Origin of the sequence: Streptomyces sp. NPDC051452, from assembly GCF_044454765.1 — a bacterium.
Taxonomy (GTDB): domain Bacteria; phylum Actinomycetota; class Actinomycetes; order Streptomycetales; family Streptomycetaceae; genus Streptomyces.
Genome location: NZ_JBITEB010000004.1, coordinates 165,870 through 279,885 on the forward strand (window position 1 = coordinate 165,870; position 114,016 = coordinate 279,885).

95 protein-coding genes, 1 tRNA gene and 2 pseudogenes (2 of these 98 only partly in view) are annotated in these 114,016 nt (G+C 71.6%); 48 read left to right on the forward strand and 50 right to left on the reverse strand.

Annotated elements, in window-relative coordinates:
• The 3 genes in view from yvcK to uvrC are tightly spaced (each overlapping or abutting the next) and all read right to left on the reverse strand, a layout consistent with a single transcriptional unit that may run on beyond the window.
• A protein-coding gene (gene yvcK / locus ACIBA9_RS13000; protein WP_399362378.1) for a uridine diphosphate-N-acetylglucosamine-binding protein YvcK crosses the window boundary here: on the reverse strand, nt 1-141 show its beginning. It extends 954 nt beyond the left edge of the window; 141 of the gene's 1,095 nt are visible here — the first part of the coding sequence; the start codon lies at nt 139-141; the stop codon falls past the left edge of the window.
• Complete coding sequence (gene rapZ, locus ACIBA9_RS13005) at nt 138-1,214, reverse strand: RNase adapter RapZ (RefSeq protein ID WP_399362380.1); 1,077 nt, start codon at nt 1,212-1,214, stop codon at nt 138-140. Before rapZ ends, yvcK begins: the two co-directional genes overlap by 4 nt.
• Nucleotides 1,211-3,424 (reverse strand): excinuclease ABC subunit UvrC, encoded by a 2,214-nt coding sequence (uvrC, locus tag ACIBA9_RS13010; protein ID WP_399362382.1) that lies wholly within the window; start codon nt 3,422-3,424, stop codon nt 1,211-1,213. Before uvrC ends, rapZ begins: the two co-directional genes overlap by 4 nt.
• 669 nt (nt 3,425-4,093) lie before the next feature.
• On the opposite strand from uvrC, the gene ACIBA9_RS13015 reads away from it, so the two are divergent.
• The gene (locus ACIBA9_RS13015; protein WP_399362384.1) at nt 4,094-5,041 is read left to right on the forward strand and encodes a hypothetical protein; all 948 of its coding nucleotides are present in this window, start codon (nt 4,094-4,096) and stop codon (nt 5,039-5,041) included.
• A gap of 57 nt (nt 5,042-5,098) precedes the next feature.
• Here the strand turns inward: ACIBA9_RS13015 and ACIBA9_RS13020 are convergent, their stop codons facing one another.
• Entirely contained in the window at nt 5,099-5,527 is a 429-nt protein-coding gene (locus ACIBA9_RS13020; protein ID WP_399362386.1) for a Rieske (2Fe-2S) protein, read from the reverse strand.
• Nucleotides 5,528-5,823: 296 nt separating this feature from the next.
• On the opposite strand from ACIBA9_RS13020, the gene ACIBA9_RS13025 reads away from it, so the two are divergent.
• Complete coding sequence (locus ACIBA9_RS13025) at nt 5,824-6,990, forward strand: LacI family DNA-binding transcriptional regulator (protein ID WP_399362388.1); 1,167 nt, start codon at nt 5,824-5,826, stop codon at nt 6,988-6,990.
• Nucleotides 6,987-7,898 carry a carbohydrate kinase gene (locus tag ACIBA9_RS13030; RefSeq protein ID WP_399362390.1) on the forward strand — a complete coding sequence of 304 codons (912 nt, stop codon included), beginning with the start codon at nt 6,987-6,989 and terminating at the stop codon, nt 7,896-7,898. The genes ACIBA9_RS13025 and ACIBA9_RS13030 overlap by 4 nt, the downstream gene beginning before the upstream one ends.
• 262 nt (nt 7,899-8,160) lie before the next feature.
• On the opposite strand, the gene uvrA is transcribed toward ACIBA9_RS13030, so the two are convergent.
• A complete protein-coding gene (uvrA, locus tag ACIBA9_RS13035) occupies nt 8,161-11,220 on the reverse strand; it encodes an excinuclease ABC subunit UvrA (protein WP_399362392.1) in 3,060 nt (1,019 codons plus the stop codon).
• A gap of 227 nt (nt 11,221-11,447) precedes the next feature.
• Between uvrA and ACIBA9_RS13040 the strand changes: the two genes are divergently transcribed.
• The 5 genes from ACIBA9_RS13040 to ACIBA9_RS13060 all read left to right on the forward strand — a co-directional run bounded on the left by ACIBA9_RS13040 (nt 11,448) and on the right by ACIBA9_RS13060 (nt 15,672).
• Nucleotides 11,448-12,134 carry a maleylpyruvate isomerase family mycothiol-dependent enzyme gene (locus ACIBA9_RS13040; RefSeq protein WP_399362394.1) on the forward strand — a complete coding sequence of 229 codons (687 nt, stop codon included), beginning with the start codon at nt 11,448-11,450 and terminating at the stop codon, nt 12,132-12,134.
• 44 nt (nt 12,135-12,178) lie between these two features.
• The gene (locus tag ACIBA9_RS13045; RefSeq protein WP_362153597.1) at nt 12,179-12,835 is read left to right on the forward strand and encodes an MBL fold metallo-hydrolase; all 657 of its coding nucleotides are present in this window, start codon (nt 12,179-12,181) and stop codon (nt 12,833-12,835) included.
• A gap of 238 nt (nt 12,836-13,073) precedes the next feature.
• The gene (locus ACIBA9_RS13050) at nt 13,074-13,958 is read left to right on the forward strand and encodes an ABC transporter substrate-binding protein (protein ID WP_399362396.1); all 885 of its coding nucleotides are present in this window, start codon (nt 13,074-13,076) and stop codon (nt 13,956-13,958) included.
• Nucleotides 13,955-14,923 carry an amino acid ABC transporter permease gene (locus tag ACIBA9_RS13055; protein ID WP_399362398.1) on the forward strand — a complete coding sequence of 323 codons (969 nt, stop codon included), beginning with the start codon at nt 13,955-13,957 and terminating at the stop codon, nt 14,921-14,923. The genes ACIBA9_RS13050 and ACIBA9_RS13055 overlap by 4 nt, the downstream gene beginning before the upstream one ends.
• The gene (locus ACIBA9_RS13060) at nt 14,920-15,672 is read left to right on the forward strand and encodes an amino acid ABC transporter ATP-binding protein (protein WP_399362400.1); all 753 of its coding nucleotides are present in this window, start codon (nt 14,920-14,922) and stop codon (nt 15,670-15,672) included. The genes ACIBA9_RS13055 and ACIBA9_RS13060 overlap by 4 nt, the downstream gene beginning before the upstream one ends.
• A gap of 58 nt (nt 15,673-15,730) precedes the next feature.
• On the opposite strand, the gene aroQ is transcribed toward ACIBA9_RS13060, so the two are convergent.
• Nucleotides 15,731-16,204, reverse strand: a complete 474-nt coding sequence (gene aroQ / locus ACIBA9_RS13065; RefSeq protein WP_393902781.1) for a type II 3-dehydroquinate dehydratase — start codon at nt 16,202-16,204, stop codon at nt 15,731-15,733.
• A 177-nt stretch (nt 16,205-16,381) separates the two neighbouring features.
• Between aroQ and ACIBA9_RS13070 the strand changes: the two genes are divergently transcribed.
• Complete coding sequence (locus tag ACIBA9_RS13070; RefSeq protein ID WP_399362402.1) at nt 16,382-17,686, forward strand: MFS transporter; 1,305 nt, start codon at nt 16,382-16,384, stop codon at nt 17,684-17,686.
• A 57-nt stretch (nt 17,687-17,743) separates the two neighbouring features.
• Here the strand turns inward: ACIBA9_RS13070 and ACIBA9_RS13075 are convergent, their stop codons facing one another.
• The 6 genes from ACIBA9_RS13075 to ACIBA9_RS13100 all read right to left on the reverse strand — a co-directional run bounded on the left by ACIBA9_RS13075 (nt 17,744) and on the right by ACIBA9_RS13100 (nt 26,023).
• Nucleotides 17,744-18,844, reverse strand: coding sequence for a calcium:proton antiporter (locus tag ACIBA9_RS13075; RefSeq protein ID WP_399362404.1), 1,101 nt, complete (start codon nt 18,842-18,844; stop codon nt 17,744-17,746).
• 129 nt (nt 18,845-18,973) lie between these two features.
• Nucleotides 18,974-19,951 carry a TerC family protein gene (locus ACIBA9_RS13080; protein ID WP_399362406.1) on the reverse strand — a complete coding sequence of 326 codons (978 nt, stop codon included), beginning with the start codon at nt 19,949-19,951 and terminating at the stop codon, nt 18,974-18,976.
• Nucleotides 19,952-20,192: 241 nt separating this feature from the next.
• Nucleotides 20,193-22,157, reverse strand: coding sequence for a TerD family protein (locus ACIBA9_RS13085; protein WP_399362408.1), 1,965 nt, complete (start codon nt 22,155-22,157; stop codon nt 20,193-20,195).
• A gap of 61 nt (nt 22,158-22,218) precedes the next feature.
• On the reverse strand, nt 22,219-22,797 hold the full coding sequence (locus tag ACIBA9_RS13090) for a TerD family protein (RefSeq protein WP_362153618.1): 579 nt from the start codon (nt 22,795-22,797) through the stop codon (nt 22,219-22,221).
• A gap of 162 nt (nt 22,798-22,959) precedes the next feature.
• A complete protein-coding gene (gene uvrB, locus ACIBA9_RS13095) occupies nt 22,960-25,107 on the reverse strand; it encodes an excinuclease ABC subunit UvrB (RefSeq protein ID WP_399362411.1) in 2,148 nt (715 codons plus the stop codon).
• A gap of 40 nt (nt 25,108-25,147) precedes the next feature.
• Nucleotides 25,148-26,023 (reverse strand): MHYT domain-containing protein, encoded by an 876-nt coding sequence (locus ACIBA9_RS13100; protein WP_399362413.1) that lies wholly within the window; start codon nt 26,021-26,023, stop codon nt 25,148-25,150.
• A 274-nt stretch (nt 26,024-26,297) separates the two neighbouring features.
• Here ACIBA9_RS13100 and ACIBA9_RS13105 point away from each other — a divergent pair, with 274 nt between their 5' ends.
• Together ACIBA9_RS13105 and ACIBA9_RS13110 are read left to right on the forward strand one after the other, a co-directional pair.
• Nucleotides 26,298-27,197: a glycerophosphodiester phosphodiesterase gene (locus tag ACIBA9_RS13105; protein ID WP_399362415.1), complete on the forward strand. Its 900-nt coding sequence runs from the start codon at nt 26,298-26,300 to the stop codon at nt 27,195-27,197.
• A gap of 41 nt (nt 27,198-27,238) precedes the next feature.
• On the forward strand, nt 27,239-27,793 hold the full coding sequence (locus tag ACIBA9_RS13110) for a methylated-DNA--[protein]-cysteine S-methyltransferase (RefSeq protein ID WP_399362417.1): 555 nt from the start codon (nt 27,239-27,241) through the stop codon (nt 27,791-27,793).
• Between the two features lie 152 nt (nt 27,794-27,945).
• Here the strand turns inward: ACIBA9_RS13110 and ACIBA9_RS13115 are convergent, their stop codons facing one another.
• Nucleotides 27,946-28,407, reverse strand: a complete 462-nt coding sequence (locus tag ACIBA9_RS13115) for a VOC family protein (protein ID WP_399362419.1) — start codon at nt 28,405-28,407, stop codon at nt 27,946-27,948.
• A gap of 98 nt (nt 28,408-28,505) precedes the next feature.
• Here ACIBA9_RS13115 and ACIBA9_RS13120 point away from each other — a divergent pair, with 98 nt between their 5' ends.
• Nucleotides 28,506-29,414 (forward strand): pseudouridine-5'-phosphate glycosidase, encoded by a 909-nt coding sequence (locus ACIBA9_RS13120; protein WP_393902773.1) that lies wholly within the window; start codon nt 28,506-28,508, stop codon nt 29,412-29,414.
• On the forward strand, nt 29,399-30,352 hold the full coding sequence (locus ACIBA9_RS13125; RefSeq protein ID WP_399362421.1) for a carbohydrate kinase family protein: 954 nt from the start codon (nt 29,399-29,401) through the stop codon (nt 30,350-30,352). Before ACIBA9_RS13120 ends, ACIBA9_RS13125 begins: the two co-directional genes overlap by 16 nt.
• A 295-nt stretch (nt 30,353-30,647) precedes the next feature.
• On the opposite strand, the gene ACIBA9_RS13130 is transcribed toward ACIBA9_RS13125, so the two are convergent.
• Complete coding sequence (locus ACIBA9_RS13130) at nt 30,648-31,439, reverse strand: methyltransferase (RefSeq protein WP_399362423.1); 792 nt, start codon at nt 31,437-31,439, stop codon at nt 30,648-30,650.
• A 224-nt stretch (nt 31,440-31,663) separates the two neighbouring features.
• Here ACIBA9_RS13130 and corA point away from each other — a divergent pair, with 224 nt between their 5' ends.
• Nucleotides 31,664-32,791, forward strand: a complete 1,128-nt coding sequence (gene corA / locus ACIBA9_RS13135) for a magnesium/cobalt transporter CorA (RefSeq protein ID WP_399362425.1) — start codon at nt 31,664-31,666, stop codon at nt 32,789-32,791.
• A 70-nt stretch (nt 32,792-32,861) separates the two neighbouring features.
• Here the strand turns inward: corA and ACIBA9_RS13140 are convergent, their stop codons facing one another.
• Nucleotides 32,862-33,503, reverse strand: a complete 642-nt coding sequence (locus ACIBA9_RS13140) for a uridine kinase (protein ID WP_399362427.1) — start codon at nt 33,501-33,503, stop codon at nt 32,862-32,864.
• 385 nt (nt 33,504-33,888) lie between these two features.
• On the opposite strand from ACIBA9_RS13140, the gene ACIBA9_RS13145 reads away from it, so the two are divergent.
• Nucleotides 33,889-34,584: a DUF2293 domain-containing protein gene (locus tag ACIBA9_RS13145; protein WP_399362429.1), complete on the forward strand. Its 696-nt coding sequence runs from the start codon at nt 33,889-33,891 to the stop codon at nt 34,582-34,584.
• 597 nt (nt 34,585-35,181) lie between these two features.
• Entirely contained in the window at nt 35,182-36,669 is a 1,488-nt protein-coding gene (locus ACIBA9_RS13150) for a glutamate synthase subunit beta (RefSeq protein WP_399362431.1), read from the forward strand.
• A 177-nt stretch (nt 36,670-36,846) separates the two neighbouring features.
• Here ACIBA9_RS13150 and ACIBA9_RS13155 read toward each other — a convergent pair whose 3' ends face one another.
• Nucleotides 36,847-37,389, reverse strand: a complete 543-nt coding sequence (locus ACIBA9_RS13155; protein ID WP_399362433.1) for a carboxymuconolactone decarboxylase family protein — start codon at nt 37,387-37,389, stop codon at nt 36,847-36,849.
• Nucleotides 37,390-37,435: 46 nt separating this feature from the next.
• Between ACIBA9_RS13155 and ACIBA9_RS13160 the strand changes: the two genes are divergently transcribed.
• Nucleotides 37,436-38,860, forward strand: a complete 1,425-nt coding sequence (locus ACIBA9_RS13160; protein ID WP_399362435.1) for a PLP-dependent aminotransferase family protein — start codon at nt 37,436-37,438, stop codon at nt 38,858-38,860.
• A gap of 148 nt (nt 38,861-39,008) precedes the next feature.
• Here the strand turns inward: ACIBA9_RS13160 and ACIBA9_RS13165 are convergent, their stop codons facing one another.
• Both ACIBA9_RS13165 and ACIBA9_RS13170 read right to left on the reverse strand, forming a co-directional pair.
• Nucleotides 39,009-39,263, reverse strand: a complete 255-nt coding sequence (locus ACIBA9_RS13165; protein WP_393898611.1) for a DUF397 domain-containing protein — start codon at nt 39,261-39,263, stop codon at nt 39,009-39,011.
• Entirely contained in the window at nt 39,264-40,124 is an 861-nt protein-coding gene (locus tag ACIBA9_RS13170; RefSeq protein WP_399362437.1) for a helix-turn-helix domain-containing protein, read from the reverse strand.
• Nucleotides 40,125-40,321: 197 nt separating this feature from the next.
• Between ACIBA9_RS13170 and ACIBA9_RS13175 the strand changes: the two are divergent.
• From ACIBA9_RS13175 to ACIBA9_RS13185, 3 genes and pseudogenes are all read left to right on the forward strand, one after another.
• Nucleotides 40,322-40,966: pseudogene (locus ACIBA9_RS13175) on the forward strand (ATP-binding protein); the annotation flags it as partial.
• A 449-nt stretch (nt 40,967-41,415) separates the two neighbouring features.
• Nucleotides 41,416-41,796: a hypothetical protein gene (locus tag ACIBA9_RS13180; protein ID WP_399362439.1), complete on the forward strand. Its 381-nt coding sequence runs from the start codon at nt 41,416-41,418 to the stop codon at nt 41,794-41,796.
• Between the two features lie 261 nt (nt 41,797-42,057).
• Nucleotides 42,058-44,001, forward strand: coding sequence for an ABC transporter ATP-binding protein (locus ACIBA9_RS13185; RefSeq protein ID WP_399362441.1), 1,944 nt, complete (start codon nt 42,058-42,060; stop codon nt 43,999-44,001).
• 13 nt (nt 44,002-44,014) lie between these two features.
• On the opposite strand, the gene ACIBA9_RS13190 is transcribed toward ACIBA9_RS13185, so the two are convergent.
• From ACIBA9_RS13190 to ACIBA9_RS13205, 4 genes and pseudogenes are all read right to left on the reverse strand, one after another.
• Nucleotides 44,015-44,191 (reverse strand): hypothetical protein, encoded by a 177-nt coding sequence (locus tag ACIBA9_RS13190; protein ID WP_399362443.1) that lies wholly within the window; start codon nt 44,189-44,191, stop codon nt 44,015-44,017.
• A gap of 173 nt (nt 44,192-44,364) precedes the next feature.
• On the reverse strand, nt 44,365-45,015 hold the full coding sequence (locus ACIBA9_RS13195) for a DUF899 domain-containing protein (RefSeq protein ID WP_399362445.1): 651 nt from the start codon (nt 45,013-45,015) through the stop codon (nt 44,365-44,367).
• A 155-nt stretch (nt 45,016-45,170) separates the two neighbouring features.
• Nucleotides 45,171-47,099 (reverse strand): annotated as a pseudogene (locus ACIBA9_RS13200) (FUSC family protein); the annotation flags it as partial.
• Nucleotides 47,100-47,438: 339 nt separating this feature from the next.
• The gene (locus tag ACIBA9_RS13205; protein ID WP_399362447.1) at nt 47,439-48,206 is read right to left on the reverse strand and encodes a nucleotidyltransferase domain-containing protein; all 768 of its coding nucleotides are present in this window, start codon (nt 48,204-48,206) and stop codon (nt 47,439-47,441) included.
• A 343-nt stretch (nt 48,207-48,549) separates the two neighbouring features.
• Here ACIBA9_RS13205 and ACIBA9_RS13210 point away from each other — a divergent pair, with 343 nt between their 5' ends.
• The gene (locus tag ACIBA9_RS13210) at nt 48,550-48,969 is read left to right on the forward strand and encodes a RidA family protein (RefSeq protein ID WP_399362449.1); all 420 of its coding nucleotides are present in this window, start codon (nt 48,550-48,552) and stop codon (nt 48,967-48,969) included.
• Complete coding sequence (locus ACIBA9_RS13215; protein WP_399362451.1) at nt 48,966-49,421, forward strand: GNAT family N-acetyltransferase; 456 nt, start codon at nt 48,966-48,968, stop codon at nt 49,419-49,421. Before ACIBA9_RS13210 ends, ACIBA9_RS13215 begins: the two co-directional genes overlap by 4 nt.
• A gap of 101 nt (nt 49,422-49,522) precedes the next feature.
• Here the strand turns inward: ACIBA9_RS13215 and ACIBA9_RS13220 are convergent, their stop codons facing one another.
• Nucleotides 49,523-50,218: a uracil-DNA glycosylase gene (locus tag ACIBA9_RS13220; RefSeq protein WP_399362453.1), complete on the reverse strand. Its 696-nt coding sequence runs from the start codon at nt 50,216-50,218 to the stop codon at nt 49,523-49,525.
• 145 nt (nt 50,219-50,363) lie between these two features.
• On the opposite strand from ACIBA9_RS13220, the gene ACIBA9_RS13225 reads away from it, so the two are divergent.
• Entirely contained in the window at nt 50,364-51,137 is a 774-nt protein-coding gene (locus ACIBA9_RS13225) for an RNA-binding S4 domain-containing protein (RefSeq protein WP_399362455.1), read from the forward strand.
• 107 nt (nt 51,138-51,244) lie between these two features.
• Here ACIBA9_RS13225 and ACIBA9_RS13230 read toward each other — a convergent pair whose 3' ends face one another.
• From ACIBA9_RS13230 to ACIBA9_RS13240, 3 genes are all read right to left on the reverse strand, one after another.
• Nucleotides 51,245-51,703, reverse strand: coding sequence for a DoxX family protein (locus ACIBA9_RS13230; RefSeq protein ID WP_399362457.1), 459 nt, complete (start codon nt 51,701-51,703; stop codon nt 51,245-51,247).
• Between the two features lie 97 nt (nt 51,704-51,800).
• Nucleotides 51,801-52,496, reverse strand: a complete 696-nt coding sequence (locus tag ACIBA9_RS13235; protein WP_399362459.1) for a class I SAM-dependent methyltransferase — start codon at nt 52,494-52,496, stop codon at nt 51,801-51,803.
• A gap of 62 nt (nt 52,497-52,558) precedes the next feature.
• Nucleotides 52,559-53,470 (reverse strand): acyltransferase domain-containing protein, encoded by a 912-nt coding sequence (locus ACIBA9_RS13240; RefSeq protein ID WP_399362967.1) that lies wholly within the window; start codon nt 53,468-53,470, stop codon nt 52,559-52,561.
• Nucleotides 53,471-53,649: 179 nt separating this feature from the next.
• Here ACIBA9_RS13240 and ACIBA9_RS13245 point away from each other — a divergent pair, with 179 nt between their 5' ends.
• Nucleotides 53,650-53,982 (forward strand): DUF6343 family protein, encoded by a 333-nt coding sequence (locus ACIBA9_RS13245; RefSeq protein WP_399362461.1) that lies wholly within the window; start codon nt 53,650-53,652, stop codon nt 53,980-53,982.
• A 29-nt stretch (nt 53,983-54,011) separates the two neighbouring features.
• Here the strand turns inward: ACIBA9_RS13245 and ACIBA9_RS13250 are convergent, their stop codons facing one another.
• The 3 genes from ACIBA9_RS13250 to ACIBA9_RS13260 form a co-directional block, all read right to left on the reverse strand.
• Nucleotides 54,012-54,392 (reverse strand): tetratricopeptide repeat protein, encoded by a 381-nt coding sequence (locus ACIBA9_RS13250; protein ID WP_362153692.1) that lies wholly within the window; start codon nt 54,390-54,392, stop codon nt 54,012-54,014.
• Between the two features lie 50 nt (nt 54,393-54,442).
• On the reverse strand, nt 54,443-55,090 hold the full coding sequence (coaE, locus tag ACIBA9_RS13255) for a dephospho-CoA kinase (RefSeq protein ID WP_399362463.1): 648 nt from the start codon (nt 55,088-55,090) through the stop codon (nt 54,443-54,445).
• A 124-nt stretch (nt 55,091-55,214) separates the two neighbouring features.
• Nucleotides 55,215-56,153 (reverse strand): PAC2 family protein, encoded by a 939-nt coding sequence (locus ACIBA9_RS13260; RefSeq protein ID WP_399362465.1) that lies wholly within the window; start codon nt 56,151-56,153, stop codon nt 55,215-55,217.
• Nucleotides 56,154-56,353: 200 nt separating this feature from the next.
• Between ACIBA9_RS13260 and ACIBA9_RS13265 the strand changes: the two genes are divergently transcribed.
• Complete coding sequence (locus ACIBA9_RS13265; RefSeq protein ID WP_399362467.1) at nt 56,354-57,313, forward strand: right-handed parallel beta-helix repeat-containing protein; 960 nt, start codon at nt 56,354-56,356, stop codon at nt 57,311-57,313.
• 109 nt (nt 57,314-57,422) lie between these two features.
• Here ACIBA9_RS13265 and rpsA read toward each other — a convergent pair whose 3' ends face one another.
• The gene (gene rpsA, locus ACIBA9_RS13270) at nt 57,423-58,925 is read right to left on the reverse strand and encodes a 30S ribosomal protein S1 (protein WP_362153701.1); all 1,503 of its coding nucleotides are present in this window, start codon (nt 58,923-58,925) and stop codon (nt 57,423-57,425) included.
• Nucleotides 58,926-59,226: 301 nt separating this feature from the next.
• On the opposite strand from rpsA, the gene ACIBA9_RS13275 reads away from it, so the two are divergent.
• The gene (locus ACIBA9_RS13275) at nt 59,227-60,126 is read left to right on the forward strand and encodes a class I SAM-dependent methyltransferase (protein WP_399362469.1); all 900 of its coding nucleotides are present in this window, start codon (nt 59,227-59,229) and stop codon (nt 60,124-60,126) included.
• Nucleotides 60,127-60,244: 118 nt separating this feature from the next.
• Nucleotides 60,245-62,746 (forward strand): ATP-dependent helicase HrpB, encoded by a 2,502-nt coding sequence (gene hrpB, locus ACIBA9_RS13280; protein WP_399362471.1) that lies wholly within the window; start codon nt 60,245-60,247, stop codon nt 62,744-62,746.
• Nucleotides 62,747-62,767: 21 nt separating this feature from the next.
• Here hrpB and ACIBA9_RS13285 read toward each other — a convergent pair whose 3' ends face one another.
• The 3 genes from ACIBA9_RS13285 to ACIBA9_RS13295 all read right to left on the reverse strand — a co-directional run bounded on the left by ACIBA9_RS13285 (nt 62,768) and on the right by ACIBA9_RS13295 (nt 65,927).
• The gene (locus ACIBA9_RS13285) at nt 62,768-63,760 is read right to left on the reverse strand and encodes a DUF3068 domain-containing protein (RefSeq protein WP_399362473.1); all 993 of its coding nucleotides are present in this window, start codon (nt 63,758-63,760) and stop codon (nt 62,768-62,770) included.
• A gap of 27 nt (nt 63,761-63,787) precedes the next feature.
• Nucleotides 63,788-63,922, reverse strand: coding sequence for an SPW_0924 family protein (locus ACIBA9_RS13290; RefSeq protein ID WP_362153710.1), 135 nt, complete (start codon nt 63,920-63,922; stop codon nt 63,788-63,790).
• A gap of 250 nt (nt 63,923-64,172) precedes the next feature.
• Nucleotides 64,173-65,927: a lytic transglycosylase domain-containing protein gene (locus ACIBA9_RS13295; RefSeq protein ID WP_399362475.1), complete on the reverse strand. Its 1,755-nt coding sequence runs from the start codon at nt 65,925-65,927 to the stop codon at nt 64,173-64,175.
• Between the two features lie 317 nt (nt 65,928-66,244).
• On the opposite strand from ACIBA9_RS13295, the gene ACIBA9_RS13300 reads away from it, so the two are divergent.
• Nucleotides 66,245-67,132, forward strand: a complete 888-nt coding sequence (locus ACIBA9_RS13300) for a DUF4184 family protein (RefSeq protein WP_399362477.1) — start codon at nt 66,245-66,247, stop codon at nt 67,130-67,132.
• A gap of 167 nt (nt 67,133-67,299) precedes the next feature.
• Nucleotides 67,300-67,446, forward strand: a complete 147-nt coding sequence (locus tag ACIBA9_RS13305) for a hypothetical protein (RefSeq protein ID WP_393898629.1) — start codon at nt 67,300-67,302, stop codon at nt 67,444-67,446.
• 855 nt (nt 67,447-68,301) lie between these two features.
• On the opposite strand, the gene polA is transcribed toward ACIBA9_RS13305, so the two are convergent.
• Entirely contained in the window at nt 68,302-71,028 is a 2,727-nt protein-coding gene (polA, locus tag ACIBA9_RS13310; RefSeq protein ID WP_399362479.1) for a DNA polymerase I, read from the reverse strand.
• A 305-nt stretch (nt 71,029-71,333) separates the two neighbouring features.
• On the opposite strand from polA, the gene ACIBA9_RS13315 reads away from it, so the two are divergent.
• The 8 genes from ACIBA9_RS13315 to ACIBA9_RS13350 all read left to right on the forward strand — a co-directional run bounded on the left by ACIBA9_RS13315 (nt 71,334) and on the right by ACIBA9_RS13350 (nt 81,406).
• The gene (locus tag ACIBA9_RS13315) at nt 71,334-73,673 is read left to right on the forward strand and encodes an FdhF/YdeP family oxidoreductase (RefSeq protein ID WP_399362481.1); all 2,340 of its coding nucleotides are present in this window, start codon (nt 71,334-71,336) and stop codon (nt 73,671-73,673) included.
• Nucleotides 73,674-73,720: 47 nt separating this feature from the next.
• Nucleotides 73,721-74,212: a hotdog fold thioesterase gene (locus tag ACIBA9_RS13320; RefSeq protein WP_399362483.1), complete on the forward strand. Its 492-nt coding sequence runs from the start codon at nt 73,721-73,723 to the stop codon at nt 74,210-74,212.
• Between the two features lie 496 nt (nt 74,213-74,708).
• A complete protein-coding gene (locus ACIBA9_RS13325) occupies nt 74,709-75,344 on the forward strand; it encodes a Tat pathway signal sequence domain protein (protein ID WP_399362485.1) in 636 nt (211 codons plus the stop codon).
• A 302-nt stretch (nt 75,345-75,646) separates the two neighbouring features.
• On the forward strand, nt 75,647-76,882 hold the full coding sequence (locus tag ACIBA9_RS13330) for a branched-chain amino acid ABC transporter substrate-binding protein (protein ID WP_362153731.1): 1,236 nt from the start codon (nt 75,647-75,649) through the stop codon (nt 76,880-76,882).
• 114 nt (nt 76,883-76,996) lie between these two features.
• Complete coding sequence (locus ACIBA9_RS13335) at nt 76,997-77,926, forward strand: branched-chain amino acid ABC transporter permease (RefSeq protein ID WP_399362487.1); 930 nt, start codon at nt 76,997-76,999, stop codon at nt 77,924-77,926.
• Nucleotides 77,927-77,931: 5 nt separating this feature from the next.
• Nucleotides 77,932-79,758 carry a branched-chain amino acid ABC transporter permease gene (locus tag ACIBA9_RS13340; RefSeq protein WP_399362488.1) on the forward strand — a complete coding sequence of 609 codons (1,827 nt, stop codon included), beginning with the start codon at nt 77,932-77,934 and terminating at the stop codon, nt 79,756-79,758.
• A gap of 5 nt (nt 79,759-79,763) precedes the next feature.
• A complete protein-coding gene (locus tag ACIBA9_RS13345; RefSeq protein WP_399362490.1) occupies nt 79,764-80,693 on the forward strand; it encodes an ABC transporter ATP-binding protein in 930 nt (309 codons plus the stop codon).
• Complete coding sequence (locus ACIBA9_RS13350; protein ID WP_362153739.1) at nt 80,690-81,406, forward strand: ABC transporter ATP-binding protein; 717 nt, start codon at nt 80,690-80,692, stop codon at nt 81,404-81,406. Before ACIBA9_RS13345 ends, ACIBA9_RS13350 begins: the two co-directional genes overlap by 4 nt.
• A gap of 138 nt (nt 81,407-81,544) precedes the next feature.
• Here ACIBA9_RS13350 and ACIBA9_RS13355 read toward each other — a convergent pair whose 3' ends face one another.
• Nucleotides 81,545-82,201, reverse strand: coding sequence for a response regulator (locus ACIBA9_RS13355; protein ID WP_362153741.1), 657 nt, complete (start codon nt 82,199-82,201; stop codon nt 81,545-81,547).
• 100 nt (nt 82,202-82,301) lie between these two features.
• Here ACIBA9_RS13355 and ACIBA9_RS13360 point away from each other — a divergent pair.
• Nucleotides 82,302-82,376: transfer RNA gene (locus ACIBA9_RS13360), tRNA-Leu, on the forward strand.
• A gap of 76 nt (nt 82,377-82,452) precedes the next feature.
• On the opposite strand, the gene pyk is transcribed toward ACIBA9_RS13360, so the two are convergent.
• From pyk to ACIBA9_RS13390, 6 genes are all read right to left on the reverse strand, one after another.
• Nucleotides 82,453-83,892 carry a pyruvate kinase gene (gene pyk, locus ACIBA9_RS13365; RefSeq protein ID WP_399362493.1) on the reverse strand — a complete coding sequence of 480 codons (1,440 nt, stop codon included), beginning with the start codon at nt 83,890-83,892 and terminating at the stop codon, nt 82,453-82,455.
• Between the two features lie 194 nt (nt 83,893-84,086).
• Entirely contained in the window at nt 84,087-85,499 is a 1,413-nt protein-coding gene (locus ACIBA9_RS13370; protein ID WP_399362495.1) for a lysine N(6)-hydroxylase/L-ornithine N(5)-oxygenase family protein, read from the reverse strand.
• Nucleotides 85,496-86,854: a pyridoxal phosphate-dependent decarboxylase family protein gene (locus ACIBA9_RS13375; protein ID WP_399362497.1), complete on the reverse strand. Its 1,359-nt coding sequence runs from the start codon at nt 86,852-86,854 to the stop codon at nt 85,496-85,498. Before ACIBA9_RS13375 ends, ACIBA9_RS13370 begins: the two co-directional genes overlap by 4 nt.
• An 829-nt stretch (nt 86,855-87,683) precedes the next feature.
• Nucleotides 87,684-90,173: an aminopeptidase N gene (pepN, locus tag ACIBA9_RS13380; protein WP_399362499.1), complete on the reverse strand. Its 2,490-nt coding sequence runs from the start codon at nt 90,171-90,173 to the stop codon at nt 87,684-87,686.
• A gap of 144 nt (nt 90,174-90,317) precedes the next feature.
• The gene (locus ACIBA9_RS13385; RefSeq protein WP_362153753.1) at nt 90,318-90,650 is read right to left on the reverse strand and encodes a chorismate mutase; all 333 of its coding nucleotides are present in this window, start codon (nt 90,648-90,650) and stop codon (nt 90,318-90,320) included.
• A gap of 34 nt (nt 90,651-90,684) precedes the next feature.
• Nucleotides 90,685-91,575 carry a helix-turn-helix domain-containing protein gene (locus ACIBA9_RS13390; RefSeq protein ID WP_399362501.1) on the reverse strand — a complete coding sequence of 297 codons (891 nt, stop codon included), beginning with the start codon at nt 91,573-91,575 and terminating at the stop codon, nt 90,685-90,687.
• A gap of 185 nt (nt 91,576-91,760) precedes the next feature.
• Here ACIBA9_RS13390 and ACIBA9_RS13395 point away from each other — a divergent pair, with 185 nt between their 5' ends.
• Both ACIBA9_RS13395 and ACIBA9_RS13400 read left to right on the forward strand, forming a co-directional pair.
• A complete protein-coding gene (locus ACIBA9_RS13395) occupies nt 91,761-93,515 on the forward strand; it encodes a beta-galactosidase family protein (protein WP_399362503.1) in 1,755 nt (584 codons plus the stop codon).
• A gap of 79 nt (nt 93,516-93,594) precedes the next feature.
• On the forward strand, nt 93,595-94,566 hold the full coding sequence (locus tag ACIBA9_RS13400; protein WP_399362505.1) for a hypothetical protein: 972 nt from the start codon (nt 93,595-93,597) through the stop codon (nt 94,564-94,566).
• Nucleotides 94,567-94,591: 25 nt separating this feature from the next.
• Here ACIBA9_RS13400 and ACIBA9_RS13405 read toward each other — a convergent pair whose 3' ends face one another.
• Together ACIBA9_RS13405 and ACIBA9_RS13410 are read right to left on the reverse strand one after the other, a co-directional pair.
• Nucleotides 94,592-95,497, reverse strand: coding sequence for an SDR family oxidoreductase (locus ACIBA9_RS13405; RefSeq protein WP_399362507.1), 906 nt, complete (start codon nt 95,495-95,497; stop codon nt 94,592-94,594).
• A 1-nt stretch (nt 95,498) separates the two neighbouring features.
• Nucleotides 95,499-96,308, reverse strand: coding sequence for an SDR family oxidoreductase (locus ACIBA9_RS13410; protein ID WP_399362509.1), 810 nt, complete (start codon nt 96,306-96,308; stop codon nt 95,499-95,501).
• 100 nt (nt 96,309-96,408) lie between these two features.
• Between ACIBA9_RS13410 and ACIBA9_RS13415 the strand changes: the two genes are divergently transcribed.
• Genes ACIBA9_RS13415 through ACIBA9_RS13435 form a run of 5 tightly spaced genes read left to right on the forward strand, consistent with a single transcriptional unit; the run spans nt 96,409 to nt 100,439 of the window.
• On the forward strand, nt 96,409-97,152 hold the full coding sequence (locus ACIBA9_RS13415; RefSeq protein WP_399362511.1) for an enoyl-CoA hydratase family protein: 744 nt from the start codon (nt 96,409-96,411) through the stop codon (nt 97,150-97,152).
• Nucleotides 97,152-98,000, forward strand: coding sequence for a CoA transferase subunit A (locus ACIBA9_RS13420; protein ID WP_399362513.1), 849 nt, complete (start codon nt 97,152-97,154; stop codon nt 97,998-98,000). Before ACIBA9_RS13415 ends, ACIBA9_RS13420 begins: the two co-directional genes overlap by 1 nt.
• Nucleotides 97,997-98,737, forward strand: a complete 741-nt coding sequence (locus ACIBA9_RS13425; protein ID WP_399362515.1) for a CoA-transferase subunit beta — start codon at nt 97,997-97,999, stop codon at nt 98,735-98,737. The genes ACIBA9_RS13420 and ACIBA9_RS13425 overlap by 4 nt, the downstream gene beginning before the upstream one ends.
• Entirely contained in the window at nt 98,737-99,801 is a 1,065-nt protein-coding gene (locus ACIBA9_RS13430) for an NAD(P)H-dependent flavin oxidoreductase (protein WP_399362517.1), read from the forward strand. Before ACIBA9_RS13425 ends, ACIBA9_RS13430 begins: the two co-directional genes overlap by 1 nt.
• Nucleotides 99,798-100,439: an SIMPL domain-containing protein gene (locus ACIBA9_RS13435; protein ID WP_399362518.1), complete on the forward strand. Its 642-nt coding sequence runs from the start codon at nt 99,798-99,800 to the stop codon at nt 100,437-100,439. Before ACIBA9_RS13430 ends, ACIBA9_RS13435 begins: the two co-directional genes overlap by 4 nt.
• Nucleotides 100,440-100,467: 28 nt before the next feature.
• Here ACIBA9_RS13435 and ACIBA9_RS13440 read toward each other — a convergent pair whose 3' ends face one another.
• The 3 genes from ACIBA9_RS13440 to ACIBA9_RS13450 are packed head-to-tail and all read right to left on the reverse strand — an operon-like array spanning nt 100,468 to nt 103,074.
• On the reverse strand, nt 100,468-101,625 hold the full coding sequence (locus tag ACIBA9_RS13440; protein ID WP_399362520.1) for an acetyl-CoA C-acetyltransferase: 1,158 nt from the start codon (nt 101,623-101,625) through the stop codon (nt 100,468-100,470).
• A gap of 25 nt (nt 101,626-101,650) precedes the next feature.
• Entirely contained in the window at nt 101,651-102,262 is a 612-nt protein-coding gene (locus tag ACIBA9_RS13445) for a TetR/AcrR family transcriptional regulator (RefSeq protein WP_399362522.1), read from the reverse strand.
• 26 nt (nt 102,263-102,288) lie between these two features.
• The gene (locus tag ACIBA9_RS13450; protein ID WP_399362524.1) at nt 102,289-103,074 is read right to left on the reverse strand and encodes an SDR family oxidoreductase; all 786 of its coding nucleotides are present in this window, start codon (nt 103,072-103,074) and stop codon (nt 102,289-102,291) included.
• A gap of 52 nt (nt 103,075-103,126) precedes the next feature.
• On the opposite strand from ACIBA9_RS13450, the gene ACIBA9_RS13455 reads away from it, so the two are divergent.
• Complete coding sequence (locus tag ACIBA9_RS13455; protein WP_399362526.1) at nt 103,127-104,266, forward strand: acyl-CoA dehydrogenase family protein; 1,140 nt, start codon at nt 103,127-103,129, stop codon at nt 104,264-104,266.
• Nucleotides 104,266-105,222 carry an acyl-CoA dehydrogenase family protein gene (locus ACIBA9_RS13460; protein WP_399362528.1) on the forward strand — a complete coding sequence of 319 codons (957 nt, stop codon included), beginning with the start codon at nt 104,266-104,268 and terminating at the stop codon, nt 105,220-105,222. Before ACIBA9_RS13455 ends, ACIBA9_RS13460 begins: the two co-directional genes overlap by 1 nt.
• Here ACIBA9_RS13460 and ACIBA9_RS13465 read toward each other — a convergent pair.
• From ACIBA9_RS13465 to ACIBA9_RS13480, 4 genes are all read right to left on the reverse strand, one after another.
• The gene (locus tag ACIBA9_RS13465) at nt 105,219-105,941 is read right to left on the reverse strand and encodes a VWA domain-containing protein (RefSeq protein ID WP_362153793.1); all 723 of its coding nucleotides are present in this window, start codon (nt 105,939-105,941) and stop codon (nt 105,219-105,221) included. The genes ACIBA9_RS13460 and ACIBA9_RS13465 overlap by 4 nt on opposite strands.
• Nucleotides 105,942-106,096: 155 nt before the next feature.
• Entirely contained in the window at nt 106,097-107,560 is a 1,464-nt protein-coding gene (locus ACIBA9_RS13470; RefSeq protein ID WP_399362530.1) for a glutamate synthase subunit beta, read from the reverse strand.
• On the reverse strand, nt 107,553-112,178 hold the full coding sequence (gltB, locus tag ACIBA9_RS13475; RefSeq protein WP_399362532.1) for a glutamate synthase large subunit: 4,626 nt from the start codon (nt 112,176-112,178) through the stop codon (nt 107,553-107,555). Before gltB ends, ACIBA9_RS13470 begins: the two co-directional genes overlap by 8 nt.
• Before the next feature lie 426 nt (nt 112,179-112,604).
• Entirely contained in the window at nt 112,605-113,336 is a 732-nt protein-coding gene (locus ACIBA9_RS13480) for a VIT1/CCC1 transporter family protein (protein ID WP_362153798.1), read from the reverse strand.
• A 261-nt stretch (nt 113,337-113,597) separates the two neighbouring features.
• Between ACIBA9_RS13480 and ACIBA9_RS13485 the strand changes: the two genes are divergently transcribed.
• On the forward strand, nt 113,598-114,016 hold the beginning of the coding sequence (locus ACIBA9_RS13485; protein WP_399362534.1) for an ADP-ribosylglycohydrolase family protein. 877 nt of this gene lie beyond the right edge of the window; 419 of the gene's 1,296 nt are visible here — the first part of the coding sequence; its start codon is at nt 113,598-113,600; its stop codon lies off the right edge, out of view.

The window sequence follows — 114,016 nt, forward strand, 5'->3', positions numbered from 1 at the left end:
GGGCTGGGTGCCGCGGCGGCGGGCGCGCCCGCCGCGCGCCTCGACGGGCCGGGCCGCCCCGGCCCCGGTAGCGGCACGGCTCGCGCGCCCCTCCGGGACCACCCGGCGCAACCGGCCCAGCCGCCGTGTACGTTCCGTCATTCCCGTCCCATGTCCCGATGTACGACCACCGTCTCCACGCCCTCGGCCGCGAGCCGCGCGGCGAGCTTCTCCGACATCGCGACCGAGCGGTGCTTACCGCCGGTACAGCCGATCGCGATGGTCACGTACCGCTTGCCCTCGCGTCGGTAGCCGGCCGCGATCAGCCGCAGCAGCTCGGCGTACCGGTCGAGGAACTCCTTGGCGCCGGGCTGGTTGAAGACGTAGGCGGCGACCTCCTCGTTGAGCCCGGTGTAGGGGCGGAGCTCCGGGACCCAGTGCGGGTTGGGCAGGAACCGCATGTCCGCCACGAGGTCGGCGTCGACCGGCAGGCCGTACTTGAAGCCGAAGGACATCACGGTGGCCCGCAGCTCGGGCTCCTCCTCACCGGCGAACTGGGCGTCCATCTTGGCGCGCAGCTCGTGCACGTTGAGGCTGGAGGTGTCGATCACCAGGTCGGCGTCACCGCGCAGCTCGCGCAGCAGCTCGCGCTCGGCGGCGATGCCGTCCACGATGCGGCCGTCGCCCTGCAGGGGGTGCGGGCGGCGCACCGACTCGAAGCGGCGCACCAGGGCCTCGTCGGAGGACTCCAGGAAGACGATCCGCCGGGTGACGTGCTTGGACTCCAGGTCCGCGAGGGACTCGCGCAGATTGTCGAAGAACCTGCGGCCGCGCACGTCCACGACCACGGCGATCCGCGCCACGTTGCCCTGGGAGCGGGCGCCCAGCTCGACCATGGTGGGGATGAGGGCGGGTGGGAGGTTGTCCACGACGAACCAGCCGAGGTCCTCCAGACACTTCGCGGCCGTCGACCTGCCCGCTCCGGACATCCCGGAGATGATCACCAGCTCGGGGATGGCCGCCTCTGGGGCCCCGGCTGTCTCACTGCCCGTACTCACTTGTGCTCCGTTGTCCTGGCCCGTGTCCCGACCGGCGTCGTCGCCGGCGTCGCTGTCCGCGGTGCCGTGGGCGCTGCCTTCGCCGCCCTGGCCGGCGCCGTGCCGGACAGGGTCGTCGGCCGTGTCGCCGGTGGGCTGATCTCGCCGCGCTGTGGGCTGTGCTTCGTGGTCGGTCATGTCTCCTGCCCCCGTCGTTCGTCAGGGACGCCCGCGGTCACGGGCTCCCCCGAGGAACCCGCCGTCGTCTCGGGTTCCTCGTCCTCAATGATCTCTCCGGTCGCCGTGTTCACGGCGGGTGCGGCCGGGGCCGCCTGGGCGAGGGCCACGGCGATCGTCTCGGCCGTCTTCCGGCCTATCCCGGGCACTTGTTGGATCTGTTCGATTGTGGCGGACCGCAGCTTCTTCACCGAGCCGAAATGCTTGATGAGCGCCTGTTTGCGGGTCTCACCCAGGCCGGGGACGTCGTCCAGCGGGCTGGACCGGAAGCGCTTGGAGCGTTTGACCCGCTGGTAGGTGATGGCGAAGCGATGTGCCTCGTCACGGACGCGCTGGAGCAGATAGAGGCCCTCGCTGGTGCGCGGCAGGATCACCGGGTCGTCCTCGCCGGGCACCCAGACCTCCTCCAGACGCTTGGCGAGACCGCAGACGGCGATGTCGTCGATGCCCAGCTCATCCAGGGCGCGCCGGGCCGCCGCGACCTGCGGCTGACCACCGTCGACGACGACGAGCTGAGGCGGGTAGGCGAACTTCTTGGGGCGTCCGTCCTCCTCCTTGAGGGCGTGCGTGATCCCTTCCTCCCGGACGCCGTCGTCGACCCCGCCGGTCTCCACCGCGCCTGTCACGGTGCCGCCCGTGCCGATCGCTCCCGCGTCGCCCCTCCCCGTGTCGATCGCCCCGCTGTCGATCGCCCCCGTGCCGGCGGGAGCGCCCTCTCCATCACCGAGGGCGCTGTCCGCGCCGTCCCCGTCGGTCCACTCCCCGGTCCTCTCCTTCTCGGCGAGGTAGCGCCTGAAGCGGCGGGTGATCACCTCGTGCATGGAGCGGACGTCGTCCTGCCCGGCGAAGCCCTTGATCTGGAAGCGCCGGTATTCGTTCTTGCGCTGCAGGCCGTCCTCGAAGACGACCATGGACGCGACCACGTCGTCACCCTGGAGGTGCGAGATGTCGTAGCACTCGATCCGCAGCGGAGCGCTGTCCAGGTCGAGGGCCTCGGCGATCTCTTCCAGGGCCCGTGAGCGCGTGGTCAGGTCGGAGGCCCGCTTGGTCTTGTGCAGGACGAGAGCCTGCTGGGCGTTGCGCTGCACTGTCTCCATCAGCGCCTTCTTGTCGCCCCGCTGCGGGATGCGCAGCGAGACGTTCGCGCCACGGCGGCCGGTCAGCCACTCCTGGACCGGCTCGACCGGCTCGGGCAGCGCCGGGACCAGGACCTCCTTGGGAACCGCGTCCCCGGACTCCTCCCCGTACAGCTGCTGCAGAGCGTGTTCGACCAGAGCGCCCGTGGTGACGTCCTCGACCTTGTCGGTCACCCAACCGCGCTGACCACGCACCCGGCCACCGCGCACGTGGAAGATCTGCACCGCCGCCTCCAGCTCGTCCTCCGCGACGGCGATGAGGTCGGCGTCGGTCGCGTCGGCGAGGACGACCGCGTTCTTCTCCATGGCCTTCTTCAGGGCCTCGATGTCGTCGCGCAGGCGGGCGGCCCGCTCGTACTCCATCTCCTCGGCGGCCTCCACCATCTGCTGCTCCAGACGGCGGAGGTAGGTGCCGGTGCGGCCCGCCATGAAGTCGCAGAACTCGTCGGCCAGCTCCCAGTGGTCTTCGGGGCTGATGCGGCCGACGCAAGGGGCGGAGCACTTGCCGATGTAGCCGAGCAGACAGGGGCGGCCCGTGCGGGCGGCGTTCTTGAAGACACCGGCCGAGCAGGTGCGCACCGGGAAGACCCGCAGCAGCAGATCGACGGTGTCCCGGATGGCCCACGCGTGCGCGTACGGGCCGAAGTACCGAACGCCCTTCTTCTTGTGACCTCGCATCACCTGGACACGGGGGAACTCCTCATTCATCGTCACCGCGAGATACGGATAGCTCTTGTCGTCACGGTATTTGACGTTGAACCGGGGGTCGTACTCCTTGATCCAGGAGTACTCCAGCTGGAGCGCTTCGACCTCCGTGGACACGACGGTCCACTCCACGGACGCGGCGGTGGTCACCATCGTCCGGGTGCGCGGGTGCAGGCCCGCCAGATCCTGGAAGTAGTTCGCCAGGCGCTGACGGAGGCTTTTCGCCTTTCCGACGTAGATCACCCGGCGGTGCTCGTCACGGAACCTGTACACCCCCGGAGAGTCCGGGATCTCACCCGGCCTGGGGCGGTAGCTGGAGGGGTCGGCCATGTCTCACACCCTACTGGCGAGCACCGACACCGCGTCGGGCCTGTGGATAACGCCGGCTGTACTTGGCCGGCCGCTGTGGATGGGCTGGGGGCGGTGTGAGGGGGCCGGGGGCGGGGACCGCGGGTGGCAGCGGAGAGCCTGGGGCCGGTGGGCGGACGCGGGGCTCCTGGGGCCGGTGGGGCGGCGGCGTGGGGTGCGGGAGGTGAGCGGGCTCGGGATGCGGCGGGGGGGCGAGGTCGGGTGCCGGGGGGGGAGGAGGTCGGGTGCCGGGGTGGAGAGGTCGGGTGCGGGGCGGGGGGTCTCCGTGTGGCGCCGGAACGTCACTGTCGCGGATGTAGATGCGGATGCGGATGCGTACGCGAACCCCGTGCGGTCCCGTGCTGTCCGCCCCGTGGCCCCGATCACGTCCGGCGCGTTCCCATGACCCGATCCCGTTCGTCGGCCGCCCGCGTGGGGCACGGTCCGGCCAGAGTGTGCCGCGACTGAGCCACAGGTGTTGTCGGGGTCTGGTCAACACGCTTCAATGCACGGGAACTCGGGGCCGCGCAGCACGCGGACGGGTTCGGCGTGCGCAGCCACGGGCGTCTACCGCGTCCACGGGGGTGGCCCCCGCACACGCGCCAACGGTCTGACCAGCCGTAGTGACACCTCACAGAAAGGCCCCTCGGCATGCGGCATGCCACAGAGCACGCGGACGCCCCCACCGCGGAACTGAACACGGCCCTGCGGGGCGGTCCCTTCCACGTGGCGCTGCGCGCCGCGATCGCCGCACGCGGACTGCCGCTCCAGCGGGTCCAGCACCATCTGTCGCGGCATGGCGTCAAGGTAGGTGTGACCAGCCTGAGTTACTGGCAACAGGGCGCACGCCGCCCGCAGCGCCCGGAGTCACTGCGCGCCGTACGGGCACTGGAGGAGATACTCCGGCTGCCGGACGAGTCACTGATCCGGCTGCTCGCCGACTCCGACGACGACACGACGGCCGACCGTCCGGGGAGCCACTCGTACCGCGCGCTGACCGCGGCCTCGGACGTCCTGGACCGGCTGCAAACCGAGCTGGGCTGGTCGCTGGACGGCGGACTGCACACCCTGGGCCACCATGAGCGCGTCCGGATCGGCCCCGGGCGCGAACTGGCGGGTCTGGAGGCCCATCACATCGTGCGGGCCCACCGCGACGGCGTCGACCGCTTCGTCGCCGTACACCACGGCGACCCCGGCAGCAGCCCGCGCGACATGCGGGTACGGGCCCTGGAGAACTGCCGCACAGGTCGCATCCGCTGGGACCAGGACAGCGGTGTACTGGCCGTCGAGCTGCTTTTCGGTGCCCCGCTCCGCTCCGGCGACACCTTCCTCTTCCGGTACGCCATCGACGACGCAACGGCCGGCGCCTCCCGCGAGTACCTGCGCCGCTTCGGCTTTCCCGGCGGGCAGTACGCCCTCCAGGTATGTTTCGACGCCGCCGCGCTGCCGGCCCGGTGCCATCGCTTCACCCAGTCCTCGCCCGCGGCTCCGCGCGCCGGCCGCCAGAAGCTGTCCGTCACGGGGCCGCACCGGTGCGTCCACGTGGTCGAGCCGCGCATCCGGCCAGGGATCACCGGCATCGCCTGGAGCTGGGACTGAGCGGTCTCGCCGCCCTTGCCCGGCATGAAACGGGCCGCGAGCCGGACCACTCTCCGGTCAGGAGGCGGGACCGGCGACGATCCTGCCGTTCGCGGACTTCACCGACAGCTCGTTCAGGGGCTCGGTGGCCGGCGCTTGGACCACCTTGCCGGTCACGGCGTCGAACCGGCTGCCGTGGCAGGGGCAGATCAAAGTCGTCCCCTGCAGCTTGTTGATCGGGCACCCGGCGTGGGTGCAGATCGTGCTGTACGCCTTCAGGGTGCCGTCTCTGTCGCGGCTGACCACGACGTTGTGGTCCCGGTAGAGCTTGGCCCCGCCCTTCGACACCTCGCTCTCGGCGCCGAGGTCGACAGGCGCCGTCGGGGTGGCCGCGGCCCCGCCCTCGTCGCCTGGAGCCGAGCAGGCGGCCAGGCCGATCCCGGCGACCGGGACCGCGGCGGCCCCTCGCAGTACGGTGCGGCGGCTGGTGAACGGTCCGGCGGGCATATGGGACTCCACGGGTCAAGGGGCGTGCGGAGCGACGATACCCGGGCAGATGTGCCGACCCGGCGGCGGGGCTGGGGCTGCCACAGGGCGCCGTCCGGCGGTGAGGGCGGGAAAACCTCAGGCGGCTCGCCGAGGCGGACGTAAACGCTTGCGTAAGCGTTTACGCGAGCCCGATCCATGAGGTAGCTTCCCCGCCGAGGCCAGACGTGTCGGGCTCAGGCTCGGCTCGGCTCGGCTCGGCTCTCGAGAGTCCGGGCCTGGTCCCCCGGCCCGGCCGACGGAGGAGAGGGAGCACGATGCCCACCATGGCGGACGTCGCCCGCTGCGCCGGGGTGTCCGTGGCGACGGTCTCCCACGTGCTCAACGGCACGCGGCCGGTGCTGGCACACACCCGCCAAGCTGTTCTCGAAGCCGTCGAGGAGCTCGCTTACACGCCCAACACCCTGGCCCGCTCCCTGGTGACCTCCCGGACCCGCTCCATCGGGCTCGCGGTGTCGGCGATCAGCAACCCATACTTCACGGAGATCCTCCAGGGTGTCGAGGCCGCCGCTCTGGAATCGGGATACGGTCTGCTCATCGCCGACCCGCACGACGACCCCCGGCATGAGCGCACGGTCGTACAGCTTCTCCACGAGCGCCGGGTCGACGGCCTGATCGTCGCACCGTCGGCGCACCCGCACGACCTCGTCGGCTATCTGCGCCGCCATGCCGTGCCGACGGTGTTCCTGGACCGGGTGCTCGACGCGCGCGTACTGGAGGACACGGCGGCCGACGGCCGGCCAGCTGCCCATGACAAGACCCCCAACGGCGCCGGAGCGGATGCCGCCCCTACCGGCGGCTCGCCGGCATTCGACCAGGTCTGTGCCGAGAGCGCCGAACCGACCGCGGGACTCGTCACTCATCTCGCAGGTCTGGGCCATCGCCGGATCGGCCTGGTCGCGGGTCTGTCCGGGCTCAGCACGACCAGTGAGCGCATCGCCGGCTACCGGACCGGTCTGGCCACCGCCGGTCTCGGCTATGACGCGCGGCTCGTGGTGTCCGGCGATTCGGAGTCCACCGCTGCCGAACGGGCCACGGCCTCACTCCTCGCGCTGCCCGAGCCGCCCACAGCGCTGGTCACCGCCAACAACGCGATGACCATCGGCGCCCTGCGTGCGCTGCGCCGACACGGCCTGTCCGTGCCGGACGACATGGCCCTGTGCTGCTTCGACGACTTCGCCTGGGCCGATCTGTTCTCGCCCCGGCTCACCGCCGTCGCCCAACCCGGCAGGGAAATGGGCGCGACGGCCGTCCGAGTTCTCCTGGACCGCCTGGCCGAGCCGGACCGCGCGGCCCGGACAGTGCGTCTGCCGAGCGCCTTCGTACACCGCACCTCGTGCGGCTGCCCGGAGAAACCGGCCGGGACCGAAGAGGCCTGGCCGACCGCATCATCCACTCTGTCCGAGGGAGGAACCGCCTCATGATCGTCGTCGCCGGTGAGGCACTGATCGACCTGGTACCGCAGGGCCCCGGCGCTCTGGCGGAGCTGAGACCGGCGCTCGGTGGCGGACCGTACAACACCGCAGTGGCCCTCGGGCGACTCGGTTCCCGCACCGCCTTCTGCTCCCGCACCTCGTCCGACGCCTTCGGAGAGGCCCTGCTCGACGGGCTGCGACGAGCCGGGGTCGATGTGTCGACCGTGACGCGCGGTCCGGAGCCCACGACTCTCGCGGTGGCCACGCTCGACGCCGGCGGGTCGGCCGCCTACTCCTTCTATGTCGACGGCACCGCCGACCGTCTGTTCACCGCGCCCGCCGCGCTTCCCGCCGGCACGCGCGCGGTGTCGTTCGGCACCTGCTCGCTCGTCCTGGAACCGGGGGCGAGCGCCTACGAGGAGCTGATGCGGACGGCGGCCGGTCAGGGGCTGTTCACCGCGCTCGACCCCAATGTCCGGGCGGGACTGATCCCGGACGCGGACGCCTACCGGGCGCGATTCAAGAGCTGGCTGCCCTCGGTGTCACTGCTGAAGCTCTCCGCCGAGGACGCGGCGTGGCTGGGCGGTACCCCCGCCGAGTGGCTGGCCGCGGGCCCGTCGGCCGTCGTGGTGACCCGGGGTGGCGACGGCCTGAGCGTGTACACCCGGGACGGCGCCGAGCTGACCGTACCGGGCGAGAAGGTCGACGTCGTGGACACCATCGGTGCCGGTGACACGGTGAACGCGGCCTTGCTGCACGGGCTGTCCGCTCAGGACGCGCTGACTCCGCGAGGGCTCGCCGCCCTCGGGACGGAGGGCTGGGCACGGCTGCTGCGCTTCGCGGCGCGCGCGGCGGCCGTCACCTGCTCACGGGCGGGGGCCGAGCCGCCGTACGCGGCCGAGCTGGGTGAGTGGTGACCGGTCTGAATCCCCTGTGGTCTTGTCAAGGTACGAGCCTTGGAGTGGCCGGACAGGCGGTCGGAGGGCCTGCCGCTCCACCTTGCCGGGCTTGCTGATTGCGGAACGAGCGGTGCCCCGCGGGGAGTTCCCACGGGGCACCGATTCTTTGATGCGATGTCAGACAGGGTTTCCGACCGGCCTACGACCGAGCCGTTTCGGCTGTCGGCTATGCCGTCCGGCCCGGCCTGTGACGGCTGTCGGCCGGGCCGGCGTCGTCGCCTCAGGCCTTGCGAGCCCGCGTCGTCTTCTTCGCGGGCGTCGCCTTCTTCGTGGCGCTCGCGGTCTTCTTGACCGCGGCGGCCTTCTTCGTGGCCGTGTTGTTGGCCTTGGCGGTCACCGTCTTCTTCGCCGTCGACCTTGCCGCGGCCGTCTTGGCCGTCGCGGCCGTCTTCCTGGCCGTGGCGCGCGGTGCCTTGACGGCCTCCGCGTCGCTGATGCGGTCGGCGTCGAGGATCTCCCGCAGGAACTTGCCGGTGTGGCTCGTCGAGACCCCGGCGACCTCCTCGGGTGTGCCCTCGGCGACCACGAGTCCGCCTCCGGCACCGCCCTCGGGGCCCATGTCCACGATCCAGTCGGCGGTCTTGATCACATCGAGGTTGTGCTCGATGACGATGACCGTGTTGCCCTTGTCGACCAGACCGCCGAGGACCGTCAGCAGCTTGCTGATGTCCTCGAAGTGCAGACCGGTGGTCGGCTCGTCCAGGACGTAGACCGTGCGCCCGGTGGACCGCTTCTGCAGCTCGCTGGCGAGCTTCACCCGCTGGGCCTCGCCGCCGGACAAGGTGGTCGCGGACTGGCCGAGGCGGACGTAGCCGAGGCCGACGTCCTTCAGCGTCCGCAGGTGCCGCGAGATGGCCGGAACGGCCTCGAAGAAGTCGGTCGCCTCCTCGATGGGCATGTTCAGCACTTCGGCGATGGACTTGCCCTTGTAGTGGACCTCCAGGGTCTCCCGGTTGTACCGGGCACCGTGGCAGACCTCGCACGGGACGTAGACGTCCGGGAGGAAGTTCATCTCGATCTTGATCGTGCCGTCGCCCGCGCAGTTCTCGCAGCGGCCGCCCTTGACGTTGAAGGAGAACCGGCCGGGCAGGTAGCCGCGGACCTTCGCCTCGGTGGTCTCGGCGAACAGCTTGCGGATGTGGTCGAAGACACCCGTGTACGTGGCCGGGTTGGACCGCGGGGTGCGGCCGATCGGCGACTGGTCGACATGGACGACCTTGTCGACCAGGTCGTCGCCGTCCACGCGCGTGTGCCGCCCCGGGACGTTGCGCGCCCCGTTCAGCTCTCGGGCCAGGTGGGTGTAGAGGATGTCGTTGACCAGGGTCGACTTGCCGGAGCCGGAGACACCGGTGACGGCCGTGAACACACCGAGCGGGAAGGACACGTCGATGTCCTGCAGGTTGTTCTCGCGGGCACCGTGCACGGTGAGCTGCCGTGACAGGTCACGGGGGCGGCGCACTTCCGGCAGCGGGATCGCCTTGCGGCCCGAGAGGTAGGCGCCGGTCTGCGACTCGGTGTTGGCGAGCAGCTCCTTCAGGGAGCCGCTGTGCACCACCTTGCCGCCGTGCTCACCGGCGCCGGGCCCGATGTCCACGACCCAGTCGGCGACCTTGATGGTGTCCTCGTCGTGTTCCACGACGATGAGCGTGTTGCCCATGTCACGCAGCCGGACCAGGGTCTCGATCAGCCGGTGGTTGTCCCGCTGGTGCAGACCGATGGACGGCTCGTCCAGCACGTAGAGGACGCCGACGAGGCCGGAGCCGATCTGTGTGGCGAGGCGGATGCGCTGGGCCTCGCCGCCGGACAGGGTGCCCGCGGCGCGGTTCAGCGAGAGGTAGTCCAGGCCGACGTCGACCAGGAAGCGCAGCCGCTCGTTGACCTCCTTCAGCACCCGCTCGGCGATCTTCTTGTCGCGGGCGCTCAGCTTGAGCTTGCCCAGGAAGTCGGCGCAGTCGCTGATCGACATGGCGGCGACCTCGGCGATCGACTTCTCCATGATCGTGACGGCGAGAACGATCGGCTTCAGACGTGTGCCCTCGCAGGAGGGGCAGGGCACCTCGCGCATGTAGCCCTCGAAGCGCTCACGGCTGGCGTCGCTCTCGGCCTCGCTGTGCCGGCGCTTGACGAACGGCACCGCGCCCTCGAACGGCGTGGTGTACACCCGCTCGCGGCCGTACCGGTTGCGGTACCGCACCTCGATCTGGGTCTTGTGGCCGTGGAGCAGCGCCTTCTTGGCGCGCTGCGGAAGGCCCGCGAAGGGGATGTCCGTGCGGAAGCCCAGCGCGTCGGCGAGGGCACCGATCAGGCGGCCGAAGTAGTCCTTGGTGTGCCCGTGCGACCAGGGGTGGATGGCGCCCTCGTCCAGGGACTTGTCCTCGTCCGGGACGATCAGCTCCGGGTCGACCTCCATGCGGGTGCCGATGCCGGTGCACTCGGGGCACGCGCCGAAGGGCGAGTTGAAGGAGAAGGAGCGGGGCTCGAGCTCCTCGAAGGAGAGGTCGTCGTACGGGCAGTAGAGGTGCTCCGAGTACATGCGCTCGCGCTCGGGGTCGTCCTCCGGGAGGTCCACGAAGTCGAGCACGACCATGCCGCCGGACAGGCCGAGGGCGGTCTCCACGGAGTCCGTGAGGCGGCGCTTGGCGGAGTCCTTCACCGTGAGGCGGTCCACGACCACCTCGATGGTGTGCTTCTCCTGCTTCTTCAGCGTCGGCGGCTCGGAGAGCTGGATGGTCTGGCCGTCCACCCGCGCGCGGGAGTAGCCCTTGGTCTGGAGGTCGGCGAAGAGATCGACGAACTCGCCCTTGCGCTCGCGCACCAGCGGTGACAGCACCTGGAACCGGCTCCCTTCCGGGAGCTCCAGCACCTTGTCCACGATGGCCTGCGGCGACTGCCGCGTGATCGGGCGGCCGCACTCGGGGCAGTGCGGCTTGCCGATGCGCGCGAAGAGCAGACGCAGGTAGTCGTAGACCTCGGTGATCGTGCCGACCGTCGAGCGCGGGTTCCGCGAGGTCGACTTCTGGTCGATGGAGACCGCCGGGGACAGGCCCTCGATGAAGTCGACGTCGGGCTTGTCCATCTGGCCGAGGAACTGCCGGGCGTATGAGGAGAGCGACTCCACGTAGCGGCGCTGGCCCTCGGCGAAGATCGTGTCGAAGGCCAGGGAGGACTTGCCCGACCCGGACAGACCCGTGAAGACGATGAGCGAGTCACGAGGCAGGTCGAGCGAGACATTCTTGAGGTTGTGCTCGCGCGCGCCACGGACGATGAGACGGTCGGCCACGCCGGTCCGCACCTTTCTTGAGAGAAGTGACAGGGGCGAGGCCCCCGTGCTTCTTCAGACTAGGGGGAGCCACTGACAACGCCGGTCGGATTGCCCGGTCGCCGTATAACAACCCCCGACCCTCCAGCATGCCCGACGCCGCCTTCGACGATATAGCACGCGCATTCGATTAGCGGGCGAGGTTCATCACCTTCACCCGAAGGAGTGGTCCGGCTAGGGTCGGCGCCATGATTGATCACGCTCATGACCTGGCATGTGTACGTGACGCGACCGAGCGGCTTCTCAGCGCGGTCGCCAAAATGGACAACGCCTCACTCGCCCAGCCGTCACGGCTTCCCGGCTGGAGCCGGGGTCACGTCCTCGCCCACCTCGCCCGGAACGCGGACGCGCTCGTGAACGTCCTGGCGGGCCGACCGATGTACGCGAGCGCCGAAGCGCGGGACGCCGACATCGAGCGCGACGCCCCGCGCGCGCTGGAGGCGCAGCTCACGGATCTCCGCGAGAGCGCGGCCCGTTTCCAGGCGGCGGGGGACGTGCCCGCGGACTGGGGCCGCACGGTGGAGATGCGCAACGGGGTCACCGATTCCGCGTCCCGGGTGCCGTTCCGGCGGTGGGTCGAAGTGGATCTCCACCACGTGGATCTCGGGATCGGGTACGAGCTGGAGGATCTTCCCGACGAGTTCATCCGGCGGGAGACCGAGTTCCTCGCACAACGGTTCGACGGGCACGGCGATGTCCCACCGACCCGCGTGACGGACGGCACGCACGCGTGGCGCACCGGTCGTCCGGCGGACGAGCCCGAGATCACGGTCAGCGGCCGGCCGGCGGAGCTGGTGGGCTGGCTCGCCGGACGCCGCGACGGCGCGGGGCTGGACGTGCACGGCGGGACGCTCCCGAAGCTGCCGCCGCTGTAGCCCGACGGCCGTCCGCCTGGGCTCCCCCGCTATAGGCTGACCGCATGACGTACTCGGGAGAGGTCAAGGTCGGCGGACCGGCGCAGGTGCACGAGCTGAAAGACCTGATGATCACCAAGATCGCGGTCGGCTCCATGGACAACAACGCCTATCTGCTGCGCTGCCGGGCCACCGACGAGCAGCTTCTGATCGACGCGGCCAGCGAGGCGGAGACGCTCCTCGGCATGATCGGTGACGACGGCATCGCGTCCGTCGTCACCACGCACCGGCACGGGGACCACTGGCAGGCGCTTGCCGCGGTCGTCGCCCGCACGGGGGCCCGCACCTATGCCGGCCGTGAGGACGCGCCCGGCATCCCGGTGCCGACCGACGTTCTCGTCGACGACGGCGACGTCATCAGGGTGGGGCAGGTGGAACTCACCGCCCGCCACCTCGTCGGGCACACGCCGGGTTCGATCGCCCTGGTCTACGACGACCCGCACGGCCACCCGCACGTCTTCACCGGTGACTGCCTGTTCCCGGGCGGCGTCGGCAACACGCGCAAGGACCCGAAGGCCTTCGCGAGCCTGATCCACGACGTGGAGACGAAGATCTTCGACGTGCTGCCGGACGAGACCTGGGTCTACCCCGGCCACGGCGACGACACCACGCTGGGCGCGGAGCGGCCGCATCTGCCGGAGTGGCACGCGCGCGGTTGGTGACACGCGACGGCCCGGGTACGTGGCGGCTCGTGACGCCTGGTCGGGTCGTGACGCCTCGTCGGCTCGTGACTCTGGGTCGTGACTCTGGTCGGGTCGCGGCGCGGGATTCAGGCCGACGGCCCAGGGGCCGGGTGCACGGCAGGGGCGTTGTTCACATGTCCGCAACACCCGTTCCCACCATGCGGACAACTACCGTTGTGACCTGGACAGACACGGCGTTCGCTGCCACTCTCCCGCCATGCACCCTGCCCCTCGCATCCTGCGCCGCGCGGTAGCCTCCGCGACCACAGTCCTGCTCGCCAGCGCCGTCGGCTGCGCTCCGCAACCCGAGGAGAAGGCGGCGAACGCTCCGTCCGGAAAGGCCGCGCAGCACTGTGCCCAGGGCAAGTTGGCCACCAGGACGTCCGGGAAACTGACGATCGCGACCGACGAGCCGGCGTACGAACCGTGGTTCCAGGACGACAAGCCGGCCAACGGCAAGGGCTTCGAGTCCGCCGTCGCCTATGCCGTGGCCAAGCGACTCGGGTACGGCAAGAGCGCGGTCGTGTGGCAGAGCGTCCCGTTCAACAAGGCGTTCGCCCCCGGTGTGAAGAACTTCGACCTCGACATCAATCAGGTGTCGATCAGCGCGGAGCGCAGGAAGGCCGTGGACTTCTCCGCCGGCTACTACGACGTACGGCAGGCGGTCATCGCGCTGAAGGGCGGCAGGGCCGCCAAGGCGACGAGCCTCGCGGACCTGAAGAACCTCAAGCTGGGCGCGCAGGTGGGCACGACGAGCCTCGACTACATCGGCGACGTGGTGAAGCCGAAGCAGGAGCCCGCGGTGTACGCCAAGAACGACCAGGCCAAGTCGGCCCTGAAGAACGGCCAGGTGGACGCCATCGTCACCGACCTGCCGACCGCGTTCTACATCACCGCGGCCGAGGTGACGAACGCGAAGATCGTCGGGCAGTTCGAGAACCAGGGCGGCAAGCCCGAGCAGTTCGGGCTGGTGCTGGACAAGGGCAGCTCGCTCACCTCGTGCGTGACCGGCGCCGTCGACGCCCTGCGCAAGGACGGCACCCTGGCGAAGCTGGAGCAGCGGTGGCTCTCCGACGCCGTCGACGCCCCGGTGCTCAAGTGACGGTCACCAAGGGCGAGTCGGTGCCGGAAGGGAGTGACGACAAGGGCGACATGCCGAGCGGCATCGGCGCTGCCGACAAGTCGGGTGCCGGTGCCGAGGGCGGTGTTGTCGCCGACGACGGTTACGTCCCCTCCGAGCGGCGCCTGGAGCGCGAGCGCTTCCGTCGCGCGCGTGCCCGCCGCGCCACGGCCGTCGCGGCGGTTTCCACGCTCGCCACCGCCATCGTGCTCTATCTGATCGTGGTCGAGGCGCCGGGCTGGCCGCGCACGAAGGAGACCTTCTTCAGCGCGCACTACGCGCGCGAGGCGTTGCCGAAGGTTCTCGACGGGCTGTGGTTGAACGTCCGTCTGCTCCTGGTCTGCGGCGTCGCCGTCCTCGTCCTCGGCATGCTGATCGCCATCGCGCGGACCCTGCGCGGACCGGTGTTCTTTCCGCTGCGGGTCCTGGCGGCGGCGTACACCGACTTCTTCCGTGGGCTGCCGCTGATCATCAATCTGATGATCGTGGTGCTGGGAGTGCCCGCGCTTCGCCTGCAGGGCGTCACGGTGGATCCGGTACTGCTGGGCGGTACCGCGTTGACGCTGACGTACTCGGCGTACGTGGCGGAGGTGTTCCGGGCCGGCATCGAGTCCGTCCACCCCTCCCAGCGGGCGGCGGCACGTTCGCTGGGCCTGAGCAACCGGCAGGCCCTGCGCTACGTCGTGCTGCCGCAGGCGGTCCGCCGGCAGGTGCCGCCGCTGCTCAACGACCTGGTGTCGCTGCAGAAGGACACGGGTCTGGTGTCGATCGGCGGCGCGGTGGACGCCGTACGCGCGGCCGACATCATCGTGGGCCGCAGCCTGAACTACACGCCCTACATCGTCGCGGGTCTGGTGTTCGTGGCGCTGACCATCCCGATGACCCGCTTCACGGACTGGGTGACGGCCCGGATGGACCGGCGGCGGGCCCAGGGAGGAACCCTATGAGCGACTCGCCCGTTCTGCGTCTGGAGTCCGTCCGCAAGGCCTTCGGTGATGCGGTCGTGCTGCGGGACGTCGATCTGGAGGTCGCCCCGCACACGGTGACCGCCTTGATCGGCGCCTCCGGCTCGGGCAAGTCCACGCTGCTGCGCTGCGCCAACCTCCTGGAGGAGATCGACGACGGCGCGATCTGGCTGGACGGCGAGGAAATCACCGATCCCCGGGCCGACCAGGACGCGGTTCGGCGCCGTATCGGCGTGGTCTTCCAGGCGTACAACCTGTTCCCGCACATGACCGTGCTGGACAACATCACGCTCGCCCCGCGCCGGGTGCACGGCGTCTCACGCGGTGACGCCGAGGAGCGGGCCAGGGAGCTGCTGGAGCGCCTCGGCCTGGCCGACAAGGCGGAGGCGTACCCCGACCGGCTGAGCGGCGGCCAGCAACAGCGTGTGGCGATCGTACGGGCCCTTGCCGTACGGCCCCGGCTGTTGCTGCTGGACGAGATCACGGCCGCGCTCGACCCGGAACTCGTCGGCGAGGTGCTGGACGTGGTGCGCGGCCTGAAGGACGAGGGGATGACGATGGTGCTGGCGACGCACGAGATGGGGTTCGCCCGCGACGTCGCCGACCAGGTTTGCTTTCTGGACGGTGGCGTCGTGCTGGAGCGCGGCACCCCCGACCAGGTCTTCGGCGGCCCTCGGCAGGAGCGCACGCGACGCTTCCTGCGGCGGATCGTGGAGGCCGGACGCCTGTAGCACCGCGGCGGCGGCCCGGACCCGGGAACGGAGCCGCCGGGATCGGGCCGGCGCGGGGCTACGCGTCGGCCCGCGCCGAGCCCGCCAGAGCGGCGACCCGCTCCACACCGAACACATAGCCCTGGACTCCGCAGCCCGCGATCACGCCGTCGGCGCGCAACGAGACGTAGGAGTGGTGCCGGAACGATTCCCGCTGGTGGATGTTGGAGACGTGCACCTCCAGCACGGGCATCCCGTCGCAGGTGTTGAGCGCGTCCAGGATCGCGATCGACGTGTGCGAGTAGGCGCCGGGGTTGATGACGATGCCGCAGTGGCTCACGCGCGCCTCGTGGATCCAGTCGACCAGTACGCCCTCGTGGTTGGACTGCCGGAAGTCCACCGTGCCGCCGTGTGCGGCCGCCGCCTTCGCACACATGGCCTCCACGTCGGCCAGCGTGTCCTTGCCGTAGATCTCGGGCTGGCGCTGGCCGAGCAGATTCAGGTTCGGCCCGTTGAGGATCATGATCGGGGCGTTGGCCAGGGTGCGGGGCACGGTTCCTCCGGTCCGTTCGGTGCGGTGTGTCGACCACCGCTGCTCGCACCCGGTGTATCACGCCGCCCGGAGCGGGCGGTGGGCCGCGCGCTCCGCCACCGCGGCGCACGCTCCGGCATGGGTGATCACCACCGCACGCCCCCGTAACCGGCGATCACTGTGGGTAGTTTGGCCAGCATGCACGATGTACGCGCCGTGAGCGCACCGTCCATGCCACGGCTCGCCGCCGCCTCCCTCGCGGGGACCGCGATCGAGTTCTACGACTTCTTCGTCTACGGAACCGCCGCCGCCCTGGTGCTGGGTCCCCTGTTCTTTCCCACGTTCTCGCCGCTCGCGGGGACCCTGGCGGCGTTCGCGACGTTCGGGGTGGGTTTCGTGGCCAGACCGCTGGGATCGGTGGTGTTCGGGCACCTCGGCGACCGACGCGGACGGCGGCCCGTGCTCGTCCTCTCGCTGCTGCTGACCGGTGCCTCGACGGTCGCGGCGGGCTGTGTGCCGTCGTACGACACGATCGGTGTCGCCGCTCCCGTGCTGCTGCTCGTCCTGCGTTTCCTGCAAGGACTGGGGCTCGGCGGGGAGTGGGGCGGGGCCGTACTGCTGACCGCCGAGCACGCGCCGCCGGGGCGGCGCGTGCTGTGGTCTTCCTTCCCGCAGATGGGGCCCGCGATCGGCTTCGTGCTCGCCAACGGGGTGATGCTCGCGCTCTCCGCCACGCTCACCGACGCGGAGTTCACGCGCTGGGGGTGGCGCGTGCCGTTCTGGGCGGCGGGGGTCCTGGCGCTGGCGGGACTGTGGCTACGCTCGTCGCTCACGGAGAGTCCTCGGTTCCTGGAGCTCGACGACCACGCGCGCGTGCCGTTCGTCGAGGTCGTACGGCACCACCGGCGGCTGGTGCTGCTGACCGCCGGCGGGCTGGCCGCCGGTTACGCGGTGTTCTACGCGGTGACGACCTGGTCCCTGGCGTTTGCCACGGAACGGCTCGGGGTGAGCCGGACGGTCATGCTGACCTGTGTCATGGCGGCGGTGATCGTGAACGGATCGCTCACCCCCCTCATGGCGCTGCTCGGCGACCGCTTCGGGCGCCGGCCGATGTGCCTGACGGGATGCGCCGCCTGCGCCCTGTGGATGCTCCCGATGGTCGCGCTGCTGGCCACCGGTGAGCCCTTGCTGATGTTCCTCGGCATCCTGGGGGCGCTGATCGCCTTCATCACCACCTTCGCGGTGATCGCCGCCTACTTGCCGGAGCTGTTCGAGGCGCGGGTGCGCTGCACGGGTGCGGCGGTCGGCTACAACCTCGGCGGAGTCCTGGGCGGCGCGCTCACCCCGATCGTGGCCACGACACTCGCGGAGCACGGCGGGCGCGTCCCGTGGGGGGTCGGCGTCTATCTGACGGGCATCGCGCTGCTCAGCCTGGGGTGTTTCGCCCTGCTGCCGGAGACGCGCCCGCTCAGCGCACCGGCGGTCGAGCCGGCCACGGGATGACGACCGCCTTGCCGGGTCCCCTCCATGGGGTGACCCGGCGCCCACCCCTGGCCTCGTCTACGGGTTGATCGCCAGCTCCAGGTAGGCGGCGAACAACACCAGATGGACGCCGCCCTGCAAGGGGGTGGCCCGTCCCGGCACGACCGTCAGGGAGCTGACGACGACGGTGAGCGCGAGCAGCAGCATGTGGGTCGAGCCCAGGCCGAGAACGAGCGGACCGGCCAGCCAGACGGAGGCCAGCGCCACGGCCGGGATGGTCAGGCCGATGCTGGCCATCGCGGAGCCGAGCGCGAGGTTGAGGCTGGTCTGCACCCGGTCCCGGCGGGCGGAGCGCAGCGCGGCGATCGTCTCGGGGAGCAGGACGAGCAGGGCGATGACCACACCGACGACGGCCTGGTTGAGGCCGGCCGCCTTCACGCCCGACTCGATGGTGGGCGACACGCTCTTGGCCAGGCCGACGACGCCGATCAGGGCCAGCCCGAGCAAGCCGAGGCTGAACCAGGCGGCGCGCGCGGACGGGGGCTGGGCGTGATCGTCGGCGGTGATGACGTCGCCCTGCCGGGTGATCGGCAGGAAGTAGTCGCGGTGGCGCACGGTCTGGGTGGTCACGAACAGGCCGTAGAGGATGAGCGAGGACACCGCGGCGAAGGTCAGTTGGACGGTGGAGAACTCGGGCCCCGGCTTACTGGTGGTGAAGGTCGGCAGGACCAGGCTGAGAGTAGCCAGCGTCGCCACGGTCGCCAGGGCGGCGCCGGTGCCCTCCGGATTGAAGATCGCCGTACCGTGCCGCAGGGAGGCGACGAGCAGGCAGATGCCGACGATGCCGTTGCAGGTGATCATCACGGCGGCGAAGACGGTGTCCCGGGCGAGTGTGGAGCTCTTGTCGCCACCGTCGACCATGAGGGTGACGATCAGGGCCACCTCGATGATCGTGACGGCGATGGCGAGCACCAGGGAGCCGAAGGGCTCGCCGACCCGGTGGGCCACCACCTCGGCGTGGTGCACCGCCGCCAGGACGGAGCCGGCGAGGACCAGTGTCACCAGGCCGACGACCGCGCCGGGCAGGTTCCGGCCCCAGGTGAAGGCCAGCAGGACGATCGCGAGGACCGGCACGAGAATCGTCCATTGCCCGGTGAGCGATCGCAGCCTAGTGATCATGCCGCGATGGTCGCAGAGGCGTACAGGATTCGCATTCCGCTCTTTCCGGATGCCTCTTCTCCTTTCCGGTGCGGAGCCTGGGCCTGGCGGACCGGGCCCCGCGTCGCCCCGGGGGCCGGCCAGGCGTCGTCAGGCGTCGACGCTGTCCTTGGCGGCGCCCTCGCCGTCGCTGCCGGCCGCCCGCTTCCTGGTCGCCATCAGGCTTGTGATCGTGGTGACGATCAGGACGGCACAGATCACGCCGAGGGAGACGGGGATGCTGATCTCCGGGACGTGGACACCCGCCTCGTGCAGCGCGTGCAGCACCAGCTTGACGCCGATGAAGCCGAGGATGATGGACAGGCCGTACGACAGGTGGACCAGCTTCTTCAGCAGACCGCCGATGAGGAAGTACAGCTGACGCAGCCCCATGAGGGCGAAGGCGTTGGCGGTGAAGACGATGTACGGATCCTGGGTCAGGCCGAAGATCGCGGGGATGGAATCCAGGGCGAACAGGACGTCCGTGGTGCCGATGGCGAGCATCACGACCAGCATCGGGGTCATGACCCGCTTGCCGTTCTCCTGGATCCACAGCTTGGTGCCGTGGTACCGGTCGGCCACACCGAACCTTCGCTCGACGGCCTTCAGCAGCTTGTTCTCCTCGTACTCCTCGTCCTCCGCGCCGGCGCGGGCCTCCTGCACGAGCTTCCAGGCGGTCCATATCAGGAAGGCGCCGAACAGGAAGAACACCCAGGAGAAGCTGGCGAGGATCGCGGCTCCCGCGGCGATGAAGGCGGCCCGCAGGACCAGGGCTATCAGGACGCCGACGAGCAGCACACGCTGCTGGTACTGCGTGGGTACCGCGAACTTCGCCATGATCAGGACGAAGACGAAGAGGTTGTCGATGCTCAGCGACTTCTCGGTGATGAAGCCGGCGAAGAACTCTCCGGCGGGCTGCCCGCCCCCGAAGACGAGAAGACCGAGGCCGAAGAGGCCGGCCAGGGCGATCCAGACGACGGTCCAGATGCCGGCTTCCTTGATCGACACGTCATGGGGCTTGCGCCCGATGAAGAAGTCGACGGCGATCAGGGCGGCGAGGCCCACGACGGTCAGGACCCACAAGCCCATGGTGACTTCCACTGTTCCTCCGGCATGAGTAACGGCAAACACTTTCAGCGTCGTCGCTGCCGGAGGTCTCTTCCACCCGCACGGGGCCGACGCCCCGGGACCGGAAACGGTCCGTATTGACGGGTACGCCGCAGTCAGGGAGTACTCCCCTCCGCACCACAGAGACTACCCCAATCACCAAGGAAAGGTAAAGTGGTTGGTAAAGGAAAACCCAAAGTGCCTGCTCAGCGCAGCTTTGCCTTTACTTGGCCCGCGCTTTGGCGACCTCGCGGAGCACCTGCCGCACGACCTGGCTCCCGACCGGTACCGACGAGGGCTCGTACGTCCAGGCGTGCCCGACCCAGGGATCGGCGAGGTGGTCGTCTGGCAAGGGAGTGAGTCGCATCAGCGAACGCCACAACGGGTCGAGCAACGGGCCGTACGCGGCGGCGTCCTCACGATCCGCGACCAGGAGGAGGTGGACGCCGACCGCCGGGCCCTCGTCGGCGAGGTAGCGAAGGCGGGTCACCGCACGGTCGTCGAACCCGTGCGGGAAGTCGTTGACGATCAGGAGCTGGTGGGCCGGGTCGACCTCCGCCGGCAGCAAGGCGGCCGCATCAGCGCGCACCGCCATCTGCACCAGGTCGACGCGACGGGTGAGCCTCTCCAGCACCTCGTTCACCCCCGCTGCCCCCGTCGCGGGAGGAGCGGCGAGCGCCCCTTCACCGGTCAGCGGCAGGAGCGCACGCGCGCCGGCACCGGCCGGATCGATGACATGCACGGCGAACTCCCCCACCGGATGCACGGCGAGCAGCCGGGCCGCCAGTACGACGGCCGCCTCCATGGCCAGGTGCCGCAGTTCGACGGAGTCCAAGGAGTCGTCCAGCGCCGTCGCCCCGCTGTCGACCCACAGGCCCCGCTCCAGCGGCAGCCTGGCCAGCATCGGGATGCGCAGCGGCGCGCTCTCGGGGAGATGGAGCTCGCCGAGTCGCAGCGCCATCGGCGGCTCGGTGGGCACCCGGTAGCCATGCCAGACGGGGCTCTCCCATCCGGCGTACGCGGGCGGGAGCGCGGGTTCGACCACCTCCGACTCGGCGGTCAGCTGGGCGAGATCGCGGTCGTAGGCCGCGCGCGCCTGATCGACCAGTTCCGCGCGCCGGGCGTACGCGGTCTCCCGAGCGAGATCGCCCGAGGTGCCGAGCCGGTTCCGGGGGTCGGCGAGCGCCTGGTCGATCTCCCTCTCCAGCCGGGAGTCGGCGAAGTCGACGGCGCTGCGGTACGCGGCCGTAGCCCTGGCCAGGTCCTCGAACATGCCCCACACCTGGTTGTACAGCCGTTCCTCCATCGACCAGCCCACGGCGTCGCCCGCGACGGGCCAGGCGGGCTGCCCGTCTGCGGTCGAGGCCGGGGCGGAAGGCGCCGGGGGCGGGCTGTCAGGGCGGCGGGGATGCGTGTAGTCGATCCGGCCGCCGAGGCCGCGCGGCTCGGTTGCGGCGCCGACGCCTTGGGCCTCGTACGGGTTCCGGCCGTCGGCGGACGGCGGCTGCGGAACAGACGGAGTCGGCGGGTCGTACGAGGGTGTCGACTCGGCCGCGCCGGGAGCGGGGGGCGCGGACGCGGACATGTCCTGGGGTGTGGGCGCGGGCGCGGCAGAGGCGGCCGGGATCGCATGGGCCGGGCTCTGGGCCGCCGCCTGCTGGACGGCGGCCGCGAGTTCGCCGGCCTCGCGCACCCCCTGGTCGGCGAAGAGCGCCGGAAGGCCGCCGGCGTGGCCCTGGCCCATCGCGCGGACTTTCCAGGTGTCCTGCCGGAGGTACAGCTCCAGGGCGATCACGGCGGACTCGGTGTCCAGGCCGGTGAGGGTGTAGCAGGCCAGCTCCGCGCCGTCGGGGCCCTCGACGGTCGTGTGCGGGGCGGGCGTGGCGCCGAACCGGAACGGCCCCGGGGTCCCGGTGGGCAGGGCGAGGAATACGCCGACGCGACGCACCACCTCGGGCAGGGCCGCCAGGTCGAGGGCGATGCGGTGTTCCGCCGTGGTCTGCCGGGACACCTCCACGCCGGGCAGGGCGGGGGCACCGGGATGGGCCACCCACTCGGGGCCGTTCACCGAGCCGTTCTCGTCGCCGAGCGCGACACCGGCCAGGACCGGTACCCCGGCCGAGATCCGGATCGTCAGCCGGACCTGGGACAACGGATGGTTCTGCCCACGCACCAGCTCGGCCGTCATCGCCCTCGCCCCCTGTGTCGTGCTGTCGTGCCTCCGCCCGGGTGGGCGGTGCCCACCGCTCCTACAGGTGCGGCAGGATCGTGGGCATCAGGTCCTGGAAGGTACGGCCGTTGGCCGGAGCACCCAGAGCGGTCATCGTCCAGCCCGAGCCGGCCCGGTGCACCTTGGCCATGATCTGGGCGGTGTACTCGCCTCCGCCGGCCAGCGTGTAGCGGGCGAGTTCCTGACCGTTCGTCTCGTCCACGAGGCGGCAGAAGGCGTTCTCCACCTCCTGGAATGTCTGCCCCGTGAAGGAGTTCACGGTGAAGACGATCTGGTCGACGTGGACCGGAACACGCTGGAGGTCCACCAGGATCGCCTCGTCGTCCCCGCCCTGGCCGACACCGCCGACGAGGTTGTCGCCGGTATGGCGCACGGAACCGTCGTCGCTCACCAGATGACGGAAGAAGACCACGTCGACCGGCTGCTTCTCCGCGAAGAGGACCGCCGAGGCGTCCAGGTCGATCTCGCGCGTGCGCGAGCCGAACAGGCCACGCCGCTTGGCCGCCTGCCAGCCGAGCCCCATACGGACGGCGGTCAGGCTGGCCCCGTCCTTCTTCTCCAGGCTGATGGCCTGACCCTTGGTCAAGTTGACGGACACGGCTGGATCCCCTCTCGACGTCCCCTGTTGTCGCGCACCGCGCGGTTGTGCAGAACCCTACGCAGGCGCACCGACAGGGCCGAGCCCCGGCCCACGCTTTGTGTCGGTGTTGCAACACTCGGCGTGGGTACCGGGGTCCGGTGCGGCGCGGGTGCCGCAGGGTCAGGCGATTCCCGCCTCGCGCATCTGGCGCAGTTCCTTCTTCATCTCCGACACCTCGTCCCGCAGCCGGGCGGCGATCTCGAACTGCAGCTCCGCGGCGGCGGCGCGCATGCGCTCGGTCATCTCCTCGATCTGCTCGGCGAGTTCGGCCGCCGGTCGGTCGGTCGGCACCTTGCCGCCCTTCGCGGACTTGGCGGCCTTGCCGGCCTTCCCGCCCTTGGCCGTCTTGTCACCGAGCGCCGGTACGGGCGTCTTGGCGCCCTTGCCGTCCTTCGACTGGCGATAACCCGAGCCGAGGAGTTGTTCGGTGTCGACCTCCTCGCGGGCGATCTGCGCGACGATGTCGTTGATCTTCTTGCGCAGCGGCTGCGGGTCGATGCCCCTGGCCTTGTTGTAGGCGATCTGCTTCTCCCGGCGGCGGTTGGTCTCCTCGATGGCCTTCTCCATCGCCGGGGTGATCTTGTCGGCGTACATATGGACCTGGCCGGAGACGTTGCGCGCCGCGCGGCCGATGGTCTGGATCAGCGAGGTGCCGGACCGCAGGAAGCCCTCCTTGTCGGCGTCCAGGATCGCCACCAGGGAGACCTCGGGCAGGTCGAGGCCCTCGCGGAGGAGGTTGATGCCGACCAGGACGTCGTACTCGCCGGCACGCAGCTCGCGCAGCAGTTCCACACGGCGCAGCGTGTCGACGTCGCTGTGCAGATAGCGCACCTGGATGCCGAGCTCCAGGAAGTAGTCCGTGAGGTCCTCGGCCATCTTCTTGGTCAGCGTGGTCACCAGGACCCGCTCGTCCTTGTCGGTGCGCTTGCGGATCTCGTGCACCAGGTCGTCGATCTGGCCCTCGGTCGGCTTGACGACGACCTCCGGGTCGACCAGGCCGGTCGGGCGGATGATCTGCTCCACGAAACCGTCGGAACGCGAGAGCTCGTAGGCGCCCGGGGTGGCCGACAGATAGACGGTCTGACCGATGCGCTTCTGGAATTCCTCCCACTTCAGCGGGCGGTTGTCCAGCGCGGAGGGCAGCCGGAACCCGTGCTCGACGAGGGTGCGCTTACGGGAGGCGTCGCCCTCATACATGGCGCCGATCTGCGGGACGGTGACATGCGACTCGTCGATGACGAGGAGGAAGTCGTCCGGGAAGTAGTCCAGCAGAGTGTTGGGCGGCGAGCCGGGCAGGCGGCCGTCGAAGTGCATCGAGTAGTTCTCCACGCCGGAGCAGGTACCGATCTGGCGGAGCATCTCGATGTCGTACGTGGTGCGCATCCGCAGGCGCTGCGCCTCCAGGAGCTTGCCCTGCTTCTCCAGCTCGGCCAGGCGCTCGCCCAGCTCCTTCTCGATGTCGTTGACGGCCCGCTCCATGCGCTCGGGGCCGGCGACGTAGTGGGAGGCGGGGAAGACATACAGATGCTCGTCGTCGCTGATGATCTCGCCGGTGAGCGGATGGAGCGTGGAGAGCGCCTCGATCTCGTCACCGAACATCTGGATGCGGACGGCCAGCTCCTCGTAGACCGGGAAGATCTCGATGGTGTCGCCGCGGACCCGGAAGGTGCCCCGGCTGAAGGCCATGTCGTTGCGCGTGTACTGGATGTCGACGAAACGGCGCAGCAGCTCGTCCCGGTCGATCTCGTCGCCGACGCGCAGCGGGACCATGCGGTCCACGTACTCCTGCGGGGTACCGAGACCGTAGATGCAGGAGACCGAGGCGACGACGATGACGTCACGGCGGGTGAGCAGTGAGTTCGTCGCCGAGTGGCGCAGCCGCTCGACCTCCTCGTTGATCGAGGAGTCCTTCTCGATGTAGGTGTCCGACTGCGGAACGTAGGCCTCGGGCTGGTAGTAGTCGTAGTACGACACGAAGTACTCGACCGCGTTGTTCGGCAGAAGCTCGCGGAACTCGTTGGCCAGCTGTGCGGCCAACGTCTTGTTCGGCGCCATCACGAGGGTGGGGCGCTGGAGCTTCTCGATCATCCACGCCGTGGTGGCGGACTTGCCGGTGCCGGTCGCGCCCAGCAGGACGACGTCCTTCTCGCCGGCCTCGATGCGTTTGGCCAGGTCGGCGATGGCCGCGGGCTGGTCGCCGCTGGGCTGATAGGGACTGACGACCTCGAAGGGCGCCACCGTACGTTCGATGTGGGAAACGGGCCGCATGTCATCAACCGTACGACCCCGCACTGACAACGGGTCTCGATCAACGGTTCTGCGGGGTGCGGGAGCCGTAATGCTCGGGCCTGCGGATGGGCCCCTGCCCCTCGTGGAGGGCGGGACGGCGGCCGGGGTGGGCGGCGACCGCGGCGGCCGGGACACCCGGCCTGTCCTCGACCGGCGTGCGGTCGGCTCGGGCCATCAGCATCGGATCGAAGATCACGACCGCGCCCGCGAGGAGCAGCAAGGCGAGCGGACCGATCAGCATCGGTGCCAGCACGGAGGCCCCCGGACCGCTCGCGGCGGCGTGGGAGGGACCGTCGAGCCGGACCCCGAGGGCGGCCATGCCGGTGTAGTGCATGCCACTGACCGCGAGTCCCATGACGAGGCTCGCGCCCACGCTCCCCGGGAAGCCATGGACACGTCCGGCGGCCCACAGGGCGACGGTGGCCGCCACGACCGCGATGACGACGGAGACGGCGACCGTGGGGGTGCTGTAGGTGAAGCGGCCGTGGAATCGCACGCCGGCCATGCCCAGGTAGTGCATCGAGGCGATGCCCAGGCCGGTGATCGTGCCGCCCGTGAACAGCGCGGTGCCGGTGGCCCCGCGGTAGCCGACGATGAAGATCCCCACCCCGACCATGACGATCGCCAGGGCAAGGCTGGCGAAGGTGATCGGCTTGTCGTAGTGCATCGCGGTTCCCTCGATGCTGAAGCCCATCATCGCCACGAAGTGCATGGTCCATATGCCGGAGCCGATCGCGGCTGCGCCCAGGGCCAGCCAGGCGGGTCGCCAGGAGCCCGTGACCAGCAGGTACCGGCTGGTACAGCGCAACCCGAGGGCGCCTCCGATGCAGGCCATCAGGTACGCCACCACCGGGGTGACTGCCCCGTAGCTGAATCCGTCGACCGTGCCTTGCATCCGCGGCTGCCCTTCCGCCCTGTCCTGGAAAACTGCTGTAAGCCCCCGTCCCAGGACCGCGCGGGCGGTTCAGGGTTGTCGCAGAAAGTATGACCCCCACCGGAATGGTCGAACGATTTTCCGGCAAAGAAACACGGCCTTGCCCCAGTTGTGGGGCACTGGTGTGCGGACTTGGACATCTCCGTTCAATCTTTGGTCATCGCGCACCCACGCGCCGTTGACTCTGCGCTGTCAGTCTGTTGCTGTGGGTATTCGATCGACGCGAGGAGTCTGCATGCACACGCGCGTGGTGGTCGCCACGGTCGCCGCGGTCCTGGGAACCGCGGCACCTCTGCTGAGTCCCGCCCCCGGCGCCCGGGCCGGCGAGGTGGGTGAGGCCGTCAAGGCCGGGAAGGTCACCGCGCCCACCGTGGTCGCCCACCGGGGAGCATCCGCCTACGCCCCCGAGAACACGCTCGCCTCGATCGACAAGGCGGCGGCGCTGGGCTTCACCTGGGTCGAGAACGACGTCCAGCGCACCAAGGACGGTGAGCTGGTCGTCATCCACGACGACAGCCTGCCGCGCACCACGAACGTCAAGACGCTCTTCCCCGGCCGGGCGCCCTGGAAGGTGAAGGACTTCACCGCCGCCGAGATCGCGCGGCTGGACGCGGGCAGGTGGTTCTCCCCCGCGTACGCGGGCACGCGCGTGCCGACGCTGAAGCAGTACATGCGAAGGGTCGAGCACAATCACGAGAGCCTCCTCATGGAGATCAAGAACCCCGAGTTGTACCCGGGCATCGAGCGGCAGGCCCTCAAGCTCCTCGGCGACGAGGGCTGGCTGGACCGCGGCCACCTGCGGCGGCTCATCGTGCAGAGCTTCAGCGCCGACAGCGTGCGCAAGGTTCATGAGCTGAGGCCCGCGATCACCACCGCCTTCCTCGGCACGCCCAAGGTGGCGCAGCTGCACGAGTACGCCCGGTCCATCGACCTGGTCAACCCCGCCTACCAGTCGCTCTCCATCGGGTACGTCTCGGCTGTGCACGCCTTCGACGGGCCGCACGGCAAGCCGCTCAGGGTGTTCGCCTGGACGGTGAACGACACGGCCACCGCCCGTAAGGTCGCCGGTTACCGTGTCGACGGCGTGATCACCAACAAGCCCGACGTGGTGCGCGCGGCGCTGGGCTCGGGCTGACCCGACCCGGCGTTGTCAGTGGGGGGTCGTACCGTGGGCGCATGGACAGCCTTGGGCAGGAGCAGCAGCGCGTCGTGTGGGCCGTCGTCGACAGCGGCATCGGCCCCCTGATGCTGGCGGCGACCGATGACGGCCTGGTCAACGTCGTCTTCCACGCCACGGACGCCGTGCGCGACCGCGCCCTGGAGCGGCTGGCGGCGCGGCTGGGCGTCGAGCCCGTGGAGGATCCGCGATCGCCCCTGCTGGCCGATGCGGCCGACCAGCTGCGGGCGTACTTCGCCGGCGAGCGGCACACCTTCGACCTGCCGCTGGACTGGTCGCTGATCTCCGGGTTCAACCGCCAGGTCCTGCGCGAGCTGGCGTCCGGTGTGCCGTACGGCACCGTGGTGGGATACGGCGATCTGGCCCGGCGGGTCGGGCAGCCCGGCGGGGCGCAGGCGGTCGGCGCCGCGATGGGCGCCAACCCGCTCCCGCTGATCGTGCCGTGCCACCGGGTGGTGGAGAGAGACGGCGGCATCGGCGGGTTCGGCGGCGGCCTGGAGACCAAACGGCAGCTGCTGGCTCTGGAGGGGGTTCTGCCCGAGCCGCTGTTCTGAGCGGCCCGTCGTTCTGAGCGGCCCATTGTTCTGAGCGGCCCGTTCCCTCTACGCGGCTTGGCTGCCCCGTGCCGAGGCCGCCTGCGTCGAGCGGCTCACGTACCGGGGCCGTCTGCGTCAGGCGGCTCGTGCTTGAGGTCGGCCGCCTCGAGTCACTCGTCCCGCGGAGCGGTCGCGGCCGGCTGCTCGTCGTAGTGCCGGGCCTCGAAGACGTTGCCGTCGAGGTCCCGGAAGTAGAAGGAGCGGGTCGCCTCACCGCGGGCACCGAACGAACGGTGGCCGATGTCGCTCAGGGGCACGCCGCGTTCGCGCAGGCGGGCGCGCAGGGCGTCAAAGGCGTCGGCCGGCAGGGACAGGCAGACGTGGTTGACGGGGTGACCGGCGCTGTCGGCCGAGTCCGGCAGCATCCGCATGCGGTCCGCCACGCTGTGCGGGGCCAGGTCCAGGACCGTCTCCTCGTTGACGCGTACGGAGGGGAACGTCACCTTCCCCTCGGCGTACTCGGCCACCCGCAGAGGTTCCAGGCCCACGGTCTCCTCGAAGAAGCGGGCAGCGGCGACCGGGTCGGCCACCCACAGGACCACATGGTCGAGGCGCATGCTGTTGCTCGTCATGCGGCCAGGCTGGTGGCGCCGCCCTCAAGCCGCAAGAGTTTAGCCGTGGTCGGCAGCCGCCAGAGATGAGGAAGGACCGACTGACAGGAGGCGGGCACATGGTGCTGGTGGTGTCGGAAGAAGTCCGGGAAGCGATCGACGCACGGCGGCCGGTGGTGGCCCTGGAGTCCACGATCATCGCGCACGGTCTGCCACGCCCGCGCAATCTCCAGGTGGCCCTGGAGCTGGAGGAGGCGGTGCGGCGGGAGGGGGCGGTACCCGCGACGGTCGCCGTGCTCGACGGACGCCCCCGGGTCGGGCTGGACAAGGAGCAGCTGGAGCGGGTCGCGAACGACGAGGGCATCCGCAAGCTGGGCCACCGTGACCTGCCCCTGGCCGTGGCGGCCGAGGCGAGCGGAGCGACCACAGTGTCGGCGACGGCAGAGCTGGCCGCGCTGGCGGGCATCCGGGTGTTCGCGACGGGCGGGCTGGGCGGTGTCCACCGGGAGTGGACGGTGACGCAGGACGAGTCGGCCGACCTCGGGCTGCTCGCGCGCACGCGGATCACCGTCGTGTGCGCCGGTGTGAAGTCGATCCTGGACGTGCCGGCGACCCTGCAGCGGCTGGAGACGCTGGGCGTGGCCGTCGCCGGCTACGGCACGGACCGGTTCCCCGGCTTCTATCTGTCCGACTCCGGCCACCCGGTCGACTGGACGCTGAGCACCCCCGAGCAGGTCGCCGATGTCATGCGGGCCCAGGACGCGCTCGGGGCCCGTGAGTCGGCGCTGATCGTCGCCCATCCCGTACCGGAGGCGGAGCAGCTCGATCCCGATCTGCACGCGCGCGTACTCGCCGACGCGCTCGCCGCCTGCGCGGAGCAGGGCGTCACCGGGCAGGCGGTCACCCCGTTCCTGCTGGACCACCTCGTGCGGCACACGGAGGGTGCCTCCCTCAGCGCCAACCTGGCGGCTGTGCGGGGCAACGTACGGCTGGCGGCGCGTATTGCCACGGCGTGGGCCGAGAGGTGACCGCGGGGGGCCGGAACGGGGGGCTGCTGGTCGTCGGGGACGTGGTCACGGATGTGGTCGCCCGGCACCGGGGACCGCTCGCAACCGGCACGGATACGGCCGCCGTGATCCAGAGGTTGCCGGGCGGCGCGGGCGCCAACGTCGCCTGCTGGGCTGCCCACACGGGCTGTGCGGACGTGCGGCTGCTGGGTCGGGTCGGCACGGACACGGCGGCGTGGCACGAGCGGGAATTGGTGGCGGCGGGGGTACGGCCCCACCTGGTGGTCGACTCGGAAGCGGCGACCGGAACGGTGATCTGCCTCGTCGACACGGGCGCGGCAGCAGAGCGCACGTTTCTCACGGACAGCGGAGCGTCCCTGCGCCTCGAACCCGCCGACTGGTCGGACGTCTTGCTGGACGGCGTCGCCCGGCTGCATCTGTCGGGCTATCTGCTGTTCTCGGAGTCGAGCCGGGCGCTCGCCGAGGTGGCGCTCGCGGCGGCACGCGCGCGCGGCGTTCCGGTCAGTCTGGATCCGGCCTCGACAGGCTTCCTGGCCGAGCTGGGCGTGGATCGCTTCCTGGCCTTCGCGCAGGGAGTGGACGTACTGCTGCCCAGCCGGGACGAGGCGTGTCTGCTGACGGGACTCACCGACCCGGCGGACGCGGCGGCCAAACTGAGCCGTCTCGTGCCCTCGGTGGTGGCCAAGGCGGGTGCGGACGGGGCTCTGGTGGCGCGGTCCGGCGCCGTGGGCGCGCGCGTGCCGGCCATGTCGGTGGCTCCTCGGGACACGACGGGCGCCGGTGACGCCTTCACCGGGGCGTTCCTCGCCGCGCTGGTCTCGGGCGCGTCGCCGGAGGAGGCGGCCGCACGCGGATGCCAGGCGGGGACGGAGGCAGTGCGAAGGGTGGGCGGAAGACCGCCGGGGCGCCCGGGGGACGAGGGCTCGAACTGGGGCTAGCGGCGAGCGGCGAGCGGCTTAAGGGCAGCGGCCAGTGACACGGCTGTGCTGCGGCTACGGCTACGGCTAGCGAACCTGCGCGGTCGGCGGAAGACCCTCCCGGCCGGGGCGCGGCGGCTGACGCGGAGGCGAGGGCACGCGTATGCCCCGGTGACCGGCTCGTACGCCGGCGACCCACTCGTACACCCGCGGCGGGGCGCCGCGCAGCCCCCCGCACACCCCACGTGCAGTCGATACGAGCCGGATGCACGCGCGGCGACAGCTGGACGTGCGGATGACGGCCGTAAGGCGCGCCCTACGCCTTCTTGCCCCAGGCAGAGATCATCGGAGCGGTGGCCAGGTCCATGTGCCCCTTCTCGACAGCGGTCAGATGCCGGTCGATCTCCTCGTCGGTGGCCAGCCCGGCGGCGACGAGGCGGTCTCGGATCTGACGGACCGTCGCGGCTTCGAGGGCCGTGCAGGGTGAGGTCACGGGGAAGTACGCGTCGGCCTCCACCTCTCGCAGCCCGGCCTCGCGGAGCAGCCGCGGAAGCTTGCGGCCGTACGACAGGTCGGCGCCGCGTTCGGCGAGCAGGGTGCGGATGCCCTGGCGCAGCCGGTTGGCGAGCTGCTGCTCGGGGCCGTGCTCGTCGGGGCAGAGCAGCGGCTGAAGGGCGGGGTCGGCGTCCTCGATCAGCAGCCGCCCACCGGGTCGCAGGGCCCGGATCATGGACCGCAGAGCCCTTTCCCGGTCGGGGAGATGGACCAGGACGAGCCGGGCGTGGACCAGGTCGAACCCCTCCCCCGGCGGTTCCTCGGCGCCTACGTCATGGATCCGGACGTCCACCGGGGGGTGGGCCAGGGGGACGAGCAGCGACGTGTCGATGTCGGTGGCGACGACCTCGCCGGTCGGGCCCACCTTCGCGGCGAGCCAGGACACCACCGAGGTGCCCCCCGCTCCCACTTCCCAGCACCGCCAGCCGGGTTCGATGCCGAGTCCCTCGATGTGCCGAAAGGTCGCTGGATCGAAAAGGGTGGCGAAGGCGTCGAAGCGCCGACCCGCCTCGCTCTGCTGGTTGTCCAGGAGATACCTGTCGGATCGCGTCATGTCTCGATCATCGCAGTCACTCCGCTTGTCCGATCGTCGGATGCGGCTCACGCTCGACCACCCGCGAGGGCGGGATGGGCCCCCGGTTCCTCACTTCGTCCACAGCCGGGAACAAAGCGGAATGCCCTGTTCCCACAGGCTTTCCCGCACGGCGCTTCCGACTGGCAGACTTGCCGGGCAGGCGCGCAAGCGTTGAGCGAGGAGATCCATGCGAGGGGATCCAGATGTCCATGGCAGGGAATCTGCGGAAGGTCACGGGGCTGAGCGGGGTCGGCGGCCTGCGCAAGGTGGCGCGGCTGGCCCGGCGGCGGCCTCGGGTGGACCTGAGCCATCCCGCCAGGTCACCGTTGGGCTCGTCGGTGGTCAACTGCGTGATGTATCAGGACGGCGTGCGCGTGCCGGGGTGCGCGGACCTGGTGGATGCCGTGCGGCTGGTACGCAAGAGCGGTGAGGGGTTCGTCTGGCTGGGGCTCCACGAGCCGACGGACGACGAGTTCGCGGACATCGCCGAGCTGTTCGACCTGCATCCCCTGGCGGTGGAGGACGCGGTCGAGGCCCATCAGCGCCCGAAACTGGAGCATTACGGGGACACGCTGTTCGCGGTGTTCAAGAGTGTCTGCTACGTGGAGCACGAACAGCTGACGGCGACCAGCGAGGTGGTGAACACCGGCGAGATCATGGTGTTCGTCGGAGGGGACTTCGTCATCACGGTGCGCCATGGTCGGCACGGTTCGCTGGGGCCGCTGCGCGAGGAGTTGGAGGCGGACCCCAGGCAGCTCGCCAAGGGGCCGGCGGCCGTGCTGCACGCGATCGCGGACCACGTCGTGGACGACTACCTGAATGTCACGGACGCGGTGCAGGCGGACATCGACCAGGTCGAGACGGAGGTGTTCTCGGAGATCGGCGCACGGGTCGACCCGGGCCGTATCTACCAGATGAAGCGTGAACTGCTGGAACTCAAGCGGGCGGTGGTGCCGCTGAGCCGCCCCGTGGAGGACCTGGCCACGCGGCCCATACGGGTCGTCGCCCCGGAGATACAGGCCTACTTCCGCGATGTGTTCGACCACTTGATACGGGCCAAGGAACAGATCGCCGCCTTCGACGAACTGCTCAACTCGATTCTGCAGGCCCACCTGGCGCAGGTGACCGTCGCGCAGAACGAGGACATGCGCAAGATCACGGCCTGGGCCGCGGTGATCGCCGTACCGACGATGGTGTGCGGGGTGTACGGCATGAACTTCGACCACATGCCCGAGTTGCACTGGCGGTTCGGCTATCCGCTGGTCATGGCCGTGATGGCGGGCGCGTGCCTGTCGCTCTACCGGGGCTTCCGGCGCAACGGCTGGCTCTGACGGACGCACCGGTCGCTGCGGTCCGTCGGTTGCCGGGGTCCGGCGGTAATCGTCCGGGGCGCTCCCCGCATCAGCCTCCCCAGGCCGGGTGGCGCGGATCGTCTGCGCGCACCAGGACATCGGCCGTTCCGGCCGGGTCCGTCTCCGACTCGTAGCGCTCGAAGGCGGGCAGCGTCCAGTGGTCGGCCTCGGAGGTGCGCCGGCGGAGGGCGCCCGGAGAGAGGAGCACGTGCACGGTCAGGTCGAAAGGGAACCAGTGACGCAGCAGGAGAGGGCCGTGGACCAGCAGGATTCCACCGGGAGGGAGTTGGACATATGAGCTGCGGGTAGCCCGGTCGGTGGCGGGATCCCACAGGTCGGGCAGGATCCGTCCGCTGCCTCCGGGGTCGAGCGGGCCGAAGACCTCGCGCCACAGGGCGCCGGTGTCGAACCACCCGTCGAAGTAGGACTCCGCGTCCCGTCGCCCATACTCCAGGCGCAGCGACGCGGGGCGCAGGAAACCCTCGGTGCCGACCACGAGCGAGGGTCGGCCACGTACCCGTAGCGCCTCCGCGACGCGCTCGGCGAGGTCTCCGGGGTGCGCGGCCGGCGCTCCGTCGAAGCCGACGCGGAGCCAGGCACCGCCGTCGGCCGGGTCCAGGCCGGTCAGCCGGTCGGCCAGTAGTTCGGCGAGCCGTTCCCAGGTGATCGCTTCGAGTCGCACACGGCCCATGATGCCGGGTGCGCAGGGCGCCGCTGTCGACGCCCTCCCTGGAGGAGGCACGCGAAGACACGGGGCCGGTGTCGGCACCCGTACGGAAGGGACAGCACGATGTCGAGAAAGGGGGGCGGACCGGTCGGGAGCGATTTCGGCACCGGTACATGACCGCATAGGGCGTGAGAGGGGGCCTCGGGGCGAATCCGGCGGTCGAACCGGGTAATCCGCGCGCGGCTACTCGCCTGGCGAAGGCGGAGGGCGCACTGGATCCGTGGCGATTCCGTACCGGACCCGCGCGGCGGACCCGGACTGGCCGGGATCCGAACTGGACCCACATGATGGATCAGGGTGGTGGCTCCGCATGGTGGATCCGCGTGTGGCGACGGGGAAAGTACCTCGTATGGCGCTTCCCTCAACTCCGCACTCCCCCGGTCGACTTGTCGCCATCCAGCCGCTGAAGCACAAGCGGTGTGTCGGCTGTCGACGCGGTCCGCTGTCCTTGCTGGTGCTGGAGGAGGGAGTACCGCACTGCCTGGGCTGTGCGGATCTCGGGCATCTGGTGTTCCTGCCGCGTGGCGACACCGCGCTGACCCGCAGATCGCGGGAGGAGAGCACGTTGTCGGTGGTGGTCGTCCGGTTCAACCGGCGCAAGGGTCGCTACGAACGGCAAGGTGTCCTCGTCGAGGAAGCGGCACTGGTCCGGGCGGAGGAACGCTGTCTGGCGGATGCCGAGGCCCGGCGTCGACGGCGGATACGGGATGCTCGGCGCCGCACGGTGGAGGACGAGCGGTTCGCGGCGGCGTTCGCCGGGGAGATCATCCGACTGTTCCCCGGTTGCCCTGCGGGGCGAGCCGGCGCGATCGCCGGACATGCGTCCGTGCGAGGCAGTGGACGGGTCGGGCGCAGCGCTGCCGGGCGGGCGCTGTCCGAGGGCGCGGTGATCTCGGCGGTCGTGGCGGCCGTGCGGCACGTGGACACGCCGTATGACCAACTGCTGATGAGCGGGGTGCCGCGTTACGAGGCACGGCGACGGATCGCCCCGACAGTCGAGAGTGTGCTGCGGGCCTGGCGGGAGGTGGACGAGGTGGTGAGCTGAGGGGCGCCGTGGAAGGGGGCGTGCCGGGGCCGGAGGGTGCGCCGGGGCCTCCAGCGGGTTTTCGATCTTCGGCAAGTCGGGACGGGTGAGCCGACGGGGATGGCACCTACGCGGCCCGGCGCGCCAGGGGTCGCCGTGTTGCGGGTGATCATTGCCATGTGGGGGGGCATGTGGGGGGTGTGGTCAGCGCGGCCACGGTGGCACGGCCTGCGTTACGGCAGCGTTCACCGGTTCGGCGGTACTGAGCATGTTGATCGCGGTGGCGACGTTCGTGGGCGTTCGTGGCGCTCGTGGTGCGGCCCCACGGCGGTTGGTCGAGCCGCCGCCGGCCGGGGCGCTGCGCATCCACCCGCAGCTCACCCCCTCCGACCTTCCACCTCTCACCTCCTACCTTCCACCTCCTACCCCCCGCCTCCCCCCTCTGGCCTGCCAACATCGCCCATCCGCCACCCCGCCAGAGGCCCCGCGGAAAGCGCTGTCCGACACTCTGCGCGGCTGTCTGCGTGGACGTATCGTGGCCGCAGGAGTGCCGCCCGATGACGCACGGCCCGTCGTACATCCGGTGCCCCCCGGTGCCCGTACGCGAGGAAGTCGACCATGGCCGATCCCAAGGGGTTCATGAGCACGCCGCGCCAGGAGTGGCCGCGGCGGCCCGTCGAGGAGCGGGTGCGGGACTGGGACGAGGTGTACGTCCCGGGGGCGCTGCTGCCCATCATCAGCAAGCAGGCCGATCGCTGCATGGACTGTGGGATCCCGTTCTGCCACGAAGCCTGTCCGCTGGGCAATCTCATCCCCGAGTGGAACGACCTGGTCTCGCGGGAGGACTGGCGGGCCGCGAGCGACCGGTTGCACGCGACCAACAACTTCCCCGAGTTCACGGGACGGTTGTGTCCCGCGCCCTGCGAGGCGGGATGCGTGCTGGCGATCAACCAGCCGGCCGTCACCATCAAGAACGTCGAATGCGCGATCGCCGACCGGGCCTGGGAGGAGGGTTTCACGTCGGCCCGGCCTCCCGAGCGGCTGTCCGGGAAGACGGTCGCCGTCATCGGCTCCGGGCCGACCGGACTCGCCGCGGCACAGCAGCTGACCCGGGCCGGGCACACCGTCGCGGTGTTCGAGAAGGACGACCGGATCGGTGGGCTGATGCGGTACGGCATCCCCGGTTTCAAGATGGAGAAGCGGCATCTGGAGCGGCGGATCCAGCAGATGCGGGCAGAGGGGACGAAGTTCCGTCCGTCGACCGCGGTGGGGCGGGACGTTCCGGCGGCGGAGCTGCGGGCACGGTACGACGCGGTGGTGATCGCCACGGGGGCTACGGCGTGGCGGGAACTTTCGGTGCCGGGCCGGGAGTTGGACGGGATACACCAGGCGATGCAGTATCTGCCGCTGGCCAATCGGGTGTGCGAGGGGGATCTGGAGGTTTCGCCGCTGTCCGCGGCGGGGCGGCACGTCGTGATCGTCGGTGGCGGGGACACCGGGGCGGACTGTCTGGGGACGGCGGTGCGGGACGGGGCCGCGTCGGTGTCCCAGTTGGACATCTATGCGCAGCCGGACACCGAGCGCGACGAGGACATCGAGCCGTGGCCGACGTACCCGAAGCTCTACCGCTTGTCGGCCGCGCATGAGGAGGCGCGGGAGCTGCGTACGGCACCGGCGGCGGACGCGGACGCGCGGCTGTTCGCGGCGTCCACGCTCCGCTTCACCGGGGACGAGGAGGGGCATGTGCGGTCGCTGAGTCTCGTGGAGGTGGACGCGTCGCGGACGCCGGTGCCGGGCACCGAGCGGACGCTCCCCGCCGACCTCGTGCTGCTCGCGCTCGGGTTCTCCGGGCCGGACCGGGAGGACGGACTGATCGAACAGCTGGGGCTGGTGCTCGACCCGCGGGGCACTGTAGCCCGGGATGACGGGTTCGCGACCAACGTGCCCGGGGTGTTCGCGGCCGGGGACGCCGCGCGCGGGCAGTCGCTCATCGTGTGGGCGATCGCGGAGGGGCGTGCGGTGGCGGCGGCCGTCGACCGGTACCTCACGGGAAGTTCACGGCTGCCGGCGCCCGTCTCTCCGGGAGACCGCCCGATGCGCGTGTGAGGGCCGCGGGCGCCCAGGGGCCACGGCGGCCAGGCCTGCCACGCCTGCCACGCCTGCCATGGCCTGCCTGGCCTGCCGTACCGGGTGATCGCGGCGCTTACGGCGACCGCTATCGATGCCGTCTTCCGCAGGATGTAGGAGGCGGGGCCCGGCCGCAGCCACCACCGTGGTGACGGGTCAGCCTCGCCTCTCGTCGGTCCCCGCCACCTTCCCCGTCGCCAGGGCCACGCGGTTCCATGTGTTGATGGTGAGGATCAGGGCGAGGACGTGGGCCAGTTCCTCCTCCTCGAAGTGGGCGGCGGCCTCGGCGTAGACGGTGTCGGGGACGCCCGCGTCGGCGACCAGTGTGACCGCCTCCGTCAGGGCGAGGGCCGCCTGCTCCCGCGGGGTGAAGAAGTGGCGGGCCTCCCGCCAGACGGCGACCAGATGGAGCCGGTCCTCGCTCTCGCCGGCCTTGCGGGCGTCATTGGTGTGCATGTGCAGGCAGTAGGCGCAGTGGTTGAGGTGCGAGGCGCGGATCTGGATCAGCTCGACCAGGGCGGGGTCGAGGCCCGTACGGGCGGCGGCGTCGAAGCCGACGAGGGCGCGGAAGACCCGGGGGGCGGCCTTCGCGAGTTCGAGGCGGCCGCGTGCCGCTTCGGCGGCGGCGATCCCGGAGGCGGTGCCGGCGGACGTGAGTGCGGCGGTCGTGGTGGTGGGCGCGGTGGTGTTCGTCGTCATGTCTTCAATCTAGGGCGAGGAAAGACCGGCGGTAGGGTGCATTTTCATGACGGAATCATGGGTCAATTCCGCCGAGAGGGTCGGCGCCGATCTGCATCTGGAGCTGTCGGGGCCGGGTGGGCGGCGGGCGGCGCTGATCCGGGCGCTGCGGGAGGCCGTACGCAGCGGACGGCTGGCTCCGGGCACCCGGTTGCCGCCGTACCGGTCGCTCGCGGCCGACCTGGGAGTGGCCCGCAACACGGTGGCCGACGCCTACGCGGAGCTGGTCGCGGAGGGCTGGCTGACCGCGCGGCAGGGTTCGGGGACGCGGGTCGCTGAACGGGCGGAGCCGCTGCGGCGCGCCGCGCGGACGCCGGTGAGGGTGCCGCCGCCGCACGAGCGTGGGCCGCGGCACGATCTGCGCCAGGGCGCGCCGGACGCGTCGGCGTTTCCGCGTGCGGCCTGGGCGGCCTCGTACCGGCGGGCGCTGCGGGCGGCGCCGAGCGAGGCGTTCGGACCGGGGGATCCGGCCGGGCGGCGGGAGTTGCGGGAGGCGCTGACCGAATACCTGGCGCGGGCGCGCGGAGTGCGTACCCAGCCGGAGCGGATCGTCGTCTGCTCGGGCTTCGCGCACGCGCTGCGGCTGCTGTTCGGCCAGGGGGCGGGTGGGGTGCTGCGTGGTCCGCTCGGTGTGGAGGCTTATGGGCTGGACTTCCACCGGGAGCTGCTCGCGGCGGCCGGTGTGCGGACGGTGCCGCTGCCGCTGGACGAGCACGGCGCACGGGTGGCGGGGCTCGGCCGGGAGCGGGCCGTACTGCTGACGCCCGCGCACCAGTTCCCGACCGGCGGTCCGCTGCACCCGGAGCGGCGCACGGCGGTGATCGACTGGGCCCGCTCGCGTGATGCGGTGGTGCTGGAGGACGACTACGACGGAGAGTTCCGCTACGACCGCCGGCCCGTCGGCGCGCTCCAGGGCCTCGATCCCGAGCGGGTGATCCACATCGGCTCGGTCAGCAAGAGCCTTTCACCGGCGCTGCGGCTGGGCTGGATGGTCCTGCCGGAGCGGTACGTCGACCCCGTGCTCGCGGCGAAGGGCGAGCGGGAGGCATGGGCGAGCGTGCCGGACCAGCTGGCGCTCGCGGACTTCGTGGTCTCGGGATCGTACGACCGTCATGTGCGGCGTATGCGGCAGCGGTACCGGCGGCGCCGGGACCGGCTCGTCGCCGTGCTGGCCGCGCGGGCGCCGCACGTCGAGGTGACGGGGATCGCGGCCGGACTGCACGCGGTGCTGCGGCTGCCGCCCGGCACCGAGCGGTCCGCGGTGAAGGCCGCCGCGTGGCAGGGCATCGCCCTGGACGGCCTCGCCGCGTTCCGGCACCCGCGATCACCCATGACGGCCGGTGAGGGCCTGGTGGTGGGTTACGCGGCCACGGCCGAACACGCCTACGCGGCGGCCCTGGACGCGCTGTGCCGTGCCTTGCCACCGGAGTGAGGGACATGGGGCGCGCTGCTGGTGGGTTGAATCAACTCGCTTGACGTATCAGGACATTGATGGTGTCACGGTGAAGTCATCGTCATGATCGGGAAGATGTGCGCGATACAAAAGCCGGCGGTACGGCACGGTCCGCACCAGCGGCCGGTCAAGAGATCAGGAAGTCGGCATCCCCCGCCTTGGCACCCTCTATGAACGCGGTCATCTCGTCCGTGGTGTAGATCAGCGCCGGGCCGTCCGGGTCGGTCGACTGGCGTACGGCGATGCGGCCGTCGGCCAGCTTCATGGCCTCCAGGCAGTTGCCGCCGTTGCCGCCGCTCCAGGGCTTGTGCCACCCTTCGCTGCCCAACTCCCGTGCGGGCATGCCGTTGTAGACGCGGCCGCGCGGCTTGATGCGATCCATTCACAGCTCCTTGCGGAGATCCCGGAGGATCTCCTTCGTGCGTTGTGCCGTAGCGGCCTGCGCCGCCATGCGGTCCATGACCTCCAGGTGGGTCGCCACCTCGGTGCGCGCGTCCAGGTAGACGGCGCCGGTCAGGTACTCGCTGTAGACCATGTCCGGCAGTTCCGGCATGGCAAATCGGAACAGCACGAAGGGCCCGTACGTCCCCGGGTGCGGCCCGTTGGCGAACGGGGCGACCTGGAGCGTCACATGGGGCAGCTTCGTGGCCTCGAGCAACTTGTCGATCTGCGCACGCATCACCTCCGGTCCGCCGACCGTCCGGCGCAGGGCGGTCTCGTCCATCACCACCCAGAACCGGGGGGCGTCGGGACGGTTGAGCAGTTCCTGGCGTTTCATGCGCAGCGCGACATGGCGCTCGGTGTCCTCGGGACTCGTCTGTCCGACGGCACCGGACTTGAGCACACCCCGCGCGTAGTCCTCGGTCTGCAGCAGGCCGGGGACGAAGTGCGGTTCGTAGGAGCGGATGAGGGCGGCCGCACCCTCCAGGCTGACGTACATCGAGAACCAGCCCGGCAGGATGTCGTGGAACCGCTGCCACCAGCCGGGCCTGTTGGCCTCCTCGGCCAGTCGGACGAAGAGGTCCGCCTCGTCGTCGGGAACGCCGTAGGCCTTCAGCAGCAGTTGCAGATACGGGATCTTGAGGGAGACCTCGGCCATCTCCATGCGGCGCACGGTGGCGGGGGCCACGCGAAGGACACGGGCGGCCTCCTCGCGTTTGAGTCCGGCGCGTTCCCGCAGATCCAGTAGGCGTCGCCCGAGGACCACCTGACCCACGGTCGGCGCGGACCGCGGTTCGCTCACGCTCTCACCTCCACCGAAAGCTGCACCACATGCTCCACAAAAGTCTCCCGACAGCCCTGCGGCGCCATTCGAAGACTCATTCGAAGACCCGCTGGATCCCCGATGCCCCAATTGGCGCCGCGCGACGTGCTGTTGCGAGCAGTGTGCCACGGCCCCTGACCGAGTCACACAGCACTCTGCAATTTTCAGAGTGACACTTGCCAAGTGTTCACGGCGGGGAGATAGTGGCAAGCGTGATTCCGTCCGCGCCCTTAGGAACAGACGCCGCCGCAGACCGTCCCGGTCTCGGTGCCGCAATGGGAGCACTCCCTTCGGGGGGCGCCGCCCAGCGCCGGTTCCGCTTCGAGCTGGCCGCACATCCGGGTTCCGTCGCCCAGGCGAGACGCCTGACGCATGCCCGGCTGACCGGCTGGGCGGTGTGCGCGGACACCTGCGACAGTGCGGCCCTGGTCATATCCGAGCTGGTCACCAACGCGATCGTGCACACCGCGAGCGGCCGTGTGACGTGTGAGCTGCACGACCACGACGACACCGTGCGCCTGGCCGTACGCGACGAGGGCTGCGCCCCCGGCGAACCCCACCCGTCCCCGCAGCGACCCGACGAGGAGCACGGGAGGGGATTGCTTCTCGTCGACGCCCTGTGCCGGGCCTGGGGAGCGCAGGAACACGGTCCCGGACTGCTGGTCTGGGCCGAGCTGGCCCGTGGGGGCGACGCGGTTCCCGATACCGTCGAGCCGCGCGGCGACCTGGGCTGGGGCGCCCGTCCCAAGCCGGGACGCCCGGACGACTCCGGTGACGAGGATCCCACCGAGGCCCGTCGCCGGCTGCCGGAGCAACACCGGCACCGCGTTTCGCCCCAGCACCAGCCCCCGCATCGGACGCCTGAGCAGCATGGGCACGGCGGTCATGGCGCGCACGGCGGCTACGGCGGCCATGGCGCTCACGGGAACGCTGCCGGTCACGGCAGCCCCGTAGGCCACAGCGGGCCCGGGGGTGAGGGCGGTTCGGACGCGCATCGGCGCCGGGCTCCCGAGCAGCAGCGCGCCGGGGAGCGACCGTGACCGGCAACGGCGGCCGCCGAGGGCACGGTGAGCCTCCTGGGCGCGGTGAGCATGACGGGCATCGTGAACCTGACGAGCAGGGAAGGGATGGGCACGGGAACGGTGGCCTCCACCTGGCCGGCGCCGACCCACGGGGCCTTCTGACCGGTGACTTCCGGAAGACGGCCGCCGGTACCGGGCGAGACCGACTCAGCGGGCGCCCCGAGGCACCGTTCGGTCTGGACACCCTCGTGCGTCTGCAGCGCCGCCGGCCCGCCGCGGACGCGGCCCAGCGACTGCCGCTACCGGACGACATGACCGCTCCACTCGGCTGCGACGCCGTGGGCGTGCCCGACCGTCTCGGCCCGCTCATCGTGCCGCGACTGCCCCGGCTGGGCTGCGTGTACGCCGACGGGACCCACTGGTGGTGGATCGTCCCGGCGGACTCCGACTACGCCCTGCGCTGGCCCTCCCCCGCGCGGTACGCGCCCGGCGCCCTGGTCACGGGTACTGCCCGGCTCATCCACCGCCCGCAGGGCACCGCCCCGTACACTCCGCCGATCCCGCTGTACCTGTCCCTGTGCCGGGTGACGGGGACGAGCCCGGACTGGTCGAGAGCCGTGTCGGCGTAACGGACCCGCCGAGCGCGCCGCGGGGCCGTCTCGCCCCGTCGCACGGACAGCCGCCGTACGAACAGTCGGACGAACACACCGGAGCCCCCGCACACCGACTCCGGCGCGGCTCCGGGCCGACGACCGGCACGGTCGTACCGCACCCCACCCCTCCACGCCCCCGCGCCCCTTTCGCGCCCCCCGTCACGTCCTCTCGCGCCCTGCCCAGCCCGCGCGCTCGCCCGCGATAGTGGCCGTTCCGCCACGGTCCGGGAGGTCAGGGTGAGGAAGAAGCGGGGGGCGCCCCAGCCCGCGGTCTCGGAATCGGAGCGGCTGCTGTTCGGGGGGCCGCTGCGCTACGACACGGGGTGGAACAAGCACGCCGACGCCTTCCTGCAGATGAACTTCCGGGCGATGCTGGTCCGGCTGCCGGGCATGCTGCTGTCCAGCCTCCGATTGGCCCGGCAGGCAGATCCCCGGGCCGCGTCGATCGTGCTGGCCGCCGAGCTGGGCCGGGGCGTGGCCCAGGCGGTGAGCCTGCTCGCGGTCAACAACGCGCTCGGCAAGCTGCTCACCGGCCCGGACATCGCGCGCCGGTTGCACGCGGCCACGCCCGCGCTGGTCGTCGTGGCCGCCGTGATGCTGGTGTCCGCGCTGCTGCGGGCCGCGTCCGTGTACGCCACCGGGCGGCTGGAGCCCAAGGTGGAACGGGTGGCGACCGAGCTGTATCTGGAGCGCGCGGCGAACGTGGAGCTGGCCGCGATCGAGGACCACGCCTTCCACAAGCTGCTGGACACCGCCCAGTACGGCGCCCGGTCCGCCCGGCACATGATCGGGTACGGCACCCAGGTGGTCAACGCGATGATCTCTCTTGTCGCCGCGGCGGGGGTGCTGACCGTCCTGCACCCGGCACTGCTGCCGCTCCTGGCCACCATGACCCTGCCCAGTGCCTGGAGTGCGCTGACCAACGCCCGGCGCCACTACGAGTCGTTCCACACCTGGGTGCAGCACGCGCGCGCGGGCCATCTGCTCAGCAGCCTGCTCACCGAGCCGGGCGCCGCTCCGGAGATCCGGGTGCACGGGATGGGCCCGTTCCTGCTGCGGCACTTCCGGGCCATGTCGGAGACGGCCGAGGCGGAGCAGGCGCGGCTGTCCCGGCTGGCCGCGCGGACCGGTCTGATCGCGGCGGGCTGGACGGGCCTCGCCACCCTCGCGACGTACGCCACGCTTGGCGGACTGCTGCTGGGCGGCGCGATGGCCCTGTCCGTCGCCGGTACGGCCGTACTCGCGATCCGCACCGGGGCGGCGAGTCTGGACACGCTGGTGTTGCAGGTCAACCAGTTGCACGAGGAGGCCCTGTTCGTGGGCGATCTGCAGCGCCTGTACGTCGAGGCGTCGGCACGGGCCATCCCGGCCGGTGGGGAGGCCCTGCCGGAGGATCCGAAGGAGATCCGGTTCGAGAACGTCACCTTCAGCTATCCGGGTGACGCGACCCGGCCCGCCCTGGACGACATCACCCTCGCCCTACCCCTGGGGCGGATCATCGCCCTCGTCGGTGAGAACGGCTCGGGCAAGACCACGCTGGTCAAGCTGCTCGCGGGCCTGTACACACCGGACCGGGGCCGGATCCTGTGGGACGGGGTGGACGCCGGCCGGGCCGACCGCCGGTTGCTCGCCGAGCGCATCGCGATGGTCGCGCAGGACTTCAAGAGGTGGCCGTTCACGGCCCGGGTCAACGTGGCCGTCGGCCGTTCCGCCGCGCCCATGACCGAGGAGCGGCTGGCCGCGTCGATCGCCGAGGCGGGCGCGCAGGAGGTCGTCGCCGACCTGCCACACGGCCTGGACACCCTGCTGGCCCGTGTCTTCAGCGGCGGCCACGAGCTGTCCGGTGGACAGTGGCAGCGGCTCGGCATCGCCCGGGCCGCCTACCGGCGCGGGGACATCCTGATCGTGGACGAGCCGACGGCGGCGCTCGACGCGCGGGCGGAGCTGGAGGTGTTCGAGAAGATCCGGGCACTGGCCGGCAGCGGGCAGACGGTCGTCCTCATCACCCACCGGCTGGCCTCGGTCCGCCACGCCGACCTGGTGCATGTGCTGGAGCACGGACGGCTGGTGGAGTCGGGCACCCCGGAGGAGTTGCTGGCGCGGGGCGGTCTCTACGCCGAGTTGTACGCCCTCCAGGCGCAGCAGTTCACCGCGAAGATCCCCGCGCAGAAGCGGGCCTGAGCCCACTCGCGACTCACTCCGTGCCCTTGCCCCCGCGGACGATCACCAGGAAGGCGTCCGTGGCGAGGTCCATGACCACCTCGGCGGCCAGGCCTTCCAGTCGTCGCGCCTGCGCGAACTCCTCCGCGGGCCAGGATCCCCGCGGGCCACCGGCGGGAAAGCGTTCGAGCACCGTTCGCCCGTTCACCATCTCGCACCTCCAGAAGCGTTGTCCTTTTAGGAGTTAACGCTCTGGAGTGGGGAGACGGCTCGCTCGGTGACGGGACTGAGACGCTTTCGACACCTGTTCGGCGCGGACCGTGAGGATCCGTTCACATCGTGACACGAACCGCACCTTCCGTGCCCGTTCGCATTCATGGCGTGTCAGTACTCGAACTCGTACTCGTCGTGGAGTCGGAGGTGGTCGCTGCCGGCGGGGCTGCGGCCGAGCGCGGTCAGGTCGAGGAGACCGGCGATCGTGCCGAGTCCGTCCATCGCGTCGTCGTACACCGAATACGTGTGGAAGACCCGGTCGTGGTCGCGCAGGAAGCAGCTGAGGCCCGGCCGCTCGACGAGTTCCCCGCCGGATGGGACGGTGGCCTCGAAGTCGGCGTTGAAGTCACTGTGCCCGCAGGAGTACCAGGGCACGGCCCAGCCCATCCGCGCCTTGAACGGCAGGATGCGGGTGAACGGCGCCCGGGAGACGGCCGCGAACGAGGTGTTCCGGGCCCGCAGATGGGCCAGATGGCCGACCTGGTCCAGGAAGGCCGCACAGCATGGGCAGCCGGCCTCCCACTGCGGGGCGAACATGAAGTGGTGGACGACGAGCTGGGCCCTGCCCTCGAAGAGGTCGAGGAGGGTGGCCTTGCCGTCGCCGCCCTCGAAGACGTATTCGGAGTCGACCTCCACCATGGGCAGGCGCTGCCGCTCGGCACCCAGCACCTCGCGCGCTCGTCTGACCGCCTCCTCCTTGCGCAGTAACTCCTCGCGCGCCGCACGCCATTCCTCGCGCGTGACGATCTCCGGAAGCGACATGGGCCCTCCTGTCGACGGTCGGTTCGGTGTGGTGACCGCCGTCGGACGCGGAACTCATCGCCGCGCGCGGAGATTTTTTCCGGCACTGGTCCCGGATGCTTCTTCCGGTCGGTGTCGCGACGAGCCATGGGGTGCGACGAGCCGGACGACGTCCGCTACGCGGCCGCGGACGTCGGCACCCGTACTCCCGTCAGCTCCAACTCGCCGATCGAACGATTCAGTTGAGCAAGGTGCCGCGGGGTGATCCGTCCGGTGTCGTCGAGGTGCACGGCGCAGGCCGTGGTCGTGTCCACGAGCCGTTCCAGGACGTCGGCGACGGCTTCCGTGCCCTCGGTGTGCCGGGCCAGCGCGGGCAGTTCGGCGGCGGCGAGCGCGATGGCGGTACGGGCCTCGGCGAGGGTCCGGTAGGCCTCCCGGCGCAGCACCCACCGCTCGGCACGGTCGCCGGACTCGCCGAGGACGTGCAGGAGATAGGCGTGCGCGGTCTCCCGGGCCAGCGCGAGACGGGCCCGCACCGTGCCGCCGCGCTGCCCCGGCATCGGCAGATGTCCGACGATCAGCACCAGCGCGCAGGCCAGCAACGTCTCGCCGATCCGGCTGAGGGATGCCTGGGGCTCCCCGCCCGCCATCAGCAGGGCGAGCACGAGGACCGTGACGACGGCCGTCAGGGCGGCGAAGTGCCGGGTGGCGACCGGCACGACCGCGCCGCAGAGCGCGACCAGCGCGACCAGACCCGCCGGTCCGGGCAGCAGCGCGGCGAGGCCCGCGAAGAGCAGGGCGCCCAGCACGGTTCCGGCGGCCCGGCACAGCACGCGGGAGGCGAGCGGCCCGAGATCGGGCTTGACCAGGAAGACGGCGGTGGCGGGCATCCAGTACCAGTGCTGGTGGGGGCCGTACCAGTGGGCGTGGTGGAGGGCTTGGGCGATGGCCGCGCTGCCGCCGAAGCAGAGGGCTACGCGCAGCCCGTACTCACGCCCACCCGTGCCGAAAACGGCCCGCGCCGCACGCGGCAGACCCCGGCGCCGGGCGAGCAGCCGCTGATGCACACCCTCGGCCCGGTCGAAGGCCTCGGCCGCACGCAACAGAGCGTCGTCCAGGGCCCGCAGGGCCGGGGCGGTGGGCGCGCGGTGGGCGCCAAGGAGGCCGTCCGGGTGCGCGGGGGGAGGCGCGGGTGCGGAAGGTGTCGAGTGGTCGGCGGCGACTCCACGTACGAGGGGAGGCGGGGGCCGCGGAGGTGCGGGGCGGGTAGCGGGCCGGCGGCGGTGTCGTCGCGGACGGCGGCCGCGAGGCGCCGGGGGCCTTCCGCCGCCCGCGCGGCGACGGGCTCCCCCGCCCAGTACAGGGCGGTGGCGGCCTCGGCGAGCGGTAGTGCGGCCGTGTACCGGGCATGCAGTCGGCGCTCGGCCGCGGAACTGGCGTACCGGCGCAGCCGGGGTCCGGCCAGGGCGTCCTGGGCGTGGTCGAGGGCGGCGGTGAGCGCGGCCCGCCGGTCCGTGGCGTACGCACCGCCCACGGCGTCCAACAGCGCGGCGATCGCGTCGTACACGTCGGCGACCGCCGTCCTCTCCCCGTCGAAGCGGAAGTCGCCGGTGAGCGAACCGGGCGTCGGCAGGGCGAGGCGCAACAGGATCAGCCAGCCGGCACCGGCGAGGAAGGCGAGGGCGCGCTGCCAACCGCTCTCGGCCGCCGGCATGCCCGCTCCGAGGGCGGCGGCGACGAGGAACTGGGTGCCGGCCGCCGAGGCGACGGGTCCCACCGCGCTCACGCCTCCCGCGACCAGCCCGAGGGCGGTGAGTGCCACGGTCAGCGGTACGGCGGCCAGCCCCTGCCCGGCGTACGTGCCCACCAGCAGCCCCAGCGCGCCGGCCAGCGCGGGCGTCCCGAGCCGTTCGACGCAGGCGCGCCGGCTGCCGGGCCGGTCGTTGATGCCGGCGAGCATCGCGGCGATGGCGGCGATCGTGCCGGCCGGGGTGCGGCCGCCGAGCATTCCGGCGAGCAGCAGCGGCCCGGCGGCCAGCGCGCCCCGGGTCACCGCGCTCCAGGGGACGGGGCCGCGCTGGGCACGCAGGGCGTGGGCGAGCCAGGGGGGCGGGGCGAGCCGGGACACGGGGCTCCTGAACACGGGGCTCCTGTTCATACGAGGGCGGGGGTACGCCTTCGGACGACGGTGGCCGGGCTGCGGTCCCACGGCACCGGCGCCGGCCAGGGGCGCTGGCACGCGGTGTAGGCACACGCTGTGCCGTGGGATGTGCTCCTACGTTAAGGCGCGTACCCGGAGCGAACGGGACGATCACGTTTCAGGGAGGTGAAAGATGTCCCGAGGGAGGTGAAAGGCGTCACGAGGGGGGAGTTGAAAGGCGTCAGGGGGGAGAGCTGAAAGGCGTCAGGGGCGCGCTGAAGGCGCCGGTCGCCTGGTGCACGTCTCAGGACGCCATCGCCCCGGCAAGGATCCCCTCGACCTCGGTCACCGCTTCGACAAGGGCCTCGGGCGTGCCGCGCAAGGCACCCAGCACGGCGTCAATGCCGCGCAGTCCGGCCCGCTCCAGCAGCCGCTTCTCGTTCGTCACCCACTCCCCGCGCGCCGCGAGCACGGCGTGGGCTGCCTGGGCGGCTGCGGTCGCGACGGCCCCGGCGGTCTCGGTGAGGCGCCCGTGGGAGGCGTGGTTGTCCTTCGCGTAGGCGAGCGTCGCGCGTGCGGTCCCGCGCCAGCGCTCGGCCGCGGCGACCCGCAATGCGGGCGGGTACACCTCGGGACGCGGAAGGGTGCCCCGTAGAACCTGGTTGACGGCCAGTTCGGCGACGATCAGATAGGTGGGGATGCCGGCGAGGTGGAACAGCAGCGGCTCCACCCGGAACCGTCCCCGTTCCGCCTCCGCCAGTTCGTGCTCGACCACGTCCAGATCCCGGTAGTGCACATCGACCCGGCGCCCGTCGACGGTAAGCCAGGCCCCGCCGTTGAAGACCCCGCCGCCCCAGCCGCCGACCTCGGACACCTCACCCTCCCAGCCGACGGCCCGCAGGTCGTCGGGGTCGAAGGCGCCGCGGTAGTAGACGGCCACATCCCAGTCGCTGTCGGGGCGATGGGTGCCCTGGGCCCGGGAACCGCCGAGGGCCACCGCTTCGACGGTGGGGAGGCAAGCGAGGCGGTCGGCCGTGGTGGCCAGGAAGACGGGGTCGGCGAGAGTGGGCATGCTTCGGTCCTCCTGTCACGGGCGAGAGCGAGCGTAGGGGCTCGGTGGGCGGACGGCGACTCGATTCCGGCGTGACCCGAGTCGCCTCGGCCGTGCCTTCGCCGAGCGAAAACGGGATGCGCGGGGCGTAGGGGCCGCGCATGATCGGGGGTTGCGACGCCGACTTGGGCCGTCCGCCATGCGGTCCCACCCGCGCGCGGCCGTTCCACCCCGTTCCGGGCCGCCCTCGGCCGGCCACTCACCGCCACGCCAGTCCAGCACGCACCAATCACCACCCACGACCTACCACCCCACCGAACCGATCACCGATCACCGATCACCAATCAGCGACTCAGGAGCCTTCATGATCCGGCGAGTGACCACCCCCGGCCTCTTCCCGCCGCCGACCTACTCCCATGCCTCCGTCGTCGAGGCGGGCACGAAGCTCGCGTTCCTCGCCGGAGCCGTACCGCTCGACGAGCGGGGAGACATCGTCGGCCCGGGGGACCCGGCACGGCAGGCCGAACAGGTGATCGCCAACCTCCGGGAGCAACTGCACAGCGTGGGGAGCGACTTGCGACACGTCGTCGCCACGGACGTGTACGTCGTGAGCAGCGAGCCCGCCACCCTGTCCGAGGTGTGGGAGGTCGTGGAGGCCTCGGAACTGAGCAAGGGGCCGCACTCCTCCACGCTGCTCGGTGTCTCCTGCCTCGGGTACACCGGCCAGTTGGTGGAGATCACGGCGACGGCCGTCGTGCCCGAGCGGGAAGACGGCGACCGGTGACGGACCCGGTCGTACTGCGCCGGGCCGTGGCGGACGACGCCCGTGCCGCCGCCGACGTGTGGCTGCGGTCCTTCGCCGCCGCGCTGCCCACGGTCGTCCGGCCGCGCACCGACGACGAGGTTCGGGACTACATGCGGAACGTGGTGGTGCCGTTGCGGGAGATGTGGGTGGCGGAGGCGGCCGGGGCCGGGATCGTCGGCCTGCTGGTCCTCGACGGGAAGACGCTGTCCCAGCTGTATCTGGATCCCGGGTGGCGGGGGCGGGGTCTCGGGGACCGGTTCGTCGCGCTGGCCAAGAAGCGCAGCCCGGGCGGACTGACCCTGTGGACCTTCCAGGTCAACAAGCCCGCCCACCGCTTCTACGAGCGGCACGGCTTCACCGCCGTCGAGTTCACCGACGGCAGCGACAACGAGGAGCGGGAGCCGGACGTCCGCTACGTCTGGCGACCCTGAGGTCGTCGGCGGCCCGCCACCGCTCCCGGGGAGTGACTTGCCCGCCACCGATGCCGGCTGCGGGGTGGCCGGGCTGCGGGGTCGCGGGGCGCGCTCGGGGTCTACGGCAGTCCGGCCGCGTCGGCGGCCGTGCGCAGGACCTCACGCAGCATCTCGGGGGTGAGCCGCCCGGTGAAGGTGTTGCGCTGGCTGACGTGGAAGCAGCCGAAGACGTCGAGGCCGTCCAGGGCGACCCGGGTGCCGTGTGCGAAGGGCGGACGGGGGCGGGGCACGGTCCAGCCCGCCTCGGCGAACGCGGGCAGCCCTGCCTGCCAGCCGAAGGCACCGAGGACGACAGCGGCCTTCAGCGTCGGCCGCAGCAGCTTCAGCTCCTGCACCAGCCAGGGGCGGCAGGTGTCGCGTTCCTCGGGGGTCGGCTTGTTCGCGGGCGGTGCGCAGTGGACGGGCGCGGTGACCCGGACGCCGTACAGCTCCAGGCCGTCGTCGATGCCGACCGATGTGGGCTGCGAGGCGAGCCCCACGTCGTACAGCGCCTGGTAGAGCACGTCCCCTGAGCGGTCACCGGTGAACATGCGTCCGGTGCGGTTGCCGCCGTGCGCTGCGGGGGCCAGCCCTACGATCGCCAGCCGGGCGTCGCCGGGGCCGAACCCGGGCACCGGTCGCCCCCAGTACGTCCAGTCGGCGAACGCGGCCCGCTTGGTCCGGGCCACCTCCTCCCGCCACTGGACCAGCCGTGGACAGGCCCGGCAGTCGGCGACGCGCCCATCGAGCCGGGCGAGAGCGCTGCTGTCGTCCATACCGCCACCGTATGCCCCGGCAACCCGACCCGAACCACGCCCGCTCCGCGCGGCCGGCGAGGATGAGCTGGGAACGGCGGTAGTGGGGGTGGGACAGGGGGAAATTGCCCCCGGCTCCTCCGGCCCTGGGCGTTAGGGTCGGAACATGGCTTCCGAGAATGCGGACGAGAACGTGAACCGTGGGACCGGCGGCCCGGACGGGACGAACGCCGCCCAGGGCGCCGACGGCTCCGGCGCCTCCGCGGACCAGCCGGTCGACCCCAAGGTCAGCGCGGCGTTGGCCGCCGCCGAGGCGGCGGGGCCGGCCGCCGGCGAGACGGTCCGGATCGACAGCTGGATCTGGGCCGTGCGCCTGGTCAAGACACGTTCCCTGGGCGCCGCCGCCTGCCGTGGCGGGCACCTGCACGTGAACGGGGAGCGGGTGAAGCCCGCCCACTCCGTGCACATCGGCGACGAGGTACGGCTGCGGCACGAGGGCCGGGAGCGGGTCGTGATCGTCAAGCGTCTGATCCGCAAGCGGGTGGGCGCGCCCGTGGCCGTGCAGTGCTACATCGACAACTCCCCGCCGCCCCCGCCCCGCGAGGCTGTCGCCCCCGCCGGTCTACGCGACCGAGGCGCCGGACGCCCCACCAAGCGGGACCGCCGCGACATGGACCGCCTCCGCGGTGTGGCCGACCCTGCCGCCACCGGCAGATACGGCTTCGCGGGGCTGGGCGGCCTCGCCGGCGCAGGCGGCCCCGGCGGAGCGGGCAGCTCCAGCGGACCCGGTGGCCCAGGCGGACGGGGTGGGCCGGGTGGAGCAGGCGCCTCCCGTGGCTCCGGTGGAGCAGGGGCTTCTCATGGCTCCGGTGGAGCAGGGGGCTCTCGCCGGTCCGGTGGGCCGGGGAGCACCCATCGGAAGCCTCGGCCGTCGAGCTGAGCCCTCGCGGCGGGAGGCCGGCGACCTCCCCGACACCGCCGGCCGGGACCCCCGTGCCCGGCCCGCGGTGTCGGTGAGGTCGCTGGCGTCCGGGATCGTCCGGTGGCTCACCGGTGCCGTAGCAGGGTCAGCAGCCGACGGTTGTGGTCGCGTCTCGTCCAGGCGATCAGGGCGAGGGGCACGATCAGGATGAGTGGGGTTGCCGCGTTCTGACCGTGGAACGCGGTGAGTTGGACGACGAACGCTCCGATCATGAGCGCGCCGAGTGCCGTCGCCGCGACGGATTGCAGGGCTGGGATCAACAGGCCCACGGCACCGGCGAGTTCGAGTGCGCCGATGGTGTACATCGCTGTGCTGCCCCAGCCGATCCGGTCGAAGGACTCGACGGCGGACGGGTGCGCGATGAGCTTGGGCAGGGCGCTCGCGATGCCGTAGAACAGGGCGAGCAGCACTTGCACCGAACGCAAGGCGATCCGGGCCCACCGCGTCCGGTCGGTGGTCGCGTCGGCGGGGACAGCGGGCGACGTGGACGCCGGGGAGCCGACGGAAGCGGTGGTCTCGGACATGCAGATCTCCTGGTGAAGCGGTTCCGAATGCTTTCATCGAGGTAGACCGGCCGCGCCCCGGGAACTCATCGGTTCAGCGCCCTTGCTTTCGCCCCGCTCACATCGCGGCCGGGACCGCCCTCACCCACATCCCGTCCGGTGTCAGATAGGCGTCCACCTTCAGGCCCGCCTCCGCCAGAGCCGACTCGAACTGCTCCTTCGTCAGGGCCCGGGAGAGGAATCTCTGGGTCCAGACGACGTCCGGGAACACATACTCGGCCAGGACCGAATCCACCCCCTCCGCCACGGGCTCCGCCGACACGATCCGTATGGTGCAGCCGTTGGGATCGACGCGCTCTCTGGGGACGTTGGCGTGATAGTCCTCCCCCTCCCGCTGGAGGAGCACGCAGCCGCCCTCCGCGACATGCTTGGCACAGGTGCGCAGCATTCCCCTGCGGACCTCCTCGTCACCGGTGTGCACGAGGAACGACGCGAGCATCACCACGTCGAACTTCTCGCCCAGGTCGAGGTGCTCGATGGGCCCGCATATCGTGCGCGCGCCACGGACCCGGGCCAGCATCTCGGCTGACTCGTCCACCGCCGTGACCGTGAAGCCCCGCTCCAGCAGGGGCCGGGTCACCCGGCCCACCCCGCTGCCGAGCTCCAGAATGTGTGCCCCGGCCGGTACGGCCGCGGCGATGATGTCCGGCTCGTCCCCCACCGACAGCCGCTCGTACAACTCGACCGCGCAGCCGTCCGGGGTGATCGCACCGGGTCCCGTGCCCTCGTATCCCTCACGCATCTCGACCGTCATGCCCGAACAACGCCCCGCCGCCGCAGTGCCGTTCCCGTTCGACCATGCTTCACTCGTTCGAGTCATCCGGTCCGGAACGGGAACCATCCGTGCCCGATGTACCAGTGGCCGCCCGACCGCAGATGGTCCCCCACCGCCCGCTCTACGGAGGTGCGGCGCGGCAGCCGCGCCACCGGCAGGTCCGGGTTCCCGAAGACGAACTGGACGGGCTCGGTGTCGGCCGGCTCGTCCTCCTCCCGGACGGTACGGAACCTCTCCTGGAAGCGGACGATGTTGGAATCCTCGGGGAGGTAGGCCCGCAACTGTGGGTCGAGCAGCCAGGAATGGCACAGGACGGCCTCCGGCCGCTCCTCGGGAAAGTGCAGGGCGAAGAACTCGCGAGCCAGCGCCAGGGAGCGGTCGCAGGCGGACGGGGTCAGCCGTCCCCGGAAGTCGGGGACGTGCAGGGTCAGACACAGACTCCCCGGCACCGCGTCCAGTCCGGCGGCGGCGAGAACCGACGCCGTGCGCCGGCCCATACGAGCCCGCTCGAACTGGAGTCGTCCCAGCTGGTACAACTCGCCGCGGAAGTGCCGGACCAGCCAGCGCCGAGACTGCACCCCGAACCTTCCGTGCCACCGGCGGTGCACCACGATGTGCCGGCCCAGGTCGGCCAGGGTGTGCCGGGAGGTCTCGGCCGGGATCCCGCGTTCGCGGTGGTGGGCGAGTGTGCGCGGGAGCGCGGCGAGGAAGACGTACACGGGGAAGGCGTCGGCCAGTTCGGGCGGTGCCGAGGCGAACAACTCGCCCAGCCCGGGGGTACGGCCCAGATCGTCCGGATCCCGGAACAACTCCTCTACGCAGGCCTCCAGCAGCCGCAGTGTGCCCGGGTCACCGGTCACCCTGTCGCTCAGCGCGACCAGTTCGTTGATGTCCTCGTGCGGTACGGACAGGTCGAGGAGCAGGTCGGGCAGCCCGTCCGCGTCCGGCAGCATGATGGATCCCCCTTCGACGAACAGCACGATCCGATCCGTGTGAACAGCGCGCTCGCACGCGCGGCACCCGTCCTGCACGCGGGCGGAGCCCGTCCCCCACCGCCGCCGCCACGCGCCGCCGCCACGCGTTGCCGCGCCGCGTCGTCGAAGAGTACGTTGCGATAAGGAACGGTGATCGGATGCGTACAGGCAGTGAACCGGCGACCGCGCGCAGTGCTCTGCGGGCGCGGTTCTGGCTGAGCCTGTGGGGGGTGCTCTGGGCGATCTTCGGCATGGCCGCGTTCTCGTTGACCGGACGCGCCGGCTGGGCCGTCGCCTGCGGGGTGCTGTGGCTGGTGGCCACCGCCGACATGGTGATGATTCTCAGACATCTGCGGCAGGGACCCCACTACCAGCCGGGCCGGAACGTTCCGCCGTACTCGCCGCCGGACGACAGGCCGCCGTTCCGGGGACCGCAGGGGCGTCAGGGAACACCCGGGCGGCCGCGGGGGCCCCGGCACCGGCACCCCTGAGGAAGTGGCGCGTTCGGTGCCCCTCCCGCTCAGTCGTCGAAGTGGGCCGCCTTCAGGTACTGCGGGTTGGGGTCGAGCGCCGCCGCCAGCCGGAAGTGGCGCTTGGCGAGATCGGCGCGGCCCTGACGTTCATAGGTACGGGCGAGCGCGAAGTGCGCGTACGCGTTGTCCGGCTCGCGCTCCAGGACGATGGTGAACTCCAGCTCCGCGGGTCGCAGTTGCGCCGCGGCGAAGAAGGCCCGCGCGCGCAGCAGACGGGCGGCGGTGTTCTCCGGGTGGGCGGCGATGACTCCGTCGAGCAGCTTCACCGCGCCCCTCGGATCCCGTGCGTTGAGCAGGTGCTCGGCGGCACGGAAGTCGATGACATGCGTTTCCGGAGTGCGTCCGGTGGAATCGCTGGTCTCGGGCACGGCAGAGTCCTTCCCTCACTACGGCACTCCAACGCCCGCGACCGTGCGGCTTATTCCGGGCCCACGCCCTCCGGGCGTCCGCCGCCGGTCCCCCGCTCGCCCTCGTGGGCCTGTCGCACCAGGTCGTCCCACACCTCGGCGACGCGTTCGCGCAGCGCGTCCAGCGGTACGTCGTTGTCGATGACGATGTCCGCGATCTCCCGGCGCCGCTCCCGCGTGGCCTGAGCGGCCATACGCGCGCGTGCGTCCTCCTCGGTCATCCCGCGCAGTCGGACCAGGCGGTCCAGCTGGGTCCGGGGGCTCGCGTCCACGACGATCACGATGTCGTAGAGCGGGGCGAGGCCGTTCTCGGTGAGGAGCGGGACGTCGTGGATCACCACGGAGTCGTCGGCCGCCGCGTTCTCCAGCTCGCGCGCGCGGGCGCCCACCAGGGGGTGGACGATCGCGTTGAGGACGGCGAGCTTGTCCGGGTCGGCGAAGACGATCGAGCCGAGCCGGGGCCGGTCCAGGCTGCCGTCGCCGGCCAGGACCTCCTCGCCGAAGGCGTCGACCACGGCCGCGAGGCCGGGGGTCCCCGGGGCCACGACCTCACGCGCGATGCGGTCCGAGTCGATCAGCACGGCCCCGTGCTCCACGAGCAGCCGGGACACCTCGCTCTTGCCGGCGCCGATGCCGCCGGTCAGGCCCACTTTCAGCATGAGCGGAAGCTTAGGCCCTGCCCTGCCGAGGTCCGCGCCCGGCGTCGGCCGGCCACCGCCCCCCAGGCCACGGCGCCACGAACACCGCTCGGGTACGCGTCCCGCCCCCGCACGGGACGCGTCCTCAGCCGTCGCCTTCGCGTTCCGCCAGGAAGCGCTCGAACTCCAGGCCGATCTCGTCGGCCGACGGGATCTCCACGGGCTCGGCGAGCATGTTGCCTCGCGTCTCGGCGCCGGCCGCCGCGTCGAACTGGTGCTCAAGGCCCTGGACCAGCGCGGTCAGCTCCTCGTCGCCCTCCTGGATTTGCCGGTCGATCTCCGTCTGCGTGCGGTGGGCGTCGGTGCGCAGGGAGTGCGCGATACCGGGCAGGACCAGTCCGGTGGCGGCCGTGATGGCCTCCAGGACGGTCAGGGCGGCGTCCGGGTACGGGGATCGGGCGATGTAGTGCGGGACGTGTGCGGCGACCCCCAGGACGTCGTGCCCCGCCTCCATCAGGCGGTACTCGACCAGCGACTCGGCACTGCCCGGGACCTGGGCCTCCTCGAAGGGGCTGCGGTGGCCGGGTACCAGGTCGGTACGGCTGCCGTGCGGGGTCAGGCCGACGGGACGAGTGTGCGGGACGCCCATGGGGATGCCGTGGAAGTTCACGGACAAGCGGACGCCCAGCCGCTCCACGATCTGGCGTACGGCGGCAGCGAAGCGCTCCCACTCCACGTCCGGTTCGGGGCCGGACAGCAGCAGGAAGGGGGCGCCCGTGGCGTCCTGCACCAGCCGGACCTCGAGGGCAGGGATCTCGTAGTCCGTCCAGCGGTCCCGCTGGAACGTCAGCAAGGGCCGACGGGCCCGGTAGTCGACGAGCCGGTCGTGGTCGAAACGGGCCACGAGCTGGTGGGGCAGTGATTCGAGCAGCCGGTCGACGATCTGGTCGCCGGTCTCACCCGCGTCGATGTATCCGTCGAAGTGGTAGAGCATGACAAGACCGGCCGATTCCTGGGCGAGCGCCATATCGACGACGGCGAGGCCCTTCGGCTCCCATGCGTACAAACCCTGCGGATCAAGCACTGTGACCGCTCCTCCTCGTGTTCCTCATGGACAACGCGCCCTGCCGCCTTGGCATTCCCGCGTCACGTCGCTGATCAGGCATCTCGTGCGGCACACCTTGACGACCCGTCACCTGGTCCGTACTTTGACGAGGAAAGCGTTCACATATACGGCCAGAATTCATGCATGAGATCCACTTCCCATGACGGAGAGGCCCCTCCATGCGCGCTCGTATGCCGCTCACCGCCCTTCTCGCCACGACCGCCGCCGTCGGCGGCTCGCTCCTCTCCGCGGGCACCGCACCGGCGGCCACGACCATCGAGGTCGGCACCGCCGCCCAGCTCAAGACCGCGCTCGGCAGCGCGAAGCCCGGCGACACCATCCGCCTGGCGGACGGCACGTACACCGGCAATTTCAAGACGACCGCGGCGGGCACCGCCGCGGCCCGCGTCACCCTGACCGGCTCCTCGAAGGCCGTCCTGACCGCGAGCGGCGGCTACGGCCTCCATCTGAACGGCGCCTCCTACTGGACGGTCAGCGGGCTGACCGTGACCGGCGGCCAGAAGGGCATCGTGATCGACGCGGCGAAGGGCGTGATCGTGGACGGCGTCACGGTGCACGATCTGGACATGGAGGGCGTGCACTTCCGCGATTCCAGCACGGACGGCGTGATCAGGAACTCGCGGATCTACGACACCGGCAACGACGGCAGGGGCATGGGTGAGGGCGTGTACGTCGGGACGGCGAACACGCTGACCGACAGGAGCGACCGCGTCCAGATCGTGGGCAACACGATCGGCCCGGACGTGGGCGGCGAGAACGTCGACATCAAGGAGGGGACGACCGGCGCGCGGATCGTCGGGAACACCTTCGACGGCAGCGGGCTGACCGGCGCGAACTACGACGACTCCTGGGTCGACGTGAAGGGCGACGACGTCCTCGTCCAGGACAACACCGGCAAGAACACCACCAACGACGGTTACCAGACCCACACCCAGCAGTCCGGCTGGGGCTGCGGCACGGTGTTCAAGGGAAACAAGTCGACATTGACGAACGCGACCGGCCCGACCCGGCTGGCAATCGACGTCACCAACTCGGGCGCCGGCTGCGCGACGACGGTCTACGCCGACAACACGGTGACGGGCGGAAAGGGCCTGACGAACATACCGGTCACCCCTTGAGAGAGCAGACCGTCTCCGGAGCGGACCGTCTCCGGACACGACTGAGGGGCCGTACCTCGAAAGGTACGGCCCCTCAGCGTCAACTACTGCTGAGCGTCAGCGGCAGCGATCAGCTCTGGCCACCGGCGAGCTTCTCGCGCAGCGCGGCCAGCGCCTCGTCCGAGGCCAGGGCACCAGAGGTGTCCGCGCCCTCGGAGGAGTACGAGCCGCCACCACCGGACGCGGCCGGAGCCGCACCCGCCGAGTCGCCGCCCTCGGCGGCAGCCGCGGCGTCCGCCTCGCGGGACTTGATGACCTGCTGCTGGTGCTGCTCGAAGCGCGTCTGCGCCTCGGCGTACTGGTGCTCCCACGCCTCGCGCTGGGTCTCGTAGCCCTCGAGCCAGTCGTTGGTCTCGGGGTCGAAGCCCTCGGGGTAGATGTAGTTGCCCTGGTCGTCGTACGACGCGGCCATGCCGTACAGGGTCGGGTCGAACTCGACCGACGCCGGGTCGGCACCGAAGGCCTCGTTGGCCTGCTTCAGCGAGAGGCTGATGCGACGACGCTCGAGGTCGATGTCGATGACCTTGACGAAGATCTCGTCGTTGACCTGGACGACCTGCTCCGGGATCTCCACGTGACGCTCGGCCAGCTCGGAGATGTGCACCAGACCCTCGATGCCCTCGTCCACGCGGACGAACGCACCGAACGGAACCAGCTTCGTGACCTTGCCGGGCACGACCTGGCCGATCTGGTGGGTGCGGGCGAACTGCTGCCACGGGTCTTCCTGGGTCGCCTTCAGCGACAGGGAGACGCGCTCGCGGTCCATGTCGACGTCGAGGACCTCGACGGTGACTTCCTGGCCGACCTCGACAACCTCGGACGGGTGGTCGATGTGCTTCCAGGACAGCTCGGAGACGTGAACCAGGCCGTCGACGCCACCCAGGTCCACGAAGGCACCGAAGTTGACGATCGAGGAGACGACGCCGGAACGGACCTGACCCTTCTGGAGGGTCGTGAGGAACGTCTGGCGGACCTCGGACTGGGTCTGCTCCAGCCAGGCACGGCGGGACAGGACCACGTTGTTGCGGTTCTTGTCCAGCTCGATGATCTTGGCCTCGAGCTCCTTGCCCACGTAGGGCTGGAGGTCGCGAACACGGCGCATCTCGACCAGGGAGGCCGGGAGGAAGCCGCGGAGGCCGATGTCGAGGATGAGACCACCCTTGACGACCTCGATGACGGTACCGGTGACGATCCCGTCCTCTTCCTTGATCTTCTCGATGGTGCCCCAGGCACGCTCGTACTGGGCGCGCTTCTTCGAGAGGATCAGGCGGCCTTCCTTGTCCTCCTTCTGGAGAACAAGGGCCTCGATCTCGTCACCCACGGCGACGACCTCGTTGGGGTCGACGTCGTGCTTGATCGAAAGCTCGCGGCTCGGGATGACACCTTCGGTCTTGTAACCGATGTCGAGCAGGACCTCGTCCCGGTCGACCTTCACGATGACGCCGTCGACGATGTCGCCGTCGTTGAAGTACTTGATCGTCTCGTCGATCGCGGCGAGGAAGGCTTCCTCGTTACCGATGTCGTTGACCGCAACCTGCGGGGTGGTGGCGGTGGTCTCGGTGCTGCTCGTCATGTGGGAAAGGGCTCCGGTACGGACATTGAAGTCGTAGGTACTGCTACGCCGGGAGCCCGTGATCGCTCTGAAGAAGCCGGACAGCCAAGGAAGCGCCACCCAGAAAACCGGTGACGCCTCGAGAACCGAGGGGACATACAACAGATGCGAGCGCAGCCTGCTACGTCTGAGGTGCGCAGGCCCGCAGCGCAACTTGTAGCATACGGGGGCAGCCGGACAGGGTCAATGCGCGAAGGCGCCCACCCGGGGCGGATCGCCGCAATACCGGCACAAGAAGTGTCCCAGGAGGTCACACGAGCGGGTGGCACACGCCGCCGTGACCGCCCCCCGGCCTCTTGGACGGAAGAGTACGACGAGGGAGCCGATCATCCAAGAGTCGGAAACGTACGAGTCCGACGGACCCGAGGGGTCCGAGCCGGAGGCCACCCGGCGTGACGCCGGGGTCGCGGAGAGCGCTCGCGCGAACCGCGGCTGGTGGGACCGCAACGCGGACGAGTACCAGGTCGAGCACGGCACCTTCCTCGGTGACGACCGCTTCGTCTGGGGCCCGGAGGGGCTGGACGAGGTGGAGGCCGAGTTGCTGGGCCCCCCGGAGGAGCTGAAGGGCAAGGACGTCCTGGAGATCGGCGCCGGCGCGGCGCAGTGCTCACGCTGGCTGACGGCCCAGGGCGCCCGACCGGTCGCCCTGGACCTCTCGCACCGCCAGCTGCAGCACGCGCTGCGCATCGGCGGATCGTTTCCCCTTGTCTGTGCCGACGCCGGCGCGCTGCCCTTCGCGGACGGCTCCTTCGACCTGGCGTGCTCCGCGTACGGCGCGCTGCCGTTCGTGGCCGAGCCACGGCTGGTGCTGCGCGAGGTGCGCCGGGTGCTGAGGCCGGGCGGCCGGTTCGTGTTCTCGGTGACGCATCCGATCCGCTGGGCCTTCCCGGACGAGCCGGGCCCGGAGGGGCTGTCGGTGGCCTCCTCCTACTTCGATCGCACGCCCTACGTCGAACAGGACGAGGAGGGCCGCGCGGTCTACGTGGAGCACCACAGGACGATCGGCGACCGGGTCCGGGACATCGTGGCCGCGGGTTTCCGGCTGGTGGACCTGGTGGAGCCGGAGTGGCCGTCCTGGAACACGGCGGAGTGGGGCGGCTGGTCCCCGCTGCGCGGCAACCTGATCCCGGGCACGGCGATCTTCGTGGCCGAACGGGACTGACCGAACGGAACCAACGTCTCGCACGCGCGCGTTCGCGTTCGACGGCCCGCGCGCGTGGGAGGCGTACTCGACTCCCACGCCCCCGGTGTCGTACGCGCCGTCGTACGACACTGGGGGCGTGATTCGTGACGACGCCCTGGACGCGCTGCCCGTGCGCTCCGCGCTGCCCGCCCTGTCCGACGCTCTGGAGACGGGCGGCACCGCGGTCCTCGTGGCGCCGCCCGGCACCGGCAAGACCACGCTGGTGCCGCTGGTGCTGGCGGGACTCGTCGGGGGCGGCCCGGCCCGACGGGTCGTGGTGGCCGAACCACGGCGGATCGCGGCGCGGGCGGCGGCCAGGCGCATGGCGTGGCTGCTGGGCGAGCGGCCCGGCGAGAGCGTGGGCTTCACGGTGCGCGGCGAACGTGTGGTGGGGCGGAACACGCGCGTGGAGGTCGTGACGACCGGTGTGCTGCTGCAGCGGCTGCAGCGCGACCAGGAGCTGGCCGGGGTCGACACCGTCGTCCTCGACGAGTGCCACGAGCGGCATCTGGACGCCGACACGGTGGCGGCGTTCCTGTGGGACGTACGGCAGACGCTGCGGCCGGAGCTGCGACTGGTGGCCGCGTCGGCGACCACGGACGCGCAGGGGTGGGCGCGGTTGCTGGGCGGGGCGCCGGTGGTGGAGGCGGCGGGGGTCGCACACCCCGTGGAGACGGTGTGGGCCCCTCCGGCGGGTCCGGTACGTCCGCCGCACGGGATGCGGGTCGACCCGGCACAGCTGGCGCACGTGGCAGCGGTGGTGCGACGGGCGCTGGCCGAGCGGGACGGGGACGTGCTGTGTTTCCTGCCCGGAGTGGGCGAGATCGCGCGCGTGGGAGGTCGGCTCGGGGACCTCGGTGCCGTCGACGTGCTCCAGGTGCACGGGCGGGCGCCGACCGCCGTCCAGGACGCGGTGCTGGCGCCGGGGGCGCGGCGCCGGGTCGTACTGGCGACGTCCGTCGCGGAGTCGTCGTTGACCGTGCCCGGGGTGCGGGTGGTGGTGGACTCGGGGCTCGCGCGTGAGCCCCGGGTGGATCACGCGCGCGGGCTGAGCGGCCTGACGACCGTGCGCGCGTCGCGGGCGGCCGGGCGGCAGCGGGCGGGGCGGGCCGGGCGTGAGGCGCCGGGCGCGGTATACCGGTGCTGGTCCGAGGCGGAGGACGCCCGGCTCCCGGCGTTTCCGGCGCCGGAGATCAAGGTGGCCGATCTGACCGCGTTCGCCCTCCAGGCCGCCTGCTGGGGCGATCCGGACGCCTCCGGGCTGGCCTTGCTCGACCCCCCGCCGGGTGGGGCGATGTCGGCGGCGCGGGAGGTGCTGTCGGCCGTGGGGGCGGTGGGCCCGGACGGGCGGGCGACGCCGGCCGGTGTACGGCTCGCCCGGCTGGGCGTGCACCCCCGGCTGGGACGGGCCCTGCTCGACGCCGGGGACGAGGGGGCCTCGGTCGTCGCCCTGCTCTCCGAGGAGGTGCCGCGGGAGTACGGGGACGACCTCGCGGGCGCCTTGCGGCGGGTTCGGCGTGGTGGGGACGCCTACGCCGGGCGGTGGGCGGCGGAGGTACGGCGGCTGCGGGCCGTCTCCTCCCAGCCTCCCGCCGGCTCCCCTCGGGACGGCGGCATAGCGCGGTCCGATGACGCGTTCGTCGGGCTCGTCGCGGGGCTCGCGTTCCCGGAGCGGGTCGGCCGGCTGGACGGTGGGTCGTACCTCATGGTGTCCGGGACACGGGCGGAGGTGGCGGAGGGCTCGGCGCTGCGCGGGGCACCCTGGATCGTCGTCGCCGTGGCCGACCGGCCCGCCGGGAAGGGGCACGCGCGGGTGCGGCTCGGGGCCGCCGTGCCGGAGGACGTGGCGCGCGCCGCGGCGGGGTCGTTCCTGACGGAGCGGGACGAGGTGCACTGGGCGGACGGGGACGTCGTCGCCCGGCATGTGGAGCGGCTGGGGGCCGTCGAACTGTCGGCGCGGCCCCTGAAGCGCGCGGATCCGGCCCTCGTACGCGCCGCCCTGCTCGAAGGGCTGCGACAGGAGGGGCTCGGGCTGCTGCGCTGGTCGCCGGAGGCGCGTGCGCTGCGGCAGCGGCTGACGTTCCTGCGGGCGCACCTCGGGGAACCGTGGCCCGACGTCTCCGACGAGGCGCTCCACGCGCGCGTGGACGAGTGGCTGGAACCGGAGCTGAGCCGGGCCCGGCGGCGGGCCGACCTCGCCCGGATCGACGCCGGACAGGCGCTCGGACGGTTGTTGCCGTGGGCGAGCGGGGACGCGGCGCGGCTGGACGAACTGGCGCCGGAGCGGATCACCGTGCCGAGTGGGTCCAGAATCCGGATCGACTATCAGGACTCCGGGCGTCCGGTCCTCGCCGTCAAGTTGCAGGAGATGTTCGGGCTGCGGGAGACGCCGGCCGTGGCGGGGGTGCCGCTGACGGTGCATCTGCTCTCCCCCGCCGGGCGCCCCGCCGCCGTCACGGCCGACCTCGCCTCGTTCTGGGCGGCCGGCTACAAGGGCGTACGGGCGGAGCTGCGCGGGCGCTACCCGAAGCATCCCTGGCCCGAGGACCCGGCGGCCGCCGAGCCCACGCGGCACACCAACGCGCGGCTCAGGCGCTGACCGGTTCGGGCGCCGACCGTTTCAGGCGCCGACCGGGTCGGGCTCGTCCGTCGGGGTCGGGGTGGCGTCGCGTGGGCGGCGGGTGCGGGCCTCCAGCCAGAGGGAGAGCGCGAGGAACACGATGCCGAGGGCCAGGGAGCCCCAGGGCAGGTAGGAGGTGAGCATCAGGACCAGGGTGCGGTTGTGCTTGACGAGGGCGACCGTGTGCTCGATGTAGTCCTCGCGCATTTTCACGTGCCCGGCGAAGGCGGTGACCTTGGCGCGGCCGCCGAGCAGTGTGCCGCCGCGCAGTTCCTCCCGGTGGATCTCCTCGCCGTAGACGGGTGCGCCGGTGACCGGTTCGACCCAGAACCTGCGGATGGTGGTGTACCAGCGGGTCGTACCCGTCCTGGCGACCGATTCCGGGGTGATGCCCTGAACGGGCATGGTCTTCGGGAAGGGCACCTTGGTCCAGGGGATGGTCTGCTCGAAGTAGTAGACCCGCACCCCGCGGAAGGTCCTGGTTCCCTCGTAGTGGATGGGGCTGGTGGTGCGGGTCTGCGCGTCGAAGTACTCGTAGTCGCGTTTCCGGGTCAGGAAGGGCCACTTGAACTCGATGCCGTCGCGTTTGACGGGGTCGCCGTCGACCGACTCGCCGGTCGCGTGGACGGGGTCCTGGCTGTGGGCGTCGAAGATGTAGCGCTCGGGGACGCGGGAGACCATCTTGCCGTCGGGTCCCTGGACGTAGGACAGGCTGTCCCAGACGACGACCGGCCGACCCGCCGTCCTCTCGATGTTCTTCGCTGCCTCAACGTCGCCCTTGAGGGTCTGCACGATGGTGACCTCGGGGACCTTCCTCGCGCGCATGGTGCCGTAGTCGAGCAGGGTGGCATTCCGGGCCGTCAGCACCATGTCCTGGTACTGGTTCGCGGGAATGCGGGCCAGCCGTGGGAAGGCGTACCAGCGCAGCAGTGGGGACAGCGCCGCGCAGAAGACGGCGCAGGCGAGCAGGACCAGGCTTGCCTTGCGGCGCATTCCGGCCTCCCTCCCGGACGGGCGCGGCTACGGGTGCGAAGGCACCGTCGACAGCAGCGGTTTGGGGGATGTCCGGCCCGACGGCGCACCCGTCGCGCCGATCGCGAGGACCAGGGCGAGCGCGAGGGCGAGACCGGTCGCGGCGGCGATCAGGGCGCGCATACGGGCCTCCCGGTGGACGGTAGGCGTCCGGACCGATACCCGACGGTCCCTGACGGTTTCTCACTGTTGCCGACATGGCCCGACGGTGTCTGACGGGCCTGATGAGACGACCTGGTGCGCCTGATGGTCCGTCAGGTCGTCTGGTGCGGCACCGTAGCAACGGGCGGCCGAGATGAGAACAGTGGTGCGCGCACGAACGAGGGTGCCCTCCCCGCCGAGCGGGGAGGGCACCCTGTCGCGACGTGTGCCGTCAGGAGGCGGCGGATCCGCTCGGGGACGGATCCGGGGAGGGCTCGGCCGCGGCCGCCACCGTCAGTTCCACGGTGAGCGTCGCGCCGCCCGTGGTGGTGATGCGCAGCAGGAACGTGCCGGTGGTGTCGTCCGCGTACAGCTTGGGCAGCGTGAGCAGGCCCTTGGCATCGGTCTGGAGTCCGGCGAGGGTGCGCACCGGCTTGCCGTCGGCGTCCTTGAAGTAGGGGCCCTTGTCGTTCTCACCGGCGTCGGTCGCGGACTTGACCAGGGTGGCGGTGGCCGCGACCTTGTCCGCGACGGCGCCCTTGTACGTGGCCTTCACCTGGACCTGGTCGGCGAACTCGGCGGCCGGCGTGCAGGTCAGCGGAGTGTCCTTGGTGCGGGCGAGGGTGTCGGCGGCGCGCGCGGTGACGGCGGCCGTGTAGTCGACGCTTCTGACCGAGCGGCCCACGACGGCCGTGGTGACCTTGAAGTCGCCGGTCTTCTCGCCCGCCTGGAGGGCGGGGGCGACGGCGACGCCCTTGGCGTCCGTGACGACGGTGGCCACCCTCTCGCCGCCCGTGAAGGTGGCGTCGGTGTCCCCGGTGATGGTGAACCTGACCCTGACCTTGCCGACGGAGGCGCCGCTCTTGGTCTCGGCGCGGGTGCCGATCCGCTCGGTGAAGGCGTCGCCGGCCATCGCGGTCAGCTTCCCGGTGTCCGCGTCCTCGAGGTGGTCCACCGTGTCGGTGGGGGTCTGCGGGGGCGTCGGCGGCACGGGGGGCTTCGGCGGGACCGGCGGCTTCGGGTCCGGGCTCTCGCTGCCGCCGCCGGGCCGGGGCTTGTGGTGGTGGGGCTTCGGTGACGGCTTGGTCTTCGGCGGGTCCGAGGGCTTCGGGGACGGGGTGGTGTGCCGGCCGCCGCCGCTGTCGTCGCTGCGGTGGCCCGGCACGGGGCCGGTGCCGTCGGGCACGGAGTGGGTGCCCTTGCCGTAGTACTCCATCCAGTTCAGGACGAGGTTCAGATAGTCCTGCGAGTTGTTGTAGCTGAGGATCGCGCGGTGCAGGTCGCCCTCGTTGCCGAGGTCCCAGCCGTCGCGGCACAGGTAGTGGCCGGCGGCGAGGGCGGCGTCGTAGACGTTGTTGGGGTCCTTCTTGCCGTCGTGGTTGCCGTCCCGGCCGGCCCACGCCCAGGTGGACGGGATGAACTGCATGGGGCCGACCGCCTGGTCGTACCGGCTGTTGCCGTCGTACGCGCCGTGGTCGGTGTCCGCGATGAGCGCGAAGCCGTTGCCGTCGAGCTGCGGACCCAGGATCCGCCCCAGCGTGTTGCCGGCCGCGTCGACCCGGCCGCCGCGGGCCTGGCCCGACTCGACCTTGCCGATGGCGGCGAGCAGTTGCCAGGGCAGGTTGCAGCCCGGCTTGGAGGCGCGCAGTTCCGCCTCGGCCTTCTTGTAGGCGTCGAGGACGGTGGCCGGGATGCCGGCCTCGGCCGGGCCTCGGGAGACCGGTGTGCCGATGGTCGACGAGGGGCTGGGCGAGGGGCTGTTCAGCGGCGGCAGGTCCGTGTAGTACGGCGAGCTGCCGGTGGCGTCGCCGGCGCCGCCGGAGACCGTGTCGGGCACCGGGGCGGAGGCGCCGGTCGCCGACTGTCTGCCCTGGTCCGGGTCGGTCGCTCCCGGAGCCTGGGACGCGGAGAGAGCCGCGACCGCCACCGCGGCCACGGCGGTGGTCGCCGCCCCCTTGCGCAGCCGCCTGCCGTAATGCGCCGCCATAGAGTGAACCCCTCCCGTGGACGCCGCGGCGTCCTTCTCCATCTGTCTGCCTCGCCCTGGTCTGACGGTTGAACCGATGCCGTGGTTGCGCCCGCGCCGCCCTTTCATATGTGCGACGTGCGTTCGACCACGCACCCCACGCGGTGGCCCAGGAGACCCTACGACAACTTGCTTTGCGCGGGCAGGCCCGTCGCCCGATTTTCACCGGTTGGCCAACTGTCGTCGGTGCACGGGGCCGTGACGGGGGCCGCGCATACTGGACGGGGCGTGATCACCGGTTCCGGTGCCACGCCCGACGATTCTACGAGGGGGCTTTGTTGCCGTTCACACTCAGCCATGCGGCGGCCGTACTGCCTGGCGTCCGAGGGGACGGCAGCGGCCGGGGCCGACTGGTGCCGACGGTGCTCGTGGCCGGCTCCTTCGCACCCGATCTGACCTACTACGCGGCGGGTCTGCTGCCGGGCGCCATGGAATTCGGCCTGGTCACCCACTCGTTCGCCGGAGTCGTCTCGGTGGACGTGCTCATCTCCTGGGCGCTGGCGGGGCTGTGGCTCTTCCTCCGGGAGCCGTTGGTGGCGCTGCTGCCCCGGGCGCGGCAGGGCCGGCCGGCCGCGCTGCTGCGCTGTGGCGGCCGGCCCGCGCGCGTGAGCGCCGCGTCGGCGGGGTGGTGGTACGTCTCCGCGGTGTTCGGCGCGCTGACCCATGTGGTGTGGGACGCGTTCACCCACCACGACCGGTGGGGTACGCGACTGATTCCGGCCATCGGGCGGGACCGTCCGGCGGGCCTGCCGCTGTACTCGTGGTTGCAGTACGGCTCGTCCGCGACCGGTGCCGTGGTGATCGCGGTCGTCCTGGTACGAGCGCTGCGGCGGGCGCCCGCCGGGGAGCCGACGGGGGTGCCGGCGCTGTCGGCGCGGGACCGGTGGTGGGCGCTGCTGGTGATCGGCGGCTGTGCGGCGGCCGGAGCGGTACAGCGGGCGGCGCGGTGGCGGGAACGGCTGGATACGCCGTTGCGGTTCACGGACCTCGTGCCCACCCTGTGCTTCGGCGTGGGTGCCGGCATGCTCCTTGGTCTGGTGCTGTACGGCGTCGGGGTCAGGCTGTGGCGTCCGGGCCCGGTCCCGGACGGTTCCCTGGCCGGCGGAGCCGCTGGGGGTTCCGGGGGGACGGCCGGGGTGCGTCGGGAGCGTCCGGTCTCTCGGTGAGGGAGACGACGAAGACCGTGAGGGTCTGCCGGGGGCGGCGCGATCTCGGGAGCAGGGTCAGCGCCAGGGCGAGATAGCCGCGGGTCAGATCGACCCAGGAGCGCCAGTCCGGCGTGTGGTCCGCGCGGCTGCTCAGGCCGGCGAGTCCTCGCCGGAGGCGGGTGGCGGTGCTGCGTAGGGTCGTGGCCGGGTCGGCCGGGATGCGAGCGGTGCTTGCGTCGGCCGCGAGGGCCGGGACCGGCGAGGCGGGCATGGCCTGCGCCGAGGCGGTGTCCGCCCAGACCCGGGTGATCGACTCGGGCGTCCGGCGGTGAAGCGTGCGTATACCCATGCCCGCAGTTTTGCGGCTGCGGGGGGTGCGGGGCGTTTTGGCGGGGGCCACGTGAGTGACGGTCCCCCCGGGGGTTGGGCCGATTCAGCTGCGCGGGGGCTGTCGCGCCGGGCTCGGCCTCGCTCCCCGGCGCGAGCGGCCACGGGCGGTCGCGGGCACGAGCGGTCGCGGGCGCGAGCGGTCGCGGGCACGGGCGCGAGCCGTCGCGGGCACCACGAGCGGTCGCGGGCACCACGAGTGGTCGCGGGCACGAGTCGGACGCCTCGCCCACTGGCCTCGGCCACGACGCCGAGGCCTCACCCCACGGGCTACGGCATGGATCCCGACGCCCCACTCCGCGGGCTACGGCGACCCCGAGGCCCCCACGGCACCGGCTATGGCCACGGGCCCGACGTCTCTCCAGGCTCCCGCCGCAGGGCCGGGGCGGGCGGGAGGGCCCCAGGCGTGGCCTCCCGGACGCGGCCCCGGAAGCCGGAGACGCGGAGCGCGGGAGCGCGGGCAGCGCGGGCAGCGCGGGAGCGCGGGCAGCGCGGGCAGCGCGGGAGCGCGGGCAGCGCGGGCAGCGCGGGAGCGCGGGCAGCGCGGGAGCGCGGGCAGCGCGGGCAGCGCGGGAGCGCGGGCAGCGCGGGAGCGCGGGAGCGCGGGCAGCGCGGGAGCGCGGGCAGCGCGGGCAGCGCGGGCAGCGCGGGCAGCGCGAATACCGAAGCCGCCGCACACCGGAAGCACACGAAGCACCCGCAGCACCGAGCCGGAGCCACTCCGGTGCGCACGGTGCCCCCGGTGCCCCCCGCGACCACACAGCCCGCACCCCACCCCGGTGCCCCGCAGGCGCCGCCTGCTAGTGCGCTGCCGACTCCCAGTCCGGGCCCACGCCCACCGAGACGTCCAGGGGGGCGCGCAGCTGGACGGCGCTCGCCATCTCCCGGCGGACGATCTCCTCCGCGGCCGCCCGCTCGCCGGGAGCGATCTCCAGCACGATTTCGTCATGGACCTGGAGCAGCATGCGGGACTTGAGGTCCGCCGCCCGCAGCGCGGCGTCCACCGTGAGCATGGCGATCTTGACGATGTCCGCCGCCGTGCCCTGGATGGGCGCGTTGAGGGCCATGCGCTCGGCCGCCTCGCGGCGCTGACGGTTGTCGCTGTTGAGGTCGGGCAGATAGCGGCGGCGGCCGAAGAGCGTCGCCGTGTAGCCGGTGGCCCGCGCCTCGTCGACCGCGCGGCGCAGATAGTCCCGCACTCCGCCGAAGCGCTCGAAGTAGGCGTCCATGAGGGCGCGCGCCTCCCCCGCCTCGATGTTCAGCTGCTGGGACAGGCCGAACGCCGACAGACCGTAGGCCAGGCCGTAGGACATGGCCTTGATCTTGCGGCGCATCTCCGCGTCCACCGCGCCGGCCTCGACGCCGAACACCTGGGAGGCGGCCGTGGTGTGCAGGTCCTCGCCGGAGGTGAACGCCCGGATCAGGCCCTCGTCCTCGGAGAGGTGGGCCATCACGCGCAGCTCGATCTGGCTGTAGTCCGCGGTCATCAGGGACTCGAAGCCCTCGCCGACGACGAAGCCCCGGCGGATCGCCCGGCCCTCGTCCGTGCGGACCGGGATGTTCTGCAGGTTCGGGTCCGTGGAGGAGAGGCGGCCGGTCGCGGCCACCGTCTGGTTGAAGCTGGTGTGAATACGGCCGTCGCCCGCGATGGTCTTGATCAGGCCCTCGACGGTGACGCGCAGCTTCGCCTGTTCACGGTGGCGGAGCATGATCACAGGCAGTTCGTTGTCGGTCTGGGCGGCCAGCCAGGCGAGGGCGTCGGCGTCCGTGGTGTAGCCGGTCTTGGTCTTCTTGGTCTTGGGCAGGGCCAGCTCGCCGAAGAGGACCTCCTGGAGCTGCTTGGGCGAGCCCAGGTTGAACTCGTGGCCGGCGGCGGCGTGCGCCTCCTTCACGGCCTGCTGCACGGCACCCGCGAACATCTGCTCCATCGCCTCGAGGTGCGCGCGGTCGGCCGCGATGCCGTGCCGCTCCATGCGGGCGAGCAGGGCGGAGGTGGGCAGCTCCATGTCCGCCAGCAGATCGGCCGCGCCGACCTCCCGCAGACGCTCCTCGAAGACCTCGCCCAGGTCCACGACCGCGCGGGCCTGGATCATCAGGGCCTCCGCCTCGGCGCCCTCGTCCGCGCCGAAGGCCAGCTGGCCGTCGGCCGCGGCGGCCGGGACCAGCTCGCGGTGCAGGTACTCCAGCGACAGCGCGTCCAGGTCGAAGGAGCGGCGGCCCGGCTTGACCAGGTAGGCGGCGAGCGCGGTGTCCATCCGCACGCCCTCGACGCTCCAGCCGTGCTCGGCGAAGACGCGCATGGCGCCCTTGGCGTTGTGCAGCACCTTGGGGCGGCCGGCGTCGGCCAGCCAGGCCTTGAACGCGTTCTCGTCGGCCTCGTCCAGCTCGGCGGGGTCGAACCAGCCGGCCGCTCCGCCGGGGGCCGCGAGGGCGACCTCGGCGACCGAGCCGGTGCCCAGGGCCCAGGTGTCGACGGTGGCGACGCCCAGGGTCTCGGCGGCGTGTTCGGCGAGCCAGGGGGCCAGTTCGCCGGTGCGCAGGATCGTGCCGTCGATCTCCACTCCGTCGGTGGTCACCGGGGTGGTCTCGGCCTGCTCGTCGCCGGGGTCGACGGCGAAGAGACGCTCGCGCAGGGACGGGTTACGGATCTCCAGGGTGTCCAGGATCATCGCGACGGCCTTGCGGTCGTACGCGGCCCGCTCGAGGTCGGTGACGGTCCTCGGCAGCTCGACCTGGCGCTCCAGCTCGGTGAGGACGCGGTTGAGCTTGACCGATTCCAGGTGGTCGCGGAGGTTCTGGCCCGCTTTGCCCTTGACCTCGTCGACCCGCTCCACCAGCTCGGCGAACGAGCCGAACTGGTTGATCCACTTCGCGGCGGTCTTCTCGCCGACGCCGGGGATGCCGGGGAGGTTGTCGGACGGGTCGCCGCGCAGGGCCGCGAAGTCCGGGTACTGCGCGGGCGTCAATCCGTACTTCTCGAAAACCTTCTCCGGGGTGAACCGGGTCAGCTCCGAGACGCCCTTCGTGGGGTAGAGCACGGTGGTGTTCTCGGTGACCAGCTGGAACGAGTCCCGGTCGCCGGTGACGATCAGCACCTCGAAACCCTCGGCCTCGGCCTGGGTGGCGAGGGTGGCGATGACGTCGTCGGCCTCGAAGCCGTCCACGGCGAAGCGCGGCGCGTGCATCGCGTCGAGGAGCTCGCCGATCAGCTCGACCTGGCCCTTGAACTCGTCCGGGGTCTTGGAGCGGTTCGCCTTGTACTCCGTGAACTGCTCGGAGCGCCAGGTCTTGCGTGAGACGTCGAAGGCCACCGCGAAGTGCGTGGGCGCCTCGTCACGCAGGGTGTTCGCCAGCATCGACGCGAAGCCGTAGATAGCGTTCGTCGGCTGGCCGGTCGCGGTGGTGAAGTTCTCCGCGGGCAGCGCGAAGAACGCGCGGTACGCCAGCGAGTGCCCGTCCATGAGCATCAGCCTGGGACGGGCGGTGCCGGAGGTCTTGTCGGTCTTCTTCGATGCTGTCTCTGCCACGTCCCCGATCCTGCCACGCCGCACTGACACTGCGGACCGGGCGGTTCATGGGGCCACGGCGGGGCGCCCTTCGCTCACGCAGGGTGGCCACAGGGGTGCGGAGCGCCGGAGAGCCGAGGGGCCGCAGGTGAGCGTCACCCCGGCCCGCGCCCGGCCGGATCCGTTGTCGGTGGCACATGGGAGGATCGACGGCGTAGTTCTCGAAGCGATCGACCTCGGCACGGTCGGTCTCACACACAGTCGGTCTCGTATGCAGTCGAGCTCATACGCGGTCGGACTCGACACAGTCGAAGGGGGAGCGTGCGATGGCGACGAAGCCGCCCCAGGGGGATCCGGTCCAGGACGCGCCGCGGGTCGGGGAGCCGAAGCACGCGGCGGCGGGCCTGCCCGCCATCGGGCACACGCTGCGCATCGCCCAGCAGCAGATGGGCGTCAGGCGCACCGCGCTGACGCTGCTGCGGGTGAACCAGAAGGACGGCTTCGACTGCCCCGGCTGCGCCTGGCCCGAACCGGACCACCGGCACAAGGCGGAGTTCTGCGAGAACGGCGCGAAGGCGGTGGCCGAGGAGGCGACGCTGCGCCGGGTCACGCCCGAGTTCTTCGCCGCGCACTCCGTCGCGGACCTGGCCGGCCGCAGCGGCTACTGGCTGGGCCAGCAGGGGCGGCTCACGCACCCCATGTACCTGCCGGAGGGGGCGGAGCACTACGAGCCGGTCGCCTGGGAGCGCGCCTTCGACATCATCGCCGAGGAGATCAACGCCCTAGGCTCCCCCGACGAGGCCGTCTTCTACACCTCGGGCCGCACCAGCAACGAGGCGGCGTTCCTGTACCAGCTCTTCGCGCGCGAGCTCGGCACGAACAACCTTCCGGACTGCTCGAACATGTGCCACGAGTCGTCGGGCTCGGCGCTGTCGGAGACGATCGGGATCGGTAAGGGCAGCGTCCTGCTGGAGGACCTGTACCAGGCCGATCTGATCATCGTCGCCGGGCAGAACCCCGGGACGAACCACCCGCGCATGCTCTCGGCCCTGGAGAAGGCCAAGGCGAACGGCGCGCGGATCATCAGCGTCAACCCGCTGCCCGAGGCCGGTCTGGAGCGGTTCAAGAACCCGCAGACCCCTCAGGGCATGCTCAAGGGCGCCGCGCTCACCGATCTTTTCCTGCAGATCCGCATCGGCGGCGACCAGGCGCTCTTCCGTCTCCTCAACAAGCTGGTCCTGGAGACGCCGGGCGCGGTCGACGAGGAGTTCGTCAAGGAACACACCCACGGCTTCGCGGAGTTCGCCGAGGCCGCCCGGGCCGCCGACTGGGACGAGACGCTCGCGGCCACCGGTCTCGCGCGCGCGGAGATCGAGAAGGCCCTCGGCATGGTGCTCGCCTCGCAGCGGACCATCGTCTGCTGGGCCATGGGGCTCACCCAGCACAAGCACGCGGTGCCGACCATCCGCGAGGTGGTCAACTTCCTGCTGCTGCGCGGCAACATCGGCCGCCCGGGCGCGGGCGTGTGCCCGGTGCGCGGCCACTCCAACGTGCAGGGCGACCGCACGATGGGCATCTTCGAGCGGCCCGCGCCGGCCTTCCTGGACGCGTTGGAGAAGGAGTTCGGCTTCGCGCCGCCGCGCGAGCACGGCTTCGATGTCGTACGGGCCATCCGCGCGTTGCGCGACGGCGAGGCGAAGGTGTTCTTCGCGATGGGCGGCAACTTCGTCTCGGCGTCCCCCGACACCGAGGTGACGGAGGCGGCGATGCGGCGCGCGCGGCTGACCGTGCACGTGTCGACCAAGCTGAACCGCTCGCACGTGGTCACCGGCGCGCGGGCGCTGATCCTGCCCACGCTGGGGCGGACGGAACGCGATGCGCAGAGTTCCGGCGAGCAGTTCGTGACGGTCGAGGACTCCATGGGGATGGTGCACGCCTCCCGGGGGCGGCTCGCGCCGGCGAGTCCCGGTCTGCGGTCGGAGCCGGCCATCGTCTGCGGTCTCGCGCGCCGGGTGCTCGGTGAGAGAAGCGTCGTGCCGTGGGAGGAGTTCGAGCGGGACTACGCGACGATCCGTGACCGCATCGCGCGCGTGGTCCCCGGCTTCGCGGACTTCAACGAGCGTGTGGCGCGGCCCGGCGGCTTCACCCTGCCGCACGCCCCGCGCGACGAGCGCCGCTTCCCGACGGCCACCGGCAAGGCGAACTTCACGGCGGCGCCGGTGGAGTACCCCGAACTGCCCGAGGGCCGGTTGCTGTTGCAGACGCTGCGCTCGCACGACCAGTACAACACCACGATCTACGGGCTCGACGACCGCTACCGGGGCATCACGGACGGGCGCCGGGTGGTGCTGGTGCATCCCGAGGACGCGCGGCGGCTCTCGGTCGCCGAGGGGGCGTACGTGGATCTGGTGAGCGAGTGGAAGGACGGGGTGGAGCGGCGGGCTCCCGGTTTCCGGGTCGTGTTCTATCCGACCGCGCGGGGATGCGCGGCGGCGTACTACCCGGAGACGAACGTGCTCGTCCCGCTGGACTCCACCGCCGACACCAGCAACACCCCGGCGAGCAAGTCCGTCGTCGTACGACTGGAGCCATCCGTCCCGCAGGGTGCCCGCGAGGGTGTCCGGCAGCGCGGGGCGGGGCTTCTGGAACAATCGGCGACCGACTGAGCGTTTGCTCAGCCAAGAGACAGGTGTACGACGAACGGAGCCGGCCGATGGGCGAGCAGCAGCGAGTGAAGTTCCCGCAGGAGATCATCGACGAGTACGCGGCGCTCGGTGTGGACCTGCCCGCCCTGTTCTCGGCCGGCCACCTCGGCACGCGGATGGGCGTGCAGATCCTGGAGGCCTCGCCGGAGAAGGTCGTCGCGACCATGCCGGTGGAGGGCAACACCCAGCCGTACGGGCTGCTGCACGGCGGCGCGTCCGCGGTGCTGGCGGAGACCATCGGCTCGATCGGCTCCATGCTGCACGGCGGCAGTTCGAAGATCGCGGTCGGCGTGGACCTCAACTGCACGCACCATCGCGGTGTCCGCTCGGGGATGGTGACCGGCGTGGCCACTCCCGTGCACCGGGGCCGTTCGACGGCGACGTACGAGATCGTGATCAGCGACGAGGAGGGCCACCGGGTGTGCTCCGCCCGGCTGACCTGTCTGCTGCGGGACGTGCGGCCGGGCGACGCCGCGCAGGCGCGCCCCGCCGCCGACTGAACCGCTCGCCGGACGACCGGGGCGCCGTGATCCGACGCGGGCCCCGGGCCACGGCGAGTGCGAACCCCTGCCGGACCGTTGCCCTTCGCCGCCCCTCCCCTTAGCTTCGGCACATGGGTCGGCGCGCAGCCCCCGGGGCGGGGTCGAGGTTCCTGGTGGCCGCAGCGGTCCTGCCGGCGCTGCTGTGGACGACAGCCTGTGACCGATCCGGCGCCTTTGGGCACACGACCCCGGCACCGGTCTCCGGTGCCGCTCTGTGCACCCGACTGGTCGTGCACTGGTCGCGCGAGGTCCTCGACGGCGGCACCTACGGCGATTACCAGTCGATGGGCCTGTCCACTGGGCAATACGAGATTCTCAGGAAGGTCGTGGACACGGCGGAGGCCGCCCGTCGACATCAAACCCCCTCGCGAGTAAACGAACTGATCACGCGTCAGGCTCGGGCGGCGTGTACCGAGCGCTACCGTCACGGAGCCCCGAGCCAAGGCCCCTGGCAATGAGCGGCATCGGGCCCCTGGAACCGGGCGAGGGCACGCGCGCGCGAGACAACACGCCGCCACCGGTGCCCCGTTCGGCCGGGCGGGCGCGGATGTTCCTCGCCGCCTGGTACGACCGGAACCGACGCACCGCCCTCACCCTCGTCGCGCTCGCCGTACTCCTCGGCGGCGCGGGTGCCCTCTTCGCCACCCGGCCCCGGCCCGCGCCGCCGCCCTCCGCACCCCGGCCGGCCCAAGTGCCGTACCCCGCACAGGCGGTGGCCGTGACGTTCCTCGACGGCCGGCGCACTCCCGCTGGCGCGCCGCCGCGCAGTTTCAGCTTCGCGGTACTGGTGAGCGTGGAGTCGGGGCCGCCGGTCACGGTGACCCGGGTGACCCAGCCGTACGCCGGGCTCTCCCTGCGAACGGACCCCGTGGTGCCCTTCCGGACAAAGGCCGGTTCGGCCCGCAAGATCACCATAACGATGCACGTGACGCATTGCCGGGGCGTTCCCATGAACGCCGGACTTCCTTTCCTCGACGTAACTCTACGTAATACACGTGCAATACAGATTCACGGCTTCATCCTTGGTTCGCGCTACGCCCGGCACCTCTCCCGGGCCCTGAAAGTCGCCTGCAGCAACAGTGCGCCGTAATCACCAAAACCCTTGAGACACCTGATCGCATCGGGGTGAGTCCTGCGGATTCTCACCATGTGGACAGGGCGAAACGGCTGGAATTCCGCCGTTCCCCCCACGGGGTACCGCTCTGCATTACCTCGTGTCATAACAAGAGCGTCACAGCCTTGGTCAGACTCTCCTCCACGTTCCCCACACACGCTTAGAGTCACGGCCAGTCACCGCGCCATCGGATTCATCACTCCGGCCGTCACTCTTGGGGCAGGCGCGCGGCTCGACCGTTTCCACGGGGATGCGGTTGTCCAGGGAAAGGACTGATCGTGCGTCAACGTTCGCTCATCGCCATCACCGCCGCTCTGGCAGCGGGAGCGCTCACCCTCACCGCCTGCGGTTCGCGCGACAGCGGCGACAAGGGCTCCGACTCCAGCAATGGCGGCACCACCGTCACCATCGGCGTCGACGCCCCGCTGACCGGCGACCTGTCCGCGCTCGGCCTGGGCATCAAGAACTCGGTGGACCTCGCGGCCAAGACCGCCAACAAGAAGAACTACGTCAAGGGCGTCACGTTCAAGGTCAAGGCCCTGGACGACCAGGCCCAGCCTTCCTCCGGTCAGCAGAACGCCTCCACGTTCGTCTCCGAGAAGGACGTCCTCGGTGTCGTCGGGCCGCTGAACTCCTCGGTCGCCGAGTCGATGCAGAAGGTCTTCGACGACGCCAAGCTGGCCGAGGTCTCCCCGGCCAACACCAACCCGGCGCTGACCCAGGGCACCGACTGGCAGAAGACCAAGAAGCGCCTCTACAAGTCGTACTTCCGCACCGCGACCACGGACGCCGTCCAGGGTCCCTTCGCCGCGCAGTACGTATACAACAAGGCCAAGAAGACCAAGGTCTTCGTCATCGACGACAAGAAGACCTACGGCGCCGGCCTCGCCGCCACCTTCACCGAGGAGTTCAAGAAGCTCGGTGGCAAGGTGGTCGGCACCGAGCACATCAACCCCGACACCAAGGACTTCTCCGCGGTCGCCACCAAGGTGAAGAACTCCGGTGCCCAGGTGGTCTACTACGGCGGCGAGTACCCGCAGGCCGGTCCGCTCAGCAAGCAGATCAAGGCCGCCGGCGCCAAGGTCCCGCTGGTCGGCGGCGACGGCATCTTCGACCCCACCTTCATCAAGCTGGGCGGCGCCGCCTCCACCGGCGACCTCGCCACCTCGGTCGGCGCGCCGGTCGAGACGCTGCCCTCGGCCAAGGAGTTCGTGGCCAACTACAAGGCGGCGGGTTACAAGGAGGAGTACGCGGCCTACGGCGGCTACTCCTACGACTCCGCCTGGTCGATCATCGAGGCCGTGAAGAAGGCCGTCGACGACAACGGCGGCAAGCTGCCCGACGACGCCCGCGCCAAGGTCACCGCCGCGCTGCAGAACGTCTCCTTCGACGGCGTGACCGGCAAGGTCTCCTTCGACGAGTACGGTGACGCGACCAACAAGCAGCTCACCGTCTACTCCGTGACGTCCAACGCCTGGAAGGCCGTGGAGTCCGGCACCTTCAACGGGAGCTGACCCGCACACCGTGCATCAGCAGAGCCGCGCGGGGCGCTGTTCCACTGGCGCCCCGCGCGGACTCGCATCCGGCCTACATCCGTCGAACTTTCCGAACGTCTCGGAGGACATGCGGTGAACGAACTGCCGCAGCAGCTGGTCAACGGCCTGCTACTGGGATCCATGTACGGGCTGGTCGCCATCGGCTACACAATGGTCTACGGCATTGTCCAGCTCATCAACTTCGCCCACGGCGAGATATTCATGACGGGAGCGTTCGGCGCTCTCACCGTTTGGCTCTGGCTTCCCGGCGGCACCACCATGTGGATCGCGCTGCCGCTGATGATCGTGGGCGCCGTCATCGTCGCGGTCGCCATCGCCGTCGGAGCGGAACGATTCGCCTACCGGCCCCTGCGCACCGCGCCGCGCCTCGCCCCCCTCATCACCGCCATCGGTCTCTCCCTGGCGCTGCAGCAGGCGGTGTGGGCCTGGTACCCCGAGGCGAAGTCGGCGCGCACCTTCCCGCAGATCGACGGGGGCCCCTTCGAGATCGGCAGCGTCACCATCCAGACCGGCGACATCTTCCTGGTCGCCGCCGCCCCGATCAGCATGGCGATCCTCGCCTACTTCGTGATGAAGACCCGCACCGGCCGCGGCATGCAGGCGACCGCGCAGGACCCGGACACCGCCAAGCTGATGGGCGTCAACACCGACCGCATCATCGTGATCGCGTTCGCCCTCGGTGCCGCGTTCGCGGCGGTCGGCGCCGTCGCCTACGGCCTGAAGTACGGCGAGATCAACTTCCGTATGGGCTTCATCCTCGGCCTGAAGGCGTTCACCGCCGCCGTCCTCGGCGGCATCGGCAACATCTACGGAGCCATGATCGGCGGCGTGGTCCTCGGCGTGGCCGAGACCCTCGCCACCGCCTACATCGCCGACATCCCGGGCATGAACCAGTTCGGCAGCCAGTCCTGGGCCGACGTCTGGGCCTTCGTACTCCTCATCCTCGTACTGCTGTTCAGGCCACAGGGCCTGCTCGGCGAGCGCGTCGCGGACAGGGCGTGAGACCGATGACCACACAGACCACCGCATCCGAGACTCCCGACGCCCGCAGGGCCGACGCCCCGGCCGGTCTGCTGCCCCTGCCGGAGAAGGCCGCCCGCGCCCTCGCCCTCGGCGGCAGCGTGCTGACGGTCGTCTCCACCTTCCTCGCCTGGACCTGGACCGCCGACTTCCCCGGTGACCTGACCGTCTACGGCTACCCGGGCGGCCTGCAGGTCCTCGTCCTCATCGGCGCGGCCGTCGCCACCCTGTTCGCCCTGGCCTCCTACGGCGTGCGGGGCCTTGGCTGGCTGGTGCCCGCCGGCCCCGACGCCGCCCTGCGGCTCGCCACGCTGGCCACCTTCGCCACGAGCTGGTACGCGGTCCTCGCGATCAGCACCGAACTCGGCGGCCTCGTCAACCTGGAGCCCGGCGGGTTCCTGGTCGCCATCGGCAGCCTCGTCGCCCTGGCCGGCGCCCTGGCGCTGCCCTTCCAGCGGCCCGAGCCCGACCCGATCGACCCCGACGACACGGACTGGGAGAAGTTCAAGCACGGCCTCGGGCACAAGTGGGAGACGACCAAGGCGCTCTTCACCGCCGGTTCGCCCCGCCCCGTGGGCACGCTCCCGTCGTACGCCGAGATCCTGATCATCGTCGCGGTCCTCGCGCTGGGCCTGACCGTCTTCACCTACGGCATCGGCACCGAGTACGACGAGCTGTTCGTCGGCTTCCTGATCACCGCGGGCCTGCTGTTCGCCGCCCTCAACAAGGCGGGCCTGGTCGCCCAGGCCTCGCAGATCACCGCCCGGCACCAGAACATCACCACCTGCGGCGCCTTCGTCGCCGCGGCGCTGTTCCCCTTCACCCAGACCGACGACCAGTACGCGACCCTCGGCGTCTACATCCTGATCTTCGCCACCGTCGCCCTCGGTCTGAACATCGTCGTCGGCCTCGCCGGCCTCCTCGACCTCGGTTACGTCGCCTTCCTCGGCGTCGGCGCCTATGCGGCGGCCCTGGTCTCCGGCTCGCCCAGCTCGCCGTTCCACGTGCACTTCCCGTTCTGGGCGGCCGTACTCGTGGGCGCCGCCGCCTCGCTCGTCTTCGGTGTGCTCATCGGCGCCCCGACGCTGCGGCTGCGTGGTGACTACCTGGCGATCGTCACCCTCGGCTTCGGTGAGATCTTCCGCATCACGGCGAACAACCTCGACGGCACCTCGGGGCCGGACCTCACCAACGGCTCCAACGGCATCTCCTCGATCCCCAACCTCGACGTCCTCGGCTTCGACTTCGGCGCCCAGCACGACATGGGCGGGTTCACCATCGGCCGGTTCGCCAACTACTTCTTCCTGATGCTGATCATCACCGCGATCGTGGTGCTGGTCTTCCGCCGCAGCGGCAACTCCCGCATCGGGCGGGCCTGGGTGGCCATCCGCGAGGACGAGACCGCCGCGCTCGCCATGGGCATCAACGGCTTCCGGGTCAAGCTGATCGCCTTCGCGGTCGGCGCCTCGCTCGCCGGTCTCGCGGGCACCGTGCAGGCCCACGTCACCTACACGGTGACGCCCGAGCAGTACCTGTTCGCCGGCCCCATCCCGCCCAACTCGGCGTTCCTGCTCGCCGCGGTCGTCCTCGGCGGCATGGGCACCATCAGCGGTCCGCTGATCGGCGCGGCCCTGCTCTTCCTGATCCCGAACAAGCTCCAGTTCCTCGGCAACTACCAGCTCTTCGCCTTCGGTCTCGCGCTCATCCTGCTGATGCGATTCCGTCCCGAGGGCCTCATCCCCAACCGGCGCCGCCAGCTCGAGTTCCACGAGGATGCCGAAGCGCCCACCCTCCTGACGAAGGCGGGGGCCTGACCACCATGACCACCGACACCACCACCAAGGACTCCGCCGCCGCGCCCGCCGCGCCCGGCGAGACCGTCCTCGACGCCCGCGGCGTGACCATGCGCTTCGGCGGCCTGACCGCCGTACGCGGCGTCGACCTCACCGTCAACGCCGGCGAGATCGTCGGCCTGATCGGCCCCAACGGCGCCGGCAAGACGACCTTCTTCAACTGCCTGACCGGCCTGTACATCCCCACCGAGGGAGAGGTCCGGTACAAGGGCGCCGTCCTGCCGGCGAAGTCCTTCAAGGTCACCGAGGCCGGCATCGCGCGGACGTTCCAGAACATCCGGCTGTTCGCGAACATGACGGTCCTGGAGAACGTGCTCGTCGGCCGGCACACCCGGACCAAGGAGGGGTTCTGGTCGGCCGTGCTGCGCGGACCCGGCTTCCACCGGGCCGAGAAGGCCTCCCGGGACCGGGCCATGGAGCTGCTGCGGTTCGTGGGCCTGGAGCACAAGTCCGAGCACCTCGCCCGCAATCTGCCCTACGGCGAGCAGCGCAAGCTGGAGATCGCCCGCGCCCTGGCCAGCGAGCCCGGGCTGCTGCTGCTCGACGAGCCGACGGCCGGCATGAACCCCCAGGAGACCCGGACCACCGAGGAACTGGTCTTCGCCATCCGGGACATGGGTATCGCCGTCCTCGTCATCGAGCACGACATGCGCTTCATCTTCAACCTGTGCGACCGCGTGGCCGTGCTGGTGCAGGGCGAGAAGCTGATCGAGGGCGACAGCGCGACCGTCCAGGGCGACGAGCGGGTGATCGCCGCCTACCTCGGCGAGCCCTTCGAGGACGCGCCCGGCGCCGAGGAGGTGGCCGAGGTGGAGGCCGCCGAAGCGCACGCCGAGACCACGACGGACGCCGGGACCACGACGGACGCCGCGCCCGGCAAGGAGGACGACCGATGACCGCACTGCTCGAAGTCGAGGACCTGCGGGTCGCCTACGGCAAGATCGAGGCCGTCAAGGGCATCTCCTTCAAGGTCGAGGCCGGTCAGGTGGTCACCCTCATCGGCACCAACGGCGCCGGCAAGACCACCACGCTGCGCACGCTCTCCGGTCTGCTGAAGCCGGTCGGCGGGCAGATCAGATTCAACGGCAAGTCGCTGAAGAAGGTGCCGGCGCACCAGGTGGTCTCGCTCGGGCTCGCCCACTCCCCCGAGGGGCGGCACATCTTCCCGCGCATGACCATCGAGGACAATCTGCGCCTGGGCGCGTTCCTGCGCAGCGACAAGCCGGGCATCGAGAAGGACATCCAGCGCGCCTACGACCTCTTCCCCATCCTCGGGGAGCGCAGGAAGCAGGCCGCGGGCACCCTCTCGGGCGGTGAGCAGCAGATGCTCGCGATGGGCAGGGCGCTGATGTCCCAGCCCAAGCTGCTGATGCTGGACGAGCCGTCCATGGGCCTGTCGCCGATCATGATGCAGAAGATCATGGCGACGATCGCGGAGCTGAAGTCCCAGGGCACCACGATCCTGCTGGTGGAGCAGAACGCCCAGGCGGCGCTCTCACTGGCCGACCAGGGGCATGTGATGGAGATCGGCAACATCGTCCTGTCCGGCTCCGGCCAGGACCTGCTGCACGACGAGTCCGTGCGCAAGGCCTATCTCGGCGAGGACTGACCGGGACCGGACGAGCGGGACCGCACGGCCGGCACCGATCGGCCGGGACGACGACGAGGCCCGCGCCCCCTTCTCCGGGGCGCGGGCCTCGTCGCCTGCGTACGGCCGGACCGCGCATCCGCGGGACCGGACGCGGGGTCAGTCCTTCTTGCCGGCCTTCTTCTCGTCGCTGTCGGCGATGACGGCCTCGGCCACCTGCTGCATCGACATGCGGCGGTCCATCGACGTCTTCTGGATCCAGCGGAAGGCGGCGGGCTCGGTCAGGCCGTACTCGGTCTGCAGGACGGACTTCGCCCGGTCGACCAGCTTGCGGGTCTCCAGCCTCAGGGTGAGGTCGGCGACCTCCTGTTCCAGCTGCTTCAGCTCGGTGAAGCGGGAGACGGCCATCTCGATGGCCGGCACGACGTCGCTCTTGCTGAACGGCTTGACCAGGTAGGCCATCGCACCGGCGTCCCGGGCGCGCTCGACGAGGTCCCGCTGCGAGAACGCGGTGAGCATCAGAACGGGCGCGATGGACTCCTCGGCGATCTTCTCGGCCGCGGAGATGCCGTCCAGCTTGGGCATCTTCACGTCCAGGATGACCAGGTCCGGCTTGTGCTCGCGGGCCAACTCGACGGCCTGCTCACCGTCCCCGGCCTCGCCGACGACGGTGTACCCCTCCTCCTCCAGCATCTCCTTCAGATCGAGCCGGATCAGGGCCTCGTCCTCGGCGATGACGACACGGGTCGTCAGCGGAGGCACGTGCGACTTGTCGTCGTCGGGCGCGTCTACGGGCTGGGGCGACTCGGCGGTCACGGGGGCTCCTCGTTCAGGGCAGGGGTACTGCTGACAAGAGCCTACCTAGCTACGGTATGGTGGACGCGCGGAGGGTCAGGGGAGACCTTGGATTCTGCGAGCCCCGGTAGCCCAATTGGCAGCAGGCAACGGATTCAAAACCCGTACAGTGTCGGTTCGAGTCCGACCCGGGGCACTTTTCCTTGTTTTCCAAGGTCAGCGTACTGCGAGGCCCCTTCGGGTGAGGGGCCTCTTTTCATGCCTCCGGGTGCCTACGCCTTCGGACTGTCGTCCTCACCGATGTGGTGGACACGGACCATGTTGGTCGAGCCGGAGACCCCGGGCGGGGAGCCCGCCGTGATCACCACGACGTCGCCCTTCCGGCAGCGACCGTACTTCAGCAGCAGCTCGTCCACCTGGTCGACCATGGCGTCCGTGGAGTCCACGTGCGGGCCGAGGTAGGTCTCGGTGCCCCAGGTGAGGCTGAGCTGGGAGCGGGTGGCCTGCTCCGGGGTGAACGCGAGCAGCGGGATCGGCGAGCGGTACCGGGAGAGCCGGCGGGCGGTGTCCCCCGACTGGGTGAACGCCACCAGGAACCTCGCGCCGAGGAAGTCGCCCATCTCGGCGGCGGCCCGGGCGACCGCGCCGGCCTGGGTGCGCGGCTTGTTCTGTTCGTTCAGCGGCGGCAGGCCCTTGGCCAGCATGTCCTCCTCGGCCGCCGTGACGATCTTCGCCATGGTGCGCACGGTCTCGATCGGGTACTTGCCGACGCTGGTCTCGCCGGAGAGCATCACCGCGTCCGTGCCGTCGAGGACCGCGTTGGCCACGTCGGAGGCCTCGGCCCGGGTCGGCCGGGAGTTGTCGATCATCGAGTCCAGCATCTGGGTGGCGACGATGACCGGCTTGGCGTTGCGCCGGGCGAGCTTGACGGCGCGCTTCTGGACGATCGGGACCTGCTCCAGCGGCATCTCCACGCCCAGATCACCGCGCGCGACCATGATGCCGTCGAAGGCGGCCACGATGTCCTCGATGTTCTCGACGGCCTGCGGCTTCTCGACCTTGGCGATCACCGGGAGGCGCCGGCCCTCCTCGGCCATGATGCGGTGCACGCCCCGGGCGTCGGCGCCGCTGCGGACGAAGGAGAGGGCGATGACGTCGAAGCCGGTGCGCAGCGCCCAGCGCAGATCCTCCTCGTCCTTGCCCGAGAGGGCGGGGACGGAGACGGCGACGCCGGGGAGGTTCAGTCCCTTGTGGTCGGAGACCACTCCGCCCTCGACCACCCGGGTGCGGACCCGGGGGCCGTCGACGGAGGTGACCTCCAGGCAGACCTTGCCGTCGTCCACGAGGACGCGCTCACCGGGAGCGACGTCGGCGGCGAGACCGGCGTAGGTGGTGCCGCAGCGGTGGCGGTCGCCCTCGACGCCCTCCTCCACGGTGATGGTGAACGTGTCACCGCGTTCAAGCAGTACCGGTCCCTCGGCGAAACGGCCGAGCCGGATCTTCGGACCTTGAAGGTCGGCGAGGAGTCCGACGCTGCGGCCGGTTTCGTCGGACGCCTTGCGCACCCGCCGGTAGCGCTCCTCGTGCTCGGTGTGAGTGCCGTGGCTGAGGTTGAACCGGGCGACGTCCATTCCGGCCTCGACCAGTGCCTTGATCTGGTCGTACGAGTCGGTGGCGGGCCCCAATGTACAAACGATCTTCGCTCGGCGCATGTATTCGAGCCTAGGCCTTACCGGCCGGTAGAGAATCCGGGCCGCATGACTACTCAACAACCTTTACGTGAAGCGTTATTGACAAGTGTTGAAGTGTGCGGCCACTCGCTCCGATGAGCGATTTTCTCTTGCCCCGGATTCCGCTCCCGGAAAATCACCGGAACGGAATGCCCCCAAATGAAACTCCGATGCCGTCACCTTTCCTCCACGAGCGGGGTCAGCCGCCTCGTCTGGCGGGCCTGCGGCACCCTGGAGTGCGATTCGTCCAGTCCGAAGGTGGTGAAGGCCGTCCGTACCGGCAGCGGATAGGGCTCCTTACCGCTCAGCGAGTTGAGGATGGTGGCGCTGCGCCAGGCGGCGAGGCCGAGATCGGGGGCGCCGACGCCATGGGTGTGCACTTCGGCGTTCTGGACGTACACCGAGCCGGTGACCGACGGGTCCAGGACCAGCCGGAACTCCTCGTCGACCCGTGGGCGTTCGCTGCTGTCGCGGCGCAGGTAGGGGTCGAGGCCGGCCAGGATGCGGCCGAGGGGGCGTTCACGGTAGCCGGTGGCGAGGACGACCGCGTCGGTGGTGAGCCGGGAGCGGCTGTCCTGCTGGAGGTGCTCCAGATGGAGTTCCACCCTGGTGGTGGCGATCCGGCCGGCCGTGCGCACGCGGACACCGGGGGTGAGGGAGGCGTCGGGCCAGCCGCCGTCCAGGGTGCGCCGGTACAGCTCGTCGTGGATGGCGGCGAGCGTGCCGGCGTCGATGCCCTTGTGCAGCTGCCACTGGGCGGCGACCAGCCGGTCCCGGACCGGCTCGGCGAGGGCGTGGAAGTAGCGGGTGTAGTCGGGCGTGAAGTGTTCCAGGCCGAGTTTGGAGTACTCCATCGGCGCGAACGCCTCGGTACGGCCGATCCAGTGCAGTTTCTCGCGGCCGGCGGGGCGGTGGCGCAGCAGGTCGAGGAAGATCTCGGCGCCGGACTGTCCGGACCCGACGACGGTGACATGCCCGGCGGCCAGGACGGTGTCGCGGTGGGCGAGGTAGTCGGCGGCGTGCAGCACGGGCACGCCGGGCGCCTCCACCAGGGGCTGGAGCGGGTCGGGCACGTAGGGGGCGGTGCCGACGCCGAGGACGATGTTGCGGGTGTAGGTACGGCCCAGCGCCTCGGCCTCGCCGTCGGCGTCCAGCTGGGTGAAGTCGACCTCGAACACGTCCCGTTCGGGGTTCCAGCGGACGGCGTCGACCTGGTGGCGGAAGTGCAGCCCGGGCAGGCTCTGCGCGACCCAGCGGCAGTAGGCGTCGTACTCGGCGCGCTGGATGTGGAAGCGCTCGGAGAAGTAGAAGGGGAAGATCCGCTCGCGGGTCCTGAGGTAGTTCAGGAAGCTCCAGGAGCTGGTGGGGTCGGCGAGGGTCACCAGGTCGGCGAGGAAGGGTACCTGGATGGTGGCCCCCTCGATGAGCAGACCGGGGTGCCAGTCGAAGCCGGGGCGCTGCTCGTAGAAGACGGTGTCGAGTTCGGCGAGCGGGTGGGCGAGGGCCGCGAGGGAGAGGTTGCACGGTCCGATGCCGATGCCGACCAGATCGCGGGGGGACGCGGGCTCGGAGTGTGGGGGGATGGTCATCCGACGGTCGTTCCTTCTACGAGTTTGAGGAGCTGGACCAGTTCGTCCAGCCGCGTGTGGGGGTTGAGGAGGGTGGCCTTGAGCCAGAGCCGGCCGTCGAGCCGGGCCCGGCCGAGGACGGCCCGGCCTTCGCGCAGCAGGGTGCGGCGTACGGCGGCCACGGCGGCGTCGTCGGCCTCGGCGGGCCGGAACAGGACGGTGCTGATCACGGGCCGGTCGTACAGCTCGTAGCCCGGGTGCGCCCCGATGTGCGCGGCGAACTCACGGGCGGTGGCGCACACCTGGTCGACCAGGGCGCCCAGACCGCCGCGTCCGAGCGTCTTCAGGGTGACGGCGATCTTGAGGATGTCGGGGCGGCGGGTGGTGCGCAGGGAGCGGCCGAGCAGGTCGGGCAGCCCCGCCTCGGTGTCGTCGTCGGCGTTCAGGTAGTCGGCGTGGTGGTGGAGCGCCGCCAGTTCGCCGGGGTGGCCGACGGCGAGGAGGCCGGCGGCGACCGGCTGCCAGCCGAGTTTGTGCAGGTCGAGCGTGACGGTGTGGGCGGCTTCGAGCCCGGCGAGCTTGTCGTGGTGTCGGTCGCTGAACAGCAGGCCGCCGCCGTAGGCCGCGTCGATGTGCAGGCGGGCGCCGTGGGTGGCGCACAGCCGGGCGATCTCGGGCAGCGGGTCGATGAGTCCGGCGTCGGTGGTGCCGGCGGTCGCCGCGACCAGCAGCGGGCCGGGCACGCTCGCGAGGGCCTCGCTCAGGGCGACCGGGTCGAGGATGCCGCGCGGCGCCGGGACGACGACCGGATCGGGCAGGCCGAGCAGCCAGGCCGCGCGCGGCAGCGAGTGGTGGGCGTTGGCCCCGCACACCAGCCGGACGCCGCCGTGCGCCTCGCGGGCGAGCAGCAGGGCGAGCTGGTTGGACTCGGTGCCGCCGGTGGTGACCAGCGCGTCGGCCAGGCCGGCTGCGCGCGCGAGGGCGCGGGTGACCGCGGCCTCCAGGGCGGCGGCGGCCGGGGCCTGGTCCCAGGAGTCCAGGGAGGGGTTGAGGGCGCTCACGGCGAGGTCCGCGGCAGTGGCCACGGCGAGGGGCGGGCAGTGCAGGTGGGCCGCGCACAGCGGGTCGGCGGGGTCCGCGGCGCCCTCGGCGAGGGCGTGCACGAGGGTGCGCAGGGCGGCTGGGTCGCCGTGGTCCGGCAGGACTTCGCCGACGGCGTCGGCGGCGCGCGCGGCGACGGCTTCCGGCCCCCCGGCGGGCAGCGGGCCGCCACGCGCCCGGCCACCGGTCGCGAGCGCGTCCAGGACCGTTCGGAGCAGCGGCCGCAGGGCGTCCGGTCCGTCTGGCCCCGAGGCGAGGGGCGGCGGCATGCTCATGGCTTTCCTCCGGGGCGCGAGGACGGTGCCCGGGGGTTTCCGTGGGGACGTTTCCGGCCGGGGCTTCCAGCTTGTACGGGAACAACGCCGTGTGTCCCGAAAGCCCGACGAGGAGTACCCGAAAGTGGGTACTGCCGTACGAGGAAAACGTGTTGGAGTGGCGCCTGTGCCGTGCGGGGCCGGGGGTAACGGTCGACGGCGTTTCGCCCTCGGGGACAGACGCACCGGACCGGGTCGGCCCTTCGGCGGGAGGTGCGCGCCGACGGCGGCCGCCGAGACACGCGAGGCAGACCCGGGCGCGAGTGGGGCCCGGTCCGCCGTGCGGGCGCGGACCGGAAGGGGGCGGGCGCACCGGACAGGGTCCGCCCTGCCGGCGGGAGGTGCGCGCCGACGGCGGCCGCCGCGCCGCGCGAGGCAGACCCGGGCGCGAGCGGGGTCCGGTCCGCCGCGCGGGCGCCGACCGGAAGGGGGCGGGCGCACCGGACAGGGTCCGCCCTGCCGGCGGGAGGTGCGCGCCGACGGCAGCCTCCGCGACACGCGAGGCAGACCCGGGCGCGAGCGGGGTCCGGTCCGCCGTGCGGGCGCCGACCGGAAGGGGGCGGGCGCACCGGACAGGGTCCCCCCTTCCGGCGGGAGGCGCGCGCCGACGGCGGCCGCCGAGACGCGCGAGGCAGGCCCGGGCGCGGGTGGGGTCCGGTCCGCCGTGCGGGCGCGGACCGGGAGGGGGCGCGCGGGACCGTGTCAGTTGCCCGAGCCGGTCGCTCTGGGCCGGATCGGCGCGGTGGGAGGACGGGACGCGGCGGCCGGGGTGGCGGCCGCCGCGGTCGGTTTACGGCTGCTGCTCGCCGCGTACGCGCAAGGCGCGGGACAGGTCGTCGAGGCGGTCGGCCAGGGTGCGGTGCAGGGCCGGGATGAGGTCGGCCTCGCGCAGACAGGCCTCGCCGAGGCGCAGGTTCTCGGAGTCCACGGCGTGGGCCGGGAAGGCCCAGCGGCCGGCGGCGACGGCGATGGCGGGGCCGCGGCGGGCGGCCACGGCGACGGCGTCCTGGTAGAAGCGCGGCACGTACTCCCGTACCAGCTCCGCCTGTTCGGGCTGCCAGAAGCCCTGCGCGGTGGCCGTGAACAGGTAGTTGGACAGGTCGTCGCCGGTGAACATCGCCTCCCAGGCCGCACGCTTGGCCGCCGGCTCGGGCAGGGCGGCACGGCAGCGGGCGGCACCCTCCTGGCCGGTGGCGCTCGGGTCGCGCTCCAGCTCAGCCGCGATGGCGGCCTCGTCGGTCGCGCCGAGCACGGCGAGCCGGCCGAGGACGCGCCAGCGCAGCTCGGGGTCGAGCTCCGGGCCGCCGGGCACCGTGCCGTCGGCGAGCCAGGCGGCGATGGCGTCCGGGTGCGCGGCCACACCGATCATGTGCCGCACGGCGACCAGGCGCAGGCCCGGGTTGTCGCCGTCCTCGGTGCGCCGCAGCAGGTCACGGCAGAGGGAGGTGAGCGTGGCCAGCGCGGCCGGCCGGTCCTCGGGAGCGAGGTACTGGTCGGCGATCTGTCCGGAGGCGAAGGCGAGGACGCCCTGGACGACGGCCAGGTCGCTCTCGCGCGGCAGGTGCGCGCGGGCCGTCTCCAGATAGGCGGCGGGCGGCAGTTCGCCGTCGCGCACGGCGTCCCTGAGCGCGTTCCAGACCACCGCGCGCGTGAGCGGGTCGGGCAGCCCGGACAGGCCGGCGCGGATCGCCTCGAAGGAGCCGTCGTCGAAGCGGACCTTGGCGTAGCTGAGGTCGCCGTCGTTGAGCAGGAGCAGGGCGGGACGCTTGCCGACGGGGCGCGGGGCGGTCTGCGGGATGTCGAGGTCGAGGCGCTCGCGCAGCACCAGCCGGCCCTCGTCGGCGACGTCGTGGTCGTACAGGCCGACGGCGAGGCGGTGCGGGCGGCTGCCGGCGCGGTCGACGGTGAGCGTGCAGGTGCCCTCGGCGGCGGCGAGGACGGGCGTGAGGGTGTCGATGCCGGTGGTGCGCAGCCAGGCGTCGGCCCAGGCGTGCACGTCGCGGTCGGTGGCCGAGGCGAGGGAGTCGATGAAGTCGGCGAGGGTGGCGTTGCCGAACTTGTGCCGCTTGAAGTGGGTGTTGATGCCGGCGATGAAGTCCTTCTCGCCGAGCCAGGTCGCCAGCTGGCGCAGCGCGGAGGCGCCCTTGGCGTAGGAGATCCCGTCGAAGTTGAGCAGCGCGGAAGCCGTGTCGTCGACTGCTTCGGGGGCGACCGGGTGGGTGGTGGGCCGCTGGTCGGCGTCGTAGCCCCAGGCCTTGCGGGTGACGGCGAACTCGGTCCACGGGTCGGTGAACCGGGTGGCCTCGGCGGTCGTCTGGTAGCCCATGTACTCGGCGAAGGACTCGTTCAGCCAGATGTCGTCCCACCACCGGAGGGTGACGAGGTCGCCGAACCACATGTGCGCCATCTCGTGCGCGATGACCATGGCGCGGGTCTGCCGCTCGGTGTCGGTGACGGCGGAGCGGTAGACGAAGTCGTCGCGGAAGGTCACCAGGCCCGGGTTCTCCATGGCGCCCGCGTTGAACTCGGGGACGAAGGCCTGGTCGTAGGAGTCGAAGGGGTAGGGCTCCTCGAACTTCTCGTGGTAGCGGTCGAAGCACGCGCGCGTGATGTCGAGGATCTCGTCGGCGTCGGTGTCGAGGTACGGCGCGAGGGAGCGGCGGCAGTGGATGCCGAAGGGCAGCCCGCGGTGCTCGGTGCGCACCGAGTACCAGGGGCCCGCGGCGACGGCGGCGAGGTAGGTGGAGATCAGGGGGGTGGGCGCGGCCTGCCAGACTCCGTCGGCGCGCTGCTCGGTGACGCCGTTGGAGAGGACGCTCCAGCCCTCCGGCGCCTTCACGGCGATCTCGAAGACGGCCTTCAGATCGGGCTGGTCGAAGGCGGCGAAGACCCGCTGGAGGTCGTCCATGAACATCTGCGTGTAGACGTACGTCTCGCCGTCGCTGGGGTCGGTGAAGCGGTGCATGCCCTCACCGGTGCGCGAGTAGCGCATGACGGCGTCCACCCGCAGCTCGTGCTCGCCGGCCGTGAGGTTCCTCAGCGGCAGCCGCCCGTCGTGCAGCGTCTCCGGGTCCAGGGGCCGCCCGTCGAGCGTGGCCTCGCGCAGCTCGACCGGCTTCAGCTCGACGAAGGTGTCACCGTCGGACCGTGCGGTGAACCGGATGACGGTGCGGGAGCCGAAGGTCTCCTCGCCGGTGGTGAGGTCCAGTTCGAGCGTGTAGCGGTGGACGTCGAGGAACTGTGCTCGGAGCTGCGCCTCATCGCGCGTGAGTACGGACATGCGGGCCATGCTGCCCGATGGGACCGACAGCGCACAGGGGCGGATCGGATACACGCCTTTTGTCCGGCCCGCCGCTGCCCCCGGATCCGCTCCCGCCACGCGGCCCGCGGCCGGCCTCCGGCGCGCGTGCCGTTTCCTCGGGGATCAGCGCCCCTGGGTGTCCTCCGCGATGCGCTCGTGGTGTCTGATCACCTCGGCGATGATGAAATTGAGGAACTTCTCGGCGAACGCCGGGTCGAGCTTGGCGTTCTCGGCGAGGCGGCGCAGGCGTTCGATCTGCCGGGACTCGCGCGCCGGGTCGGCGGGCGGCAGCTGGTGCACCGCCTTGAGCCTGCCGACCTGCTGGGTGGCCTTGAAACGTTCGGCGAGCATGTGGACGACGGCCGCGTCGATGTTGTCGATGCTGTCGCGCAGCCGCTCCAGTTCCTGGCGGACCTCGGGGTCCACGGCACCGGTGCCGGTGTTGCTGGTGGTCATGGCGGTCCACCCTATGCGGTGGCGGGGGGCGGACTCAGCCGGTGTCCGGGGACTGGATCATCGGCGGATCGCCGGGGTCGGGCACCCGGTCGCTCCAGCCGCCGGGGACGGTACGGCCCTGCTGCGCGCGGAAGCGGACGGGGGCGAGGCCCACGCGCCGGGTGAACAGCCGGGAGAAGTAGGCGGGGTCGTCGTAGCCGACGCGCCGGGCCACGGCCGCGACGGGCAGCTCGGTGCCGGCGAGGAGTTCCTTGGCGCGGCCGAGGCGGATGCCGAGCAGATAGTCCTTGGGGCTGCACCCGGCGGCCCGGCGGACCGCGTGGCGCAGCTCGGCGGTGGTCATCCCGTGCCGCGCGGCGTGGTCGGCCACGCTCATCGGGGCGTAGGCGTCCCGGGCCAGGGCCTGGAGCACCTGGTCGCCGTCCGGGGCGAGGTCGGCGCGGGCGCGGCGCAGGGCGACGAGGAGTTCGTGCACGGCGGCGCCGGTCTCCACCTCCAGCAGGGGGTTGCCGCGGCGGGCGGCGCGGGCGATGCGGGCGATGACCGCGCGCGGGGCGGCGGCGTCGGAGAGCGGGACGACGGGCCGCTCGGGTTCGATGTAGCCGAGTTCGGTATAGGTGGGCGCGGCCGGTCCGGCGAAGTCGACGAAGCCCTCGTCCCAGCCGGTGCCCGGGTCGGGCGCGTAGTGGTGGGGCACGCCCGGGGTGAGCCACAGCAGGGCCGGCGCGGTGACGGCGGTGCGGCGCCCGTCGGCACCCCGGTACCAGCCGCCACCCGTGCTGATCACGACGGCCACGTGGTGCCCCAGGGTGCGCGGGCCGACCGTGGGCAGCGCGCCGTGCTGGAGGCCGACGCCGAGGCAGACCAGGCCGAGGCGGTGGTGGGCGGGGCCGGGACTGAAGAACCGCATCCAGGTCTGGTACATCGCAGCTCCTCCCGGCGTCGGCGGCGGACTTTTGTCCAAGCAGCGCCGATCTTCGTCCATGGCGCGGGAGGCCGCCAGAGGTGAGGCTGGGGTGTGTGCGGAAGGCCGTGCGGGGGGCGGATGTGAGCGAGGGCGCGCGCGTGGGCGAGTGCGAGGACAGGGCGGCCGTGGACGGGAGCGGGCGCGTGAGCGGGTTCCGGGTGGGGGATGCGGACTTTCTGCTGGACGGGCGGCCGGTGCGGCTGCTGTCCGGGGCGCTGCACTACTTCCGGGTGCACGAGGCGCAGTGGCGGCACCGGCTGGCGCTGCTGCGGGCGATGGGCCTGAACTGCGTGGACACCTACGTCCCCTGGAACCTGCACGAGCCGGGTCCGGGACGTCACCGGGACGTGGAGGCGGTCGGCCGGTTCCTGGACGCGGTGCGCGAGGCGGGTCTGTGGGCGATCGTGCGGCCCGGTCCCTACATCTGCGCCGAGTGGGAGAACGGCGGGCTGCCGTCCTGGGTGACGGGCGAGCCGGGCACGCGCGCGCGTACCCGTGACGAACGGTATCTGCGGCATGTGCGGCGCTGGTTCCGGCGCCTGCTGCGCGAGGTCGTGCCCCGGCAGATCGACCGGGGCGGCCCGGTCCTCATGGCGCAGGTGGAGAACGAGTACGGCAGCTACGGCAGCGACACCGGCTATCTGGCGGAGCTGGCGGACCTGCTGCGGGCCGAGGGGGTCACGGTGCCGCTGTTCACCTCGGACGGTCCCGAGGACCACATGCTGACCGGCGGCTCGCTGCCCGGGGTGCTCGCCACGGTGAACTTCGGCTCCCACGCGCGCGTGGCCTTCGAGACACTGCGTCGCCACCGCCCCGAGGGCCCGCTGATGTGCATGGAGTTCTGGTGCGGCTGGTTCGACCACTGGGCCGGCGAGCACGTCGTACGGGACCCTGGGGAGGCGGCCGAGGCGCTGCGGGAGATCCTGGAGTGCGGGGCTTCGGTGAATCTCTACATGGCGCACGGAGGCACGAGTTTCGCCGGTTGGGCGGGCGCCAATCGGGGCGGTGAGCTGCACGAGGGTCCGCTGGAGCCGGACGTGACGTCCTACGACTACGACGCGCCGGTGGACGAGCACGGACGCCCGACGGAGAAGTTCTGGCGCTTCCGCGAGGTGCTGGCGCCCTATCACCCCGGTCCGCTGCCCGAGCCGCCGCCGCCCCCCGCCCGGCTGGGCGCACCGGCCGACGCCGCGCTCACCGGCTGGGCACCTCTGGCCACCGTGCTGGACGCGCTGGGCGGCACGGAGACGGTGAGCCCGATGCCGCCCTCCTTCGAGGAGTTGGGGGTCACCCGGGGTCTCGTGCGCTACGTGGTGGACGTCCCGGGGCCGCGGCAGCCGCACCCGCTGGCGGTGCGCGGGCTGCGGGACCTCGCGACGGTGTACGTGGACGGCGAGCGGGCCGGCGTGCTCACCGAGGCGGAGCCGCGGCTGGGGAAGCCGGTCGCCGGCCCCGCGCGCGTGGAGCTGTGGGCGGAGTCCCTGGGGCGGGTCAACTACGGTCCCCGCTTCGGCGAGGCGAAGGGCGTCACCGGCGGCATCCTGCACGAACGGCAGTATCTGCACGGCGTACGCGCGCAAGGCCTGGATCTGGACGCCTTCGACGACGGTGTGGGACCGGTGCCCTTCGGCGCACCGCCCGGGGACGGCGGCCCGGGACTGTACCGGGGCACGCTCACCGTCCACGCGGCCGGGGACGCCCGACTCGCGCTGCCCGGCTGGACGCGCGGCTTCGCCTGGATCAACGGCTTCAACCTGGGCCGCTACTGGTCGGCCGGCCCGCAGAGCCGCCTCTGCGTCCCGGGGCCGGTGCTGCGGGAGGGTGAGAACGAGCTGTGGCTGCTGGAGCTGCAGGGCAGCGGCACCGACCGGCCGGCGCCCCGTCTGCTGCCCGTGTGAACGGCCTCCCGCGCGCCTACGCCGGCCGCCTCCGCCGCCTACAGTGGAGAGGAGTTCCGGCGTCTTTGGGGGTGCGGACGTGGCGAACGGCGGACCGGTCGAGCACGGCTTCCCGCATCTGGAGACGGTACGTGCGGCCATCACCGCGCTCTACAAGCGCCTGCCCTACGACACCGTCCAGACGTTCTCGGCCAGCGTGGCCCCCGCCGGCGTGGCGTTCTGCGACACCGACGATCTGTATCTGGGCGCGCAGCGCGTGGCCCGCGAGATCGTGGGGCATTTCCGGCTGCCGGACGCGCGACTGATCGTGGGCTTCCGGGAGATGACGCACGCGGCGAACGTCGAACTGACCTCGGGCCCCGAGTACTTCGTCGAGCTGAACGACCGTTTCCGCACCCACCGCAGGGACATCGGCGCGGCACTCGCCCACGAGGTGGCCCACGTCTATCTGCACCGCATCGACCTCGCCTTTCCCACCACGGCCGAGAACGAGATCCTCACGGACACGGTGACGGCCTACCTGGGCGCGGGCTGGCTGCTGCTGGACGCCTTCCGGGAGGACGGGGTCTCCTCCCAGAAGCTCGGCTATCTCACCCCGGAGGAGTTCGGCTACGTGCTGGCCAAACGGGCGCTGCTGTTCCACGAGGACCCTTCCGCGTGGTTCACCAGCCCGCAGGCCTACACCGCCTACGCCAAGGGCATGGCCCGGGCCCGCCGGGACGAGCAGCAGCCGCCGTTGACCGCGGCCGGCTGGGCGGGGCGGCGCCGTTACGCCCACGACCGGCGGAAGGCCACCGAGGGCCGGGACACCTCCGCCCCCCGGAGCCCCTCGGGCCGACGGCAGACCTCCGGCCCTCGGGATGCCTCCGTCCCCCGGAACGGCACCGTCGGCCCGCCCGCGCCCCCCTACTCCTTCGCCCCCGACTCCGCCGGCCACCTCCGCGTCTCCTTCCCCTGCCCCACCTGCCGGCAGCGGATCAGGGTGCCGGTGCGGGGGCGGGTCCGCGTGCGGTGCGGGCTGTGCCGGACGGTGCTGGAGTGCGACACCTGACCCGCGGCCGAGGGCGGGACAGTCCTCAGGCGCCGTAGACCGCGCCGGGCGGCTCGGCGACCGTCAGCAGGCGGCGTGCCGCCTCCCCCGCCTCGGCCGGCGCCCAGCGCGCGCCCTTGTCGGTGGTGGGGCCCGCCCGCCAGCCCTCCATGACGGTGATCCGGCCGCCCTCCACCTCGAACACCCGGCCGGTGACGCCCGCGCTGGCGGCCGAGCCGAGCCAGACCACGAGCGGGGAGACGTTCTCGGGCGCCATGGCGTCGAAGCCGGTGGCCGGCGCCGCCATGGTGTCGGCGAAGGTGCGTTCCGTCATGCGCGTGCGGGCGGCGGGGGCGACGGCGTTGACCTGGACGCCGTAGCGGGCCAGTTCGGCCGCCGCGACCAGGGTGAGGCCGACGATCCCGGCCTTGGCCGCGCTGTAGTTGCCCTGTCCGACCGAGCCGAGCAGACCCGCCCCGCTGCTGGTGTGGACGATCCGGGCCAGCGGCGGCCGCCCCGCCTTGGCCTCGGCCCGCCAGTGCGCGGCGGCGTGCTTCAGGGGCAGGAAGTGGCCGGTGAGATGGACGCGGAGCACGGCGTCCCAGTCGCTCTCGTCGAGGTTGACCAGCATGCGGTCGCGCAGGAAGCCGGCGTTGCTGACCAGGGTGTCGAGCCGGCCGTACGTCCGCAGGGCGGTATGGATCAGGGACGCGGCGCCGTCACCGGTGGCGATGTCGCCGCCGTGCGCGACGGCCGTGCCGCCCGCGGCCCGGATCTCGGCCACGACGGCGTCCGCCGGGCTCTTGGCGTCGGGTGCCCCGTCCGGTGAGACGCCGAGATCGTTGACGACGACGCTCGCCCCCTCGGCCGCGAAGGCGAGGGCGTGGGCGCGGCCGAGTCCGCGGCCGGCTCCGGTGACGACGACGACCCGGCCGTCGCAGATACCGTTCATCTCAGCACTCCTCGGGGGCGGTCGGGGTTGCCGGCACCGACCGGCCGGCGGTCGCGGCGGCCAGGAAGGCGGGCCGTTCCCCGCCTCCGTGCACCTGCAGGCTCGCGCCGCTGATGTAGGCGGCCGCGTCGGAGGCGAGGAAGACGGCGGCTGCGCCGATGTCGGCGGGGGCGGCGAGGCGGCCGAGCGGGACCGTCTCGCAGACGGCGGCGATGCCGTCGGGGCCGCCGTAGTGCAGATGGGCCAGTTCGGTGCGGACCATGCCGACCACCAGCGTGTTGACGCGGATCTCAGGTGCCCACTCCACGGCCATGGACGCGGCCAGGCTCGCGAGCCCCGCCTTGGCCGCGCCGTAGGCGGCCGAACCGGGCGAGGGGCGGCTTCCGCTGACGCTGCCGACCATCACGATCGAGCCGCGGGCGCGCCTGAGGTGCTCGTAGGCGGCGAGGGACGCGGTCAGCGGGGTGGTCAGGTTGAGCTCGACGACCCTCGCGTGCCGTTCGGCGTCGGCGTCGGCCAGCAGGCGGTACGGCGTGCCGCCTGCGTTGTTGACGAGTATGTCGAGGCCGGGCAGCGCGGCGAAGAAGGCGCGGACGGCGGACGGGTCGCGCAGGTCGAGCGAGGTGAACTCGACGCCGTGTAGGGGTTGTTCCGGGGGGCGGCGGGCGCAGACCAGCACCCGTGCCCCGGCCTCGGCGAAGGCGCGGGCGATTCCGGCGCCCACGCCCCGGGTGCCGCCGGTGACGACCGCGGTGCGGCCGCGCAGCGGTTTTTCCACAGGGTGCGTCCGGTGCGGCGTCGAGTTGTCCACAGGCTCTCCCGCTCGTCTTCGCCGGCTGCTAGCTTCGAAGCCTCACACCTAACAAATGTTTGGTGGAATGGCGTTGAGTGCGAAGGTAGCTGATGCGTCCATGGGTGTCTCCACCTCGTCCCCGGAAAAGGGGATTTCGCTCGTCACGGTCGACTTCCCACCGGTGAACGCGCTGCCGGTGGCCGGATGGTTCGCGCTGGCCGACGCCGTGCGCGCGGCGGGCCGCGACCCGGCGGCGCGGTGCGTGGTGCTGGCCGCCGAGGGCCGTGGGTTCAACGCGGGCGTCGACGTCAAGGAGATACGGACCGACGGGCGCCAGGCGCTGATCGGTGCCAACCACGGCTGCGCCGAGGCGTTCGCGGCGGTCTACGAGTGCGCGGTCCCCGTCGTCGCGGCGGTCCAGGGGTTCTGTCTGGGGGGCGGGATAGGCCTGGTGGGCAACGCGGACGCGATCGTGGCGAGCGAGGACGCGACCTTCGGGCTGCCCGAGCTGGACCGGGGCGCGCTGGGCGCCGCCACCCATCTGGCGCGGCTGGTGCCGCAGCACCTGATGCGCGCCCTGTACTACACCGGTCGCACGGCGAGCGCCGCCGACCTGCACCGGCACGGCTCGGTGTGGCGGGTCGTGCCGCGTGCGGACCTGCGGGTGGCGGCGCTGGAGCTGGCCGGGGAGATCGCCGCCAAGGACGGCGGGCTGCTGCGCATGGCCAAGGCCGCCATCAACGGCATCGATCCGGTCGACGTGCGCCGCAGCTACCGCTTCGAGCAGGGCTTCACGTTCGAGGCGAACCTCAGCGGGCTGGCGGACCGGATGCGCGAGACGTTCGGGAAGGAGGACGCGTAGTGGGCGACAAGACGATGACCGCCGACGAGGTGGTGGCACGCCTGGAGAGCGGTATGACGCTCGGCATCGGCGGCTGGGGCTCGCGGCGCAAGCCGATGGCCCTCGTCCGGGCGCTGCTGCGTTCCGGGATAGGGGATCTGACGGTGATCTCCTACGGCGGCCCGGACGTCGGCATGCTGGCCGCGGCCGGCCGGATCCGCACGCTGGTGACGGCCTTCGTCACGCTCGACTCGATCCCTCTGGAGCCGCACTACCGGGCGGCGCGGGAGGACGGCGGCCTCGCGCTGCGGGAGATCGACGAGGGCATGTTCCTGTGGGGCCTGCGGGCGGCGGCCCAGCGGCTGCCCTTCCTGCCGGTGCGGGCGGGGGTCGGCTCCGACGTCATGCGGGTCTGTCCGGAGCTGCGCACGGTGACGTCGCCCTACGAGGACGGGGAGACGTTCGTGGCCATGCCGGCCCTGCGGATGGACGCGGCCCTGGTGCACGTCAACCGTGCCGACCGGCTGGGCAACGGCCAGTACCTGGGCCCGGACCCGTACTTCGACGACCTGTTCTGCGAGGCGGCGGACACGGCCTACGTGTCCTGCGAGCGGATCGTGGACACGGCCGAGCTGGCGAAGGCGGGGCCGCGGTCGCTGCTGCTCAAGCGGCTCGCGGTGACGGGCGTGGTGGAGGCTCCGAACGGCGCGCACTTCACGTCCTGCGCGCCGGACCACGGCAGGGACGAGGAGTTTCAGCGGTACTACGCGTCCACCGCGTGGCCCCGGTTCGCCGAGCGGTTCCTCGGCGGGGACGAGAGCGCCTACCAGGCGGCGGTGCGGGACTGGCGGAAGGGGCAGGGCCGATGAGCGTCACCCGGGCCGAGTACTGCGTCATCGCCTGCGCCGAGGCCTGGCGGGGCGCCGGTGAGGTCCTGGCGAGCCCGATGGGCCTGATCCCCTCGCTGGGCGCGCGGCTGGCGCGGCTCACCTTCGCGCCGGACCTGCTGCTGACCGACGGCGAGGCTCTGCTGGTCCGACCGGACGGCACGCCCGAGGGCTGGCTGCCCTACCGGCAGCATCTGGAGCTGGTGGCGGGCGGCCGGCGGCACGTGATGATGGGCGCGAGCCAGATCGACCGGTACGGCAACCAGAACATCTCCGTCGTCGGTGACTGGGCACGGCCGCGCCGGCAACTGCTCGGGGTGCGCGGGGCGTCCCTGAACACGCTGAACAATCCCACCAGTTACTGGGTTCCACGGCACTCGCGGCGGGTGTTCGTGGAGCGGGTGGACATGGTCTGCGGGGTGGGGTACGACCGGGCGTCCGCGCTCGGTGCCGTGTCCCGCTTCCACCGCCTCGTCCGGGTCGTGACCGACCTCTGCGTGTTCGACTTCGGCACACCGGACCACTCGATGCGGCTGGCGTCCCTGCACCCGGGCGTGAGCGTGGAACAGGTGCGGGAGGCGACGGGGTTCGCGCCGGCCGTGCCGGACGAGGTGCCCCGCACACGGGAGCCGGGGCCGGTGGAGCTGCGGCTGATCCGCGAGGTGCTGGATCCGGCCGGGGCGCGCGAGCGCGAGGTACCCGAGGGGGCGAGGGGCTGATGGAGACCGCGCTCACCCGGCTGGTCGGGGTCCGGCATCCGATCGTGCAGACCGGGATGGGCTGGGTGGCCGGCCCCCGCCTGGTCTCGGCGGCGGCGAACGCGGGCGCCCTCGGCATCCTGGCCTCCGCGACGATGACGCCGGACCAGTTGCGCGACGCAGTCCGGGAGGTCCGCTCCCGTACGGACGCGCCGTTCGGGGTGAACCTCCGGGCCGACGCCGGTGACGCGGGCGACCGGGTGCGGATCATGCTGGACGAGGGCGTGCGCGTGGCCTCCTTCGCCCTGGCCCCCTCGCGCGAGCTGATCGGCGTGCTCAAGGAGGCGGGGGTGGTGGTCGTCCCGTCCGTCGGGGCGCGGCGGCACGCCGAGAAGGTGGCGGCGTGGGGCGCGGACGCGGTGATCGTGCAGGGCGGGGAGGGCGGCGGGCACACCGGCGAGGTGGCGACGAGCGTGCTGCTGCCCCAGGTGGTGGACGCGGTGCGGATACCGGTCGTGGCGGCGGGCGGCTTCTTCGACGGGCGGGGGCTGGTGGCGGCGCTGGCCTACGGGGCGGCGGGGGTGGCGATGGGCACGCGGTTCCTGCTCACCTCCGACTCGACGGTGCCGGACGCGGTGAAGGCCAGATATCTGGCGGCGACGGTCCGGGACGTCACGGTGACCCGGGGGGTGGACGGCCTGCCGCACCGGATGCTGCGCACGGAGCTGGTGGACGCCCTGGAGCGGTCGGGCCGGATAGGGCGCTTCACCCGCGCGATCCGGGAAGCGGCGGGCTTCCGTCGGCTGTCGGGACTGACCTGGCGGCAGTTGGCCAGGGACGGACTCGCGCTCAGGCACGGCAAGGAGCTGTCGTTCAGTCAGCTGCTGCTGGCCGCGAACACCCCGATGCTCCTCCGGTCGGCGATGGTGGACGGGCGCACGGATCTCGGGGTGATGGCGGCCGGACAGGTCGCCGGGGTGATCGACGACCTGCCGTCGTGCGCGGAGCTGGTGGAGCGGGTGATGACCCAGGCCGGGCGGATCATCGGTGCGCTGCCGACGGGGGGTGCTTCAATGCGCGCATGACGGAGACGATCGAACAGCCTTGGGGACTCAGCGTGTTCGGGGCGGGCAGTGTGCGGGTCGAGCCGCAGCTGGTGCGGGTGCGGCTGACGGTGGACGTGTTGAGGTCCACCCCGGACCAGGCGTTCCAGGAGGCGGGCGCGGCCGTGTCCCGGTTGCGGGAGACCCTGCGCCGGCACGGGATACCGGACGCGTCGGTGTCCGGTTCACGGCTGCAGCTGGCCTCGGAGTACGACGGTTACGGGGCCGACCGGAAGTTCCTCGGCTATCGCTGCCAGGCCTCGTACGCGGTGGAGAGCGAGGCGCTCGACGGGCTTCAGCAGCTCATCGTGGACGCGGTCGACGCGGGCGTCCACCAGGTCGAGCGGGTGGAGTTCGACGTGCACGACAAGCCCGCGCTGCGGGACGAGGCGCGCCGCCGGGCGGTGGCGGCCGCCCGGCGCAAGGCCGAGGTCTACACGCGGGCGGCTGGGGTCGGGCTGGGTGCGGTGGTGCACATCAAGGACGTGGACTCCGAGTCGCACGAGTTCCGCCAGTACCGCGGCCACGGCGGGGGCGGCGGCGCGTCGGCGGGCGATCTGGCTCCCGGGATGGTCGAGGTGTCCGCCGGGGTGGTGCTGGGGTTCGCGCTCACCGAGTGAAGTCGCCCCTGCGGTCAGGGCCGTGCCGTCACAGCCGTTCGATGATGGTCACGTTGGCCTGGCCTCCGCCCTCGCACATGGTCTGGAGTCCGTAGCGGCCGCCGGTGCGCTCCAGTTCGTGAAGGAGGGTCGTCATCAGGCGGACGCCGGTCGCGCCGAGCGGGTGACCGAGGGCGATCGCGCCGCCGTTGACGTTGACCCTGGCGGGGTCGGCGCCGGTCTCCTTCAGCCAGGCGAGGACGACCGGCGCGAAGGCCTCGTTGATCTCCACCAGGTCGATGGCGTCGATGGGCAGACCGGTCCTGGCGAGGGCGTGGGCGGTGGCCGGGATGGGGGCGGAGAGCATGCGGATGGGGTCCTCGCCGCGTACGGAGAGATGGTGGACGCGGGCGCGGGGGCGGAGTCCGTGGTCCCGTACCGCCCGCTCGGAGGCGAGGAGGAGGGCGGCGGCCCCGTCGGAGACCTGGGAGGAGCAGGCGGCTGTGATGGTGCCGCCGTCGAGGACGGGCTTCAGCCTGGCCATCTTCTCCAGGGAGGTGTCCCGGCGGGGGCCCTCGTCGACGGCGACCTCGCCGTAGGGGACGGTCTCGCGCTCGAAGCGGCCCGTGTCGATCGCCCGGAGCGCCCGCCGGTGCGAGCGCAGGGCGAACTCCTCCTGCTCCTCCCGGTCGATGTTCCAGCGGGTGGCGATCATCTCGGCGCCGGCGAACTGGTTGACGGGCTGGTCCCCGTAGCGGGCGCGCCAGCCGGTGCTGCCGAGGAAGGGGCCGTCGGTCAGGCCGAGGGGGGCGGCGGCCTGCCGGGAGGCGAAGGCGATGGGGATCTGCGTCATGTTCTGCACCCCGCCGGCGACCACCAGGTCCTGGGTGCCGGAGAGCACGGCCTGCGCGGCGAAGTGCACGGCCTGCTGGGAGGAACCGCACTGCCGGTCGACGGTGACGCCCGGTACCTCCTCGGGCAGTCCGGCGGCCAGCCAGCTGGTGCGGGCGATGTCCCCTGCCTGCGGGCCCACGGTGTCCAGACAGCCGAAGACGACGTCCTCCACGGCGGCCGGGTCGATCCCGGTGCGCTCCATCAGCGCGGTCAGCACGTGCGCGCCCAGGTCGGCCGGATGGGCCGAGCCGAGCCCTCCCCCGCGCCGCCCGACGGGCGTACGGACCGCTTCGACTATGTAGGCCTCGGCCATGGCAACTCCCTGGGCTGCGACGGGCTCATGCGCGTACGGCGATCCCGTCCAGCACCATCGACAGGTACTGGCGGGCGATCTCCTCGGGGCTGTGCTGTCCGCCGGGCCGGTACCAGGACGCGGCGACCCAGACGGTGTCGCGGACGAACCGGTAGGTGAGCCGCACGTCCAGGTCGGCGCGGAACGCCCGGTCGGCCACGCCGCGTTCGAGGGTGGACAGCCAGGCCTTCTCGAACCGGCGCTGGGACTCGGCGAGGAACGCGAACCGGTCCTGGTCGACGAGGTGTCTGCTCTCCTTCTGGTAGATCGCGACGGCGGCGCGGTGCCGGTCGATCTCCCGGAAGGACTCGGTGACCAGGGCCTCCAGCGTCGCGCGGGGCCCGAGTCCGGAGGCGAGGACGGTGTCGTAGCCGTCCCACAGCTCGTCGAGGAAGGTGCGCAGGATCTCCTCGAGCATCGACTCCTTGGAGTCGAAGTGGTAGTAGAGGCTGCCCGCGAGCATGCCGGCGTGGTCGGCGATCCTGCGGACGGTGGTGGCGTTGTAGCCGTGCTCGGCGAAGACCTCGGCGGCGGTGCTGAGGAGTTCGCCGCGCCGGGCCGCTGCCGCGGTCACCTGGGACTTCTTCTTGGTCGACACGTACCCATTGTGGTCCGCCCCGGCCCTCAGGGGTGCCTGCTGCTGACCGCGACGACCTCGCCGGTCATGTAGGAGGAGTAGCCGGAGGCCAGGAACACGATGACGTTGGCCACCTCCCAGGGCTCGGCGTACCGCCCGAAGGCCTCCCGGGCGGTGAGTTCCTCGAGCACGTCGGCGGAGGTGACCTTCACCAGGTGCGGGTGCATGGCGAGGCTGGGGGCGACCGCGTTGACCCGCACGCCGTACGCGGCGGCCTCGATCGCGGCGCACCGGGTCAGCGCCATCACCCCGGCCTTGGCGGCGGCGTAGTGCGCCTGACCGGCCTGGGCGCGCCAGCCGACGACCGAGGCGTTGTTGACGATCACCCCGCCGCCGCTCTTGCGCATGGCGCGCAGGGCCGCGCGCGTGCAGCGGAAGGTGCCGTTCAGGGTGACGTCCAGGACGCGGGTCCACTGCTCGTCGGTCATGTCGACGAGGGATGCGGTGCCGCCCAGGCCGGCGTTGTTGACGACGACGTCCAGTTTTCCGTGCGCGGCCACGGCCGCGTCGAACAGCGCGCGGACCTGCGTCTCGTCGGTGACATCGCAGGGCAGGGCGGTCACCGCTCCCGGGAACTCGCGTGCCAGGGCGGCCTCGTACTCCCCGAGCCGGCGTGTGTGGGTGTCGCTGACGAGGACGCGGGCGCCCTCCTCCAGGAGGCGGCGCGCGGTCGCTCCGCCGATTCCGGCACCGGCCGCCGCGGTGACGACGGCGGTGCGTCCTCGCAGCAGTCCGTGCCCGGGTACGTAGGCCGGGCTCTCGACGCCTGTCATGGGGCCACGCTAACCTACCAAACACTTGTTAGGGAAGGATGGTGACGCGACGGTGGACCTGACCCACTCCGAGGCCGACGAGGAGTTCCGCGCCGAGGCCCGGGCCTGGCTGGCGGCACATGTGCCGCGCGCGCCGCTGCCGTCCCTGGAGACGGCGGAGGGCTTCGCGGCCCACCGCGCGTGGGAGGCCGAACTGGCCGCGGACCGTTGGTCGGTGGTCTCCTGGCCCCGGGAGTACGGCGGCCGGGGCGCGGGGCTGCTGCGCTGGCTGATCTTCGAGGAGGAGTACTGGGCGGCGGGCGCGCCGGGCCGGGTCGGCCAGAACGGCATCGGTCTGCTGGCGCCGACGCTCCTGGACCACGGCACGCGCGAGCAGTGTGCGCGGGTGCTGCCGCCGATGGCCTCCGGGGAGGTGGTCTGGGCGCAGGCCTGGTCGGAGCCGGGCGCGGGCTCTGACCTGGCCTCGCTCACCTCCCGGGCCGTCCGGACGGAAGGTGGCTGGCTGCTGAGCGGACTGAAGACGTGGTCCTCGCGCGCCGCGTTCGCCGACCGGGCCTTCGGGCTGTTCCGCAGCGACCCCGAGGCGGCCAGACCCCATCTGGGGCTCATCTATCTGATGTTCGACCTGCGGGCGCCCGGTGTCACCGTCCGCCCGATCGGCCGCCTCGACGGGAAGCCGGCGTTCGCCGAACTGTTCCTTGACGAGGTGTTCGTGCCGGACGAGGACGTGATCGGCGAGCCCGGTCAGGGCTGGCGGACGGCGATGTCCACGGCGGCTGACGAGCGCGGGCTCACCCTGCGCTCCCCGGGCCGTTTCCTCGCCTCGGCGGACCGGCTGCTCCACCTCTGGCGGAAGGCGGGCTGCCCCGAGCACGCGCGGGCCCGGGTGGCCGACGCCCTGATCGGCGCCCGCGCCTACCAGCTGTTCACCTACGCGGCCGCCGCCCGCGTCCTGGAGGGCGCCCGGCTCGGCCCGGAGTCCAGCATGAACAAGGTGTTCTGGTCCGAGCTGGACCTCGCGTTGCACGAGACGGCGCTCGATCTGCTCGGCGAGCAGGGCGAATCGGCGGACTCCGCCTGGTCCGAGGGGTACGTCTTCGCGCTCGCCGGCCCCATCTACGCGGGCACGAACGAGATCCAGCGCGACATCATCGCCGAGCGGCTGCTCGGCCTGCCGAAAGGGCGCCGCTGATGCGCTTCCTCCTCGACACCGAGCAGCAGGCCTTCGCCCGGTCGCTGCACGCGATGCTGGGGGCGGCCGACACCGCGACCGTGGCCCGTCGGTGGAGCCGGGGCGAGCACGCGAGCGGGCGCGCGCTGTGGGCACGGATCGGGCGGGCGGGGGTGTTCGCGCTGGCGGTGCCGGAGGAGTTCGGCGGGGTGGGGCCGCACCCCGTGGAACTCGCGGTGGCCTTCGTCGAGCTGGGGCGGTACGCGGTGCCGGGGCCGCTGGTGGAGACGGTGATGGCGGCCGTGCTGCTCGGTGGTTCCGAGACGGCGGCGCGCTTCCTGCCGGAACTCGCGGCCGGCACCGCCGTCGCGACGGTGGCGGCACCCGACGGATACGCCCTGGACGCCGACGCGTCCTGCCCGCGCCTGCTGCCGGCACCCGACGGCCTGCGCCTGTCGGCGGGGGCCCCGGGTCCCGCGCGCCGTTCTCTCGACCCGGCCCGCCGGGCGGCCCCGCTCGCCCCGGCCGGTGAACTGCTCACCCCCGACCCGCCGTACGAGCGCGCTCTCCTCTGGGCCCGGCTGGCCACCGCGGCCCAGGCCCTCGGCGTGGGGCTCGCCCTGCTGGACCGGACCGTCGTCCATGTCGGGCGGCGCGTCCAGTTCGGGGTCCCCGTCGGCTCCTTCCAGGCGGTCAAGCACCGGCTGGCCGACGCCAGAACGGCCCTGGACTTCGCCCGCCCCCTGCTCTTCGGCGCGGCGCTGTCGATGCGCCCGGCGGACGTGGCCGCCGCCAAGCTCAAGGCCTGCGAGGCGGCGTACGCCACCGCCCGTACGGCGCTGCAACTGCACGGTGCGATCGGCTACACGGCGGAGTACGACCTGTCCCTGTGGCTGACCAAGGCGCGCGCGCTGCGCACGGCGTGGGGCACGCCCGAGGAGTGCCGGGACGCGGTCCTGCCCCGGGGCGCCGGCTAGCCGGGCCGTACCACGCCCGCCGCGCGCGCGGCCGTCAGCCAGGCGGGGAACTCCCCGACGAGACGGTCGTACAGTTCGGCGTCGGGGACGCGCCGCGGGTCCTCGCCGGCGTGGAAGAAGCCGGCGTTGTCCACGATCCGTTTCCCGGGCACCGCCAGTTCGTCCAGCCGGCGCAGGAAGTCGAACTGGCGGCTGCCCGGGTCGCCGAAGCCGACGAACTGCCAGAACAGCGGAAGCCGTGCGGCCTTGCACAGATAGCGTTCGGCGGCCGGCCTGCTGACCGGACCGCCGTCGGTCTGGAAGACGACCAGCGCCGGGGCGGTGGCACCGCTGTCGAGGTAGTGGTCGATCACGGCGTCCATCGCCAGGTGGTAGCTGGTGCGGCCCATGTGCCCGAGCCCGGCGGCGATCCGGCCGACACGGCCCTGGTGATCGTCGAGGGCGATGTCGGTGACCGCGTCGACGTCCGTGGAGAAGAACACCACCGGGACCCGGCCGTCGTCGTCCAGGTGCGCCGAGAGGCCGAGCACCCGGTCGGCGAGGGCCTGCACGCTGCCGTCGTCGTAGTACGGCTTCATCGAGCCGGAGTAGTCGATCACCAGGTAGACGGCGGCCCGCAGCCCGTCCAGGCCGTGTTTGCGCAAGGACACCCCGGCCGAGCGGTAGGCGCCGACGAGCGCGGGCGCGGTCTTCTCCACCTCGCGCGGGCTGATCGCCACGGTCCCCCCTCAGCTGTCCGGGGCCGAGCCTACGCGATCACGCGTGCGCCCCCGGGGGCACATGCAACGACGCCTGCCCAGGCGTCCGGTCGGGGACAGGAGGGCAGGCGCCGTCTGTGTTCCGTACGCCTTTGTACGGGACGTCTTCGGGGCTGTCAGACCGCGAGGGCGCGGTCCGTCGGGCGGATCGGGGCCGGCAGGTCGCTGGCGCCGGTCAGATGACGGTCGACTCCGCGGGCGGCCGAGCGGCCCTCGGCGATCGCCCAGACGATCAGGGACTGTCCGCGGCCGGCGTCACCGGCGACGAACACACCCGGAACGTTGGTCTGGAAGTCGGCGTCGCGGGCGATGTTACCCCGTTCGTCCAGCTCCAGGCCGAACTGCTCGACCAGGCCGTTTTCCCGGTCGGTGCCGGTGAAGCCCATGGCGAGGGTGACCAGCTGGGCCGGGACCTTGCGCTCGGTGCCCGGCTTCGAGGTCAGCTTGCCGTCGACGAACTCGACCTCGGCCAGGTGCAGCCACTGGACGTTGCCGTCCTCGTCGCCCTCGAAGTGGGTGGTGGAGGCGGAGTAGATCCGCTCGCCGCCCTCCTCGTGGGCCGAGGTGACCTTGTACAGCAGCGGGAAGGTCGGCCACGGCTGGTTGGTGGCGTGCCGCTCGTCGCTCGGCCGGGGCATGATCTCCAGCTGGGTGACGGAGGCCGCGCCCTGGCGGTGGGCGGTGCCCACGCAGTCCGCGCCGGTGTCGCCGCCGCCGATGACGACGACGTGCTTGCCCTCGGCCGAGATCGGGGTGGTGACGTAGTCGCCCTCCTGGACCTTGTTGGCCAGCGGCAGGTACTCCATCGCCTGGTAGATGCCCTTCAGCTCCCGCCCGGGGACGGGGAGATCACGGGCGGTGGTGGCGCCGGCGGCGATCACGATCGCGTCGTAGCGCTTCTTCAGGTCGCGGGCGTTGAGGTCGCGGCCGATCTCGACGCCGGTGCGGAAGCGGGTGCCCTCCGCGCGCATCTGCTCGATGCGGCGGTTGATGTGCCGCTTCTCCATCTTGAACTCGGGGATGCCGTAGCGCAGCAGGCCGCCGACGCGGTCGGCGCGCTCGTAGACGGCGACCGTGTGACCGGCCCGGGTCAGCTGCTGGGCGGCGGCGAGACCCGCCGGACCCGAGCCGATGACCGCGACCGTCTTGCCGGACAGGCGCTCGGGGATCTGCGGGGCGACGTCACCGGTCTCCCACGCCTTGTCGATGATCGAGACCTCGACGTTCTTGATGGTGACCGGCGCCTGGTTGATACCCAGCACGCACGCCGACTCGCAGGGTGCCGGGCACAGGCGGCCGGTGAACTCCGGGAAGTTGTTGGTCGCGTGCAGGCGCTCCTGGGCGGCGGCCCAGTCCTCGCGGTAGGCGTAGTCGTTCCACTCCGGGATCAGGTTCCCCAGCGGACAGCCGTTGTGACAGAACGGGATGCCGCAGTCCATGCAGCGGCTGGCCTGCTTGCTGATGATCGGCAGCAGGGAGCCGGGGACGTAGACCTCGTTCCAGTCCTTGACGCGCTCACCGACGGGACGGGTCCGGGCGACCTCGCGGCCGTGGTTCAGGAAGCCCTTCGGGTCAGCCATTGGTCGCCGCCTCCATCATCTTCTCGGTGATCTCGGTCTCGGAGAGACCGGCTCGCTCGGCGGCGTCCTTGGCGGCGAGCACTGCCTTGTACGTACGGGGGATGATCTTGCTGAACCGCTTCACGGCCGTGTCCCAGTCGGCGAGCAGCTTCCCGGCGACCGTCGACGCGGTCTCCTCGGCGTGGCGGCGCACCACGTCGTGCAGCCACTGCTCGTCCGTCTCGTCCAGCGCCTCCACCGCGTCGACGTTGCCGACGTTGACGTCGTCGCGGTCGAGGTCGATGACGTAGGCGATACCGCCGGACATGCCCGCCGCGAAGTTGCGGCCGGTGGGGCCGAGGACGACGGCGCGGCCGCCGGTCATGTACTCGCAGCCGTGGTCGCCCACGCCCTCGGAGACGACGGTGGCGCTGGAGTTGCGGACGCAGAACCGCTCGCCGGTGCGGCCGCGCAGGAACAGTTCGCCGCCGGTGGCGCCGTAGCCGATGGTGTTGCCCGCGATGGTCGAGTACTCGGCGAGGTGGTCGGCCGCGCGGTCGGGGCGGACGACGATCCGGCCGCCGGACAGGCCCTTGCCGACGTAGTCGTTGGCGTCGCCCTCCAGGCGCAGCGTGACACCGCGCGGCAGGAAGGCGCCGAAGGACTGGCCGGCCGAGCCGGTGAAGGTGATGTCGATGGTGTCGTCGGGCAGGCCGGCGCCGCCGAACTTCTTCGTCACCTCGTGGCCGAGCATGGTGCCGACCGTGCGGTTGATGTTGCGGATGGCGACCTGGGCGCGCACCGGCTGCGCCTCGGTGGCGTCCCCCGCGGCGAGGGCGTCGGCGGCGAGCTTGACCAGCTCGTTGTCCAGCGCCTTCTCCAGGCCGTGGTCCTGGGCGATCACCTGGTGGCGGACCGCGCCGTCGGGCAGCGCCGGGACGTGGAACAGCGGCGCCAGGTTCAGGCCCTGGGCCTTCCAGTGGTCGACGGCGCGCTCGACGTCCAGCACCTCGGCGTGGCCGACGGCCTCCTCGATGGAGCGGAAGCCCAGCTGAGCGAGGAGCTCGCGGACCTCCTCGGCGATGAACCGGAAGAAGTTCACCACGTGCTCGGCCTTGCCCGCGAAGCGTTCGCGCAGGACCGGGTTCTGGGTGGCGATGCCGACCGGACAGGTGTCCAGGTGACAGACGCGCATCATCACGCAGCCGGAGACGACCAGCGGAGCGGTCGCGAATCCGAACTCCTCCGCGCCGAGCAGCGCGGCGATGACCACGTCACGGCCGGTCTTGAGCTGCCCGTCCGTCTGGACGACGATCCGGTCGCGCAGGCCGTTGAGCAGCAGGGTCTGCTGCGTCTCGGCGAGGCCCAGCTCCCAGGGGCCGCCCGCGTGCTTCAGGGAGGTCAGCGGGGAGGCGCCCGTACCGCCGTCGTGGCCGGAGATCAGGACGACGTCCGCGTGCGCCTTCGACACACCCGCGGCGACGGTGCCGACACCGACCTCGGAGACCAGCTTGACGTGGATCCGCGCCCGGGGGTTGGCGTTCTTCAGGTCGTGGATCAGCTGGGCCAGGTCTTCGATGGAGTAGATGTCGTGGTGCGGCGGCGGGGAGATCAGGCCGACACCGGGCGTCGAGTGCCGCGTCTTCGCGACCCACGGGTAGACCTTGTGGCCGGGCAGCTGGCCGCCCTCACCGGGCTTGGCGCCCTGGGCCATCTTGATCTGGATGTCGTCCGCGTTGACGAGGTACTCGCTGGTCACGCCGAAGCGGCCGGACGCGACCTGCTTGATGGCGCTGCGCCGAGCGGGGTCGTACAGGCGCTCGGCGTCCTCGCCGCCCTCACCGGTGTTGGACTTGCCGCCCAGCTGGTTCATGGCGATGGCGAGGGTCTCGTGCGCCTCCTTGGAGATGGAGCCGTAGGACATGGCGCCGGTGGAGAACCGCTTGACGATCTCGCTGACCGGCTCGACCTCGTCGAGGGGGATCGGCTGCCGGTCCGACTGGAAGCCGAACAGGCCGCGCAGCGTCATCAGGCGCTCGGACTGCTCGTTCACCCGGTCCGTGTACTTCTTGAAGATGTCGTACCGGCCGGTGCGGGTGGAGTGCTGGAGCCGGAAGACCGTGTCCGGGTCGAACAGGTGCGGCTCGCCCTCGCGGCGCCACTGGTACTCGCCGCCGATGTCCAGCGCGCGGTGCGCCGGAGCGATGCCGGTGGCGGGGTAGGCCTTGGCGTGCCGGGCGGCGACCTCCTCGGCGATCACGTCGATGCCGACGCCGCCGATCTTGGTGGCCGTGCCGTTGAAGTACTTCTCCACGAAGGCCTCGTCCAGGCCGACGGCCTCGAACACCTGAGCGCCGCGGTAGGAGGCGACGGTGGAGATGCCCATCTTGGACATGACCTTCAGGACGCCCTTGCCGAGGGCGTAGATCAGGTTGCGGATGGCCTGCTCGGGCTCCAGGCCGTCGAGGAAGGTACCGGCGCGCAGCAGGTCCTCGACGGACTCCATCGCCAGGTACGGGTTGACGGCGGCGGCGCCGAAGCCGATGAGCAGGGCGACGTGGTGGACCTCGCGGACGTCGCCGGCCTCGACCAGCAGGCCCACGTGGGTGCGCTGCTTGGTGCGGATGAGGTGGTGGTGGACGGCGGCGGTGAGCAGCAGCGAGGGGATCGGGGCGTGCTCGGCGTCCGAGTGGCGGTCGGACAGGACGATCAGCCGGGCGCCGTTGTCGATGGCCGCGTCGGCCTCGGCGCAGATCTCGTCGATGCGCGCGGCGAGCGACTCGCCGCCGCCGGAGACCCGGTACAGGCCCGACAGGGTGGCGGCCTTGAAACCGGGCATGTCGCCGTCGGCGTTGATGTGGATGAGCTTGGCCAGCTCGTCGTTGTCGATCACCGGGAAGGGCAGCACGACGGACCGGCAGGAGGCGGCGCTCGGGTCGAGCAGGTTGCCCTGCGGGCCCAGCGAGCTGCGCAGGGAGGTGACCAGCTCCTCGCGGATGGCGTCCAACGGCGGGTTGGTGACCTGGGCGAACAGCTGGGTGAAGTAGTCGAAGAGCAGCCGCGGGCGGGCGGACAGCGCGGCGATCGGCGAGTCGGTGCCCATCGAACCGATCGGCTCGGCGGCGGCCTTGGCCATCGGCGCGAGGATGATGCGCAGCTCCTCCTCGGTGTAGCCGAAGGTCTGCTGGCGGCGGGTGACCGAGGCGTGGGTGTGCACGATGTGCTCGCGCTCGGGCAGGTCGCTCAGCTCGATCTCGCCGGCCTCCAGCCACTCGGCGTACGGCTTCTCCGCGGCGAGCTGCGCCTTGATCTCGTCGTCCTCGATGATGCGGTGCTCGGCGGTGTCGACGAGGAACATACGGCCGGGCTGCAGACGGCCCTTGCGGACGACCCTGGCCGGGTCGATGTCGAGGACGCCGACCTCGGAGCCGAGGACGACGAGACCCTCGTCGGTGACCCAGTAGCGGCCGGGGCGCAGACCGTTGCGGTCGAGCACGGCGCCGACCTGGGTGCCGTCGGTGAAGGTGACACAGGCGGGGCCGTCCCAGGGCTCCATCATCGTGGAGTGGAACTGGTAGAAGGCGCGCCGGGCCGGCTCCATGGAGGCGTGGTTCTCCCAGGCCTCCGGGATCATCATCAGCACGGAGTGCGGCAGGGACCGGCCGCCGAGGTGCAGCAGCTCGAGCACCTCGTCGAAGGAGGCGGAGTCGGAGGCGTCCGGCGTGCACACCGGGAAGATCCGCTCGATGGCCCGCTCGTCCGCGCCGAACAGGTCCGAGAACAGCTGCGACTCGCGGGCGCGCATCCAGTTGCGGTTGCCCTTGACGGTGTTGATCTCACCGTTGTGCGCGACGAAGCGGTACGGGTGCGCGAGCGGCCAGGACGGGAAGGTGTTCGTGGAGAAGCGCGAGTGGACGAGCGCGATCGCGGAGGCGAAGCGGCGGTCGGACAGGTCCGGGAAGAAGGGCTCCAGCTGGCCGGTGGTCAGCATGCCCTTGTAGACGATCGTGCGGGCGGACAGGGAGGGGAAGTACACCCCGGCCTCGCGTTCGGCGCGCTTGCGCAGCACGAACGCCGTGCGGTCCAGCGCGATGCCCTCGACGGGGCCCGCCCCGGCGTGCGCGGCGGAGGCACCGGCGGCGACGAAGATCTGCCGGAAGACCGGCATGGTGGAGCGGGCGGTGGCGCCCAGCAGTTCGGGGGCGACCGGGACCTCGCGCCAGCCGAGGACGGTGAGGCCCTCCTCGGCCGCGATCGTCTCGATGCGTGAGACGGCCTCCTCGGCGCCCTCCTCCGGCAGAAAGGCGGTGCCGACGGCGTAGGAGCCGGCGGCGGGGAGGTCGAATCCGGCCACCTCGCGGAAGAAGGCGTCGGGAACCTGGGACAGGATGCCCGCGCCGTCGCCCGAGTCGGGCTCGGAGCCGGTGGCGCCGCGGTGCTCCAGGTTGCGCAGTACGGTCAGCGCCTGCTCGACCAGCGTGTGGGACGCCTCGCCGGTAAGGGTGGCGACGAAACCGACGCCGCAGGCGTCGTGTTCGTTGCGGGGGTCGTACATACCCTGGGCAGCAGGGCGAGCATCCATGAACGACCAGTTCTGGCCATTCGAGGAATGCTGGGACGGCTGGCGCGGCGTACGCATCGGCTCTCCCGTCGTCGTCATGTGGCATGTGGCAGGTGCCGAGGGACGACGTTGGCCCTCTGCGTGAAGTGCAAAATTTCGTGCAGGTTACATGATGGAGCGGTTCTCGGGAAGCGGATACTCCGTTCCAACATGCGGACTTCTCGGGGCCCTCCACGGGGTGGGTGAAGGACGGCCACAGGGGCCGGCGCGGTGCCCCTGGGGGCGTGCGTGAGGGCGAACGTACGGGGGGACCGTCGCGGACAGGATCGGTCGGATCGCTGTTCGTCGGCCCGAGGGGGCGAGGGGAGCGTCGTCGCCCCGCCCCGCGGGGGTGCGGCAGGCGTCATTGCCCGCTGTGCTTACGGCTCATGCCCGGTGGCTAAGAGTTCGAAACCAGCGGGTAACGGCTACCTATGCGAGTCGATGCATAAGTACCGGTGCCACCTATCCTACGGCCGTCCCGAACAGGGTGCCCAGGGCGTACGTCACACCGGCCGCCGCACCGCCCAGCGCGAGCTGCCGAAGCCCGCTGTACCACCAGCTCCGCGCCGTCACCCTGGCCACCACGGCACCGCAGCCGAAGAGCCCGGCCAGGGCGAGCAGCACGGCCGGCCACAGCACGCTCGCGCCCAGCAGGTACGGCAGCAGCGGCAGCAGCGCGCCGAGCGCGAACGAGCCGAAGGACGAGACGGCGGCGACCAGCGGCGAGGGCAGGTCGGCGGGGTCGATGCCCAGCTCCTCGCGGGCGTGTATCTCCAGGGCCTGCTCGGGGTCCGCGGACAGCTGACGGGCGACCTGCCGGGCCAGCTCGGGCTCGACGCCGCGGGCGACGTAGAGTGCGGCCAGCTCGTCCTCCTCGTCCTGCGGGTGCTTGCGCAGTTCACGACGCTCGACGTCGAGTTCGGCCTCCACCAGCTCGCGCTGGGAGGCGACGGAGGTGTACTCGCCGGCCGCCATAGAGAAGGCGCCTGCGGCGAGACCGGCCAGCCCGGTGATGACGATGGTGTGCTGGCCCACCGAGCCGCCGGCCACACCGGTCATCAGCGCGAGGTTGGAGACCAGGCCGTCCATGGCGCCGAAGACGGCGGGGCGCAGCCAGCCGCCGTTGACGTCGCGGTGGGTGTGGTTGTCGCGGTGCGCCTCGTGCAGCGCGGCCTCGGTGTCGATGATGGCCATGCGGGACCCCCGGGAAAGCTAAGCCAAAGCTAACTTTGGACGATTTCTATTTTTCAACAACACCAAATCTAGCTCGACCATTCCGGCCCCGCCAGCAAGGAAAGGCTGCGCTAAGCTGCGCCTTTCCCCTCCTTTGCTCATTCGCGCGAGCATTGGCTCAGATGCGAGCGGGTGACTCCGCAGGCACGCAGGCTGGCACGGCCGCCTCCCGTGGCACATATCCGCAAAGGGCCCCGTGGTCCCGCCGAAGGAGGCCGCCCCATGGCAACGATCGCCCGCACTCCCCCGGTCCCGGTGCCCGTGGACACACCGGGGCTGCGCGAACGGGCCCGGGGCGCGCTGCTCGGCCTGGCGGTGGGCGACGCGCTGGGGGCGCCCGCGGAGAACCTCCGGCCCTCCGAGATCCGCGCCCGCTGGGGCCGCATCACCGGGTACGTCGCCGAGAAGCCGGCCGGCACGGACGACACCGAGTACGCGATCTTCTCCGGGCTGCTGCTGGCCCGGCACGGCTCGGCGCTCGCCCCGGCCCATGTGGAGACGGCCTGGCACGAGTGGATCGCGGACCGGGCCGAGGGCCCCTTCCGGGGAGCGGGGTTCAGTGAGCGCGGCACCCTGGAGAACCTCCGCCGGGGCCTGGCCGCGCCCATCTCGGCCCAGCACCGCCATGCCTGGAGCGCCGG

Coding starts and splice junctions, on each gene's coding strand:
- rapZ (WP_399362380.1), bottom strand. CDS start 1,214: ATGACCGACCACGAAGCACAGCCCACAGCGCGGCGAGATCAGCCCACC.
- uvrC (WP_399362382.1), bottom strand. CDS start 3,424: ATGGCCGACCCCTCCAGCTACCGCCCCAGGCCGGGTGAGATCCCGGAC.
- ACIBA9_RS13015 (WP_399362384.1), top strand. CDS start 4,094: ATGCGGCATGCCACAGAGCACGCGGACGCCCCCACCGCGGAACTGAAC.
- ACIBA9_RS13020 (WP_399362386.1), bottom strand. CDS start 5,527: ATGCCCGCCGGACCGTTCACCAGCCGCCGCACCGTACTGCGAGGGGCC.
- ACIBA9_RS13025 (WP_399362388.1), top strand. CDS start 5,824: ATGCCCACCATGGCGGACGTCGCCCGCTGCGCCGGGGTGTCCGTGGCG.
- ACIBA9_RS13030 (WP_399362390.1), top strand. CDS start 6,987: ATGATCGTCGTCGCCGGTGAGGCACTGATCGACCTGGTACCGCAGGGC.
- ACIBA9_RS13040 (WP_399362394.1), top strand. CDS start 11,448: ATGATTGATCACGCTCATGACCTGGCATGTGTACGTGACGCGACCGAG.
- ACIBA9_RS13045 (WP_362153597.1), top strand. CDS start 12,179: ATGACGTACTCGGGAGAGGTCAAGGTCGGCGGACCGGCGCAGGTGCAC.
- ACIBA9_RS13050 (WP_399362396.1), top strand. CDS start 13,074: ATGCACCCTGCCCCTCGCATCCTGCGCCGCGCGGTAGCCTCCGCGACC.
- ACIBA9_RS13060 (WP_399362400.1), top strand. CDS start 14,920: ATGAGCGACTCGCCCGTTCTGCGTCTGGAGTCCGTCCGCAAGGCCTTC.
- ACIBA9_RS13070 (WP_399362402.1), top strand. CDS start 16,382: ATGCACGATGTACGCGCCGTGAGCGCACCGTCCATGCCACGGCTCGCC.
- ACIBA9_RS13075 (WP_399362404.1), bottom strand. CDS start 18,844: ATGATCACTAGGCTGCGATCGCTCACCGGGCAATGGACGATTCTCGTG.
- ACIBA9_RS13080 (WP_399362406.1), bottom strand. CDS start 19,951: ATGGGCTTGTGGGTCCTGACCGTCGTGGGCCTCGCCGCCCTGATCGCC.
- ACIBA9_RS13085 (WP_399362408.1), bottom strand. CDS start 22,157: ATGACGGCCGAGCTGGTGCGTGGGCAGAACCATCCGTTGTCCCAGGTC.
- uvrB (WP_399362411.1), bottom strand. CDS start 25,107: ATGCGGCCCGTTTCCCACATCGAACGTACGGTGGCGCCCTTCGAGGTC.
- ACIBA9_RS13100 (WP_399362413.1), bottom strand. CDS start 26,023: ATGCAAGGCACGGTCGACGGATTCAGCTACGGGGCAGTCACCCCGGTG.
- ACIBA9_RS13105 (WP_399362415.1), top strand. CDS start 26,298: ATGCACACGCGCGTGGTGGTCGCCACGGTCGCCGCGGTCCTGGGAACC.
- ACIBA9_RS13110 (WP_399362417.1), top strand. CDS start 27,239: ATGGACAGCCTTGGGCAGGAGCAGCAGCGCGTCGTGTGGGCCGTCGTC.
- ACIBA9_RS13115 (WP_399362419.1), bottom strand. CDS start 28,407: ATGACGAGCAACAGCATGCGCCTCGACCATGTGGTCCTGTGGGTGGCC.
- ACIBA9_RS13120 (WP_393902773.1), top strand. CDS start 28,506: ATGGTGCTGGTGGTGTCGGAAGAAGTCCGGGAAGCGATCGACGCACGG.
- ACIBA9_RS13130 (WP_399362423.1), bottom strand. CDS start 31,439: ATGACGCGATCCGACAGGTATCTCCTGGACAACCAGCAGAGCGAGGCG.
- corA (WP_399362425.1), top strand. CDS start 31,664: ATGTCCATGGCAGGGAATCTGCGGAAGGTCACGGGGCTGAGCGGGGTC.
- ACIBA9_RS13140 (WP_399362427.1), bottom strand. CDS start 33,503: ATGGGCCGTGTGCGACTCGAAGCGATCACCTGGGAACGGCTCGCCGAA.
- ACIBA9_RS13145 (WP_399362429.1), top strand. CDS start 33,889: ATGGCGCTTCCCTCAACTCCGCACTCCCCCGGTCGACTTGTCGCCATC.
- ACIBA9_RS13150 (WP_399362431.1), top strand. CDS start 35,182: ATGGCCGATCCCAAGGGGTTCATGAGCACGCCGCGCCAGGAGTGGCCG.
- ACIBA9_RS13155 (WP_399362433.1), bottom strand. CDS start 37,389: ATGACGACGAACACCACCGCGCCCACCACCACGACCGCCGCACTCACG.
- ACIBA9_RS13160 (WP_399362435.1), top strand. CDS start 37,436: ATGACGGAATCATGGGTCAATTCCGCCGAGAGGGTCGGCGCCGATCTG.
- ACIBA9_RS13165 (WP_393898611.1), bottom strand. CDS start 39,263: ATGGATCGCATCAAGCCGCGCGGCCGCGTCTACAACGGCATGCCCGCA.
- ACIBA9_RS13190 (WP_399362443.1), bottom strand. CDS start 44,191: ATGGTGAACGGGCGAACGGTGCTCGAACGCTTTCCCGCCGGTGGCCCG.
- ACIBA9_RS13195 (WP_399362445.1), bottom strand. CDS start 45,015: ATGTCGCTTCCGGAGATCGTCACGCGCGAGGAATGGCGTGCGGCGCGC.
- ACIBA9_RS13205 (WP_399362447.1), bottom strand. CDS start 48,206: ATGCCCACTCTCGCCGACCCCGTCTTCCTGGCCACCACGGCCGACCGC.
- ACIBA9_RS13210 (WP_399362449.1), top strand. CDS start 48,550: ATGATCCGGCGAGTGACCACCCCCGGCCTCTTCCCGCCGCCGACCTAC.
- ACIBA9_RS13220 (WP_399362453.1), bottom strand. CDS start 50,218: ATGGACGACAGCAGCGCTCTCGCCCGGCTCGATGGGCGCGTCGCCGAC.
- ACIBA9_RS13225 (WP_399362455.1), top strand. CDS start 50,364: ATGGCTTCCGAGAATGCGGACGAGAACGTGAACCGTGGGACCGGCGGC.
- ACIBA9_RS13230 (WP_399362457.1), bottom strand. CDS start 51,703: ATGTCCGAGACCACCGCTTCCGTCGGCTCCCCGGCGTCCACGTCGCCC.
- ACIBA9_RS13235 (WP_399362459.1), bottom strand. CDS start 52,496: ATGACGGTCGAGATGCGTGAGGGATACGAGGGCACGGGACCCGGTGCG.
- ACIBA9_RS13240 (WP_399362967.1), bottom strand. CDS start 53,470: ATGCTGCCGGACGCGGACGGGCTGCCCGACCTGCTCCTCGACCTGTCC.
- ACIBA9_RS13245 (WP_399362461.1), top strand. CDS start 53,650: ATGCGTACAGGCAGTGAACCGGCGACCGCGCGCAGTGCTCTGCGGGCG.
- coaE (WP_399362463.1), bottom strand. CDS start 55,090: ATGCTGAAAGTGGGCCTGACCGGCGGCATCGGCGCCGGCAAGAGCGAG.
- ACIBA9_RS13265 (WP_399362467.1), top strand. CDS start 56,354: ATGCGCGCTCGTATGCCGCTCACCGCCCTTCTCGCCACGACCGCCGCC.
- rpsA (WP_362153701.1), bottom strand. CDS start 58,925: ATGACGAGCAGCACCGAGACCACCGCCACCACCCCGCAGGTTGCGGTC.
- ACIBA9_RS13285 (WP_399362473.1), bottom strand. CDS start 63,760: ATGCGCCGCAAGGCAAGCCTGGTCCTGCTCGCCTGCGCCGTCTTCTGC.
- ACIBA9_RS13290 (WP_362153710.1), bottom strand. CDS start 63,922: ATGCGCGCCCTGATCGCCGCCGCGACCGGTCTCGCCCTCGCGCTCGCC.
- ACIBA9_RS13295 (WP_399362475.1), bottom strand. CDS start 65,927: ATGGCGGCGCATTACGGCAGGCGGCTGCGCAAGGGGGCGGCGACCACC.
- ACIBA9_RS13315 (WP_399362481.1), top strand. CDS start 71,334: ATGGCGACGAAGCCGCCCCAGGGGGATCCGGTCCAGGACGCGCCGCGG.
- ACIBA9_RS13320 (WP_399362483.1), top strand. CDS start 73,721: ATGGGCGAGCAGCAGCGAGTGAAGTTCCCGCAGGAGATCATCGACGAG.
- ACIBA9_RS13325 (WP_399362485.1), top strand. CDS start 74,709: ATGAGCGGCATCGGGCCCCTGGAACCGGGCGAGGGCACGCGCGCGCGA.
- ACIBA9_RS13340 (WP_399362488.1), top strand. CDS start 77,932: ATGACCACACAGACCACCGCATCCGAGACTCCCGACGCCCGCAGGGCC.
- ACIBA9_RS13345 (WP_399362490.1), top strand. CDS start 79,764: ATGACCACCGACACCACCACCAAGGACTCCGCCGCCGCGCCCGCCGCG.
- ACIBA9_RS13350 (WP_362153739.1), top strand. CDS start 80,690: ATGACCGCACTGCTCGAAGTCGAGGACCTGCGGGTCGCCTACGGCAAG.
- pyk (WP_399362493.1), bottom strand. CDS start 83,892: ATGCGCCGAGCGAAGATCGTTTGTACATTGGGGCCCGCCACCGACTCG.
- ACIBA9_RS13370 (WP_399362495.1), bottom strand. CDS start 85,499: ATGACCATCCCCCCACACTCCGAGCCCGCGTCCCCCCGCGATCTGGTC.
- ACIBA9_RS13375 (WP_399362497.1), bottom strand. CDS start 86,854: ATGAGCATGCCGCCGCCCCTCGCCTCGGGGCCAGACGGACCGGACGCC.
- pepN (WP_399362499.1), bottom strand. CDS start 90,173: ATGTCCGTACTCACGCGCGATGAGGCGCAGCTCCGAGCACAGTTCCTC.
- ACIBA9_RS13385 (WP_362153753.1), bottom strand. CDS start 90,650: ATGACCACCAGCAACACCGGCACCGGTGCCGTGGACCCCGAGGTCCGC.
- ACIBA9_RS13390 (WP_399362501.1), bottom strand. CDS start 91,575: ATGTACCAGACCTGGATGCGGTTCTTCAGTCCCGGCCCCGCCCACCAC.
- ACIBA9_RS13405 (WP_399362507.1), bottom strand. CDS start 95,497: ATGAACGGTATCTGCGACGGCCGGGTCGTCGTCGTCACCGGAGCCGGC.
- ACIBA9_RS13415 (WP_399362511.1), top strand. CDS start 96,409: ATGGGTGTCTCCACCTCGTCCCCGGAAAAGGGGATTTCGCTCGTCACG.
- ACIBA9_RS13425 (WP_399362515.1), top strand. CDS start 97,997: ATGAGCGTCACCCGGGCCGAGTACTGCGTCATCGCCTGCGCCGAGGCC.
- ACIBA9_RS13430 (WP_399362517.1), top strand. CDS start 98,737: ATGGAGACCGCGCTCACCCGGCTGGTCGGGGTCCGGCATCCGATCGTG.
- ACIBA9_RS13435 (WP_399362518.1), top strand. CDS start 99,798: ATGACGGAGACGATCGAACAGCCTTGGGGACTCAGCGTGTTCGGGGCG.
- ACIBA9_RS13440 (WP_399362520.1), bottom strand. CDS start 101,625: ATGGCCGAGGCCTACATAGTCGAAGCGGTCCGTACGCCCGTCGGGCGG.
- ACIBA9_RS13450 (WP_399362524.1), bottom strand. CDS start 103,074: ATGACAGGCGTCGAGAGCCCGGCCTACGTACCCGGGCACGGACTGCTG.
- ACIBA9_RS13460 (WP_399362528.1), top strand. CDS start 104,266: ATGCGCTTCCTCCTCGACACCGAGCAGCAGGCCTTCGCCCGGTCGCTG.
- ACIBA9_RS13470 (WP_399362530.1), bottom strand. CDS start 107,560: ATGGCTGACCCGAAGGGCTTCCTGAACCACGGCCGCGAGGTCGCCCGG.
- gltB (WP_399362532.1), bottom strand. CDS start 112,178: ATGCGTACGCCGCGCCAGCCGTCCCAGCATTCCTCGAATGGCCAGAAC.
- ACIBA9_RS13480 (WP_362153798.1), bottom strand. CDS start 113,336: ATGGCCATCATCGACACCGAGGCCGCGCTGCACGAGGCGCACCGCGAC.